Source organism: Ensifer sp., from assembly GCF_031989085.1.
Lineage (GTDB): Bacteria > Pseudomonadota > Alphaproteobacteria > Rhizobiales > Rhizobiaceae > Ensifer.
The window spans coordinates 1-115343 of sequence record NZ_DALZXU010000012.1; the positions used below are offsets into that span (position 1 = coordinate 1).

Sequence of the window (115343 nt, forward strand, 5' to 3'; positions counted from 1 at the left end):
CCGAACGCGTCCGCGACCAGAGCCGAGGCGTTCGGGCCGATCCGTGACCTTTCAGAGCTGCGTTCTCAAAACACCTCCGGAGCAATCCGGAGGTGTTTTGCGTCACGCGGCCTTGAATTTGACGGCTGAACCGACACATGCAGGCAAATGCCGCCACGATTGGAACCGGCGCCGGCCGGCGGTCGATCAACGCGCATGTGCATGCAGAAAGCTTGGAAAGGCCCATATGAACCGACCGCTCGCATCAACCGGATGGATCCTGGTCACGACACTGATCCTCGTGCTCGCCTTCATCCCGCTCGATCCGTTTCTCTCGACGCGGGCACAGGCCTTGCCGGAAAGCGTCGTCGCCTTCAACCGAATGATCACCGACTTCGGCACCTTCGGCTGGATGATCTATCTCTCCGGCCTTGTGCTCGCCAGTGCCTTCATCCTGCGGCGCGTGGTGCGCCAGGCACCGCTTCAGCGCCGGGCGCGAACGGTGCGCAACCTCGCCGCCTATTTCCTTTTGACGATCGGGACCGCAAGCGCGCTCGTGCATGCGCTAAAATTCCTGACCGGCCGGGCAAGGCCGGAACTGCTGGTCGATCTCGGCGCCTACAGCCTGACGCCGTTCACTGGCGACACCCTGTTTGAAAGTTTTCCCTCCGGCCATTCGACGGCAGCCGGTGCCTTCTTCGGCGTCTTTGCCATGCTCTTGCCGAGGCTCAGGCCAGTCTTCTTCGGCCTGGCGCTGGTGATCGGGATATCGCGCGTCATCGTCGGCGCCCACTACCCGAGCGACGTCGCCGCCGGCCTTCTGCTCGGCCTCTGGACATCCCTCATGGTGGCGTTCCTCTTTGCCAAGCGCGGCTGGCTGTTCCGGGCCGACGAAGGCGGCTGGCCCATCCCGAAGCGCTCGGGCTCCCGGACATGAAAAAGCCGGCGCGGAAGACCGCGCCGGAGTCAGGAGAGCCGTGATGCCTCTCGGGGAAGTCTTCGGAGCGTTTCCAGTCCCCATCGGATCTTGGAAACGCTCCTTCATTCGGTCGTCGCATTCCGGACGAAAAGCGGTTCCGCCCTTCTTCTGGAAATGCGTCAGTCCATAGCGTGGATGTCGCGATCCTTGGTTTCCGGAAGGAACAACATGCCGATGACAAGGGTGATGCCCGCAAACACGATCGGGTACCACAGACCGTAGTAGATATCGCCCTGGGCCGCGCTCATCGCGAAGGCCGTTGCCGGCAGCAGACCGCCGAACCAGCCGTTGCCGATATGGTAGGGCAGGGACATGCCGGTGTAGCGGATGCGGGTCGGGAACATTTCGACCAGCAGGGCTGCGATCGGGCCATAGACCATCGTCACGTAGATGACGAGGACGGTCAGGACGGCGATGATCGTCGTCCAGTTGACGCCGGCCGGATCCGCCACCATCGCATAGGTACCGCCGCCGGCAATCGTGTAGACGGCCATTTCGGTTGCGGCGCCGACTTCGTCCTTCGTCAGAAGCTTGTCGGCGATGAGCTTGTCGGCGGGAACCACTGTCTTTTCGCCACCGCGAACGGCGGTAGCGTCGAGAGCCAGTTCCGGGTTGGCGGCAACGAAGCCGTCCAGCTTGGATTCCGGAACCTTTGCCGCACCACGAACCAGCGGATAGCCGGCATCATGAAGCGCCATGTTGGTCTGCTTTTCGAAGGCACCGTTGGCAGCCTTGGCACCGTCGCCAGCGGCGACCGCGTCGTAGCTGTTGATCGTCGTTTCGCCGATCTTGACCGTTGCCGGCGTACCGGCAGCCGCTGTCATGACCACGTCATACGGAACCGAGTTCTTGGTGAGGAACGCGGTTGCGATGTCGCACGAGGTCGTGAACTTCGCCGTGCCGGTCGGGTTGAACTGGAACTTGCAGTCGCCAGGTGCGGCAGTCACGGTTGCCCTGACCGTTGCCTGTGCCTGAGCGAGTGCCGGGTTACCGGCCCAGGTCAGCGCCTTGAACAGCGGGAAGTAAGTGAGCATCGCCAGCAGCAGGCCGGCCATGATGATCGGCTTGCGGCCGATCTTGTCGGAAAGCCAGCCGAAGAGCACGAAGAAGCCGGTACCGAGCAGCAGCGAAACGGCGACCATGATGTTGGCCGACTGGCCATCCACCTTCAAGACACCAGTCAGGAAGAACAGCGCGTAGAACTGACCGGAGTACCAGACGACGGCCTGGCCGACGACAGCGCCGAACAGGGCCAGAAGCGCGATCTTGGCGTTCTTCCACTGGCCGAAGGCTTCCGACAGCGGTGCCTTGGAGCCCTTGCCCTCTTCCTTCATCTTCTTGAAGGCCGGAGATTCGTTCATCTTCAGGCGGATCCAGACGGAAATGCCGAGCAGAACGCACGACAGCAGGAACGGAATGCGCCATCCCCAGGCAGCAAAGGCTTCCTTGCCCAGCGCGAACTGCACGAGCAGGATCACCACCAGCGACAGGAACAGACCGAGCGTTGCCGTGGTCTGGATCCAGGAGGTGAAGTAGCCGCGACGCCCATGCGGCGCGTGTTCGGCCACGTAGGTCGCGGCGCCGCCGTATTCACCGCCGAGCGCCAGGCCCTGCAGCATGCGCAGGACGATGAGCAGGATCGGGGCAGCGATGCCGATCTGGGCAGCGCCGGGCAGGATGCCGACCAGGAAGGTCGACAGACCCATGATCAGGATCGTCACGAGGAAGGTGTATTTGCGGCCGACAAGGTCACCGAGGCGACCGAAGACCAGAGCGCCGAACGGGCGAACCAGGAAGCCCGCGGCAAACGCCAGAAGCGCGAAGATGTTTCGCGTCGTTTCCGGATAGGAACTGAAGAAGGTCGCGCCGATATAGACGGCGAGCGAACCGTAAAGATAGAAATCGTACCATTCGAACACGGTACCAAGCGACGAAGCGAAGATGACCTTCTTCTCCTCGCCGGTCATCGGACGCGTTTTTGCGTCGTCCGCAGTCGCGACATTTGCCATTTTGTTTATCCTCCACTCCAAAACAGCCCATTGGAGCGCCCATTGGCTGGCTCGGACATTCCTCCCAAGAACGTCCGAACGTGGTGCGCCTGATCACAGGATGTCAGAAAAGAGGCCCCCTAGGCAGGGATGCTTTCGGCTTATGACTTTCGTCTAAGAAACCCTTGGGTTCTCAGGCGCGAAGTGCTGCGGCCGGCGATTGACGGTAGGCGAGAACAGCCGGAAGAACGGCAAGGATGGCGGCAAAAGCCAGGATGAGCGACATGAGCAATCCGTCGCCGGCAGCAAAGACGACCGGCATGGCCACGCCGCTCTCGCCGGAAAGATATCCGGCTATGAATTTCGCAGCGCCGAAGCCGAGCGAAAAACCGATGAGCACGCCCGCGGCGACGAGCGCGAAAAGCTCGCTCCAGACAATGACGAACACCGCCCTGCGCGGCGCACCGAAGGCGCGAAGCGCTCCGATCTGCCGCCGGCGCTGGCCAACATGCAGGATGGTGACGAGCAGGATCGCGGCGGCCACCAGAACCTGGGCGCCCGTGGTGACCGCGACGAGCACCCGCTTGGCATCGCCGAGCGTGACATAGAGGTTCGTCAGCACTTCTCCTGGAAAAACCGCCAGTGTCGCGGTGTCGCGATACTCCTGCCGGAGCTTGTAGGCATCGGCGATCGATTTCGGCTTGACGAGGATGGCCGGCAGGCCGGGCGGGACCTTGCCCCAGTCCTCGCTCAGCGCCGCATCCGCATCGATGGGCGCATGGCCGGCTTTTGCACCGGAGGCAGCCTCGTCATGGCCATGGTCATGGGCGTGATGGCCATCAGCGCCAGGCTCCGCTTCCATTCCGTGCAGCGCCCAGACAGCCTGCATCGGGACCAGAATGGCCCGGTCCCAGGCGGTGCCGGTTGGTTCGAGCCGCCCGACGATGCGATAGGCAAGCTCCGTATGGGCGTGGCCGCCAAGCTCGGCAAGCCCGTGGGTCGGCTTGACCGCATAACCGATCGGCAGATCGACTGCAGATCCGGCGACCGCCTCGCCGAGCGCTGCGAAGACACGGCCCTCGGCCAGCACTTCGAGCTGATGAACCAGCCCGGTGGACGTGCCGACGACCGGATAGCCGCCAAAACTGTCGCCGAAGCCGACGGGGGCTGCGGAAGCGACGCGCGGGTCGGCAAGAAGGCGAGAGAGGACCGTGCCGTCCATCAACGGCAACGGCCAGGGCTGCAGGAAGATCGAGGAAAGAATAAGCTGCGTCTCGCTGCCGGGGGCGCCGATCACCAGATCGAACTTGTCAGCGGCGCGGGCGCTGCCGAGCCGGAGCGCACGCTCCTGCAGGGTAACGGCGACACCGAGCGCTGTTGCCAGCGCCACCAGGAGAACGACGACGAGCGACCCGGCCCACAGACGCCGCAGGTCCGCCAGGATGAAACCGATCATGCTGCTCGCTCCAAGATCGGGCCGTCGTCGACAATGCGCCCGCCGGCAAGCCGGAGGCGGCGGTCCAGGCGTTGCGCCAGCGAGAGGTCGTGCGTCGCGACCAAAAGCGTACAGCCGCTTTCGCGGGAAAGTTCGAGCAGCAGCTCGCCGACGGCGGCGCCCGCCTCGCTGTCGAGGCTGGCGGTCGGCTCGTCGGCGATGACCACGCCCGGTCGGCGCAGCAGTGCCCGGGCAATGGCCACGCGCTGCATCTCGCCGCGCGACATGGTTTCGATCATCTGGGTCGGCCGGATGAGCCCGACGCGAAGCAGCAGATCCCGCGCACGCGCGCCGATGTCACGGGCCATGGCGCCGGAAAGCCTTGCCGGCAACAGAACGTTTTCGAGCGCGCTCAGTCCGGGGAAAAGATGAAAATCCTGCAGGACGAGGCCGATATTGGCGCCGCGCCAGCGATCGCGCCTGCCTTCGGAGAGCGCGCAGATATCGACGTCATCCCAGAGGATGCGACCCTGCCCGACCCGTTCCAGCCCGGTCAGGATGCTGATCAATGTGCTCTTGCCGGATCCGGATGCGCCAATGAGCGCCACGCGGCTGCCCGCTGCAAGTGTCAGACTTTCGATCGCAAGGGCAGGGGCGGCCAGTCCGGGAAAGCGTATGTCGATCCCTTGCAGCTGAAGACCGAGCATCGGCTAGACCGTGTAGAACTGCGAAGAGCGCAGGCGCAACAGGCTGACGAAGCCGGTCTCCGGGTCGGTCCACGAGCCGACCTCCAGCGTGCCGCGCACCTCGATCGCCTGGCCGGGCGGCACGAAGGTCTGTTTCTCGCCGAGATAGACGACGACGATGTTGTCTGGCCAGTCGGAATCCGACGAACAGAACGGGCAGAGCGCCATCGGAATTTCCGTCAGCACGAAGAACGCCGCCTCGGCTTTCAACGGCGGCGCCATGAAGCCGCGCATGCGCACCTCCTGGCCGGCAAGGCTCTTCACCTTCTGTGAAAACTCAAGGCCGAGCACGCTCACCTTGCCATAGAGTTCGTCGAAGGTGAGGCTGGCATCCGCGAGCGCCATGCGTCCCTTGGCGGCAACGGACGCGCCGGCGATGAGGCCAAAGAGTGCACGTCGGCTTATGGAGATGGGGGTGGCTATGGGCATCGTCTCGTCGCCATCGGTGTCCCGGCAACGCAGGAACGCGGGGCCGGAAAAGCGTCATGGGAAGCCTTCTCCCCTGTTGCGGGGAGAAGGCACGTCTCAGGCGATCAGTTGGTCTGTTTCACGCCGAGAGCAAGTGCGTCGACGAGCACGCGGTAGACGTCGCTCTGCTCCATGTAACCCCGGAAGCCCTCGCTGCCAGGACCTTCCGACTGCAGCACGACGTCATCGACCGTGTGCTGGCCGGTGCTCTCGTCCTTCGGCAGGATGCCGACGCGCAGGACTGCGCCCGGCATGTCCTTGTAGGCTTCGTTGGCGACATACTCGTCCTTCTCGTTCTTCACCGCCGGTTCGAACGGACCGTCCAGCTTGGGGCTGAAGGTTTCGTAATAGTCGGGGAAGTTGGAGACGAACATCGCGAGGCGGCGGCGGGCGTCGATCTTGTCGGGGAAGCCGTCCTTGTTCTCGTCGGTGTAGTTCGGGAAGCCCGCCGAAGACCCGGTCTTGACCTTGTCCCGGCCTTCCTTGCCCTCGACCGTGTCGTCGATGATGCCGAGCAGCGAGACGCCGTGGGTATGGTCGCCGGTGACGACGATCAGCGTATCCGGATTGTTCTTCGCAAATTCGCGGGCAACGCCGATCGCCTGGTCGAACTCGATGGTCTCGACCACGGCACGCTCCATGTCGAGCGGGTGGCTCATCTTGTCGATCGAGGCACCTTCCACCATCAGGAAGAAGCCGTTTTCGTTCTTCGAAAGCCGGTCGAGCGCCGTCTTGGTCATTTCGACGAGGCCGGGCTGACCCGGGAATTTTTCGGCGGTACCCTTCTTCAGGAACTCACGGTCGAGCGTCACGTCCATGTTGCCGGTGTGGAACAGGCCGAGAAGCTTGCCGTCGGCGGGCGCCGCGGCCAGCTCGGTCTTGTCGGTGGCCAGCGCGTAGCCGGCGTCCTGGAAGAGCTTGATGTAGTCCTGATTGTCCTTGCGCTTGGAGCCGGGCGTCTCCTTGCCGAGGAAATAGGCCGAGCCGCCGCCGAGAATGACCTCCGGCTTGACGTCGTAGATCATGCCGACGATTTCGGCCTTGTCGTTGCGGTTGCGCGTATGAGAGACGACGGCGGCCGGCGTCGCATCCTCGATTTCCGAGGTGGTGACGAGGCCGATCGACTTCTGCGTCTGGCGGCGCAGCGCCTCGGCGATGGTCTCGACGCGCGGATCGTCGAGGCTGTCGGGGGTGCGGTCGCCATAGACGCCGACGGCATTGATCACGGTCTTGTGGCCGGTCATGTAGGCCGACATCGTGTTGGCGCTGTCGGTGTCGATCGAGTTGGTAGCCGATGTGCCGATGAAGGCCATGCGCTCAAGATCGTCCATGTTGAGGCGGCCATTGGCCTTACCCTCAGTCATGCCCTTCGACATGATGCGGGCGGCGGTGCGATGGGCGACCGAAAGGCCGTCGCCAAGCAGGAAGATAACGTTCTTCGCCTTCGGCTGCTCGGCCGTGGCAAAGACATCCCAGGTCACGGTTTTCGTCTGTTCGCCGGCGGTTACTTCGACCTTGTAGCTGCCGGGCGCGCCGATGACGGCGTTGCGCAAGAGCAGGGCCGAACCGAGTTCCTTGTCTTCTTTGCCCTTTTCCATGGCGACATAGCTGGCCTCGGAGCCGAGCGCGGCCTTGTAGTCTTCGCCATTGACGGTCACCTTGATGTCTTCCGCCGTGACGGCACCCTTGAGCTCGACCTTGAAGTCGAACGGCGATCCGGCAAGAATTGTCGCGCGATCAATGGGATAGACATCCGCGGCCTGGGCCGTGAAGGCCAGAACCGTCGTGGCTAGGAGGGTGGCAAGAAGCGTGCGCATGGCAATCGTCCCTTCGAGGTGTCGGATGGCGCGGTCCTAACGCCCGGCCATGACAGCGACATGACATTGCGATCACGTTTGCGGCGACCCAGGCATCCCGCGCTTGACTCGCCGATAGAAACAATTATGACGAGCCTCGGAAAGGAAGGCATTCCATGCTTCGCCGCGAACATAACTTCGCTGACAGCTGCATCCTGGCAGAAATCGCCGGGCTGGATATGCGTTTCCCAGCTTCCTTCAAAACAACGGCCAAAACGACGACGAAAACCGTCTGACGTCTCTGGCCCTCCGCTCTCTCCCCGGTTTGGCCGGGGACAGGAACCCTCGCGGCGGATCGCGCGGTTTCCCCCTCCACCCGACGAGGAGAGACAGAAAAGAGAGCTTAGATCATGGGTTTCAAGATTGCAGTCGCAGGCGCTACCGGCAATGTCGGCCGGGAGATGCTGAACATCCTTTCGGAGCGCGGCTTTCCGGCCGATGAGGTGGTTGCCCTTGCTTCCGCCCGTTCCCAGGGCACGGAAGTTTCCTTCGGCGACAAGACGCTCAAGGTCAAGAACCTCGAGAACTACGATTTCTCCGACACCGACATCTGCCTGATGTCGGCCGGTGGCGCGGTTTCGCTGAAGTATTCGCCGAAGATCGGCCAGCAGGGTTGCGTCGTCATCGACAACTCCTCGGCCTGGCGCTACGATTCCGAAGTTCCGCTGATCGTTCCGGAAGTGAACCCGGATGCGATCTCGCTCTTCACCAAGAAGAACATCATCGCCAACCCGAATTGCTCGACCGCGCAGCTCGTCGTTGCGCTGAAGCCGTTGCACGACCACGCCAAGATCAAGCGCGTCGTCGTCTCGACCTACCAGTCGGTTTCCGGCGCCGGCAAGGACGGCATGGACGAACTTTTCAACCAGACGCGTGCGGTCTTCGTCGCCGACCCGATCGAATCGAAGAAGTTCACCAAGCGCATCGCCTTCAACGTCATTCCGCACATCGACGTCTTCATGGAAGACGGCTACACGAAGGAAGAGTGGAAGGTTCTGGCCGAGACCAAGAAGATGCTCGACCCGAAGATCAAGGTGACCTGCACGGCCGTGCGCGTCCCGGTCTTCATCGGCCATTCGGAATCGGTCAACATCGAGTTCGAAAACGAGATCACCGCTGACGAGGCGCGCGATATCCTGCGCGAAGCGCCGGGCTGCCTGGTTGTCGACAAGCACGAGAATGGCGGCTACGTCACGCCTTACGAATGCGCCGGCGAAGACGCGACCTACATCTCGCGCATCCGCGAAGACGCAACGGTCGAAAACGGTCTCAACATCTGGGTCGTCTCCGACAACCTGCGCAAGGGTGCTGCACTGAACGCGATCCAGATCGCCGAGCTGCTCGTCAACCGCGGCCTGATCCGCGCCAAGAAGCAGGCCGCCTGAACAAACAGGCGGTAAAACACGAATAAGCACCCCGCCTGGCCGGTTATCGGCCTGCGGGGTTTGCTGTTTCACGGATCCGTGTGAAGAATTGATCGGATTCACGTGAAACCGTTAGGTATTTTCCGCCATTGAGGGGCGGGTGACAGAGCCGGCAAAGGCTGGCATCTTTGTAACGGCACCAGATTCGGGCAATCACGGGGTTTTTCATGCACACGGCAAAGTGCGTAGCGATTGGGCTTGCGGCCCTGATTTCAACGGCGGTGCTTCCGGCAACCGCTTCGGCGGCACAGTGCGGCAACGACGGCAGCGGCTTTGCTGCCTGGATGACGCAGTTCAAGCAGGAGGCGGCCGGCAACGGCATCAGCCCTGCTGTGCTCAACAAGGCGCTCGCAAACGTCTCCTACAACAAGGCAACGATCCGCGCCGACCGCGGCCAGAAGAGCTTCAAGCTCTCGCTTAGCCAGTTCATGCAGAAGCGTGGCGGCCAGACGATCATTTCGCGCGGCAAGAAGATGAAGGCGCAGAACGCCGCACTCTTCAACAGCATCGAGAAGCGCTACGGCGTCCCGGCGGGCCCGCTGATCGCCATCTGGGGCATGGAAACCGGCTTCGGCGGCTTCATGGGCAAGGAGCACACGCTCTCGGCCGTTTCGACGCTCGCCTATGACTGCCGCAGATCTGACTACTTCACCAACCAGCTCTATGCGGCGCTCCAGCTCGTCCAGCGCGGCGACCTGAGCCCGGATGCCCGTGGTGCGGCCCATGGCGAAATCGGCCAAACCCAGTTCCTTCCGGCCAACGTCCTGAAGTACGGCGTCGACGGCGACGGCAACGGCCATGTCGACATGGTCCGATCGAAAGCCGACGCGCTGGCCTCGACCGCAAACTTCCTGCGTGGCCACGGCTGGCAGCCGGGCGCCGGATACCAGCAGGGACAGGCGAATTTCGCCGCGATCCAGGGCTGGAATGCCGCCAGCGTCTACCAGCAGGCGATCGCCATCATCGGCGCCGAAATCGACGGCGACTGATCGCGACCATCAAAAGACTTGCAGATTGGCAAGCCCGGTTCGATAGGACCGGGCTTTTTCACGTTTTCGATCACATGCCCGGACGGGCGAAATCGCCGGTCTTGGCGTCCATCACCCAGAGCTCGCCGGTCGAGATGTCGAACCAGGCGCCGTGCAGGTTGAGCTTGCCCTTTGTTTCGAGGATCTGGACGCAAGGGAAGGTGCGCAGGTTGGCGATCGAGTTGCGGATCGAGACGCGCTCGAGAGCCCGCTGCCGCTCGGCCTGGGTCATCACTTCATTGCTCTGGATCTGTTCGGCAGAAGGCTTCAGAAGGTTCATCCAGCGGCCAATGAAATCGCCGGGCGACAGAGGCTCGGCGTCGAGATCGAGCGCCGCCTTGATGCCGCCGCAGCGGCCATGCCCCATGACGACGATATCGCTGACACGCAGCGACTGCACGGCAAACTCAAGCGCCGCCGAGGTCGAATGATAATGGCCGTCCGGCTCGTAGGGTGGCATCAGATTGGCAACGTTGCGCACGACGAACAGTTCACCGGGACCGCTGTCGAAGATCGTCTCGGGCGCTGCCCGGGAGTCGCAACAGGCAATGACCATGGTCTTGGGCTTCTGCCCGCTATCGGCCAATGTCTTGTATCGTTGCTGCTGTTCGCTGAAGCGACCATTCATGAAATTATGATAGCCGTTCAGTAGGTGGTCTGGAAAACGCTGCATATCCATCGGTTACCCCGCTGTCGTCGAGAGTTCAATCCAACAAGCCATCCGACGGAACGCCGTGAACAGCTTCTTCTATTTGCGGCGCATCTGGCTCGGATGCAGCAGACGCCGCATCTGCACCATCGCCATCGGTGTTGCGAGGCTCGACGCATCCTGTTCGAGCGTCAGCTCGTCGGCGCCACGCTTGACCGTGCGCGCGATGATCTCGAACACGCTGGCCGTCGCCATCTGCAGCGCCCGCTCCTCGGTAAGCCCTTCCAGCAACCGCGCCAGGAACACCGCGGTCAACAGATCGCCCGTGCCGTTCGGCGGGTTCTCGATCAGCCTGTGCTCGGCCAGCAGCGCATGGTTGCCGGAGAGATAGAGGTTTCCGGTGCCGCCGTTCATCATCGGGATCGCCGAAGTCACCAGCATGCGTGACGGGCCGAGCCCGAGCGCCGCGTCGAGGATGGCCGCATTGCTCTCGAGCGCCGCGCCGGCAAGCCAGGCCAGCTCGAAACGGTTTGGCGTCGCAAGGCTTGCAAGCGGCAGCAGCCGATCGCGGATGGCGGTCGCCGTCGTTTCGGGCACATAAAGCCCCTCGGCATCGCCGATGACGGGGTCGCAGGCATAGACGAGATCGGGGTTGCGGGCGCGAAGCGCCGTCACCAGCCGGGCAACGCCGTCAGCCTGGTCGGCGGATCCGAGATAACCCGAGAGGACCGCGCGAACCTCGCCGGCCCAGGGCGCCTGCGCGAGATCGTCAATGACAGACTGGAACTCTGCGTCCGGGATGGTGATTCGCGTCGAACGGCCATGACCCGGATGCCAGGGGAGAATGACTGTCGGCAGCGCCCAGACGGGATGGCCGAGCGTCTCCAGGGCAAAAACCACAGCCCGATTGCCGACGGTACCACGCACCACGTGACTGGAAATAACGATCACGGCACCGGGCAAGGAGGGCATTTCGGGCATCGGCCAGTCCATTCCTTCGATTTGACCTCTGATCAACGACTGTCACCGCCATGTCAACAGGCTATGGCAGAGAGGTTCCGCACAAGCCGCTGGCGTTTTCGTGCTTTTTCATCGGAATTCGAGCAATTTTCGCCAATTTGCCTTCGATTTAAATGGATTTAAGCTGTTTTCACGTGAGATTCTCCGATTTTGGGCTCGTTTTTGCCGAAATCGTCATAAAAAGCGGTCGCCATTAGCCATGGTTCTGATAGGGTCTAGCCTATCATGAATGGGAGAAACTTCATGGGCGTGAAATACAATCCGAAGCGGGACAGACACATCGACGCAGCGAAGGCGGCCGCCATCAAACTGGGCACCGACGCGCTGGCGCCGGAGATCCTCTTCGGGGCAGCCAGCAACGACGACCTCGATCTCTATTCGGCGGAGATGCTGGCACTGACTGCGGCCCATGCGAGAAGCGAACTCGCACGCTGGGACGGCGGAAAACCCCAGGTTTCGGTCGAAACCGTACCCGGCGTCGCGCCCGGCGGCACCGAGGTTTCGATCATTACCGTCACCGAACACAACATGCCGTTCCTCTATGATTCGGTCATGGGCGAGGTGACGAGCACGCACCGCGACATCCATCTCGCCATCCACCCCATTCTGGTCCAGGAGCCGGGCAAGCCCGTCAAGCTGTTCGATGCGGACGAACCGAGCGATCCGGCCCACCGGATCAGCCATATCCAGATCCACCTGGACAAGTTGACGCCGGCCGAAGCCCAGTCGCTGAGCAACCGCATCCGCGACGTGCTCGAGCAGGTTCACCAGGCCGTGCACGACTGGCCGGCAATGACGACGCTGCTCGACCACGCGATGAAGGAACTCGAGGACTACAGCGCCTCGCGCAAGAAGAGCGATCGCGACGAGGCGCTCGCCTTCCTTCGCTGGCTCCGCGACAACAATTTCACCTTCCTCGGCATGCGCGAATACACCTATTCGGGCAAGGGCGGTAAGGCGACGGTCGAACGCGGCAAGGGCAGGGGCCTCGGCATCCTGTCCAACCCCGACGTGCGCGTGCTGCGCCAGGGCAAGGACGCCGTTCTGACGACGCCGGAAATTCTGGCCTTCCTCGAAAGCCCGGATTTCCTGATCGTCACCAAGGCCAATGTGAAGTCGGTCGTGCACCGCCGCGCCTATATGGACTATATCGGCGTCAAGCGCTTCGATGCCGATGGCAATGTTGCCGGCGAGTTGCGCATCGTCGGCCTGTTCACGTCCTCAGCCTACACGCGCCAGGCGGCGGAAATCCCGCTGTTGCGCCACAAGATCGAGAAGATCGTCGACCATTTCGGCTACGATCCGCAGAGCCACTCCGGCAAGATGCTGGACAACACGCTCGAATCCTACCCGCGCGACGATCTCTTCCAGATCGACGTCGGCCTGCTCGCCGCCTTCTGCGAACAGATCAACGAACTGGGCGACCGGCCGCGCATCCGCGTCCTGCCGCGCATCGACCATTTCGACCGTTTCGTCTCCGTCATCGTTTTCGTGCCGCGCGAACAGTACGATTCCGACGTGCGCGAAAAGATCGGCGACTATCTGAAAACCGCCTATGACGGCCGCGTTTCCGCCTACTATCCAGCCTTCCCGGAAGGCGGTCTGGCGCGCGTGCACTTCATCATCGGCCGCACCAGCGGCAAGACCCCGCGCATCCCGCAGGCCAAGCTCGAAGAAGCCGTGCGCGGCATCGTCACGCGCTGGATCGACCGGTTCGACCTGCTCGCCCGCAAGGATGGCATCGAGCTCGACGTCGACGGCGCCTACCAGTCGTTCTTCACGCCGGCGGAAGCCTATGCCGATCTCGCGGACATTGCCGCCTGCAAGGCGGAGGATCCGATCCGGATCTCGTTCTACAACTACAATCGTCCGGTCAATCGGCCGGATACTGCCGAGCTGAAGATCTTCCATGCCGGCGAGCCCGTTTCGCTGTCGCGCCGCGTGCCGCTTTTGGAAAATCTCGGTTTCCGCGTCATCAGCGAACAGACCTACGACCTCAATGTCGGCAGGCATGGCGAGGACAAGCACCGCGTCGTGCTGCACGACATGGAACTGATCCACCGCGACGGCCTTGCGCTCAATCTCGAAAAGTCGGGCGCCGCACTCGAGGAAGCCTTCCTCGCCGCCTGGAACGGCACGATCGAGGACGACAACTTCAACCGGTTGATCCTGCTTTCGGGCCTCAACGCCCGCGAAGTGACGGTGCTGCGCGCTTATGCGCGCTACCTGCGCCAGGCCGGCATCACCTATTCGCAAGGCTATATCGCCGACACTCTGAACAAGTATCCGGCAATTGCCGCCGATATCTTCAGGCTGTTCGTGACCCGCATGGACCCGGCGCTCGAGGAAAAGCCGCGCGCCAAGAAGTGCAATGCGCTGATCGCCTCGATCGAGACCGCGCTGTCGTCGGTTCCAAGCCTCGACGAAGACCGGATCTTGCGCCGCTACGTCAACGCCATCGAGGCGACGCTCCGGACCAACTACTTCCAGAAGGACGCCGACGGAAAGCCGCGCGCCGTACTCGCGCTCAAGCTCGACCCCAAGCAGCTCGAAGGCCTGCCCGAACCGCGTCCGTTCCGCGAAATCTTCGTCTACGGCACCGAGGTCGAGGGCGTGCACCTGCGCTTCGGCAAGGTCGCCCGCGGCGGTCTTCGCTGGTCCGACCGGGCACAGGACTACCGCACGGAAGTGCTGGGCCTGGTCAAGGCGCAGCAGGTCAAGAACGCCGTCATCGTGCCCGTCGGCGCCAAGGGCGGCTTCTACCCGAAACAGCTCCCCGTCGGCGGCAACCGCGACGAGGTGTTCAAGGCCGGCACCGAGGCCTACAAGACCTTCATCCGCACCATGCTGTCGGTCACCGACAACATCGTCGGCCAGGATGTCGTGCCGCCGGCCGACACGCTGCGCCGCGACGGTGACGATCCCTACTTCGTCGTCGCCGCCGACAAGGGCACGGCTACCTTCTCCGACACCGCCAACGGTCTCGCCCAGGAGGCCGGTTTCTGGCTGGACGACGCGTTCGCTTCGGGCGGATCGGCCGGCTACGACCACAAGAAGATGGGCATCACCGCCCGCGGCGCCTGGGAAACCGTCAAGCGCCACTTCCGCGAGATGGACATCGACATCCAGACGACCCCCTTCACTGTTGCCGGCGTCGGCGACATGTCGGGCGACGTCTTCGGCAACGGCATGCTGCTTTCGGAAAAGATCCGTCTTCTCGCGGCCTTCGACCACCGCGACATCTTCATCGATCCCAATCCGGATACGGATGTTTCCTTCGCCGAGCGCAAGCGCATGTTCGCGCTGCCGCGCTCGAGCTGGCAGGACTATGATCGCAAGACGCTGTCTGAAGGCGGCATGATCATTTCGCGCGCCGAAAAGTCGGTAACGCTGACGCCGGAGGCGATGGCGGCGATCGGCATCGACAAGCAGAAGGCGACGCCGCTCGAAATCATGAACGCGATTCTGAAGAGCCAGGTGGATCTGCTGTGGTTCGGCGGCATCGGCACCTATGTGCGCGGCAGCAACGAGACGGACGCCGAAGTCGGCGACCGTGCCAACGATGCGATCCGTGTCGCCGCCGAAGAGATCCGTGCCCGCGTCATCGGCGAGGGCGCCAACCTCGGCGTCACCCAGAAGGGGCGCATCGGCTTCGGCCTCAATGGCGGTCGCTGCAACTCCGACGCCATCGACAACTCGGCCGGCGTGAACTCGTCCGACGTCGAGGTCAACATCAAAATCGCGCTCGCATCTGCCATGCGCGACGGTCGCCTGACCCGGCCGAAGCGCAACACGCTGCTGGCATCGATGACCGAGGAAGTCGGCCATCTGGTGCTGCGCAACAACTACGAGCAGTCCCTGGCGATCTCTTTGACCGCCATGCAGGGCGCCGGCAACCGCACGACGCTCGGCCGGCTGATGACGCGGCTTGAAGTCGACGGTCATCTCAACCGCAAGGTCGAGACACTGCCGACCGACCAGGCGATGACCGAGCGCTACCAGGCGGGCAAGCCATTGACCCGCGCGGAAATCGGCGTGCTGCTCTCCTACTCCAAGCTGGTGCTGTTCGATGAGCTCATCGCCAGCGAGCTTCCCGACGATCCGTATTTCACGGCAACGCTGGAACGCTACTTCCCGGGCAAGATGCGCAAGGCCTATGCCGGCGACATCCACGGCCACCGGCTGCGTCGTGAAATCATCGCGACGGTCTTGGCCAACGAGGTCATCAACCGTGGCGGCCCTGCCTTCGTCTCCACCTTGACGGATGCCACCGGCTTCCTCTCGGCCGACGTCGTCAAGGCGGCCGTGCTGGCGCTCGACGGCTTCGACCTGCCGCGGATCTATGACGAGATCGACGCGCTCGACAACAAGATCGGCGGCGGGCTGCAGAACGTCCTCTACCAGGAGGTCGGCCGCATCTTCGCGCTCGTGACCGAGCGGACGCTGAGGACCCATGCGGCGACCGGTTCTGTCTCCGACGCCGTGGCGCGGCTGCGCGACGGCCTGCAGAAGCTGCGCGGTACGATGCGCACGGCCGTCTCCGGTGAAAGCGCGGACGAGGCACAGCTGAAGACCGCGGCCTTCGTCGAGGGCGGCGTCCCCGCCAAGCTCGCCGAGGAGATCTCGGAACTGGCGCTGATGACGCTCGTGCCGGAAATCATGCAGATTTCCGCCGAGACCGGCGAGACGCTGAGCCGCACCGCACAGGGCTACTTCGCCGTCACCGACACGCTTCGGGTCAACCGGCTCTTGGCCGCCTCCGATCGCGTGCCGGCAACCGAGCAGTTCGAAGCGATGGCCCTGTCGCGGGCCGTCTCCGATATCGCTGCCGCTCGGCGCGATATCACAGCGGCAGCACTGCGCGAGCAGAAGAAGGAACGCAATCCGGTCGCGGCCTGGGAGGAAAACGAGCGCGAGCGCGTCGCCCAGGCAACGAGCCAGCTGCGTCTTCTGACCGAGAAGGGTGAAACCACCCTCGCCAAGATCACCGTTGCTGCGGGCCTTCTGAATGACCTTGCACGCGGGCGGGCGAGGTGAGACAGTCCGCCCCGGACTGATTGGCGTGGATTGGAATTGACCGGTCCGGCGCTATCGGATTTGACAATGCACTGCGCCGCGCGTTCGAAAGGACGCACGGCGCAGTCGTTTCCGGGGAGGGACATGTGCAGCTTTCGGCCGAGAGAATTGACGAACGACCGCGCACGTCGCGCGCGGGCATAGCCGGCTGGATGCTGTTCGACTGGGCAGCACAACCCTTCTTCACGGTCATCACCACCTTCATCTTCGGCCCCTATTTCGTCTCGCGATTGACGGAGGACCATGCGGTCGGTCAGGCGATGTGGGGCTACACGCTCACGGTTTCCGGTATCATCATCGCAATTCTGTCGCCCGTGCTCGGTTCGATCGCCGACGCCACTGGTCCGCGCAAGCCATGGATCGGCTTTTTTGCCGTCATCAAGATCGTATCGCTGGCGATGCTCTGGTTTGCCGCCCCCGGTTCGCCGATCATTTACGCCGCCTTCTTCATCGTGCTTGCCACGGTCGCCGCCGAATTTTCGATCGTCTTCAACGATTCTATGATGACGCGGCTGGTCGACGAGAAGGATGTCGGCCGCATTTCCAACATTGCATGGGGGCTCGGCTATCTCGGCGGCATGATCGTGCTGATCGCCGTGGTCGCGCTCCTTGCCGGCAGCCCGGAAAGCGGCAAGACGGCGCTCGGCATCGATCCCCTGTTCGGCCTCGATCCGGCCAAGGGCGAGGACGCACGCATTACCGGGCCGATATCGGCGCTCTGGTATCTCGTCTTCATCATTCCGATGTTCCTGTTCACCCCCGACGCGACCAGGGCGACGATGTCGCTGCGCAAGGCGACCGCCACGGGCTTGCGAGAGCTGAAAGGGACGCTCGGCGAGCTCAAGGAAAGATCGGGCATTCTCCGCTTCCTGATCGCACGCATGATCTTCCAGGATGGCGTCAACGGGCTGCTGGCGCTCGGCGGCACATTCGCCGCTGCGATGTTCGGCTGGCGAACCCTTGAGCTCGGCATCTACGGCATCATCCTGAACATCGTCGCCATCGGCGGCTGCCTCTATGCGAGCCGGCTCGATGCGCGGCTGGGCTCCAAGACCATCGTCAATGCGAGCCTCGTGTGTCTCATCATCGCCACGATCGGCATCGTCTCGACGGGGCCGGGTTTCACGCTGTTCGGCCTCATGCCACTCTCGACAGAGGATTCCGGCGGCCTGTTCGGCACCGCGGCGGAGAAGGCTTACATCCTCTATGGTCTGCTCGTGGGCATTGCCTTCGGCCCGGTCCAGGCCTCATCGCGTTCCTATCTCGCCCGCAGCGTCAGCCTCGACGAGGCCGGCCGCTATTTTGGGCTCTATGCGCTTTCCGGTCGGGCGACATCCTTTCTTGCGCCCGCGTCCGTCGCCACGATCACGTTGATGACCGGCTCAGCTCGCATCGGCATGATGGCGCTGATCGCCTTCCTGGTCGTCGGCTTCGTAATCCTGCTACGCACGCCCTATCCGGCTGATGACGGGCGCAAAAAAGCCGCCGCATCCTTTGGACGCGACGGCTCCTGATGTTTTCAGACTGACTTTGAAAAACCGGGTTCGGCGTGAAACGCCGGTCCCGGCCAGTGTCAGTGTCAGTGGCGGAAGTGGCGCATGCCGGTGAAGACCATGGCAACGCCATGCGCGTCGGCCGCGGCAATCACCTCTTCGTCACGCATCGAACCACCCGGCTGGATGACGGCGGTGGCACCGGCGGCAATCGCCGAAAGCAGGCCATCGGCAAACGGCAGGAAGGCTTCGGAGGCAACGGCAGAGCCCTTGGTCAGCGGTGTGGCGAGGCCGAGCGCCTTGGCCGCATCTTCCGCCTTGATTGCGGCGATGCGGGCGGAATCGACCCGGCTCATCTGTCCGGCGCCGATACCTGCCGTCTGGCCGTCCTTGGCATAGACGACCGCATTGGACTTCACATGCTTTGCCACCTTGAAGGCAAACTTCATGTCTTCCAGTTCCTGCGCCGTCGGTGCGCGCTTGGTCACGACCTTCAGCTCGAGATCCTCGACCATACCATTGTCGCGGGTCTGGACCAGAAGTCCGCCGGACACGGTCTTGGCGGACAGACCTGGAATGCGCGGATCGGGCAGGGCGCCGGTGGTCAGCAGCCTGAGGTTCGGCTTGCGGGCGATGATCGCCTTGGCTTCGTCGCTGACCTCTGGCGCGATGATGACTTCGGTGAAGAGCTTGACGATCTCTTCGGCTGTCTCGGCGTCGAGCAGCTGGTTGAGCGCGATGATGCCGCCGAAGGCCGACGTGGTATCACAGGCGAGCGCCCGACGATACGCCTCGACAAGGGTCGGGGCCGTGGCGACGCCGCACGGATTGGCGTGCTTGATGATCGCAACCGCCGGCGCCTTTTCCGGCAGGAACTCGGCGACGAGTTCGAAGGCCGCATCGGTGTCGTTGATGTTGTTGTAGGAAAGCTGCTTGCCCTGCAGCAGCTTGGCCGTGGCGACGCCCGGGCGATTCTCGCCGGTGACATAGAAGCCCGCCTTCTGGTGTGGGTTTTCGCCGTAGCGCATCTCTTCCTTCAGGACGCCGCCGAGAACGCGGTGGCGCGGCATCGGCGTGTCGAGCGCCTCGGCAAACCAGTTGGAGATCGCGGCATCATAGGCCGCCGTGCGGGCATAGGCCTTCGCCGCCATCTTCTGGCGGAAAGCGTAGGTCGTCGCGCCCGACGAAAGCTCTTCGATCAGCACCGGGTAGTCGGCGGGATCGGTGACGATCGTCACATAGGCGTGGTTCTTGGCCGATGCGCGGATCATCGCCGGTCCGCCGATATCGATGTTTTCGACGGTCGTCGGGTAGTCGCCGCCCTGCGCGCGCACTTCTTCGAACGGATAGAGATTGATCACCGCCAGATCGATCGCGGTAATGCCATGGGCCGACATCGCCGCCTGGTGCTCGGCATCGTCACGGATCGCCAGCAGGCCGCCGTGCACACCGGGATGCAGCGTCTTCACCCGGCCGTCCATGACTTCGGGGAAGCCCGTGAGTTCCGAAACGTCGCTGACCGGAAGGCCCGCCTCGGCCAGCGCCTTGTGCGTGCCGCCGGTCGAAACCAGGCGCACGCCCTTTTCGTGCAGCGCGCGGGCAAGCGCGACGACGCCGGTCTTGTCGGACACGGACAGAAGGGCGGTGCGGACCGGAACCTCGTTCGGGGCGGGAATTTTCTTGGAGGCGACAGCCATCAACCATGCTCCTTAGGCAGCGCCGGAAGCGCGGGGAGGATGCTCCGGCATTGGGATGGCTGCCCGTTAGCATAGCTTGCCGGCCGAAGGAACCTCGGCAGGCCCACATCCTGAAATTAGCTCAGTTGGTGCGCGAGAAGGTCCACTGGATCTCGGGCTGGCGGGCGACCGCAAACGTGACCGTCAGCTGAGAGGAGGCCCGGATGCCCGAGGGATCGGCAAAGAAGATGTCTTCCTCGACGGCCAGTTCGCCGTCCTGGCACGCGAACAGCCAGATCTCGCCGTCTGGAGCCGTCAGGTAGATTTCGCGGCCATTGTTCTGGCGAATGGTGACGGCGGGATGGATATGGAAACGGGCGACCGCAACGGCCGGATTTGTTTCCTCCGGGTCGCTGCCGTCGGCCCGCGACAGTCGGTCACGACCGCGGATCACCCGGCCGCCGTTGAGCACACCGATATCGCGCTCGTGCAACAGCCCGAACGACGCGATGTAGCCGTCGTGGCTTGCCGTGACGGATTCAAGCCGGCCCGGCTCGTCCTTGCGCTCGACCAACACCCGCGAGACGCCGCTGGTGATAATCGGGCCAAGAAAGCGCGACTGGGAGAAGCGAGAAGACGAGGTGTCGTTGACGGTCACGGTAGAGTGGGCAGCCGTCATCCGCGCCATCTGGCGGAACCGGTCGCCGGCAAACTTCGGTGCACCCGAATTGATCACAAACCGTGTCTTGCCGGAGGACATTTCGAACGAAAGGCAGCCGGCATGAGCGCTGCGCGACAGATCGACGGAATGCGGCCGCCCGGTATCGACGATTACAACAGTGTTTTCGATCGAAAGGCGCTCGTAGTGCGCATGCGGCAGCGACCGGAACGGCTCTCCGGCGGTCTCGTCATAGCGCAGCACCGAGGCGAGTTCGTGTGCCAGCACCGAGGTGGCGCCGTTGAACAGCGCCAATTCCCCGCCCTGGTGGCGGAAGAAACGCAGGGCCGGATACATCCGGTCGATGCAGGGGATAAGGCGCGACGGCACGTCGTGCCCGAGATTGACATAGGTCTGGCGCAGCGGCAGCAGGTCAAGCAGCAACTCCAGCCCGGCACGGGGACTGCGCGAAAAATGGCTGCCATCGGCAAGGATCTGCCGGTCCAGCTCGTAATCGAGGTGGCGCGACGCCTTGCGGATGGCCGACGGTGTCGACGGCATCGATACCGATGCCATGGCGAGCGCCATCCGCACGCGCAGGCGTGCCTCGCCGTCGCTGACCGTTTCGGCGATATGGCGCAGATAGCGAACCTGGAAGGCGAGGCTTTTCAGGAAGCGACGATAGAACCCGTGTTCGGCATTGCGCAGCACCACCGGCGAGTGCGACAGCCACGCGATGATGCGCTGGGCAATGACATCGGCCTCCCAGGCGATGCCGCCGAAGTGGCGGCCATGGGTGGCGAGCCAGTCATCGATGATCTGCCGCAGGCGCACAAAGCCCGCATCCTCGCGGATGGAGCGCAAATGCCGGAGCCAGCCGAAGGAATGCAGGCGGACAGCGAACTCCAGCGACGGCAGATCGATCTCGAAGGGCGATTCGCCCTCGGTGTCGAGCACGCGACCGGCGAGCGGAAATCGCCCCGCAAGTATCTCCTCGGCAACGAAGGGATCGACAGCCCTCAGGTCCGTCGGCGCAACGATCAGGCGACTGGGCGTCGAACCGGTAAAGCGCAGCGACGAGACACGGCCAACCGAAAGCCGGCGCGACACGCGCCGCCAGCTTTCGCGCGCATAGAGATAGGAAAGCTTTCGCCTGCCGGAAAACACCATCAACGCCTGCCGGTCCCTCTTTCCTGAAGCAAACAGCCCGAGACGTCCGAATGGAGACGTCGGCTTCGCGCCAGTGCCGCTTGCGCAGGGTTGCCCGAAAATCCCTTGCGATTTTCAGGACACACGATGCGCCGTTTCATTGTGTCAGAGCGTTGTTGTCGGTCCTAACGGACGCACGACGCTCCGCGTGACTCCGGATGGTGCCGGATAGATCATTAAACTTTTATCAATTTTATCGTCTTTGATAGGCTTGTGGCCTTAAAGCGTCAATTGACGCGACAAAACAGCCCGCGACCGGACCTTTCCGCGGGCCGTTTCAACTTTTCCAGGCGTATTTGCGACGAATCACCGCCGCGTAGAAGCCATCGAGGCCGCCGGCAAAGGGCGGATCGAGCGGGAACATCGAGGGCGTGGTGCGCACTTCGCCGAGCGGCGTGATCGCATCTTCGAGACCTTGCCAATCCCTGGCCAGGACCGGCACACGTTCATAAGCCTCGCCAGCGCCGATCACCCGGTCAACCACCTCTTCGCCCTCGCGCGGATCGAGCGAGCAGTTGGAAAAGACGACGATACCGCCAGGCTTGACCACCGTCAGCGCGTGGCGCAGCAGACGCTCCTGCAGCAGCGCGAGCTTCTCGATGTCCTCCGGACCCTTGGTAAAGAGCACATCCGGGTGGCGGCGGGTCGTACCGGTCGACGAACAGGGAGCATCGAGCAGGGCGGCATCGAAGAGTTCTTCCGGCTGGAAATCGGCCATGTTGATTTCCTTGGTCGTCGCTTCAAGGCCAAGGCGCTCGAGATTGCCCTTGAGGCGACGCAGACGGCTCGCGGATTGGTCAAGCGCCGTCACCTCGGCGCCTGCAAGGATCAGCTGCGCCGTCTTGCCGCCAGGTGCGGCGCAGAGATCAACGACGCTCTTGCCGGCAAGCGGCCCGAAAAGCCGCGCGGGGATCGACGCGGCCGCGTCCTGCACCCACCATTCGCCATCGGAGAATCCGGCTAAGGAAGGTATCGAGCCGGAGAATTCGGCAAGCCGCACCGAACCGGTCGGCAGCACCGTTCCGCTGAGCTTTTCCGCCCATCCTTGCGGATCGGATTTGACGGTGACGTCGATCGCCGCCGGCGTCAGTTGCGCCTCGGCGATCTGGTTGGCCTGTTCGCGGCCGTAGCGCTTCACCAACCGGTCGAAAAACCAGTCCGGCATGGCGGGAACGGTGCGCACGCTTTCAAGGATCGCATCCTTCTCGCGCGAGAGGCGGCGAAGCACCGCATTGATCAGATTGGCAAAACGACGGTTGCGGGGGTCTGCCTGCGCCTGCTCGACGGCAAGATCGACGGCGGAATGGTCGGGAACGTCGAGATAGAGAATCTGTGCCGCGGCCACCACCAGAACGTGGTCGAGCGCGCGCGCACCTTCCGGAAGCGGGGTCTGCAACATCGAGCCGATTGCCGTCTGGATACGCGGCAGATGGCGCAGGGCCGAATTGAGAATGGCGCGCACCAGCGCCCGGTCGGCATCGCTCAACTCACGATATGCGGGATTCCCGTGCTCGTGATCGAGCATACCGTCGAGCGACGTCTTGCGATCGATGACCGCGCCGAGGATCTTTGCGGCTGCCTGACGCGTGCGCAGTCCGGGCTTTTCAGGACCGCGTTGCTGCTGCGCAGGCCTCTGCGACCCGCCCGGCTGCTTGTGCGGGCGGTTTTGTTTCGGACGTGAATCGTTGTTGTTTTCGGCAGACATCAGGACCAGGGACCTTTCGGCGGTTCGGAACCACCGCGACCCCAACCGGTAGAGGGAACAGAGCGCGATTTGCGCACGGGATTATCAGCCCGAACCGGCGGCGTCGACCCCATGGACATATCCTGCGCCATCTGTTGCAGCGCGGCGATCCGGTTTTCTGTGTTCGGGTGGGTCGAAAACAGGTTGTCCATGCGCTCGCCGGACAGCGGATTGATGATGAACATGTGTGCGGTTGCCGGGTTGCGCTCGGCATCGTCATTGTGGATGAGATGGGCGGCGCCGGCGATCTTCTGCAGCGCAGAGGCAAGCGCCAGCGGCTTGCCGCAGATCTCGGCGCCACGACGGTCGGCGGAATACTCGCGCGTGCGGCTGATCGCCATCTGCACCAGCATGGCCGCAATCGGTGCGACGATCATCGCAATGAGAACGCCGACGAAGCCAAGCGGATTGTTGTTGTTTTCGCGATTGCCGCTGAAAAGGAAGGCGAAATTGCCGAGCATCGAGATCGCACCGGCAAGCGTCGCCGTCAGCGTCATCGTCAGGGTGTCGCGGTTCTGCACATGCGCCAGCTCATGCGCCATGACGCCGGCGACTTCGTCATAATTGAGCGCCTGCAGCAGGCCGGTGGAGGCGGCAACGGCTGCGTTCTCAGGGTTTCGCCCGGTGGCGAAGGCATTCGGCTGCGGGCTGTCGATGACATAGACCCGCGGCATCGGCAGGCCGGCATTGGCGGCCAGATCGCGCACGATGCCGTAGTACTCGGGCGCGCTGCGCTCATCGACCTCCTGGGCGCGGTACATGCGCAGCACCATGCGGTCGGAATTCCAGTAGGAGAAGAAATTCATGCCCGCGGCCACGACGAAAGCAATCATCATGCCGCCACGCCCGCCAATGGCAAAACCCACGGCCATGAACAGGGCGGTCATCACTGCGAGCAGCATGGCGGTGCGAACGAGGTTCATGAGGAGGCTCCGGGTCGTCGACGTTTCACGTGAATCAGGGTTTCCGTTCGGAAAACCGCGCCTTATATGATGGGTGCAAACGCCCCGTTCTTCAATACAGATGCACGAATCCGGATCCTGAAGCGATGCAGAACGACAACGACAATGCCCCCGATCGCCCGAAGAAGCCGCTCCCGGCCGCAGCCCTGCGCGCCTTGAAGGAGGCGGAAGAACGCCGGCAGGCGGAAGCGGACAAGGAATTGCCTCCGGAAATCGGCGGCCGCGGCGGCGCGGACCCGGCGCGGTTCGGCGATTGGGAGATCAAGGGCCGCGCGATCGACTTCTGAGAGGGCTCGCATTGCGCACGCCCTGCCACGACGGGATATTTTTCCTGATTCGATGGCGTGTGCTGGCAGCCCCGGAGGCAAACGCTAGGATTACACCAGATCTGCGATTGGAATCCGGCTCACGATCTCCGCCGGCAACTGCGCCCGAAGTCTCGGTTGATTGCGAATGTCCAGCAGCAAAAACATGCGGCAGTAACAAAAAGGGCGGCTCACGGCCGCCCTTTTTGCTGTCTCTCGTTCGTCAGGCCTTGTTCTGTCGATTGGCGATCAGGTCTTCCACGACAGCCGGATCGGCGAGAGTCGAGGTGTCGCCGAGTGCGCCGAAATCGTCCTCGGCGATCTTGCGCAGGATGCGGCGCATGATCTTGCCCGAGCGCGTCTTTGGCAGGCCGGGGGCAAACTGGATCTTGTCCGGCGTGGCGATCGGTCCGATTTCCGAGCGCACATGTTTCACGAGCGCCTGACGCAGTTCGTCGTTGCCGACTTCGCCCGCCATCAGCGACACGTAGCAATAGATGCCCTGGCCCTTGATCGGATGCGGATAGCCGACGACGGCGGCTTCGGACACCAGATGGTGCGAGACCAGCGCGGACTCGACTTCGGCCGTGCCAAGACGGTGGCCGGAGACATTGAGCACGTCGTCAACGCGACCGGTGATCCAGTAATAGCCGTCCTCGTCGCGGCGGCAGCCATCACCGGTAAAGTACTTGCCCTTGTAGGTGGCGAAGTAGGTCTGGCCGAAGCGCGCATGGTCTCCGTAGATCGTGCGCATCTGGCCCGGCCAGCTGTCGACGATGCAGAGGTTGCCGTCAGCCGCGCCCTCGAGCACGTTGCCTTCGTTGTCGACCAGTTGCGGCTGGACGCCGAAGAAGGGGCGGGTGGCCGAACCGGGCTTCAGGTCGGTCGCGCCGGGCAGCGGGGTGATGAGGATGCCGCCGGTCTCCGTCTGCCACCAGGTATCGACGATCGGCGATTTCTGATCGCCGACGACGTTGTAATACCATTCCCAGGCTTCCGGATTGATCGGCTCGCCGACCGAGCCGAGCAGCCTCAGCGAGGAGCGCGAGGCGCGCTTGACGAAATCGTCGCCGGCGCCCATCAGCGAGCGGATCGCCGTCGGCGCCGTGTAGAAAACGTTGACCTTGTGCTTGTCGATCACTTCCCAGAAGCGACCGGCGTCGGGGAAGTTCGGAACGCCCTCGAACATCACGGTGGTCGCCGCGTTGGCGAGCGGACCGTAGACGATGTAGGAATGCCCGGTTACCCAGCCGACATCGGCCGTGCACCAGTAGATATCGCCGTCACGATAGTCGAAGACGTATTCATGCGTCATCGAGGCATAGACGAGATAGCCGCCGGTGGTGTGCAAAACGCCCTTCGGCTTGCCGGTCGAGCCCGAGGTGTAAAGGATGAACAGCGGATCCTCCGCCTTCATCTTCACTGGTTCGCAATGCGGCTTCACGGTGGCGATTTCCTGGTGATACCAGAGGTCGCGGCCCGGCGCCCAGGCGGTCTTGCCGCCGGTACGGCGCACGACCAGGACCTTATTGACGATCACGTGCTGCTTGGCGGCGATATCGATGGCGGTATCTGTGTTTTCCTTCAGTGGCACCGGCTTGCCGCCACGCACACCCTCGTCACAGGTGATGACGAAGGTGCTTTCGCAATCGACGATACGGCCAGCGAGCGCGTCCGGCGAGAAGCCGCCGAAGACGACCGAATGGATGGCGCCGATACGGGCGCAGGCAAGCATCGCATAGGATGCTTCCGGGATCATCGGCATGTAGATGGTGACGCGATCGCCCTTCTTGACGCCGTGCTTCTTCAAGACATTGGCGAGGCGACACACCTGCTCGTAAAGCTGGTTGTAGGTGATCTTCTTGTCGATATAGGGATTGTCGCCTTCCCAGATGATCGCCGTCTTTTCGCCGTGCGTCTTCAGGTGGCGGTCGATGCAGTTGTAGGAGACGTTGGTGAGCCCGTCCTCATACCATTTGATCGAGACCTTGCCCTTGAAGGAGGTGTTCTTGACCTTGGTATAGGGCTTGAACCAATCGATCCGCTTGCCGTGCTTGCCCCAGAACTTGGCAGGGTCGGAGATGCTTTCTTCGTACCACTTCAGATAGGTCGTGTTGTCGAGCAGCGTCCGGCTCTTGGCAGACTTCAACACCGGATAGATCTTGGCGGACATTCTTTCCTCCCTGCGCATTCCTGTCTGGGGTTCTCACTCCCGGAGACCCCGCCTCGGCGACGATACATAGCAGGTCAAATCCAAGCCGCAATTAGACAAAAGGACATTTGGAAGTGGAGAATTGCAATTTTGAGACAACGACGCTATAGAGGCGCTCAATTCCCGGAAATCAGTGGTAGACTCCACGGCCCGCGACACCGGCGCGGCGGACAAAAGGACTATATCCATGGCTCAGCAACTGCTTATGCCCAAGGCAACAGCCGTCTGGCTCGTTGACAATACCGCGCTGTCGTTCGAACAGATTGCCACATTCTGCAAGCTGCATCCGCTCGAAGTGAAGGCGATCGCCGACGGTGAATCAGCACAGGGCATCAAGGGTCTGGATCCGATTGCAACCGGCCAGCTGTCGCGCGACGAAATCGCCCGCGCCGAGGGAAATCCGAACCACAAGCTGAAGCTTTCCGAGCCGAAAGTTCGCGTTCCCGACAGCAAGCGCAAGGGTCCGCGCTATACGCCGGTCTCCAAGCGCCAGGATCGCCCGAACGCCATTCTCTGGCTCGTTCGCAACCATCCCGAGCTGAAGGATGCCCAGATTTCCCGCCTCGTCGGCACCACCAAGTCGACGATCGAGCAGATCCGCGAGCGCACCCATTGGAACTCGACGAACCTGACGCCGATGGACCCGGTAACGCTTGGTCTTTGCTCGCAGATCGATCTCGACCTCGAGGTCGAACGCGCCGCCAAGGGCCGTCCGCTGCCGACCGCTGCCGAACTCGGTGCGACGCTTGAAGCCGCGCAGGAAACCGAAAAGCTCAACTTCAGCTATGAGCGCGAAGAAGAGAAGGAAATCGATGCGGATGCCGTCTTCGCCAAGCTCAAGTCGCTGAAGTCGGATCGCAAGGATGAGGACGAAGACGATCAGTACTGATCGGCTTCTCCCGACATGACAAAAAGCCCGGATCGCTCGATCCGGGCTTTTTTTGTTTGCTCCACGGTCGCTCTGCCGCCGAACCGCAGGTAGGCGGAGATCAGATACCGATACCCTTGGCGTGCAGTACGGCGGCGATCTCGTCGAGGATCAAGGGATCGTCGATGGTCGCCGGCATCTTCCACGGTTGGCGATCGGCGATCTTCTGGATCGTCGCCCGCAGGATCTTGCCCGATCTGGTTTTCGGCAGTCGCTTGACGCACATGGCGGTGCGGAAGGCGGCGACCGGACCGATACGGTCGCGCACGAGGCTGATGACCTCGCGTTCGATCTCCGATGTTTCACGGGAAACATTTGAATTGATGACCAGAAAGCCTGCCGGGATCTGACCCTTCAGTTCGTCGGCGATGCCGATGACGGCGCATTCGGCGACATCGGGATGGCTGGCGCAGACTTCCTCCATCGCGCCTGTCGACAGCCGATGGCCGGCGACATTGATGATGTCGTCGGTGCGCGCCATGATGAACACGTAGCCGTCTTCATCGATGTAGCCGGCGTCGGCGGTTTTGTAATAGCCGGGAAATTCATCGAGATAGGCGGCGCGAAACCGTTGATCCGCATACCACAGCGTCGGCAGGCAGCCAGGCGGCAACGGCAGCTTGACCACGACATTGCCCAGCGTCCCCGCTTCGACCGCGTGGCCGGCATCGTCGAGAATCTGAACATCATAGCCGGGTAGCGGCACGGCGGGCGACCCGTACTTGACTGGCAGCAGCCCGAGCCCGAGCGGGTTTCCGGCGACCGGCCAGCCCGTTTCCGTTTGCCACCAATGGTCGATGACAGGCACACCCAGCGCGCGCTCGGCCCACCGGATCGTATCGGGATCGGCCCGTTCGCCGGCCAGGAACAGCGCTCGGAAGCCGGAAAGGTCGTATTTCGCCACCAGCGCCGCCTCCGGATCCTCCTTGCGGATGGCACGCAGCGCCGTCGGCGCCGTGAACATTACGGCGACGCGGTGCTCCGCGAGGATGCGCCAGTAGGTTCCGGGATCCGGCGTGCCAACGGGCTTGCCCTCGAACAGGATGGAGGTGTTGCCGTTGAGAAGCGGGCCATAGACGATGAACGAATGTCCGACGACCCAGCCGATATCGGACGCCGCCCAGAAGACCTCTCCCGGCTCGACGCCAAAGAAATTCTGCATCGACCACTTCAACGCGACCATATGGCCGCCATTGTCGCGCACAACGCCCTTCGGCTGGCCGGTCGTCCCGGAGGTGTAGAGAACATAGAGCGGGTCGGTGGAGGAAACCGGCGTGCAGCCAACCTCGTCGCCCGCATCCTTTGCCGCCGCGAGCGCGTGCCCATAGTCGATATCGCGCACCGGCACCATGTCGGCCTTGAGCATGTCGCGCTGGTAAACGAGGCAATGGGCCGGCTTGTGCTCGGCAATCGCCATGGCCGCATCTAGCAGCGGCTTATAGGCGACGGTTCGGCCAGGCTCGATGCCGCAGCTGGCTGAGACGACGAGCTTCGCCCGGCAGTCGTCGATGCGAACCGCGAGTTCGTTGGCGGCAAAGCCCCCGAACACCACCGAATGCACGGCGCCGATGCGCGCAGCCGCAAGCATGGCCACAGCCGCCTGCGGGATCATCGGCATATAGATGATGATGCGGTCGCCCTTGTCGACGCCGAGCTTGCGATAAACGGAAGCAAGCGCCCTGACGTCGTCAAGCAGCGCACCGTAGGTAATCCGCTCGATCGTGGATGTGACCGGGCTGTCATAGATGAAGGCGATCTGCTCGCCGCGACCGGCCTCCACATGCCGGTCGAGGCAATTGTAGCAGCTGTTGGTCAGCCCGCCGGGAAACCAGTGGCCGTAGATGCCGCCTCCGGCGTCAAAGGCGCGCTCCGGTCTCTCGAACCAGTCGATCGCCGCTGCGGCCTCAGACCAGAACCCCTCCGGATCCTTTTTCCACGCGCCATATACTTCGGAATAGCGGCTCGCCATATCCGTTCTCCTCCCAATGCATGCCGGACAGTGCCCGGCCTCCTCGTGCACAAGGATAAGCTTATGAGAACGAAGGTGAACCCCGACGAAAGCGTAATGCGGCGTTTTCGCCTCAGCGCGCGCCGAAAATCGCCGACCCGACACGCACGCTGGTCGCACCGAACTGGACGGCCGTTTCGAAATCGCCGGACATGCCCATCGAAAGGCGGTCGAGCTGGCATTGACCGGCCAGTTTCGCCAACAGCGCGAAGTGCGGGCCGGGATTTTCATCAACCGGCGGAATGCACATCAGCCCTTCGATTTCCATGTCGAGTTCCTGACGACATAAGGTCACGAAGGCGACGGTTTCCTTCGGCGCGATGCCGGCCTTCTGTGGTTCGAGACCCGTGTTGACCTGCACGTAGAGACGAAGCTTTCGGCCCTGGGCCTTCATTTCGGCGGCGATCGCCCGGGCGATCTTCTCGCGGTCGACAGTCTCGATGACGTCGAAAAGTGCCACGGCTTCCGCAGCCTTGTTGGATTGCAGCGGGCCGATCAGGTGCAGCGTCAGATCCGAGGTCTCGGACTTCAGCTGCGGCCACTTGCCCTGGGCTTCCTGCACGCGATTTTCGCCGAACACCCGCTGGCCAGCGCCTATCACCGGGCGGATCGCATCTGCATCGAACGTCTTGGAGACGGCAACGAGGCTGACGACGTTCTTCGCGCGCCCTGCAGCCTTCTCCGCTGCGTGAATCCGGCTCACGACATCCTGCAAACGCTCTTGAACTTCCATGGACCCATTCTCCGACGTGACGACCTTGCGGACGGTGAATTAGCGGATTAGGCAAACTTGCGCGCCTTGCCAAGGCCATCGCCACGCAAGCCGACCCAAATCCGCCAAAGTGTCGCGCCAAACCCTTCGAAAACTTGACCATCAGGCGGTTTCATGATGAAGGTCACCCCAACTATCATGAGGGCGCTCCCTTGCCCCGCAGAACTTCCGGAACACCAAAAAGACATGTCTACCGAACGATATAATCCGCGTGATGCCGAGCCGCGTTGGCAGCAGGAATGGGAAAACGGCCAGGTCTTCCAGACCGAGAACGATGACCCGCGCGAAAAATATTACGTGCTCGAGATGTTCCCCTATCCGTCCGGGCGCATCCATATGGGCCATGTGCGCAACTACACGATGGGCGACGTCGTCGCCCGCTACAAGCGCGCCCGCGGTTTCAACGTGCTTCACCCCATGGGTTGGGACGCGTTTGGCATGCCGGCGGAAAACGCCGCCATGGAGCGTGGCGTGCATCCGGCAAGCTGGACCTATCAGAACATCGCTTCGATGAAGGCGCAGCTGAAGGTAATGGGCCTGTCTCTCGACTGGAACCGCGAGTTTGCGACCTGCGACCCTGCATACTACCAGCGCCAGCAGCACCTGTTCGTCGACTTCCTCGAGAAGGGCCTGGTCTACCGCAAGCAATCCAAGGTCAACTGGGACCCGGTCGACAACACCGTTCTCGCCAACGAGCAGGTCATCGACGGCCGCGGCTGGCGCTCCGGCGCGCTCGTCGAGCAGCGCGAGCTGACGCAGTGGTTCTTCCGCATTACCGATTTCAGCCAGGAACTGCTGGACGCTCTGGACACGCTGGACCAGTGGCCGGAAAAAGTGCGGCTGATGCAGAAAAACTGGATCGGCCGCTCGGAGGGCCTGTCCATTCGCTGGCAGATCGTCGATGGCACGGCAGACGCCGACACGACCGAATTGACGGTTTACACCACCCGTCCTGACACGCTGTTCGGCGCGTCGTTCCTGGCGATCTCGGCCGATCACCCGCTCGCAAGGCAGGCGGCAGCCAAGGACCCGGCAATCGAGGCATTCTGCGAGGAATGCCGGCGTGCCGGCACGTCGCTGGCAGCGCTCGAGACCGCCGAGAAGAAGGGCATGGACACCGGCATCCGCGCCAGGCATCCGCTCGACGAGAGCTGGGAGCTGCCGGTTTACGTCGCCAACTTCGTGTTGATGGATTACGGCACGGGCGCGATCTTCGGCTGCCCGTCCGGCGACCAGCGCGACCTGGATTTCGCCCGCAAGTATGATCTGCCGGTCGTCCCGGTGGTCATGCCTAGGGATGGCGATGCCGCGAGCTTTGCGATCGGCGACGAGGCCTATTTCGGCGACGGCGTGATGATCAATTCGCGCTTCCTCGACGGCCTGTCGACGGAAGACGCGTTCGAAAAGGTGGCGTCGAAGCTGGAAGAAGAACAGCTCGCCGGTTCGCCGCGCGCGGAGCGTAAGGTCAACTTCCGCCTGCGCGACTGGGGTATTTCGCGTCAGCGCTACTGGGGCTGCCCGATCCCGGTCATCCATTGCGATGACTGCGGCGTCGTTCCCGTGCCCAAGGCAGATCTTCCGGTCATCCTGCCGCCGGATGTCACCTTCGACAAGCCGGGCAACCCGCTCGATCGCCATCCGACCTGGCGGCACGTCGCCTGCCCCCATTGCGGCAAGGATGCGCGCCGCGAGACCGATACGATGGACACCTTTGTCGACTCGTCGTGGTATTTCACGCGCTTCACAGCACCTTGGGAAGACAACCCGACCGATCCGAAGGCGGCCAATCACTGGCTGCCGGTCGACCAGTATATCGGCGGTATCGAGCACGCGATCCTGCACCTGCTCTATTCGCGCTTCTTCACCCGCGCCATGAAGGCGACCGGCCACGTCGCGATCGACGAACCCTTCAAGGGTCTGTTCACCCAGGGCATGGTCGTGCATGAGACCTACAGCCGCGGCGAGGGCGCCCAGCGCGAGTGGATCACACCGGCGGAAATCCGGATCGACGAAGTCGACGGACAGCGTCGCGCCGTGCTGCTCGAGACCGGGGAAGACATCACCATCGGCTCGATCGAAAAGATGTCGAAGTCGAAGAAGAACGTCGTCGACCCTGATGATATCATCGCCTCATACGGCGCCGATACCGCACGCTTCTTCGTGCTGTCGGACTCGCCGCCAGACCGCGACGTCATCTGGTCCGAGGCTGGCGTCGAAGGCGCCCATCGCTTCGTCCAGCGCGTCTGGCGCCTGATCGGTGAAGCGGCGGAAATGCTTCGCGGCATCGAGGCTGCACCAGCCCATGACGGCGCCGGCCTGGCGATCTCGCAGGCGGCCCACAGGACGTTGCGCGCGGTGGAAGCCGATTACGACAAGCTCGCCTTCAACAAGGCCGTGGCGCGCATCTATGAGCTCGTCAACGTGCTTGCAGCCCCGCTGACCCAGGTCGCCGCCGGAAAGGCCGACTCCGCGCTGATGGCCGCTGCCAAGGATGCGACATCGATCCTGATCAACCTGATCGCACCGATGATGCCGCATCTCGCAGAGGAATGCTGGAAAGCGATCGGCGGCAACGGTCTGATCGCCGAAAGCGGCTGGCCGAAATTCGATGCCGCCCTGGTCGTCGAAAACGAAGTCACGTTGCCGGTCCAGGTCAACGGCAAGAAGCGCGCCGATTTGACAATCGCGCGTGATGCAGATCAGACTGCAATCGAGAGTGCAGTTCTCGCTCTCGATGCCGTCAAGGCCATATTGAACGGCAACAGCCCCAAGAAAATCATCGTCGTGCCCCAGAGGATCGTCAATGTCGTTGTCTGATAGAGCTGGCTCCCGCATCCGGTCACTTCCGATGCTCGCTGGTGTTGTCATGTTGACCGCGCTCGCCGGCTGCCAGGTCAGGCCGCTTTATTCGGACGCCGCCGGCACCTCGGCGGCGCTTGCGTCCATCGAGATCTCCGATGCCGACGAACGCGTCGAGCAGGAAGTGCGCAATGCGTTGATCTTCCTCGTCGCAGGCGGCCAGGGCGAACCGGCGAACCCGCAGTATCACCTGGCACTGAACGTGACGACGCGCGGAATGGGCGTGCTCTACGACCAGGCGAGAGACAGGGCAGGGGCAGGGCGTATCGTCGTCAAGGCCGACTACAACCTGTCACGGGCGGGTACTGGCGAAACGATCAAATCGGGCAACCGCACCGCTGTGGCACTCGTCGACTTTCCGGTTCAGGAGTTCGCCAAGGTGCGCGCCGTGCGAGACGGCGAGAACCGCGCGGCCAAGGAACTGGCAGAGTTGATCCGCGCCGACATTGCCGCTGCTCTCAGCCGCTAGGAGCATTTCCGGGAAAATCCGACGCGCTTTTCCCGCGGGACATGCGCGGAACCACGAAGACCGAGCGGCTGCGTGGTTCCGTTGAAATCTGAAAGGCCTTAGGTCGGTGACGGGATGAGCGAAATCAAGTCGCACGAGTTCGACGCGTTCCTTCAGAAGTCGGGGGCGCTCTATCGCCTGTTCGTCCTCTACGGCCCGGACCGTGGCCTGGTTTCGGAGCGGGCAACGGCAATCGCGTCGCGCAGTGGCGTCCCGCTCGATGATCCTTTCGCCATCACCAAACTCGACGCCGGGGACCTGCAACAGAGCCCAGGCCGTCTTCTAGACGAAGTCAACGCGATCGGCCTCTTCGGCGGAGAAAAGCTCGTCTGGGTTCGAGGCGCTGCCAACGAAAAGGCACTCGTCGACGCTCTGCAGATCCTCGCGTCAGAACCGCCCACCGGCAGCTACGTCATCGTTGAGGCGGGTGACCTGAAAAAGGGGTCGGCGCTGCGCAAGGTCGCGGAGACGGCGCGCTCTATCGCCACCATTGCCTGCTACATCGACGATGCCCGTAGTCTGCAGGCCTTGATCGACAGGGAACTCGGCGAAGAAAAGCTCGGCATCACACCCGCTGCGCGAGAACGCCTGATGGAAGCGCTGGGCGGCGATCGCCTGGCATCGCGCAACGAAGTTCGCAAGCTTGCGCTCTATTGCCGTGGAAAGTCGACTGTCGAAGAAACGGATGTGACCGATATCGTCGGAGACGCCAGCGCCATTTCCGTGGATGATGCGGTCGATGCAGTTTTAAAGGGAGATCTTGACGGACTTCTGCACGCTATGCAGAAGATTACCACGTCGAAAACGCCTGCGTTCCTTGTATTGCAAGGCTGCCTTAGGCAGTTTCAGCAGCTTGATTTGATGCGTGCCGAGATGGATTCCAGTCGGCAGCAGGCCGGCCAGGTCATTGCTAGCATGGGTCGGCATCTGCATTTCCGCCGCAAGCCGATTATCGAAGCAGCCCTTCGCCATTGGTCCTCGCCCGCGATCCGCCGCGAACTGACCCGATTGCAGAATACGATCTTCCAGAGCCGCAGTCGCCAGAGCCTCGAAGAGAGCCTGGTGCTCCAGAACCTGATGGCCATTGCGGTGCAGTCAGCGCGACGCTGAATGCCCGCTTTTCGCGGGCTCTGTTCAATTCCATCGATACGGATGAGTGAGGACGGCGGAAGCCGAACGTCTAGCGACGCTCTAGCAGACGGCAGATCTCTTCGAGCTGGTCGAGCGTCTTGTAGGAAATCCTGAGATGGCCGCCTGAAGCCTTGTGGCTGACCGAGACCTCAAGCCCGAGGCTGTCGGACAACGTGCGCTCCAGCGCCAAAGTGTCGGCATCCTTCTCGTCACGACGCGCGGCCTTGGCATAATTGGGGTCGTTCTGGGCGCGAATGTCGTTCTGTGCCAGCCGTTCCGCGTCACGGACCGAGAGGCCCTTGGCAACGATGTTGCGCGCCAGGGTCGCTGGATCGGAAGTCGGGATCAGCGCGCGCGCATGGCCGGCCGACAGGCTTCCTTCCGAGAGCATGTCGCGAACCGGCTCGGGAAGCTTCAACAGTCGCAAGCTATTGGCGACATGGCTGCGGCTCTTGCCGATGATCTCGCCGAGGTCATTCTGCGTGTAACCATGCTCGGCAATCAGCTGCTCGTAGCCGAGCGCTTCGTCAAGCGGGTTCAGGTCCGATCTCTGGACGTTTTCGACGATGGCGATTTCGAGCGCCGTGCGGTCGTCGACATCACGGATGATGACCGGAATTTCGGTAAAGCCGGCGAGCTGGGCTGCGCGCCAACGCCGCTCGCCCGCGATGATCTCGTAACGCTCGCTACCGATCGTCCGCGCGACGACCGGCTGGACGATGCCGTGCTGACGGATGGAACTCGCCAGATCCTGCAATTCGCCCTCGTCGAACTGGCGGCGGGGGTTGCGCGGGTTGCGCGACACGAACTCGATGGGCACGCGCCGGTCCGGGTTGACCGGGGCAGGGGCGGCGCCCGCCTGGATCGGTTGGTCCATCTCACCGATCAATGCAGCCAGTCCGCGACCAAGCCTTCTCTTCGAGCTATCGTCGTTCATCTTATCACCCGATTTTAATTCCGGTACCGAAATAATTAGGCGGCCTTACGCTGCCGCTCGCGCTGAATCACTTCTGAAGCCAGCTGAAGGTAAGCCTGGCTGCCGGCGCATTTCAGATCATATAGGATCGCAGGCTTGCCATAGGAAGGTGCCTCAGACACGCGTACATTGCGGGGGATGAGCGTGTGGTACACCTTGTCACCAAGATGCGTGCGGACATCGCTGACCACCTGCTGCGCCAGATTGTTGCGCGAATCGAACATGGTCAAAACGATGCCCTGAATATCAAGGCTCGGATTGACCGTGCGCCGCACCTGGTCGACTGTCTCAAGCAACTGGCTCAACCCCTCGAGCGCGAAGAACTCGCACTGCAGCGGCACAAGCACGGAATGCGCCGCCGCCATGGCATTCATCGTCAGCAAGTTGAACGACGGCGGGCAATCGACGAGGACGTAGGAATAGGCCAGTGCTTCAGGGCTCGCCAGAGCCTTGCGCAAGCGATACGCCCGATCCGCCTCTTTCGAGATCTCCATCTCGACGCCCAGCAGATCCATAGTCGAGGGCACGACATCCAGATTCGGAACGGCAGTCGGCTGGACGATTTCAGCGATAGAGTGCGAGCCAACCATCAGTTCGTATGAAGAAAGATGGCGATCGCGTCGCTGAATGCCAAGACCGGTGCTGGCGTTGCCCTGCGGGTCGAGGTCGACAATCAGAACTTTCTCGCCGATGGCGGCCAATGCGGTTGCCAGATTGATCGCAGTCGTCGTCTTGCCGACGCCACCCTTCTGGTTTGCTATCGTTATGATCCGGTTCTTTGTGCCAAACATGTTCCGCTCGCCAATCACTGAGTTCTTCGCGAAAGATTTGCGATCTCGAGCACGACAGAATCTGGCTCGACGATGCTTGGATGTTTTACCAGATCAAAGTCATAGCGGCCAACGGCTTTGTCGATCTCCCGCTGGTAATCCCGCCCTTTATGGAAATAGGCCACCGTTTTACCACCCTCGGCGGTCATCCACGGCGCAGAATAGTCCAGCAACAGGCTGAGATCGGCAAGAGCGCGGGCAGAGATCGCATCGCATTTCGGCGCGACGGTGCCCGCATCTTCGATTCGGATCGGGTGAACCGAGCCCCGGGCGCCCGTTTCCTGCAAGGCGACGCGCAGAAAGGCGGCCTTCTTGTTGTTGCTCTCCACCAGATGCACCCAACCATCAGCAAATTCCTGGAGGTAGATCGCCGTGATGACGCCTGGAAAGCCGCCGCCACTGCCGAGATCGACCCACGTCTTCGGGCCAGGCGCCAGCTGCGCCAGCTGCAAACTGTCGACGATGTGCCGCCGCCAAAGATCGTCGAGCGTGGACGGAGCAATCAGGTTTATCGACTTTGCCCATTTCTGAAACAGCGCGGCGAAATGCTCAAGGCGTTCATTCGTTTCACGTGAAACACGCAGCCCGTTCGGTCCGGCGAAAGGACTCGTCTTCATTGCACACTCACCTTGTCTTGCCCCTCCGTCGAGCGGTTTACACGCTTCAGCCAAGCCAGAATCAACGACGCCGCAGCCGGAGTCATGCCGTCGACCGTCAACGCCTGCGCCAGATTGCGTGGCGCCCGGCGGGTCAACTTCTGCTTCAGTTCGTTCGACAGGCCCGCCAGTGACGAGAAATCGAAGTCTTCGGGAATGACCAGGTTTTCTTCCCGGCGCACACCGGCAATATCGGACGCCTGACGATCCATGTAGACGGCATAGGCAGCGTCGATCTCAAGCGCTTCGACAACGGTCTGCGGGATATCCCTCAACTCCGGCCATAGCGGCAACAGCGCATCGATCGTCTGATCGGGATAGGATAGGAGTTCGAATGCGGTGCGACGCTGTCCATCCTGGTTCAACTTCAGACCATGGCGATTGCCCTCGGAGGGCGTTATCGACAGTTGCTTCAACAACGTCCGACCGGCATCGAATTGTCCTCGCCATTGCTCGAACCGCGCCTGGCGTGCATCGGAGACACAGCCGATGCTGATGCCCGTTGGCGTCAGGCGCATATCGGCATTGTCGGCACGCAACGACAGCCGATACTCGGCCCGTGATGTGAACATGCGGTAGGGCTCGGTTATGCCTCGAGACGTCAGGTCGTCGACCATCACGCCGATATAGGAATCGGTCCGGCTGAAGATCACAGCGTCCCGGCCCATTGCGGCCTTCGCCGCATTCAAGCCGGCGACAAGGCCTTGGGCTCCCGCCTCTTCATAACCGGTCGTGCCATTGATCTGGCCGGCGAGGTACAGCCCCGGCATCTTGCGCACCGCCAAGCTCGCATCCAGTTCACGCGGATCCACATGGTCATACTCGATGGCATAGCCCGGCTGGACGATGGCTACGGCCTCGAGCCCGGGGATCGTTCGGATAAACGCGTCCTGGACATCCGCGGGCAGGGACGTCGAGATGCCATTGGGATAGACGGTATCGTCATCGAGGCCTTCCGGCTCCAGGAAGATCTGATGGCCGTCGCGTTCGCCGAAGCGAACGATCTTGTCCTCGATGGACGGGCAATAACGGGGACCGACGCCTTCGATCTGGCCGGAATACATCGCCGACTTGCCGATGTTGTCAGCAATGATCTTGTGCGTCGCTTCCGTCGTTCGCGTCACGCCGCAATCGATCTGCGGGTTGACGATCCGATCGGTCATGAAGGAGAAAGGCACTGGCTGCTCGTCGGGCCCCTGCCGGCCGACCCGATCCCAATCGATGGTCTTGCCGTCCAGGCGTGCAGGCGTCCCGGTCTTCAGCCGTCCGAGGCGAAGCCCGTAACGGGTGAGCGTTGCCGACAGTCCGAGCGACGGTTCTTCACCAACTCGGCCAGCCGGAATCGTCTGGTCGCCAATATGGATCAAGCCCTTCAGGAACGTGCCCGTCGTGAGCACGACTGCCGTCGCGCCAAAGGACCTGCCGTCCTTCATAACCACGCCGGTGATCTTGCCATCCCGCTCGATCAGGTCGAAAGCGTCGCCTTCGATGACCGTCAGATTGCTGGTGGCAGCGATCTCTCTTTGCATTGCCTCACGATAGAGTTTGCGATCGGCCTGCGTTCGAGGGCCACGCACCGCGGGGCCCTTGCGGCGATTGAGCAAGCGGAACTGAATGCCCGCCGCGTCGGCAACGCGACCCATCAGTCCGTCAAGCGCATCGATCTCGCGAACCAGGTGACCCTTTCCAAGACCGCCGATTGCTGGGTTACAAGACATGACACCGATGGTCGAAGCCTTATGGGTCAACAGCGCGGTTCGCGCACCGAGGCGCGCCGAAGCCGCGGCCGCTTCACAGCCGGCGTGACCACCGCCAATGACAATGACATCAAAACTGACCATCGTTGTTCTCTCCGATCAAGCGCATTCCGCTCTCGAATCGTTTCACGTGAAACACTTCGCGGGACTCGCTTGCGTTGTATTGCTTTAGTCGAACGTCATTTACCGATACAGAATTCCGAAAATATCACATCCAGCAGGTTTTCGACATCCACCCGCCCGGTGATACGCCCGATCGCGTCGCCGGCAAGGCGAAGCAATTCCGCGCGAATGTCCAGCCCGTATGTCTCGTGCTCCAGGCACTGTGAAATGGCATTGCTGGCTTGCCGCAACGCATCCACATGCCTTTGTCGCGAGGGGATAGAGAGCGCCGTAACGTTTTTTAAATCAGGGAGATAGCTAGATATCGCCGTCAGCAGCTGATCCATGCCCGCGCCGGTTCTGGTCGAGATCGACAGGTCGGCGACAGCACCGACGGCGCGACCCTCTCGATCCGATTTTGTCGCCACCCTCAAAACGGGTACACCTTTAAGATCGAGGCCGTGCAACGTGCCAAAGCCATCCTCGCTTTCGGACAGCAGCAGGACGAGATCCGCATCGGCAATAACGCCGCGGGCGCGGCGAATGCCTTCGCGCTCCACAACCTCATCCGTTTCGCGCAATCCGGCTGTGTCGAACAATTTCACAGAGAATCCGGCTAAGGAAAGGTCAACCGAGAGCACATCACGTGTCGTCCCGGCAATCTCGGTGACAATCGCAATATCCCGCTTCGCCAAAGCATTGAGTAGGCTCGACTTCCCGGCATTCGGTTCACCGGCAATGACGATCTTGAGGCCATCCCGAATGATCTCCCCGATCGGCGCCTGGGCGATGTGTGCGTCAATCTCGTGCCGCAGCAAATCCATATCCTGCCAGATCCGCTCACTGACGGATCCGGGAACATCATCCTCGTCGGCAAAATCAAGCTCGGCTTCGATCATCGCGCGGGCGTGCGTCAGCCGTCTGGCCCAACCGTCATAGATCTTCGATTGGCCGCCGGCCGAATGTTCAAGCGCCAGACGGCGCTGCATTTCCGTCTCGGCAACGATGAGGTCCGAGAGGCCCTCGATTTCAACGAGATCCAACTTTCCGTTCTGAAACGCCCGTCGCGAAAACTCGCCTGCATCGGCGTGGCGCAGGCCGGAAAAGCCGGAAAGCTCCGCAAGCAGGGCCTGAACGACGGCGCGACCGCCGTGGACCTGCAGTTCGGCGCAGTCTTCCCCGGTAAATGAGGCGGGCCCCTGAAAATAGAGGATCAGGCCGCTATCGATCGGGGAACCGTTGCGAGACCGAATCGTTTTGAGTGACGCCAGACGCGGCTCTGGGACCGTGCCGCACAGGGCGAGCAAAACGGATTGCGTCTCGTTGCCGCTGATGCGGATGACGGCAACACCCGATGGTAACGCCCCGCTAGACAGCGCATATATCGTCTCCACCGCTGGCATCGATTTCACCCGGTCCCTTTAAGATTTTCGCTCGACGGCACATGACCCGTGGCCCATGAGGCCATCCAGTCGTTTCGTCCCGCCGGCGGATGAAAGGCCTCTATCGTCGGAACCGATTATCGCGGGCGTATCGGGCGGTCGCGCGCTTATGCCGAAAATGACGGAAAAGATCAAGTCTGCAGACCATCTTCGCGGCAACGTGTTTCACGTGAATCACCGGCGGATCTTGGCCGATCCGCCCGACATGCGATCACTGTTCGTTGCATAGCCGAATCGAAAACTTCAACGAAAAACAAGTTGGAACAGAATCCGGCTAATGAACGAAGGCACAGAAACGAAAAGACCGGGCAACTAAGTTGCCCGGTCGCTGAGACATCGGTCGAACCAAACTCGATCAGGTGTTCATCGAGTCGAAGAAGTCGCCGTTGTTCTTGGTCTGCTTCAGCTTGTCGATCAGGAACTCGATCGCGTCGGTCGTACCCATCGGTGCCAGAATCCGGCGAAGGACGAAGATCTTCTGCAGATCCTGTCGCGGAACAAGCAGGTCTTCCTTGCGCGTGCCGGACTTGAGAATGTCCATCGCCGGGAAGATGCGCTTGTCGGCGACCTTGCGGTCGAGAACGATTTCCGAGTTGCCGGTGCCCTTGAACTCTTCGAAGATGACTTCGTCCATGCGGCTGCCGGTATCGATCAGCGCCGTCGCGATGATCGTCAGAGAGCCGCCTTCTTCGATATTGCGCGCGGCACCGAAGAAACGCTTCGGACGCTGCAGGGCGTTGGCGTCGACACCACCGGTCAACACCTTGCCCGATGAGGGGACAACGGTGTTGTAGGCGCGGCCGAGGCGGGTGATGCTGTCGAGCAGAATGACGACGTCGCGGCCATGTTCGACAAGCCGCTTGGCTTTTTCGATTACCATTTCGGCGACCTGGACGTGGCGCGTTGCCGGTTCGTCGAAGGTGGAGGAAACGACTTCGCCCTTCACCGAACGCTGCATGTCGGTCACTTCTTCCGGCCGTTCGTCGATCAGGAGGACGATCAGATAACATTCCGGATGATTGGCGGTGATCGAGTGTGCGATGTTCTGCAGGAGGACCGTCTTACCGGTGCGCGGCGGAGCGACGATCAGGCCGCGCTGGCCCTTGCCGAGCGGGGCGACCAGGTCGATTACCCGGGCGGAGAGATCCTTCGACGTCGGGACGTCGAGTTCCATCTTGAAGCGTTCGTTCGGATAAAGCGGCGTCAGGTTGTCGAAGTGGACCTTGTGACGGATCTTTTCCGGATCGTCGAAATTGATCGTGTTGACCTTGAGTAGCGCGAAATAGCGCTCGCCTTCCTTCGGTCCGCGGATCGGGCCCTCTACCGTGTCGCCGGTCTTGAGCGAGAAACGGCGGATCTGCGACGGCGAAATGTAGATGTCGTCGGGACCCGGGAGATAGTTGGCATTGGCAGAACGCAGAAAGCCGAAACCGTCCTGCAGAACCTCGACGACGCCTTCACCGATGATTTCGATGTCCTGGGCGGCGAGCATCTTGAGAATGGCGAACATCAGTTCCTGCTTGCGCATGGTGCTGGCGTTTTCCACCTCGAGCTCTTCGGCAAAGGCCAGAAGATCGGTCGGCGTCTTGTTCTTAAGTTCTTGTAGCTTCATTTCAGCCATGAAGGATCCATGTTTCGTAACGGAATGGGAAGACGGCGTGTTTTCTGAAGGGAGCTGCAGCAGGGGGGCAGGCTCTGGTCTTTGTCACAAGCCATGAAGAGGAGATGGCAGAAAATAGCGATTCACGTGAAACGCCGCAAGGGGTTGTCGAAAATTAGCCGCAACTCCGACAATTAGCAATCTATAAAATTCAGAACGGCTTCACGACCACCATGATCACGATCAGGATCATCAGCAGCGTCGGCGCCTCGTTCATCAGGCGCCAGTAGCGCGCGGTGCGGCGGTTTTCATCCCGCGCAAACGACCGTACAGCCCGACCAAAGCCCACATGCACCACAGTCAGCAACACAACGAACAGCAATTTCGCGTGCAGCCAGCCACCCTGAAAACCGTAAACGCTCCAGGCGAGATAAAGTCCGAGCACCCAGGAGATCATCATTGCCGGGTTCATGATGACCTTCAGCAAGCGCTGTTCCATCATCTTGAAGGTCTCGGACTGCTCCGAGCCGGGTGCCGCGTCGGTGTGGTAGATGAACAGGCGCGGCATGTAAAGCAGCGCCGCCATCCACGACATCACCGCGATCACGTGCAATGCCTTGATCCAGAGATAGAGGCTCTCCGGCTGCCAGACGAAGAGCCCGATCAGAAGGGCGGCAAAAGCGCCAAGCGCGATCATGGCCCTCAGCCGCGCCTTGTTTCCCGGGCCACTATCGGTCTGGCGCTCGCTCATCACCGTTCTCCGCGAACCCGCGACACGAGCGCCGAGACATGGGCAGGATCGGCCTGAGGTGTGATCCCGTGGCCGAGGTTGAAAATCAAAGGGCCATTTCCGAGCGCATCGAGAATGCGGTCGATGCCCTCTTCCAGCGCGACACCACCGGCAACGACCCGCATCGGATCGAGATTTCCCTGCACCGGGCCTTCCTTCTGCAAATCGACGGCAAAGGCCAATGGCACGGTCCAATCGAGCCCGATGGCATCGGCACCGGTTTTCTGCCGATATTGCTTCAGGAGGAGCCCTGCGCCCTTGGCAAAGGCTATGATCCTGGCCCGTGGACGTCGCGCCCTGACAGAAGCGATCATACGGGCGACCGGCTTCACGGCGAAACGCTCGAATTCTTCTTCGCCGAGAACGCCGGCCCAGGAGTCGAAAATCTGCACGGCGTCGGCGCCCGCGTCGATCTGCTCGACCAGATAGTCGGCCGAGACGTCAGCCAGAAATGTCAAAAGCCGTTCGAACGCCTCCGGATGTCTGTAGGCGAACAGTCGGGCAGGGGCCTGATCCGGCGTACCATGGCCGGCGATCATGTAGGTCGCCACCGTCCAGGGCGCCCCGCAAAAACCGAGCAGCGTGGTCTCGGTCGGCAGCTCGGCACGAAGACGCGACACGGTTTCAAAGACAGGTCTCAGATGGTTCGAAATGCCTTCCGGCTTCAGCGCCAGGATCCCGTCGACGTCGATAGGATCCATTTTCGGTCCATGACCTTCCTCGAAGCGAACATTGCGCTCCAGCGCATCCGGAATGACGAGGATGTCGGAAAAGAGGATGGCTGCGTCAAAAGCATATCGGCGGATCGGCTGTAGCGTGACCTCTACGGCGAGATCGGGCGTGTAACAGAGATCGAGGAAGCTTCCGGCGACAGCACGCGTCGCTCGATATTCCGGAAGGTATCGACCTGCCTGGCGCATGAGCCAGACGGGAGGGGGACTGACCGTCTTCCCGCCCAGAACCTCCAGAACTTTCCTGCGTGTCTCGGCCACGAATGGTCTCTCCCAATAAATAAACAAAGGTATTTAGACTCTTTCTATTTCTTAGAGTCGGTGGGTATCAAGGATTAAAAGCTGACCACACTTCATCCACGACCGCCCGATCCGACGGAGCCGCGCGGGAGGCAGATTGGCGCTTGGCCCCGCGCTTCGTGGATAAGTCCGAAAAATCGATGGAAATCATATGATTGCGGTGATCGAAAAAGCGCGCATATCTGTGGACAACCGGTCTAAACACGTGACACTTTGTCATCTCCATGAGTCTTGTCCACAAGCTCCGCGAAGCATTCTTCGGCGTTGGGCAAATTGTGAATAAGTCGGGAGTTTTCCCGTCCACCGAGCCTGCCTGGCGTCGCCGGGCGTTTTTATCCCGGTTTATCAACAGCACCCGGAGAATAGCGTGGAGAACAAGAAAAACTACTTCCACCTGCATCTGATCTCCGATTCGACGGGGGAGACCTTGATCGCCGCCGGGCGGGCTGCAGCGGCTCAATTCCAGGCGTCGCATGCGCTGGAGCATGTCTATCCGCTGATCCGCAATCGCCGTCAGTTGCTGCAGGTTCTCGATGCCATCGATGGCGCGCCGGGGATCGTGCTCTATACGATCGTCGATCGTGAGCTTGCCGGCATCATCGACCAGCGCTGCCGCGAAATGGGCGTGCCCTGCGTTTCCGTCCTGGATCCCATCATCGAGCTCTTCCAGTCTTATCTCGGTTCGCCATCCAGACGCCGTTCGGGTGCGCAACACGTGATGGATGCCGACTACTTCGCTCGGATCGACGCCTTGAATTTCACCATGGATCACGACGACGGGCAGTTGCCGGTCGATTTCGATGACGCCGACGTGGTGTTGATCGGCATCAGCCGAACATCAAAAACGCCGACATCCATCTATCTCGCCAACCGCGGCATCAAGACCGCCAACATTCCGATCGTTCCCGGCGTGCCGCTTCCCGAGCGGTTGATGGCGGCGACAAAACCCCTGGTCGTCGGCTTGATCGCGACCGCCGATCGGATTTCCCAGGTGCGCCAGCACCGGGTGCTCGGAACCACGCAAGGCTTTCACGGCGATCAATATACCGATCGCGCCGCCATCGCCGAAGAGCTCAAATATGCCCGCGCGCTCTGCGCGCGCAACAATTGGCCGCTGATCGACGTCACCCGCCGTTCGATCGAGGAAACCGCAGCGGCCATTGTTGCCCTGCGTCCGAGGCTGCGATAGAGCGAATCCGAACAATTCGGGAACTTAGATGATGACAGCTTCACTCGTCCTGGCTTCGGCAAGCCCGTTCCGTCGCGCTCTTCTCGAAAATGCAGGGCTGGTGTTTGCCGCCCGCGCTGCCGAGATCGACGAGCGGGCGCTGGAAAAGCCGCTCGAGGAGCGGGGCGCTTCTCCCGAAGACGTCGCGCTCAGCCTCGCCGAAGCCAAGGCACGGGATGTGGCCATGCACGTTCCCGATGCGCTTGTAATCGGTTCGGACCAGACGATGTCGCTCGGTCAGCGCGTCTATCACAAACCGAAAGACATGGCGCAAGCCGCACAACATCTCCTGTCCTTGTCCGGCAAGACGCATAGCCTCAACAGCGCGATCGTTCTCGTGCGGGGTGGCGAGGTGCTCTGGCGCCATGTCTCGTCGGCACAGATGTCGGTGCGCCCGTTGACGCAGGATTTCGTCGATCGCCATCTGCAGCGCGTCGGAGAGAAGGCACTGTCGAGCGTCGGCGCCTACCAGCTGGAGGGCGAGGGCATCCAGCTGTTCGAAAAGATCGAGGGCGACTACTTCACCATTCTCGGTCTTCCGATGCTGCCGCTGCTCGCAAAACTTCGGGAATTGGAAACGATCGATGCGTGATTCACGTGAAACATTTGTTAACCACGCCTTTGTCACTGGCTATCCGGTCAGGCATTCGAGGTCGCCGCTGATCCATGGCTACTGGCTGAAACAGCTCGGCATAGAGGGCAGCTACCGCGCGCATGAGGTCAAGCCGGAAGACTTTTCAGCCTTCGTCGCCGCGCTGAAGCAGGGCACATCGGGCTTCTGCGGCGGCAATGTCACCATCCCGCACAAGGAAGTGGCCCACCGTCTGGCGGATCGTCCGGATGAGCTCTGTCTGGAGCTCGGCGCTGCCAACACGCTATGGCTCGAGGGCGGAGAAGTTCACGCCACCAACACGGACGGCCAAGGGTTCGTCGCCAATCTCGACGAGCGCGCCGATGGTTGGGACCAGTGTTCGACCGCGGTCGTCCTTGGTGCCGGCGGCGCCAGCCGTGCCGTCATCCAGGCCGTGCGCGATCGTGGCATCAAGACGATCCATGTGGTCAATCGCACGGTGGCAAGAGCTGAGGAATTGTCCGACCGCTTCGGATCGGCCGTGCACGCCCATCCGATGGAGGCACTGGCTGACGTCATGGCGGGCGCCGGCCTGTTCATCAACACTACGTCTCTCGGCATGGATGGCCAGGATGCGCCGCAGATCGATTTCAGCGTGATGGCCGGAAATGCCGTCGTGACCGATATCGTCTATGTCCCGCTGAAGACGCCGATGCTTCGCCAGGCGGAAGAACAGGGCTTCGCCATCGTCGATGGGCTCGGCATGTTGCTGCATCAGGCAGCGCCCGGTTTCGAGCTGTGGTTCGGCCGCCGGCCCGTCGTCGACGAACATCTCCGGCAACTCGTCATCGACGACATGGGAGCGCACGCATGATGATCGTCGGCCTGACCGGATCCATCGCCATGGGCAAGTCGACCGCGGCACAGATGTTCCGCGACCTCGGCGTTCCGGTCAACGACGCCGATGAAGTCGTGCACGCGCTTTATCGCGGCGAAGCGGCCGCCCCCGTCGAGGCGGCCTTTCCGGGCACGGCCCGGGACGGCATCATCGATCGGGCCGAGTTGTCCCGACAGTTGCTGGCGACACCGGAAAGGTTGCGCGAACTGGAGGCGATCGTGCATCCGCTCGTTCGGCAGAAGGAGCGCGCGTTCCTCGACGGCAATATTGCCGCCGGCGCGCCTTTCGTGGTTCTCGATATTCCGCTCCTGTTCGAAACGGGAGCCGAGGCGCGCGTCGACCGGGTAGTCGTCGTCAGCTGCGCACCGGACATTCAAAGGGAACGGGCGATGAAACGCCCGGGCATGACCGAAGAGAAATTTGCTATGATCCTGGCGCGTCAGGTGCCGGACAGTCAGAAGCGTGAACGCGCCGACTACGTAATCGATACCAGCGACAGCTTCGACAACACACGCCAACAGGTGAGGGCGATCGTCGACGATCTCACCGTCAATGGAGCGCCCGATGCGTGAGATCATCTTCGATACGGAAACCACCGGCCTCGACAATCGCGAGGACAGGGTGATTGAAATCGGTGGCGTCGAGCTGGAAAATCAGTTTCCGACTGGCCGCACGCTGCATATTTTCGTCAATCCGGGCAATCGCAAGGTCCATCCTGATGCGCTTGCCATTCACGGCATCACCGACGAGTTCCTGAAAGACAAGCCGCCTTTCGCCGACGTCGCCCAGCAGATCCTCGATTTCTTCGGCGACGCCCGCTGGGTGGCACACAATGCCACCTTCGACATGGGCTTCATCAATGCCGAGTTTGCCCGCATCGGATTGCCGGCCATTGCGGGCGAAAGGGTGACGGACACGCTGGCTCTGGCCCGGCGCAAAAATCCGATGGGCCCGAACTCGCTCGATGCGCTCTGCCGTCGCTACGGTATCGACAACTCACATCGCGCCAAGCACGGCGCGCTTCTAGACTCCGAGCTTCTTGCCGAAGTCTATATCGAGATGCTCGGGGGGCGTCAGGCCGCGCTCGGTCTGGTGTCGAATAACAGCGCGCAAGGGCAGGTCGTCGAACACGACGATGCGCCGATCGCCATCGCGCAACGCCCGCGGCCCTTGCCGAACCGGCTGTCGGAAGCCGACGAGGCGGCGCACGCTGCGCTGGTGGCCAAGATGGGTGCCAAGGCGATCTGGGCCAAGTACGATCTGCAGAAATGAAAAAAGCCCGGTTCAACCGGGCTTTTTCCTGATTGCGATCCCAACTGGATGGAGATCAGTTGGCGGTCTCGTTGGTCACCTGCGAGCGGACCTTTTCTTCGGCCATGCGCTGGGCGAACATCTGGGCGAAATCGATCGGGTCGATCATCAGCGGCGGGAAGCCGCCGTTGCGGGTCGCGTCGGCAACGATCTGGCGCGCGAACGGGAACAGCAGGCGCGGGCACTCGATGAAGAGCAGCGGCAGCATGTGTTCCTGCGGGAAGCCGGCAACACGGAAAACGCCGCCATAGGAGAGCTCGACGTTGAACAGAACGCGCTCGCCGTCCTTGGCTTCCGCGTTCAGCGACAGGAGAACGTCGAAGTCGTTCTCGGCCAGCGGGTTGGCGTTGACATTGACGTTGATGTTGATCGAAGGCGCATTGTCACGAGCCTGCAGCGAACGCGGTGCGCCCGGGTTCTCGAAGGAGAGATCCTTGACATACTGGGCGAGGATGTTGAGCGACGGGCTCTGCTGCGCGCTGCCGTTGCCGTTGGATGCGGTATCAGTCGTCATAAGGGTTTCCTCGACTTCGAATTGGGTGAGGCCATCTAGCATTTCGTCATAGGGCTTACAACCCTGCGCCACAGGCGCTTGCTATTGCCGACGGCGCTCTTCGGGCGGGTTGGCTTCGTCGTCGTCGGTCCTCGAGAACTCGCCTTCGCCAAGGTCGATGACCTGTGGTCGGGCGCGCTCTTCGGGCCGGTGGCTCGGTCCGCGCCAGGCCTGGCCCGATGCGGCGGTCACGACCGTCATCTTCGACCTGAGGTAGCCGGCAACTGCCAGACGGACGGGTGGCAAGAATAGAAGCAGGCCGAAGAGGTCGCTGATGAAGCCGGGCACGATCAGCAGCAGCGCCGCGACGAACATCAAGGCGCCGCCGAGCAACTCGCGACCGGGGTCGCTGCCCGTGCGCGTTGCTTCCTGCACGCGCCTGATGACGGCGAAACCCTGGACGCGAAGCAGGACGACCCCGGCGATAGCGCTGAGCAAAACGAGCAGCAGTGTCATGCCCAGGCCAATTTCGCGACCGACGATGACGAAGCCGGCAATCTCGGCGAGGGGCAGTCCCAGAATGACCAGGGGTATGAACAATGAACGCATTGGCGGTGCCTGAAAGGGTCTTTGCGTCGTCGCCACCGATCTAAGGGTGCGACAACGCGATTTGAATGATCTATCCTTGCGGACTATATGGAATAGCTACGAGAAATTCTAACAGCGGTTTCAGGTGGAAATGGGCTCTTTCGACTTCATCACGTTTTTTTTCTTGATCGCCGCAGTGGTCATTTTTCTGCAGTTGCGCAGCGTTCTCGGACGCCGGACCGGCAGCGAGCGGCCACCGTTTGATCCCTATTCGCCGCGCGACATGAGCCAGGGGCCCGAAAAGGCCGACAATGGCAAGGTCGTGCAATTGCCGCGCCGGGACAATGTCGAAGACGATTCGGCGCGTTACGCCGCGATCGATGCCTTCGCCAAGGTGGGCACGCCGCTGAACGATCAACTCCGTTCGCTGACCGATGCCGACACCGGCTTCGATCCGAAGGAGTTCGTCAACGGCGCCAAGATGGCCTACGAGATGATCGTCATGGCTTTTGCCGACGGTGATCGCAAGACGCTGAAGAACCTGCTGTCGCGTGAAGTCTACGAGGGCTTCGATGCGGCGATCGCCGAGCGCGAGCGCAAGGGCGAAGTGGTGAAGTCCACGTTCGTCGGCATCGAGAAGGCCGACATCGTCCACGCCGAAGTCAAGGACAGCGAAGAAAACATCACGGTGCGGATCGTCAGCCAGTTGATCTCGGCGACCTACGACAAGCAGGGTGCCGTGATCGATGGCGACGCGGAGTCGGTGGCGGAAGTTAACGATCTCTGGACTTTCTCGCGCGACATTCGCTCGCGTGATCCGAACTGGAAGCTGATCGCGACCGAATCCGAAAACTGATCGGAAAGAGCGACCATGACGCTTCGACTAGAGCCTGTCACCTTTTCCGAGTTGCCGGGGTGGCAGGACGATGATCCGACCGCGGTGATCGAGGCGCTGCGTCGCTGTCATCACCACGTCTCGACCGCAAAGCCCTATCGCACCGGTTCGCTCGGCGTTTCGGTCGACGATTTGATGCCCGCGCTTGCGGCGGCCGGTGCGCCGGTGGCTGGTGCCGATGCGGCGCGAGCCTTCTTCGAACAGCACTTCGTTGCCTTCAGGATCCGGCCGGAAACGGGTGGGACCGGTTTCGTCACCGCGTTCTACGAGCCCGAGATCGAAGTGCAGTCGGTTGCCGATGAGATCTTCCGCTATCCGATCTACCGGCGCCCGATCGATCTCGTTGATATCGACGACACCAATCGGCCGCCGGATATGGATCCCTATTTCGCCTTCGGCCGGATGCATGACGGCGTGGTCGGCGAGTATCCCGACCGGCCGGCGATTGAAAAGGGCTTCCTGGCCGGGCGCGGTCTGGAGATCGCCTATGCGAAATCCAAGGTCGACGTTTTCTTCGTTCACGTCCAGGGAGCCGCGCGGCTCGTCTATCCCGACGGTTCTCGCCGGCGCATCACCTATGCCGCCAAGACCGGGCATTACTTCTCGCCGATCGGCAAGCTCTTGATCGATCGCGGCGAGATTGATGCCGGCACCGTCTCCATGATGAGCATTCGCGCCTGGCTCGCCGCAAATCCGGATCGGGTCGACGAGGTGCTCTGGCACAATCGATCCTTCATCTTCTTCCGCGAAGCCGACGTGCAGGACGAACGGCTGGGACCGGTCGCAGCCGCCAAGGTTTCGCTGGAGCCGGGACGCTCTCTTGCCGTCGACCGGCTGATCCATACCTTCGGCGTGCCATTTTTTATCTCAAGCGACAGCCTGACGCGCCTCGATGCCGGCGAGCCGTTTCGCCGCCTGATGCTGGCGCTCGATACCGGATCGGCGATCGTCGGCCCGGCGCGCGGCGATATCTTCACCGGATCGGGTGAGCTGGCCGGCGAGCTTGCCGGTGCGGTTCGCAACGAAGCCGATTTCTACATCTTCATTCCCAGCGCTGCCGCGGCAAGATACGGCAATGGCTAGGGGCAAGAAGCTATCGCCGGAAGAGCGGATCCTGTGGGGAAAAGTTGCCCGCACGGCAAGGCCCATGCCCGGCCGGCTCGACGAATTGCGGGAGTTCCTCGGCGAGGATGTTCCTGTCGTGGCCAAGGAAGAGCCGCAAAGGAAGCAGGCAACGCCCACCGCTGGCACTGCTGAAGAACAACAGGGAATTGCGCTCAGCAACACCTCGAACGGCCGACACCACTACCCCTTGGAAAAGCCCGTCAAGCGCAAGCTGTCCAAGGGGCACCTGGCGCTCGAAGCGCGCATCGACCTGCACGGAATGATCCAGAGCCAGGCCCATGGCTTCCTCTTGCATTTTCTCCTGAGAGCGCATGAACGCGGGCTGCGCCATGTTCTCGTCATCACCGGCAAGGGAACATCGATCGGTAGCGACGGGGCCCTCAAGCGCGCCGTGCCGCTCTGGTTTTCGCTGCCGGAGTTCCGGCCGTTGATCTCGAGCTATGAGCCGGCGGCGCGCAATCACGGCGGAGAGGGCGCGCTTTATGTCCGCCTTGCCCGCAAGGGAAGCGCGCCGTGACCCCCTTTGGTGCGGTGGTCCGGGATCTGCGTCGCAAGAAGGGCGTGTCGCAGAAGCAGATGGCCGCGGCGATCGGCGTGTCGGCCGCCTATCTCTCGGCGCTGGAGCATGGAAAACGCGGCGCGCCGAGCTTCGATTTCCTGCAACGCGTGGCCGGCTATTTCAATGTCATCTGGGACGAAGCCGAGCAATTGTTCCGCATCGCCCATGTGTCGGCTCCGAAAGTGACGCTGGACACATCGGGGCTGGCGCCGGAATATACCGCCTTTGCCAACCGCCTGAGCGGGCAAATCCGCGATTTATCCATCGACACCATCCGCGCCCTGGAAGATGTTTTGGAAAAAGCCACATTTCCTGCTAATGACAGGGGATGAGCAGCTGTTTTCCGGCCGCGGCAAGCGGTCCGGGATTTGGAACCGTGGACAAATTTTCTATAGTCCGCGAGGCGTCCGAGACGTGATTCGCAACGAATCACCACGTCCGAAGAACCTGGAAAGACCCGAAGCCGAATGACCGATATTCCTGAAACCGATACCGGCGCCGCCGCCGAATATGGTGCCGACTCCATCAAGGTGTTGAAGGGCCTGGATGCCGTGCGCAAGCGGCCGGGCATGTATATCGGCGACACCGACGACGGCTCCGGTCTGCACCACATGGTCTATGAGGTGGTCGACAACGCGATCGACGAGGCGCTTGCCGGCCATGCCGACATCGTCACGGTGACGCTCAATGCCGACGGCTCGGTGACGGTCACGGACAACGGCCGCGGCATCCCGACCGACATCCACAAGGAAGAGGGCGTCTCGGCGGCCGAGGTCATCATGACCCAGCTCCATGCCGGCGGCAAGTTCGACCAGAATTCCTATAAGGTCTCGGGCGGTCTGCACGGCGTCGGCGTTTCGGTAGTCAACGCGCTGTCCGTCATGCTGCGTCTGAAGATCCGCCGCTCGGGCAAGATCCACGAGATGAGCTTCACCCATGGCGTGGCCGATGGTCCGCTGAAGGTGATCGGTGATGCCGGCAGCGATACGGGCACGGAAGTGACGTTCCTGCCGAGCACGGAGACGTTCACCAAGACGGAGTTCGACTACGGCACGCTCGAACACCGCCTGCGCGAACTCGCCTTCCTGAATTCCGGCGTGCGCATCGTCCTCACCGACAAGCGCCATTCCGATGTGCGCCAGGACGAGATGATGTATGACGGCGGCCTCGAAGCCTTCGTCTCCTATCTCGACCGCGCCAAGAAGCCGCTGGTTCAGAAGCCGGTCTCGATCCGTGGCGAAAAAGACGGCATCACCGTCGAAGTCGCGATGTGGTGGAACGACAGCTATCACGAGAACGTGCTCTGCTTCACCAACAACATCCCGCAGCGCGACGGCGGCACGCATATGGCCGGCTTCCGTGGTGCGCTTACCCGGCAGGTCACTTCCTATGCCGATACGTCAGGGATCACCAAAAGGGAAAAGGTCACCCTTCAGGGCGAGGACTGCCGCGAGGGCCTCACGGCCGTTCTCTCGGTCAAGGTTCCCGATCCGAAGTTCTCGTCGCAGACCAAGGACAAGCTGGTGTCCTCGGAAGTCCGTCCCGTGGTCGAAAGCCTCGTCAACGAAGCGCTGAGCACCTGGTTCGAGGAGCATCCGAGCGAAGCCAAGATCCTCGTCGGCAAGGTCGTCGAGGCGGCTGCTGCCCGTGAGGCGGCGCGCAAGGCACGCGAACTGACGCGCCGCAAGGGCGCGCTCGATATTTCCTCGCTGCCGGGCAAGCTGGCGGACTGCTCCGAACGCGATCCGGCAAAGTCCGAAGTCTTTCTGGTGGAAGGGGATTCGGCCGGCGGTTCGGCCAAGCAGGGGCGCTCGCGCGAAAACCAGGCGATCCTGCCGCTGCGCGGCAAGATCCTCAACGTCGAACGCGCCCGCTTCGACAAGATGCTTTCCAGCCAGGAAATCGGCACGCTGATCACCGCGCTCGGCACGTCGATCGGCAAGGATGAGTTCAACGCCGACAAGCTGCGCTACCACAAGATCATCATCATGACGGACGCCGACGTCGACGGCGCCCATATCCGCACCCTGCTGCTCACCTTCTTCTTCCGCCAGATGCCGGAACTGATTGAGCGCGGTCATCTCTATATCGCCCAGCCGCCGCTCTATAAGGTGACGCGCGGCAAGTCCGCCCAGTACCTGAAGAACGAGCAGGCGCTGGAAGACTACCTGATCTCCATGGGTCTTGAGGAAGCGACGCTTCAGCTCGCGTCCGGCGAGGTTCGCGCTGGACAGGACCTGCGCGAAGTCATCAACGATGCGCTTCGCCTGCGCAATCTGATGGATGGCCTGCATTCGCGCTACAGCCGTTCGATCGTCGAACAGGCAGCGATCGCCGGCGCCTTGAATGTCGAGCTGAACGGCCAGCGTGAACAGTACGAGCAGGTCGCCGTCGAAGTGGCGCGCCGGCTCGACGTGATCGCCGAGGAGACCGAACGCGGCTGGACCGGCACGGTGACGGCCGAGGGCGGCCTCAAGCTCGAGCGCATGGTCCGCGGCGTCAAGGAAGTGGCCGTTCTCGATATCGCGCTGATCGGCTCGTCCGACGCCCGCCATATCGACCAGCTGACGTCGAAGCTCAAGGAAATCTACTCCGCGCCGCCCGTGCTGCGTCGCCGCGATGGCGCCCAGGATATCAGCGGCCCGCGCGCGCTTCTCGATGCGATCTTCGCCGCAGGGCGCAAGGGTCTTTCGATGCAGCGTTACAAGGGGCTGGGTGAAATGAACGCCGAGCAGCTCTGGGAGACGACGCTCGATCCGAACGTGCGCTCGCTGCTGCAGGTCCGCGTCAATGATGCGACCGACGCCGACGGCCTGTTCTCGCGCCTGATGGGCGACGAGGTTGAACCGCGCCGCGACTTCATCCAGGAAAACGCGCTGAGCGTCGCCAACCTCGACATCTGACCGCGATCAGTTCTGGCTTTTTGAGATCCCGGTGCCGCAAGACACCGGGATCTTTTTTGTCTATTCCGCCTTGAAGCGACCTTCGAAGGCGAGTTCGGAGAGCGGCTTGCGCTGGCTCGGCTTCTCACGCTCGCGCAGGTCGTCGGGAAGCGTCGAGGGATCGGCGAGCCGGCCGATCGCCACGGCCGCCTCGACCCGGTGGTACTCTGGAACGCCAAGCGTGCTCATTGCCTTGTCGCGGTCGATGCCGGCCATGGCGTGCGCGTGCCAGCCGGCAGCCGTCGTCTGCAGCGCCAGGCTGAGCCAGGCGGCGCCTGTGTCGAACGCATGGGTGTAGGCTGGCCGCATCTCGCCGGAAGCCGCCTGGTTGTGTGTCTTGGAGATGACGATCACCAGTGCCGCGGCATGTTTCGCCCAACGCTGGTTGCTCTCGTGCAGGATATCAAGCAGGCGTGCGAAATGCTCGGTGCCGCGACGGGCGTAGACGAACCGCCAGGGCTGGTTGTTGCTCGCAGAAGGCGCCCAGCGCGCGGCTTCGAGCAGCGACAGCAGCTCCTGCTCGCCCATCTCCTCGTCGGTGAACGCACGCGGCGACCAGCGTTTCAGGAACATCGTGTCGATCGGATGGTCGGCGGTTCGGTGATTGCTTTGCGTCATGAACGTACCTCTTCTATCGTACCTTGAAATTCGTCGGGAGAGCGGTGCCATCGATGGTGGGGCCGGCAAGGAGCAAACCTTGTGGCGAGATCCGCAGCGGACGCTACATGGGATCTGGGAGCGATGAAACCACTTCGTATCCAGCCCGCCCATCGTTTCGCCAGCCCTCTTCGGCCGCCGGCCGGAATATTCAGAAACGGTCTTTCGGGTGATTGTCGAGTTCGATAAAAAAGTTGTATAAGTTCTGTAGATTTTTTGGAGAGAGGACGCGCGATGACTTTTAAGGACCCGTCACTGTTTCGCCAGGCTGCCCTGATCGGCGGCGAATGGATCGAAGCGAGTGCCGCCAATGCGATCGATGTGGTGAACCCGGCAACGGGCGAAGTGATCGGGCGCGTGCCGAAACTTGGCGCCAAGGAGACGAAGGCTGCGATCGAAGCGGCGCGCCTGGCGCAGAAGGGCTGGGCTGCCCGCACCGCCAAGGATCGCGCCGGCGTGCTTCGCAGCTGGTTCGAGCTGATGATCGAGCACAAGGACGATCTCGGCCGCATCCTGACGCTGGAACAGGGCAAGCCACTGGCCGAGGCGACGGGCGAGATCGTCTATGGTGCCAGCTTCGTCGAATGGTTCGCCGAAGAGGCTCGTCGCATCTATGGCGACCTGATCCCCGGCCATCAGCCGGACAAGCGCATCATGGTGATGAAGCAGCCGATCGGCGTCGTCGCGGCGATCACGCCCTGGAACTTCCCCAATGCGATGATCACACGCAAGGCCGGCCCGGCCTTTGCCGCCGGCTGCGCCATGGTGCTGAAGCCGGCATCGCAGACACCATTCTCGGCAATCGCGATTGCGGTTCTCGCCGAGCGCGCCGGCCTGCCCAAGGGCCTGTTCAGCGTCGTTACCGGCTCGGCCCACGAGATCGGCGCCGAGATGACTGCCAACCCGGTGGTACGCAAGCTCACCTTTACCGGCTCGACCGAGGTCGGCGCCGAGCTTTATCGCCAGAGTGCGGCCACCATCAAGAAGCTCGGGCTGGAACTCGGCGGCAATGCCCCCTTCATCGTCTTCGACGATGCCGATCTCGATGCCGCCGTCGAAGGCGCGTTGATTGCCAAGTTCCGCAACAATGGCCAGACCTGCGTCTGTGCCAACCGCATCTATGTGCAGGACAAGGTCTATGACGCCTTCTCGGAAAAACTGGCAGCCGCGGTTGCCAAGCTGAAGATCGGCAACGGTCTTGACCAGGGCGTTATTCTCGGACCGCTGATCGACACGGCGGCTCTTGAAAAGGTCGAGGAACATATCGCCGACGCCACCGCCAAGGGCGCGCGCGTGATCCAGGGCGGCAAGCGCCACGCGCTTGGCGGCACCTTCTTCGAGGCGACGGTTCTGGCCGATGTCACCCAGGCGATGGCAGTCGCCCGCGAAGAGACCTTCGGGCCGGTGGCGCCGCTGTTCCGCTTCAAGGACGAGGCCGATGTCGTCGAGCAGGCCAATGATACCGAGTTCGGTCTTGCCTCCTATTTCTATGCCAAGGACCTGGCGCGGGTGTTCCGCGTGGCCGAGGCACTGGAATACGGCATGGTCGGGGTCAACACCGGCCTGATCTCGACGGCGGAAGCACCATTCGGGGGCGTCAAGCTCTCCGGTCTCGGCCGCGAAGGCTCGAAATACGGCATCGAGGAGTTCTGCGAGATCAAGTATGTCTGCCTCGGTGGCATAGCCTGAGATTGTCTCACGTCTGATCCGATCTGATCGCGAAACCGGCCGGAAAACTCTGGCCGGTTTTTTCGTTTGTGGGTACAGAGATTGCATTCGTGAAAAGAGGAGATGACGCGATGCCGGCACCGATCAACCCCTTCAAGGCAGCCCTTCGCGGGCAGCGCTTTCAGCTCGGGCTGTGGGTCGCGCTGGCAAGCCCCTATGCGGCCGAGGTCGTCTCGGGCAGCGGCTATGACTGGCTGTTGATCGACGGCGAGCACGCGCCCAACGACCTGCCGCTTCTCTCCGCCCAGTTTCGGGCCGTCGCGGGATCGTCGAGCCACCCGATCGTGCGCCTTCCTGTCGGCGACACCGCGCTCATCAAGCAGGCGCTGGATGTCGGCGTACAGACCTTGCTGATCCCGATGGTCGAGAGCGTCGAGCAGGCAAGGGAGCTGGTCCGTGCCACGCGGTATCCTCCGCACGGCATCCGCGGCGTCGGCGCGGCACTGGCGCGCGCATCGCAGTTCGGCCGGATTGCCGACTATCTCCACACTGCCAACGACCAGATCTGCCTGCTCCTGCAGATCGAGAGCCGTGCGGGTCTTGCAGCGATCGACGAGATTGCCGCGCTCGAAGGTGTCGACGGCCTGTTCATCGGTCCATCGGATCTGGCGGCCGACATGGGCTATCTCGGCAGTCCGGGCCACCCGGAGGTCAGGGCGGCGATCATCGACGCCTTTGCCCGCATCGAAAAGGCCGGCAAGGCGCGGGGTATCATGACACTCGATCTGGCGCAGGCGCGCGACTACCGCGAACTCGGCGCCGATTTCATGGCAATCGGCACTGATGTGACGTCGCTGGTACGGGCGACCCAGGCTCTGCGGCAGGAATTTACAGGCGAGGAAGGCCAGGCGGGAAACAAGCTCGAATCCGGCTACTGATCGCTGATCGCCCGCAGCATTGGCATGGCGACACCAGGGCACCAGCGGCGGAGCTCGACAATCCGCCGTGCAATCTTTTCGGCGTGATGGCTGGCGATATCGGCGAGCCGGTGATCGAGGAATGGATTGCGGAAGCGGTCGAGTGTCGTTTCGACATAGGCGCTCGCCTGCGGCCCGAGGCCCTTGACGGCAAAGGCCGGAACGACCTCCTGGCCGTAGATGTGGTCCAGCCGTTCGGCGACGTCGGCATCGGCAAGGATTTGCCGAACCGTTTCCCAAGGACGGCGACCCTGTCGGATCCAGATGTCCGCGAGCACCGTATGTCCGAGGTTGAGGATATGAAGCTTCAGCTTTTCGTATGGCGTGAGATCGTCGACCATCAATACGCATTCGTGCGCAATGGGTGCCCTTAGCCCGGATTGTCTTTCGATCGCCCAAAGCGCGTAAGGTTCGGCGACAGCGCCGGCCGGTTCTATCGGTTCGGAAACGATGCGGTCGACTAGCGTATTGGCCCAGATGACCTCGCTTTCCAGCCAGCCGGAAAAACCCGGGTCGTCCAGTCTCTCGTAAGCAAGCTTCAGTACGATCGCTTTCAGTACATCGCCATTGCGTGAAACCAGTTCGCAGGGAAGCACGGTCAGCGGCTTGCCGCCGGCATCGAAGCGGGCTTTCAGAAGCATGAGAAGCTTGCCGGGAAAGGAACGTGGCACCCGCGCCGAGAGGTCGTCGCCAGCGATGTCGTAGCCGGTATCGCCGGTATTTGAGATCAGGAAGTCTGCTTCGTCCGCGACGATGCCACGGATGGCGTCCCAGTCGCCATTGGTCGACAAGGCGCGGGTGACGCTGGTCACCCGCTCCACTCTATCGACCGACTTTCCGTCGACAAGGCCACGGATCGCAACCGGAAAGCCGCCAGACTGCGTCAACGCCGCCAGGCGTCCGGAGCGTTCGGGCGACCCGGTCGTTTGTACGACGGTGATGGGGCCCGGCGCCGCCTGCCGTTCGAGCGCCTCGCTGATGAAGAGATCGACATGCGCCTGAAGAAAGCGGCTCGTTCCAAACTGCACAAACGGGGTCTTCATCATGGGGTTCCGGTCGCTTGCTATGGAATGGATTGCAGCAGGGTCTCGCGTGCCGAGCGCAGATGCCGGCGGCAGGCTTCCTCGGCGCGTTTCGGATCGTGCGAGCGGAGCGCCTCGATATAGGCGAGGTGCTCCTCCAGCGCCCGGGCGTTGCGCTGCCGCGCATTGGTCTTGTTCCACTGGTAGTGATAGTGGAACACGATCGAGATGATGTCGTAGAAATCGACGATGAAGCGGTTGCTCGAGGACTTGTGCACCAGGAGGTGAAAGCGCTCGTCGAGTTCGGAAAATTCCGTGTAGCGGTTGTCGATGTCGGCAAGGATCTCGTGGTGCACCGCTTCGATCCTGCTGAGTTCCTGCCAGGCGGAATGATTGTCGGGCAGCGCCACGAAGCTTGCCGCCGAGCGCAGCTCGAACATCTCGCGCACTTCCGTCAGCTCCAGCGCAAATTCCCGGGTGAAGCCCTTGAGGATCCAGTGGCTGTTCGGCCTCTTCTCGATCAGCCCGAAGCGGCTGAAGCGGATCAGGAATTCGCGCACGCTGGTGGTGCCGGTGCCGATCTCGCGGGCCAGTTCCAGCTCGTTGATCTGCATGCCCGGCTCGGCGCCGCCGGCCAGAATCCGGCGCATGAAGCTACGCTCGATGATCTCGGCAAGCGAATCCGTTTCCTCCGTCGGGAAATAGTCGTCCGGCTGCGGCTGGCGCAGCACGATCTTCTTGCGCTTGTCCCAGGTGATGAGCTTTTCTTCTTCGAAGCGGCCGAGAATGGCGCGCACCGTTGTCCGGCTGACGCCGAGCACCTGTCCCAGCTCCGGCTCGGAGGGCAGGGAGGATGTTTCCGCCAGCACCTTCAGGCAGCGGTTATAGGCATCCTTGAAGACGGTGTTCTGCTTTGCCATTGCCAATATCCGGGCGGTTGAGGTTGCACGGGCGAGAAAACGCTGATGCGATCAGCCTTCGTCGGCCGCCGATCTAGCCTGCCGGAGCGTACTTGTCTTCGTCTCTGCCACGAAAATCATGAGGTTTCTCCCGTGTTGCGGTTTTGATCGCGTGCGCACTTCGCTCTGCCGTGTTCGTCCTTCGCGCATAATACCCATTGACGGCGATCTGTCTATTGTGGATAAAAGACAAATAGACCTATCTCGAAATCGCAGCAGTTTTCACGGAGAACTTCGCAGTGTCAGTGCCGTCTTCGATCCTTCTGGCGCCTGAGGACAATGTGGTGGTCGCAACGCTGGCGATCGACGCTGGCGAGGCGCTGCCGGGCGGCGTTCGCGCGGCGACGAAGATCGATGCCGGACACAAGGTGGCGATCCGGCCGATCCATGCCGGCGAGCCGGTGGTCAAATATGCCCAGGCGATCGGTCGGGCGACCAGAGACATAAAAGCCGGCGAACATGTGCATTCCCACAATCTCTCCTTCGACCAGGATCGGTTGGCGATCAGCCCGCAAGGGACGCCGGAAGAGGCGAGTGCCGCCGACCGGGCGCGCACCTTTCTCGGCTATCGGCGCGGCGACGGAAGGGCAGCGACCCGCAACTATATAGGCATCATTGCCAGCGTGAACTGTTCCACCACGGTGTGTCGTGCGATCGCCGAGGAGGCCAACACGCGCATCCTGCCGAAATACGAAGGCATTGACGGCTTCGTGCCGATTGTCCACGACCAGGGCTGCGGGATGTCGTCGACCGGGGACGGCATGATGAACCTGCACCGGACGCTCGCCGGCTATGCAAGGCACGTCAATTTCGGCGGCGCGCTGATGGTGGGGCTCGGCTGCGAGGTCAACCAGCTGACCCTCTACGGGCAAAGCGGTGCGGGACAGGAAAAGCGCCATTTCAACATCCAGGAGGCGGGCGGATCCCGGCGGTCGGTCGAGCGGGCGCTCGGCATGCTCGAGGAAATAGCAGTGGAAGTCGGGCGCCAGCGCCGTGTCGCCATTCCGGTCAGCGAAATCATCGTCGGCCTGCAATGCGGCGGGTCCGACGGCCTGTCCGGCATCACCGCCAACCCGGCGCTCGGCGCGGCGGTCGATATCCTGGCGGCCGTTGGCGGCACCGCGATCCTATCGGAAACCTCGGAGATCTACGGTGCCGAACATCTGCTGCGCAGCAGGGCTGTCAGCGATGCGGTTGCGGAGAAACTCGACGGGTTGATCGCCTGGTGGGAGACCTATGTGGCGCTACACGGCGCGTCACTCGATAATAATCCTTCGCCGGGTAATAAACGTGGCGGCCTCACCACCATATTGGAGAAGTCACTGGGGGCCGTGGCCAAGGGCGGGCGTTCGCCGCTCAATGCGGTCTACGGCTATGCCGAGCGCGTCACCGAACATGGGCTCGTCTTTATGGATACGCCTGGCTACGATCCGGTATCGGCAACGGGCCAGGTGGCGGGCGGCGCCAACGTCATCGCCTTTACCACCGGTCGCGGCAGCTGCTTCGGCTGTCGGCCGGCGCCGTCGATCAAGCTGACCAGCAACACCGCGTTGTTCCGGGCGATGGAAGAGGACATGGACATCGATTGCGGCGTGATCGCCTCGGGGGAGGCGACGATCGCCGGGCTCGGTCGCGAGATCTTCGATCTCATCATCGACACTGCGTCGGGAAAGAAGACCAAGAGCGAACTCTTCGGTTATGGCGACAATGAATTCGTGCCCTGGCATCTGGGGGCGACACTCTGACGATGTGATTTCGCGCATCCTTGGAGGGGAGGAGACAAGGGAATGCAGACGAGAAAGATCGGTCGGACCGACCTGTCGGTGACCGAATACAGTTTCGGCGCAGCCGGCCTTGGCGGGCTCTACCGCGAATGCACGCGCGATGCGGCGATGGCGACGCTTGATGCTGCCTGGGCGGCGGGCCTTCGCTACTTCGACGTTGCGCCTTACTACGGCCTCGGGCTGGCCGAGCGCCGGGTCGGCGACTTCCTGCGCGAAAAGCCGCGCGACGATTTCGTGCTGTCGACCAAGGTCGGGCGGCTGCTGCATCCCGTGCCCGAAGGCGAAGTGCCGGACTATTCCTACGTCAAGCCGCTGAACTTCGACGTGGCGTACGACTACAGCTACGATGCCATCATGCGCTCGGTCGAGTTCAGCTATGCGCGTCTCGGCCTCAATCGCATTGACATCCTGTACGTGCACGATATCGGCGTCTACACTCATGGCGCTGCCCGCAACGCCGCCTATCTGAAGCAATTGCTCGATTCCGGCCTGAAGGCGCTGGAGGAACTGAAGGCTGGCGGGGTCATTGCCGCCTATGGGCTGGGGGTCAACGAGGTCCCGGTCTGCCTTGATGTGATGCGCCACGCCGAGATCGACTGCATCCTGCTTGCGGGCCGCTACACGCTGCTCGACCGATCTGCCGTCGCCGAACTTCTCCCCCTTTGCGAAAGGAAGAAGACGTCCCTCATCGTCGGCGGCGTGTTCAATTCGGGCATCCTTGCCACCGGCCCGGTCGAGGGCGCCCATTTCGACTACATGCCGGCGAGCGCTGAGATTCGCGACAAGGTCAAAGCCATGGAACGCATCGCCCGGGAGCGTGGCGTGCCGCTCGCCGCCGCCGCCATGCAGTTTCCGCTCGACAATCCCGTGGTTGCCTCGGTGCTTCTCGGCACGGCGAAACCGGAAAGCCTGAGGCGCAACATGGACGCGTTGCGGCACCCGATGACAAAGGCCGATTTCTCAGAATTCGAGCCCTATACGCTCGTCGCTCCTGCGCTTGGATTGGAGGCTGTCCGGGCCTGATGCCGCGGGGTGCCGGGCAGGCGGCAGACGCAGGCACGGCTCCGGAATTCTCGATATCGGAAGGCACATCGGAGGAGACGGTGCCATCACGCAAATCGCAGCAACGACTGCTTGCAAAGCGGAGAGTGTTGTATTAGCGTTTCGATATGTTTTTTATCTATAAAAGATCGATCTGCGCGCACCCGGCTAATCGATCTCCATAAGATGGAACGAGGTGCACTGAGAGGAGAAACCCAATGAGCATAGCCAAGCACATTCTTTCCCGCCGTGCCTTCACCGCTCTTGCCGGCGCGGCGATGATCGCCACGATGGCTCCGGTCGCGTCCTTCGCGCAGGATGTCACGATTCCGATTATCGTCAAGGACACCACGTCCTTCTACTGGCAGATCGTGCTGGCCGGCGCGCGTGCCGCCGGCAAGGATCTCGGCGTCAACGTTCCTGAACTCGGCGCGCAGTCTGAATCCGATATCAACGGCCAGATCAGCATTCTTGAAAACGCCGTTGCTGGCGCACCGGCTGCCGTCGTCATCTCGCCGACCGAATTCAAGGCTCTGGGCAAGCCGATCGACGAGGCTGCCAAGGCGGTTCCGATCATCGGCATCGACTCCGGCGCCGATTCCAAGGCCTTCTCCTCGTTCCTGACGACCGACAACGTTCAAGGGGGCAGGATTGCCGCCGACGGTCTGGCGGCTGCGATCAAGGAAATGTCGGGCAAGGAAGAGGGTGATATCGCCATCATCACCAGCCTGCCGGGCGTCGGTTCGCTCGATCAGCGCCGTGAAGGCTTCCTCGATCAGGTCAAGACGAAGTATCCGGGCTTCAAGGTCGTTGCCGACAAATATGCCGATGGCCAGGCGACCACCGGCCTCAACATGATGACCGACCTGATCACCGCCAATCCGAACCTCGTCGGCGTCTTTGCCTCCAACCTGATCATGGCGCAGGGCGTGGGCCAGGCGATTGCCGAAAACAAGCTCGGCGACAAGATCAAGGTGATCGGCTTCGACAGCGATGAGAAGACGGTCGGCTTCCTCAAGGAAGGCGTGCTCGCCGGCCTCGTCGTCCAGGATCCCTACCGCATGGGCTACGACGGCGTGAAGACGGCGCTCGCCGTCTCGAAGAAGGAAAAAGTCGAGGCCAATGTCGATACCGGCGCCAACCTGGTGACCAAGGCCAACATGGCCGAGCCGAAGATCGACGCTCTGCTCAACCCGAAGGTCAAATAACGGCAATCGGCGGCAGGTGACGCAGGGTTCGCCTGCCGCCGAGAATACGGGTGCCAGCGGTCGGGGACGAGGGCCGATCGCTGGCAGTCCGCATAATGGGGAGGAGTGCTGCGATGCCAGGTCTCGACGAGGTCAGCGAAATCAAGAGCGACGGTTTGCGAACGGCTGCCCGCCACCCGGTGCCGAGGGGCGAACCGATCCTGGAAATGCGCGCGCTGCAGAAGAAGTATGGCGCCGTCGAAGCGTTGAAGCCCGCTTCCATCACATTTCTTTCCGGTGAAATTCACGCCATCGTCGGCGAAAACGGCGCCGGCAAGTCGACGCTGATCAAGCTTCTGACCGGAGTGATCCGCCGGACCTCCGGTGAGATCTTCTGGTGTGGCAAGCCGGTGCAACTCGACAATCCGCAAGAAGCGATCGCGCGCGGCATCAATGCCGTGCACCAGGAGGTGGTGCTGTGCCCGCATTTGAGCGTGGCCGCCAACATGTTCCTCGGCGACGAGATCAATAGCGCCGGCCTGATGCGCAAGCGCGCAATGACCGAAGCGGCCCAGGGCGTGCTCGACGATCTCGGCTTCAACCTGCCGGCGGCCGCGACGCTCGGCAGCCTGACGATCGGCCAGCAGCAGCTGGTCGCAACCGCCCGTGCGGCGATGCGCGGCACCCAGTTCCTGATCTTCGACGAGCCGACCGCCTACCTCACCCGCCAGGAGTCCGCCCAGCTGTTCCGGCTCATTCGCCGGCTACAGGGCGAGGGGGTGACGATCGTCTATATCAGCCATCGCATGGAGGAAGTCTTCGAGCTCGCCGATCGTGTCTCGGTGCTGCGCGACGGCACCCATGTCGGCACGCGAAAGATCGGCGAGACAAACGACGCCGAACTGATCACGCTGATGATCAACCGCACGATCGAGCAGATCTACCACAAGGAACATTTTCAGGCCGGGGAGACGATCCTCGAAACACGGGGGTTGAGTGGTCCGGGCTTCGAGGATGTGTCGCTGACCGTTCGCGCCGGCGAGATCGTCGGCCTCTATGGACTGATCGGTGCCGGCCGCAGCGAGTTTGCCCTTGGGCTTTATGGTCGCCATGCCACGACATCTGGCGAAGTCTACTGGCAGGGGCGCAAGGTCGATATCGCCAATGAGCGCAAGGCGATGGACCTCGGCATCGCGCTGGCGCCGGAAAGCCGGCGCGACCAGGGTCTCTGCCTCAACCTGCCGATCGGCCTCAACATCAACCTGCCGATCTTCAACCGGCTGACGCGCGGGTTGACGATCAACCGCCAGCAGGAAATCGAGAATGCCGACCGGCAGATCAAGGACCTGAAGATCAAGACGCCGTCTCGCCGCGTGCTGGCGTCCGCGATGTCGGGCGGCAACCAGCAGAAGATCGTCATCGGAAAATGGCTAAGCCACGGGGCAAAGCTGTTCATCTTCGACGAACCGACCGTCGGCGTCGATGTCGGCACCAAGGCAGAAATCTACCGGCTGTTTGCCCGGCTTCTGGAAAACGGGGCGGGCATCATCCTGATCTCGTCCTATCTGCCGGAGGTCTATGAGCTGTCGGATCGTCTGCATGTGTTTCGCCGGGGCCGGCTGGTCGCCAGCCACGACTACCGGGCCGCAAGCCATGAGGAAGTGCTGACGCAGGCGATCGGCGTTTGATCGCGACAATGACAATCAAGGGTAAGCAGGGAGAACGACGATGAGTGCTGAATCGGTCGAAAGCGGAACGGGCCCGGCGCCGCGCAAAGGCGTGAGCATCCTGTTCGGCCTGACGCTCCTCGGGCTCCTGCTCTTCCTCTGGCTGCTGCTGGGGCTTGCCACCAACAGTTTCTGGACGCCCAACAATATCAGCAACCTGTTGCGCCAGGGGGCGATGACGGCGATCCTGGCTGTCGGCCAGACCTTTGTCATCATCACCGCCGGCATTGATTTGTCCGTCGGTGCCGTGGTCGGTTTTACCAGCGTGATCGTCGCCTGGCTGCTCGCTGCCGGCGTACCGCTCTGGATCGCCATCATCCTGACACTCGCCTTCGGCGTGTTGATCGGTGCCTTCCATGCCTTCGGCATCGTTCGCATGGGGCTGCCGCCGTTCATCATCACGCTCGCAACCCTGACGTCGCTGCGGGGCATCGGTCTCCTGATCACCAACGGCTCGACGATCTCCATCACCAACGAGGCTTTCACCAACTTCTCCCGCGCCGATTTCCTCGGCGTGCCCAGCCTGTTCTGGATGGTGATCGTGGTGGCGATCCCGGCCTACATCTTCCTGCATCTGAGCCGCTTCGGCCGCTATCTCTTTGCCGTCGGCTCCAACAGCGAGGCGGCGCGGCTTTCCGGGGTCAACGTCCACCGCACCATCTACCTTGCCTACATCCTGTCTTCGACTTGTGCTGCCTTCGTCGGCCTGCTGCTCGCCTCCCGCATCGGCATCGGCAACGCCACCCAGGCTGAGGGCTGGGAGCTGCAGGCGATCGCGTCGTCGGTCATCGGCGGCACCAGCCTTTTCGGTGCGGTCGGCTCTGTGCACGGCCCTCTGCTTGGCGCCTTCATTCTCGCGACGATCAACAACGGCGCCAACCTGCTCAACGTCAATTCGTTCTGGCAGCGCATCATCACCGGCGTGCTGATCATCGTCATCGTCTATTTTGACCAGCTCAGGCGGCGTGGCGCGCGTTAGACGCCAGGCTCGCAGCACAACATACGGAAAATGCCATGAAAGCCGTCCTCTGCCCGCAACCCGGTCGCCTGGAGATCGTCGACCGTGCGCCGTTGCCGGCCCCGCCTGCGGGTTGGGTCAGCGTCGCCGTCAGTCATGTCGGCATTTGCGGCACCGATTATCACATCTTTGCCGGCAAACATCCGTTCCTGGAATATCCGCGCGTCATGGGACACGAGATCTCCGCGACCGTCATTGCCAATGGATCGGGAACTGTAATCGCGCCGGGCACACCTGTCGTGGTCAACCCCTATCTCTCCTGCGGAACCTGCATCGCCTGCCGCCGGGGCAAGCCGAACTGCTGCACGGCGATCAAGGTGCTCGGGGTCCACACCGACGGTGCCTTCTGCGAGGAGATTCTCGTTCCCGAAAGCAATCTTTATCCGGCACCCGATCTCACGCCGGAGGCGGCGGCAACTGTCGAGTTCCTGGCGATCGGCGCCCATGCGGTGCGTCGGTCAACAGCTGCGGCAGGCAGTCGTGCTCTCATCATCGGCGCCGGCCCGATCGGGTTGGGAACGGCGATCTTTTCACGTATCGCCGGTCATGCCGTGACGCTGATGGATACCAGTCGCGAGAGGCTGGAATTCGCCACCGACCGGCTTGGTTTCGGTCCGGGCATCGTTGCCGATCAGAACGCGCGCCAGCATGTCGCCGAGCGCACGGATGGCGATGGCTTCGACGTCGTCTTCGACGCCACCGGCTACGGTGGCTCCATGGAAGCTGCCTTCGGCCATGTGGCGCATGGGGGAACCCTGGTCTTTGTCAGCGTCGTCAAGGACGACATCCGCTTTTCCGATCCGGAATTTCACAAGCGGGAAATGACGCTTGTCGGCAGCCGCAATGCCACCCGCGAGGATTTCGACCATGTCGTGAGCTCGATCCGTAGCGGTCAGGTGCCGGTCGGGACATTGATCACGCATCGAACGACGATTGACGCCGTCGTCGAGGATTTGCCGCGTTGGGCAAGCGAGAAGTCTGGCCTGGTCAAGGCGATCGTTCGCATTGCCGCGGCGTGATCTCTGCTGCACCGCAAGAGTATGGGGCGGGTACAGACGCCCGGGATCGCCCCGAAAATGGCACCCGCTTTCGCCAAAAGGCGCTAATTCCCGGAAGAAATACTCTTTTTCGGCCAGCTACGAGCAAGTCCGTTCGTTAAATATCAGCAATCAAGGCGCAGTCTCGCAGAAGGCGCTTTGTCCGGAGCCGAAACAGGTATAGTTTTTGCAGTGCACAAGAAACAGGGTCGTCTGGCCGGAATTGCCGACACCAAGACAAACAATTGCAAGCTTGCGTCCGACTGGGAGCGGCGTTGTCGTTGATTGAACCAAGGGGTACGCTTCCTATGTTCTACCAGCTCTACGAACTGAATCACGCCATGATGGCGCCGTGGCGCACGGCTGCCGACGCCATGCGGCTCGCCTTCAGCAACCCGATGAACCCGATGTCGCACACCTATCTCGGCCGCGCGACCGCCGCCGGCCTCGAGGTCTTCGAGCGCACGACGCGCCGCTACGGCAAGCCGGAATTTGGTCTGCCCGAGACGATGATCGACGGCCAGCCCGTCGGCGTTCACGAGCGCATCGTCTGGCGCGAACCGTTCTGCAACCTCATTCATTTCGAGCGGGCACTGCCCAAGGGTCGGGCAGCCGATCCGAAGGTGCTGATCGTGGCGCCGATGTCCGGCCACTATGCAACGCTTCTGCGCGGGACGGTCGAGGCCCTGCTTCCGCATTCCGATATCTACATCACCGACTGGATCGACGCTCGCATGGTTCCCTTGAGCGAGGGCACCTTCGATCTCGATGATTACATCGACTACGTCATCCAGATGCTGCACTTCCTCGGGCCGGACACCCATGTCATCGGCGTCTGTCAGCCGGCCGTGCCCGTGCTTGCCGCTGCGGCCCTGATGGAGGCGGCCGACGATCCGCTGTCGCCGGCGTCGATGACGCTGATGGGCGGGCCGATCGATACCCGCATCAACCCGACGGCCGTCAATCTGCTCGCCAAGGAGCGGCCGATCGAGTGGTTCCGCGACAACGTCGTCATGCCGGTGCCGTGGCCGCAGCCGGGCTTCATGCGCATGGTTTACCCAGGCTTCCTGCAGCTCTCCGGCTTCATGTCGATGAACCTCGACCGGCACCTGATCGCCCACAAGGAGTTCTTCGCGCATCTGGTCAAGAACGACGGCGATGCTGCCGAGAAGCACCGCGATTTCTACGACGAATATCTGGCGGTGATGGACCTGACGGCAGAGTTCTACCTGCAGACGGTGCAGGTGGTCTTCATGCAGCACGCGCTCCCCAAGGGCGAGATGGTGCATCGCGGCCGGCGCGTCGACACCTCGGCGATCCGGAAGGTGGCGCTCTTGACCGTCGAGGGCGAGAACGACGACATTTCCGGCGTCGGCCAGACGAAGGCCGCGCAGACGATCTGCACCAACATCCCCGATCATATGCGCATGCACTACATGCAGCCCGACGTCGGACATTACGGCGTCTTCAATGGTTCGCGTTTCCGCCGCGAGATCGCGCCGCGCATCGTCGCCTTCCAGCGCGAGCATGCGCGTCATGCAAAGCCGGTGAAGCAGCTGATCAAGGGTGGGAAGACTGCCTGAGGCCGCTGAAACGCGGGCTTTTGCCCGCGTAGAGTCAAGGGGTTGTCCGATTCCGGGCAAGCGCGTCTTGTAGTCGAAAGCGCGCCTTCCCACATCGTTTTCACCGGGCCGCGATGGGTGGCCCGGGTGATTGCGAGGAATACTGACGATGAACCAATCTGCATTGATCCGTCCGGATTGGACGCCCGCGACCATTGCATTGATGGTGCTCGGTTTCGTGGTTTTCTGGCCGCTCGGCCTGGCCATGCTCGCCTATATTCTCTTCGGCGAGAAACTGAAAACGTTCAAGAAAGACGCCAACGGCACGGTCGACAGCATGTGCTCCGCCTTCAAGCGCGGCAAGCGCTCCAACTGGTCGCAGCCGCATCGCACCGGTAACGTCGCCTTTGACGACTGGCGCGAAGCCGAACTTGGCCGCCTCGACGAAGAGCGTCGCAAGCTCGACGAGATGCGCGAGGAATTCGATTCCTACGTGCGCGAGCTTCGCCGTGCCAAGGACCAGGACGAGTTCGACCGCTTCATGCGCGAACGCCGCAACGGCGGTTCCGGCCCGGTTGCCCCGTTTGAGGCAAGCTGAGTGATGAAAAGGACATCCGGTGTTTCACATGAAACGCCGGATGTTACGATCGGTGCCGGCATCCGGTACTGCCTTCGGTCTAGCGGTGTCGATCATCGGCACGATCGTGGATAAACGCCGCAATTCCCTGGAGCGCGGCATGTCCCGGGGAATTATGCATTGGCCGGAAAGGCCGCGAATCGGTTAGAAAGCCGTCATGTTCCCTTCTTTCACGCGGCGGCGCACTCCTCCGGTTCCAGTTGACACGACCCGAGAAATCGAGGTCGCGGGCAAGATGCTCCCATTGACGATCCGCCAGAATTCACGCGCCACGCGCATGACTCTGCGCATCGAGCCTGGCGGCCGGGCTTTGAAGCTGACGATCCCGCAGGGGCTCGCCGAGCGCGAGGTAAACGCCTTCCTCAACCGCCACCAGGGCTGGCTCATGACCAAGCTGGCGCGCTTCTCGGGCGAGAGCCAGCTGGAGGAGGGCGGCTCTATCCTCATTCGCGGCGTTTCCCATCGCATCGAAAGATCGGGAAAAATCAGAGGCTTGACTGAGGCTGTGGTTGTCGGCGACGACGCAATACTGCGCGTCAGCGGCGGTGAGGAGCATCTGCGCCGCCGCATCGTCGACTTCCTGAAGAAGGAAGCACGCCACGATCTCGACCGGCTGGTCGCGGTCTATGCCGGTCGGATCGGCCGACGGCCGAAATCGCTGAGCCTCAAGGACACGCGCAGTCGCTGGGGTTCCTGTTCTGCTGATGGTGCGCTGAGCTTCTCATGGCGCATCGTCATGGCGCCGCCGAAGGTGATTGCCTATCTCGCGGCGCACGAAGTGGCGCACCTACAGGAGATGAACCACGGGCCGGACTTCTGGGCGCTGTGCGAGAAGCTCTGCCCCGACACCAACGATGCGAAGCGCTGGCTGAGGCGCAACGGCACGATGCTGCACGCCATCGATTTCCAATAGGGCGTTTTCGGGGCTAGCCGCGACTGCGGCCGGCAAGTGCCGCCTGGATCTTTTCGTCCGTCTTGTATTGGCTGAGCGCATAGACCGACCAGATCGCCGCAGGCACCCAGCCGATCAACGTGATCTGCAGGATAAGGCAGATGATGCCGGCGAAGGGGCGGCCGATGGTGAAGAACTGAAGCCAGGGCAGAATGAGGGCAAGCAGCAGACGCATTCGTCTCTCCGTTGTGATAGAATGCATATGGTGAGCACATGCCGGAACCGCAATGCCGCACCCTCTCGACGACGGTGTGCGGGGTGGTTTTTGGCTCGACTCCTGCGACGTTTCATGCAAGGTCGCTTCTCATGAAAACCGAAGTGAAGATATGCGGGCTGAAGACCGCGGAAGCGGTGGATCGCGCGGTTGCGCTCGGCGCAACGCATACGGGCTTCATCTTTTTCGCCAAGAGCCCGCGCAACCTCGAACCCGATGACGCCGGTCGTCTGGCCGACAGGATCCGCGGCAAGGCAAAGATCGTCGCTGTCACCGTCGATGCGGACAATGATGATCTCGACGAGATCGTCGCCGCGCTCAATCCGGACATTCTGCAGCTGCATGGCAGCGAGACGCCCGACAGGGTGCTGACCGTGAAGGCCGTCTATGGCCTGCCCGTGATCAAGGCGCTGTCGATCCGCGAGGCCGATGATCTGAAAAAGGTCGAGGCCTATATCGGTATCGCCGACCGCTTTCTCTTCGACGCGAAGGCCCCGGCGGGATCGGAATTGCCCGGCGGCAACGGCGTTTCCTTCGACTGGACGCTGCTCGATGCGCTTGACGGCAGCGTCGATTACATGCTTTCCGGTGGATTGAACGTGAACAACATCGGTGAAGCCCTGGCGCAGACGCGCGCTCGCGCCATCGATACCTCCTCCGGCGTCGAGAGCGCGCCGGGCGTCAAGGATCTGAAGCTCATGGAATCGTTTTTCGATGCCGTTCGCCAGGCGGAGGCGGTTACGGCACGGTCAGGGAGCAAGACGTGAACGAGGCGCCAAAACTGAATTCCTTCCGGGCAGGCCCTGACGAAGACGGCCGTTTCGGCATTTTCGGTGGCCGCTTCGTGGCCGAGACCCTGATGCCCCTGATCCTCGATCTGCAGGCCGAGTGGGACAAGGCCAAGAACGATCCGGCCTTCAAGGCCGAGCTCGACAATCTCGGCGCCCATTACATCGGCCGCCCGAGCCCGCTCTATTTCGCCGAGCGGCTGACGGAAGAACTCGGCGGCGCCAAGATCTATTTCAAGCGCGAAGAGCTGAACCACACCGGCTCGCACAAGATCAACAATTGCATCGGCCAGATCCTGCTTGCCAAGCGGATGGGCAAGACGCGCATCATCGCCGAGACCGGCGCCGGCCAGCACGGCGTGGCCTCTGCCACCGTCGCTGCCCGCTTCGGTCTGCCCTGCGTCGTCTACATGGGCGCGACCGACGTCGAGCGCCAGGCGCCCAACGTCTTCCGCATGAAGCTGCTTGGCGCCGAGGTGAAGCCTGTCACCGCCGGCAACGGCACGCTCAAGGACGCCATGAACGAGGCGCTGCGCGACTGGGTCACCAATGTCGACAACACCTATTATCTGATCGGCACGGCTGCCGGCCCGCATCCCTATCCGGAGATGGTCCGCGATTTCCAGGCCGTCATCGGCCAGGAGGCGAAGGCTCAGATGCTCGAAGCCGAAGGCCGGCTTCCCGATCTCGTCGTCGCTGCCGTCGGCGGCGGTTCCAATGCGATCGGCATCTTCCATTCGTTCCTCGACGATGAGGGCGTGAAGATCGTTGGCGTCGAGGCTGGCGGCAAGGGGCTGGATGGCGACGAGCATTGCGCCTCGATCACCGCCGGTTCGCCGGGCGTGCTGCATGGCAACCGGACGTACCTGCTGCAGGACGGCGACGGTCAGATCAAGGAAGGCCACTCGATTTCGGCCGGCCTCGATTACCCCGGCATCGGCCCGGAACATTCCTGGCTCAACGATGTCGGTCGTGTCGAGTATGTGCCGATCATGGACCATGAGGCGCTGGAGGCGTTCCAGATGTTGACTCGCCTCGAGGGCATCATCCCGGCGCTCGAGCCTTCGCACGCGCTCGCCGAAGTCATCAAGCGCGCGCCGACGATGGGCAAGGACGAGATCATCCTGATGAACCTCTCCGGTCGCGGCGACAAGGACATCTTCACCGTCGGCAAGATTCTGGGTATGGGGCTGTAACGATCATGACCGCACGCATGGACAGAAAGTTCGCCGATGTGGCGTCGGAAGGACGTCCGGTCCTCGTCACCTACTTCATGGGTGGCGACCCCGATTTCGAAACGTCGCTTTCGATCATGAAGGCGCTGCCGAAGGCTGGTTCCGACGTTATCGAACTCGGCATGCCGTTTTCCGATCCGATGGCCGATGGCCCGGCGATCCAGCTTGCCGGCCAGCGTTCGCTGAAGGCCGGCCAGACACTGGCGACGACGCTCGAGATCGCTCGCCGGTTTCGCGAGGAAGACCAGCGCACGCCGATCGTGCTGATGGGCTACTACAACCCGATCTATATCTACGGCGTCGATCGTTTCCTGACCGATGCGCTGGAAGCCGGCATCGACGGGTTGATCGTCGTCGACCTGCCGCCCGAGATGGACGACGAGCTGTGCATCCCGGCGCTTCAGAAGGGCATCAACTTCATTCGTCTGGCGACACCGACGACGGATGACCGCCGACTGCCGAAGGTGCTCGAAAATACTTCGGGCTTCGTGTACTACGTCTCGATGAACGGCATCACCGGTTCGGCCCTGCCGGATCCGTCCCTGATCGCCGGCGCCGTGGAGCGCATCAAGGCCCATACGAAACTGCCCGTTTGCGTCGGCTTCGGCGTCAAGACGGCAGAACATGCAAGAGCCATCGGTGCATCCGCCGATGGCGTCGTCGTTGGTACGGCGATTGTCAATCAGATCGCGTCGAGCCTGACCGAAGAGGGCAAGGCAACGGACGCGACAGTACCGGGTGTCGAAGCGCTGGTAAGGGGACTTTCGGCTGGCGTGCGGTCCGCACGGCTCGCAGCAGCCGAATAATTGCCTATATTAGCGCGCACAACCCGAAGAAAATCTTCAGGAGTCTATAAGTGAACTGGATCACAAACTACGTTCGGCCGAAAATCAATTCGATGCTGGGCCGCAGGGAAGTTCCGGAAAATCTCTGGATCAAGTGCCCGGAAACCGGCGAGATGGTGTATCACCGCGATCTCGAGGAAAACAAATGGGTCATCCCGCAATCCGGCTTCCACATGAAGATGCCGGCCAAGGCGCGACTGAAGGATCTGTTCGACGGCGGCATCTACGAAGCCCTGCCGCAGCCCAAGGTGGCGCAGGATCCGCTGAAGTTCCGCGATTCCAAGAAATACGCCGACCGTCTTCGCGACAGCCGTGCCAAGACCGAACTGGAAGACACGATCGTCGCCGGTCTCGGCCGTGTTGAGGGCGTCAAGCTCGTCGGCGTGGTGCATGAGTTCAACTTCATCGGCGGTTCGCTCGGCATGGCCGCAGGCGAAGCCATCGTGAAGGCCTTCGAAAAGGCGATCGCGGAGAAGTGCCCGCTGGTCATCTTCCCGGCCTCCGGTGGCGCCCGCATGCAGGAGGGCATCCTGTCGCTGATGCAGCTGCCGCGCACGACCGTAGCCGTCAACATGCTCAAGGAAGCCGGTCTTCCCTATATCGTCGTCCTGACCAATCCGACCACGGGTGGCGTCACGGCTTCTTACGCAATGCTCGGTGATATCCAGATGGCCGAACCCGGCGCCGAAATCGGCTTTGCCGGCAAGCGCGTGATCGAGCAGACCCTGCGCGAAAAGCTGCCGGAAGGCTTCCAGACGGCTGAATATCTCCTGGAGCACGGCATGGTCGACATGGTCGTCAAGCGTCATGACATCCCCTCGACGCTCGCCCGTGTGCTGAAGATCCTGATGAAGAAGCCGGCCGACGCGATCAAGCTCAACGGCGGTGGTGCAGACCCAGTGGCCTTGCCGGTTGCGGCAAGCGCATAGCATACGATCCTATCGGGGCAGGGCGAGATGACAGCGGTGGAAGCCAGCGAAGCAGGCTACGAGATCGAAAAACTCCTTGCCTTGCATCCGAAAGGTTTCGATCTGTCGTTGGACAGAATAACGCGGCTTCTGGCCGCGCTCGGCAACCCGCAGGATCGCCTGCCGCCGATCATCCACGTCGCCGGCACCAACGGCAAGGGTTCTGTCACGGCCTTTTCGCGGGCTCTGCTCGAGGCCGCGGGCCTGAGCGTTCACGTCCATACTTCGCCGCATCTGGTCAACTGGCACGAGCGCTATCGCCTCGGCGTCAAGGGCGGCAAGGGTAAGCTCGTCAGCGATCCGGTTCTGGCCGACGCCGTTCGTCGCGTGGCGGAAGCCAATGGCGGCGAGAAGATCACCGTTTTTGAAATCTTGACGGCCGTCACCTTCGTGCTTTTTGCCGAACATCCGGCCGACGTTGCCATCATCGAGGTTGGTCTCGGTGGCCGCTTCGACGCGACCAATGTCATCAGCAACCCGGCCGTCTCGGTGATCATGCCGATCTCGCTCGATCACCAGGCCTATCTCGGCGACCGGGTCGAGCTGATCGCGGCTGAAAAAGCCGGCATCATGAAGCGCGGCTGCCCCGTCGTCATCGGCCAGCAGGAAGAGGAAGGCGTTCGCGACGTCCTGACCTCGACCGCCGAGCGTCTCGGCTGCCCGATGTCGGTCTATGGTCAGGATTTCCTGGCCCATGAGGAGTTCGGCCGCCTGGTCTACCAGGACGAACGCGGCCTGTGCGACCTGCCGCTGCCGAAGCTGCCCGGCCGGCACCAATATGCCAATGCCGCCGCCGCCATTCGGGCTGTCAGGGCCGCCGGCTTCGACGTGCCGGATGCGGCGATCGAGCGTGGCGTCACCGGGGTCGAATGGCCCGGGCGTCTGCAGCGGCTGGGCGGTGGAAAGCTCGGCCATTATGGCCCGCAGGATGCCGAGATCTGGGTCGATGGCGGCCACAATCCCGGCGCCGGCCAGGTGATCGCCGAAGCGATGGCCAATTTCGAGGAGCGCGAATCGCGCCCGCTGTTTCTGATCATCGGCATGATCAACACCAAGGATCCGCTCGGTTACTTCCGTGCCTTCCTCGATCTGGCCGAACAGGTCTTCACCGTTCCGATCCGGGCGTCCGATGCCGGGCTCGATCCTGTCGCCTTGGCGCAGGATGCGGCCTCGGTCGGCTTCGAGGCGTCCGCTGTGTCATCGGTGGCCGAGGCGCTGACCATGATCGCCAATCTGGTCGATGAAGATCCGACGCCGCCACGCATCCTGATCGGCGGTTCGCTCTATCTCGTTGGCGACGTGCTCGCCGACAACGGTACGCCGCCGAAGTGACCGTCGGACCGCCAGAGGATCATGCGGGCGTCGCAGCGCCGCGCGATCCTGCAGGCAAGAAAAAAGCCCGGCAAGCCGGGCTTTGAGATCGGTTCGAGATGGTGGCCTTATGCGGCCGCAGTCGAAATCCAGGACGTCAGGGCCGTCTTCGGCGCAGCGCCAACCTTGATGTCGGCAACTTCACCGGCCTTGAACATCGCAAGCGTCGGGATCGAGCGTACGCCGTACTGCGCGGCCAGCTCCGGGTTCTCGTCGATGTTCAGCTTCACCACCTTGACCTTGCCGGCGAGCTCGTTGGAGATTTCCTCAAGGCTGGGCGCGATCATCTTGCACGGGCCGCACCATTCAGCCCAGAAATCGACAACCACCGGCTCGGCGGCGTTCAGCACTTCCTGCTGAAAATTGGATGTATCGACTTTTACAGTAGCCATCGGCTGCTCCTTGCGTTCGAAATGTCGGTGTCCAGATGTTGTGTCTCATGTGAGACTGCCCGGCTGGATTTTCAATATCGGGTATCTCACTTTGTCGCGAGGTCTTCAAGGCTCCTGTCCAGTAGCGCATCCTCAAGCAGGTGGATGACCGGGCCTTCCGTGAAGATCAGCGCGCACTGGAAGCGGTGTGCTGGGTAGAGCGGCCGCAGCAGTTCGCGATAGATCGCGAGCTGGGTCCTGTAGGTGATGGGCACATCATCCGGCGTTGCCGGCACGCTGCGGTTGGTCTTGAAGTCGGCGATGGTGACGACCCCATCCGCCACCGACAGCCGGTCGATCCGGCCGGAGACGGCAAATTCGCGTTTCCCAAGCTTCAGCGTGCCCATGACCGAGACTTCTGCACGACTTGCTTCGGAAAAAAGCGATTGCAGCTCGGCATGGTCGAGCACCTGCAGCACGGCGTCGCGCAGCCGCGCCCGCTCACCCTCGGGCCAGCGCGGCACCGAGCGGGAGAGGTAGCGGTCCGCCGCGGCCAGCCTATCCGAAAGGGGGATCGATGGCAGCACCTGCAGCAGCCGGTGCAGGATTGCCCCCCTCAACATGGAGAGATTGCCAGGCGATTTCTGCGAAAACAGCGCCGAGCCGACGATCAGGTCGCCTTCGTCCTCGTCGACGGCGATACCGACGCCCGATGGGCTGAGCGGTCGTGGCAAGCGCGGCGGCGGCGGCAACGGCGTGGAAAGCGCGATCGGCAGGCCGGTCTTTTCGGCCGTTGCGTGCTCGGCGGTTTCTCCGCCTGTCGGAACCTCGCGCGGCACATGCGTCTCGCGCCAGGCGTGCCCCGTCCATTCCTCATCACCGGCCTTGAACAGGACAGGCGTGCTGCGGCCGCTGTCGTCGACAGACAGGCTCGCCTGCACCATCGCGTGCCAGGTATCGGTGCTTGCCCGCTGCCCGCGATAGCCGCACACGATCAGCCGGTCGGCGGCCCGGGTCATGCCGACATAGAGCAGGCGTCGGTATTCTTCCTCGGCCAAGGTCTTCAGCCGCTCGCTGTCGGCGGCAACAAACGAGTTCGGTGCCGAGCCGGGTGCCCGCCAGACGGGCAGGGGATAGCTCGACCCGTCCGAAAGCGCCATTTCCAGGAAACGAAGATCGGGCACGTGCTGGGAGTTGAACGGCTTACCGCCGCCGTCGACCAGGAACACCACAGGCGCTTCCAGGCCTTTGGCCGCGTGCACCGTCATGATGCGGACTTCATCGCGTTCCTTGTCCTGCTCGCGCTTGACGGTCGGCGCCTCGATTTCGAGCGTCGACACGAAAGCCTGCAGGCCGGGCAGGCCGCTCCTTTCGTGCTCGAGCGCAAACGTCAGGAACTCGTCGAGGATATCGCTCACCTCGCTGCCGAGGCGGGCGAGAAACGCCGCGCGGCCGCCGTGGACCCCGAGCACGCGCGCGTAAAAATCATGCGGCGCCAGTTGCTGGGAAAGGGCGGCATAGCGAACAAGCGTCTTGACGGTTTCTTCGTGGACAGAGCTTTCCTCAGTGCCCGATTGCTGCAACCTCTGCCAGAGGCTGACGCCTTCGTCGCGCCTGGCCGCGAGTTCGAACAGTGCATCCTCGTCGAGGTTGAAGAGCGGGCTCTTCAACAGCGCCGCGAGCGACAGGTCGTCTTCCGGCAAGAGCATGAAGCGCCCGAGCGCCAGAAGGTCCTGGATGGCGATATGGCTTGTGAGAACCAGCCGGTCGGCGCCGGCGACGGGAATGTCGCTGCGGCGCTTCAGGGCGCGCGTCAGCGCATTGACGAAGGCGTCGCGCTTGCGCACGAGCACGATGACGTCGCCGGGGCGCATCGCGCGGCGCACGCCCTTCTCGATGATCGTCTCGTGCCCGATCCAGCTGTCGAGCACGGCCGCAATGCGCCGGGCGAGAATGTTGACCGGCGCCGTTTCCGGCGTCGCGTCGAAGGGGGCCGTCCATTCGTCGTCGGTTGCCGTCGGCTCGGCGGCGATCACGTCCCAGATGTCGACGGCACCGGGATGGCCGATCCGATTGGAGGCGTGCACGACGGCTTCGTTGCGGGCACTCAGCCCGCGCGCATGCACCGGGTTGGCAAAGACGGTATCGACGGCCGACAGCACGTCGACGGTGGAGCGGAAGGAAAGCTGCAGCCGGATCGGGCTGAACGCCTTGCCGCCGTCGCGCACTCGCCGCTCGGTCTCGATGCTTTCGCGCGAGAAGCGCTCGGGCCGCGCGCCCTGGAAGGAATAGATCGACTGCTTCTCGTCGCCGACGGCAAACATCGTTCGGTCGGTGCCGCGGGCGCTTTCGCCGGAGAAGAAATCCGTGGCCAGCGCCTGAATGATGGTCCATTGCGTCGGGCTGGTATCCTGTGCCTCGTCGACAAGAATGTGATCGATACCCTGGTCAAGCTTGTAGTGAACCCAGGCGCTGACATCGCCGCGCGCAAACAGGCTGGCGGTGCGATTGATCAGGTCCTCGAAATCGAGCTGGCTGCGGGTGCGCTTGAGCGCCTCATAGTCGCTGCTGAGCCGATCGGCGAGGGTCAGCGCCGACAGTGTCGCCTCGTACATCTGGACGATGCTCAACCGATCGGCGCACGCGATCACACGGTCACGGGCGGCTTCGACGAGCGCGAGCAGGTCTGGTGCGGCCTGAAGCATGGCCTTGTTGACGAAGGCTGAATCGGCGCGCGGCTTGCCGGTGCCGGTGAAAAACAGCTCCCGCAGGCCCTCGTAGCGCGCCATCGGGTCGGCAAGCTTGGCGGTTGACCGTAGCCCCTCGGCGAAGTCGAGCACCTTGGCGCCGCCGGCGCTGGCGGCAAGCGAGAGGTAGCGTTCGAGCGCCGGCCCGTTGAGCCCGGCAAGCGGCCAGGCGCTTTGAAGGATGCGCTCGACACTGTCCTCCGGTTCGAGCCTGAGGGCTGCGCGCAGCTGCACGGCGATGCCGCCATGGGCGTCTGCATGGTCGAGGAAGGCCTGGATCGCCGTGCGGTTGGAAACGATCGCGGCCAGCAGCTTTTCCAGCCCGGTGTCGTCGGCTAGCTCGAGCACGGTTGCGAACGCGTCGGCAAGCGGCCGATCGCCGTCCGCCGTCGTTGCCGTCAGCAGGGCACGGCGTGCATCCGCCAAGAGCACGGCCGCCGCCCGGTCGTCGAGCACCGAGAAGTGCCCGGCAACGTTTGCCTCCAGCGGAAACTGATGCAGCAGCGCCTCGCAAAACGCGTGGATGGTCTGGATCTTCAGGCCACCCGGGGTTTCGAGCGCGCGCGCAAACAGCCGTCGTGCTTCCTGCAGCTTCAGCCGCGAGGGCCGCTCGCCCTCGATGGCCTCGATGCGCCTTTCCAAGGCGTCGTCGTCGAGCGTCACCCATTCTGCAAGGCGCTCGAACACGCGGTTGGACATCTCCGACGCCGCCGCCTTGGTGTAGGTGAGGCAGAGAATGGCGGACGGCCTGCAGCCCGCAAGCAGCAGGCGGATGACGCGCTGCGTCAGCACATGGGTCTTGCCCGAGCCGGCATTGGCCGACACCCAGGCCGAGCGCGCCGGATCGGAGGCGAGCGACTGGCGCCGCGATGTCCAGTCGAGCCAGGCTTCCGGTGTCCCGTCGTCAGGGCCGGTGCTTTCATCCCTCATCGCTGTCATCCTCGCTGTCGGCGGTCGACCACTCGGCGACGCGGGCCAGATGGTCGTATTCGCCGCCGTAGTCGCGCTCCTTCTGGACGATGAGCCGCGAGGCAAAGCCGTGCCTACCCGACATCAATGCGGTCAGCAGCTTCCTCAGTTCGATGAGCGCATCGTCGGCCAGCTGATCGGCCGTTTTCGTTTCCTTCGCCCGGCTGTTCTCGTTGTTGACCGCTTCCGCATCGAAGCGGGAGCCGGGTTTCAGCCTGACATAAAGCAGCGATTGCGGGTGGGCCGGCCCCATGCTCTTGAACGCGCCCGCCTTCAGCGCCGCAGCTTCCAGCGCCAGCTGCGGATCGAGCAAGACCCGCGCTTCCCTGGCCGAAGGGCTGGAGCCGGTCTTGTAGTCGATGATCTCGACCGTCCCGTCGGTCAGCGTATCCAGCCGGTCGGCGATGCCGGTCAGGCGGATGTCGGCCACGCCAACATCCATCGATGCCGCAGCCTCGGTGAAGGACTTTCGCACAAATCGCGCGCGCTCCCGCTCCCACTTCAGGAAAGCCTTGCCGACGGCGGTAAAGCGCGGTCGCCAGATGGTGTCGATATGGGCGGGCAGGCGCTCTTCGTCGAAGGCTTCGTTGAGCAGGCGGACCATCGCCTCGTCGGCTGCCGGGGACTGGATGTCGAAACCGCCGCGCACGAAGCGGTCGACGATGCGGTGGTAGAGCGTGCCGCGCTCGGCCGCACCGGGATCGCTGTTGAATGGATCGAGCGGATGCAGCCGCAGGATCCGCCGGGCATAGATCGCATAGGGGTCGCGCCGGAGCCGCGAGACTTCGCTGAACGAATATTTGCGCGGCTGCAGGTCGGCAGGCGGCTTGGGGGCCGGACGTTCTGCCAGGGCCTGGCGACCACCCTTGTCGAGCATCCGCGCCCAAAGGAGGTAGTCGCTGCCGTTCGACCGGAGCGTATCTGCCAGTCGTTTGCCGCCGAGCGCCAGAAGGCGCTGCAGCCATCGCGATGCAACGGTTGGCGCCGACCCCTGCCGCATCGAGCGGGAAAAGATCAGCTTGCGTGTGCCGCAGGCCATCTGGAAGTCGTGCGCGAGCTGGCCGATGCGACGCTCCGGCGGTTCAAGCCCGATCCCGGTCTTCATCGTCCGCGACAGGAAGGGGTCGTTGGCGGTCTGTCCGGGCCAGTTGCCCTCGTTCATGCCGCCGAGCACCACCAGATCCATGCTCTGAAGGCGCGATTCCAGCGCGCCGAAGATGAAGACGCGGGGGTGGCGCATCGAGCGCGGCTTGACCGCTTCGCTGGCCGCAAGCGCTTCCATGATGTCGCACCATTGCGGCCCGTCGGCATCCATCTGGCCTTCGGTCTCGATGATGCCGCGCAAAAGCGTCGCCAAGGCCTCGCCCGCCTCGCCGGACCAGAGGCCGCTGAGGTCGGCCCGTTCATCGCCGCAAACCGATTCCAGCGCCTGGCCCGTTCGTGTCGCCCACTCGGCAAAGGTGAATGTCTCGGAAAAGGGGCGGCGTCCGTCGCTGCGCCGAACGAGGGCGCCGGCGAGTGGGTCGGTTGCCGCCTTTACCCGGTTCGCGAGATCCTTTGCCGCAAGGATGTCGTCCTCGGTGATGCCGATGCGCCATTCCGGCGGATGGCGATCGACCCTGTGATTGGCGACCGCCTTCTCAAGCAACGGCTCCAGCAGCGCGATGTCGGCGATTTCGGTGCCGCTGCGCAGCGCCAGCCGCTCCAGCACATCGCCGCTGCGGCGCATGTCCGTTTTCGACAGGCCGAAGCGCGCCAACGGATGTTTGAACAGCGCCACCAGCGGCACGGGATCGCCAGGACGCAGGCTCGCCTCCAGCAGAAGCCGCATCAGCGTGCCGGCTGACGTCGAGGCGAGTGGTGTGCCGGCCGAATCGTCGGCCTCGATGTCGAAGCGCGCCAGTTCCGCGCCGACGCGGCGCGCCAGATTGCGATCCGGGGTGATCAACGCTGCCTGGCTGTCGTCACTGCCATGGAGCGCCAGCCTGAGCGCAATCGCAATCGCGGTTGCCTCCTCGCGCTCGTTGGCGGTCTCGATCAGGGCAACGTCGCCAAAGGCTCGCAGCAGGGTCTCGGGCTCAAGCGCGTTGCGGGTCTCGGTCCAGCCATTGGTCGCCTTGGCGGGCAGAAGTGCGTGCGACAGGATCTCGCTGCGATCGGTCAATCCGGCATCGGCCTCGCCGAGGATCGAAACCTCGCGGCGCTCGACCTGCATGCGCTGCAGCAGGCGGTGGAAGCCATATTGCGGATGACTGCGGCTTGCAGGATCTGGACGGCCGGCGGCGACCGTCTCGCCGATGATCATGCCCCATTCCGCATCGCTCATCGTCCGGTCGAGCCCAGGCAACACGATCGTGCCGTTGGGCAGCTTCTGGACTGCTGCAATCAGGGCCGCCGTCGCCGGGATCGAGCCGGTCGATCCGGCGATGACGATCGGCCCCTTCAGCGCGCCGGCAGCGATGCGCTGCGTCTCCGCCTGCAGGATGGCGTTGCGATGCCGGGCCGGCGAGGATTGCTTCAGCTCTTCCAGCCGTTCCGGCCAGTAGACCCGGGCGATCTTCAGGAATTCGAGCGTCAGCTGCCACCAGAGCGCATGTTCGCCGGCATCGAGATTGTCGAGTTCGTCCCAGTCGAGCTCCTCGGTCTCCATCGCGTCGACGAGTTCGGCGAGGTTGCGCGCCAGCCAGATCGCGTCTGCCGGGCTTGCCGGGGCGATCAGCGGGCTCTCGGCGTGAATGTCCAGCACCACCTTCGGCAGGCGGTTTCGCCAGGCGAGAATCAGTCGGCCGAGTTCGATCAGGCGCGCGGTGCCGGGCAGCGGCGGCGCCAGGTCGAGGATCGCCGGCACTTCGGCATCGAAGAAGCCGCTGTCGTCGTCGGTTTCACCGAGTGCGCGGATCGTCGGCAGGATCGCCGAACCGCCGCCGAGCAGGTCGACGAATTCCGAACGCAGCACGCGGGCGGACCGGCGCGTCGGAACGAAAATCGTTACGCCGGCCAGCGGCAGCGGATCGGCGGGGTCGTAGCGGAAATCTGGCGTCAGCGTGCCGTCGCAGAGCGTGCGCGCGAGCGTCTTCAGGAAGGGCAGGCCCGGCGGGATGGTGAAGACGTTTGGTGCGCGCAAGGACACGATCATCCCCCCGGCTGATAGCGGCGGATTGCGGCTTCGGCGTCCTCGATTGCTTCCGGCGTCCCGACGGTCATCCAGTGGCCGTCAAGCACGATGCCGAATAGCCGGCCGGATGCGATCGCCCGGTCAAAATAGATGTTGAGGTTGAATGCGTCATCCGGTGCATCGGCAAACAGCGTCTTGTCGAGCGCAATCGCGCCGGCATAGACGACGGGATTGTCCATGCCTTCGGCATAGCGCACCAGCCGCCCGTCCGCGCCGAGCGAAAAATCCTTCTTACCATTGTGTCCGGTCGTATCCTCGTCGCGCACGCAAAGCAGCGCCATGTCCATCCGGGCCGGATCGAAGAAACTGGCAAGCCGTGCGAGATTGCTGGGGCCATCGGCGTTCTCGCCGATCCAGAATAGATCGGCATTCATCACCAGGACTGGCCCATCGGCCAGCAGCTTCAGACCCTTGGCCAGCCCGCCGCCGGAATTCATCAGCCCGTCGCGCTCGTCGGAAATGACGATCTCGGGTGCCGAGCGCTGCGCCAGATGCGTCTCCATCTGGTCGGCGAAATGGTGCACGTTGACGGCGGCCGTGGTGACGCCGGCGTCGACAAGCAGATCGAGCACGTAGTCGATCATCGGCTTGCCGGCGATCTTCACCAGTGGCTTGGGGATGGTGTTGGTGATCGGGCGCAGACGGGTACCGAGGCCCGCGGCGAGCACCATCGCATTGCTGATCGACATTGCTTCTCTGTCAGTTCGCTGATTCGGGACCGATTAGTCCCGTCTTCATACACCAGTCGCGCAAGGGTTTCAGCGCCTCGTGGCGGAGGGCGACTTCAAGATAGGCGAAAGTGCGCGGCATGTGCTTCATGTAGACGGGTTTGCCGTCCCTCTGCATCAGCCGGACCCATATGCCGACGAGCTTGCAGTTGCGCTGCGCCGACATCAGGTGCCAGTCGCGCAGGAACAGTGCCTCGTCGAACGGGCCGGCGGCACGGCGATCGGCGAGATAGGCATCCATCATCTGGTGCGCCAGCGCCGGCTCGATCGTCACCCGGGCGTCCTGCACCAGCGATGCCACGTCATAGGCGGTCGGCCCGATCATCGAGTCCTGGAAATCGATCAGTCCGATCCGCTGGATACCGTCCTGCTCCGCACGCCAGATGATGTTCGGCGAATGAAAATCCCGCAGCAGCAGGTTCTTTTCGGACGTCTCGACGAGGTCGATCAGCCCATCCCAGATCGCAGCGTATTCCTGCTTTTCCGGTTCCGTCGCCGGCGTGCCACGCTTCCACGGCAGATACCAGTCGATGAGAAGCCGCGTCTCGATCTTCATCGCCGTGCGGTCGAAGTCCGGGATATGGTGTTCGACACCGCCGGCAAGCACGATCTCGCGCCTGGCCGGTGCAGCGTGAAGCCGGGCGAGCAGGCGCGCGCTTTCGACATAGCGCGCCTCGATCGGCGCGCCGTCTTCATCGAGTATGCCGTCCGAGCCGAGGTCCTCGATCAGCAGGATGCCCTGGTCGAGATCGCGCGCGTAGATCGCCGGTGCTGCGAAGTCGCGCTCGCGGAGCAGCTCGTCGATGGCGACGAAGGGGATCACGTCCTCGGCGATATGCGCAAGTTGCTGGTAGTATTTGCCGTCCTGAAGGATCGGACCTGGCTTGTGCCGCGCCGCATCCATCAGGATCCTGACCGGATGCCCGTCCCGGCCGTCGACGCGCTCATAGGCCCGGACCGACGCGTCGCCGCTCAGATGTCGGCGTCGTGCGTCTCGAAATCCGTTTTCCGTCAGGAAGTCGCGGATCGCCAGCGTGCGGGCAATGCGCTCAAGGGCATTGTCTGGACCGGAGATACTGACCGATCGTCCGGTCGCCTCATGGCTAATCGACAAAACGATGCGGTTCGCCGGCAAAGCCTCTTCGGCTCTCTCGGGCCATTCCACGAGACAGACGCCGAGGGACAGCGCCTCGTCGAAACCGAGTTCGTCGAGTTCGCTGGCATGGCCGAGGCGATAGAGGTCGAAATGGGCGACGGGAATGCGCAGTTCGTAACTCTGCACCAGGGTAAAGGTCGGGCTCGGAACTTCGAGGGTGTCATCGTCGGCAATGGCGCGCAGGAAGGCGCGCGCGAGCGTCGATTTGCCGGCTCCGAGATCGCCCGACAGCGCCAGGCAGTCGCCCGGCTTCAGCGCCAGGGCGAGGTCTTCGCCCAACTGGATCGTGGCGGCCTCGTCCTCCAGAAAGCGGGTGATCGGCTGCATTATTCCGCCGCGACGATCTTCGGGATCTCTGCCGAAGGAATGCGGCAGCTGACTTCGGTGCCTTCGCCCTCGCGGCTGCGGATCGATACGGTGCCGTGGTGAAGGCTGACAAAGCTCTCGACGATCGACAGGCCGAGGCCGGCGCCGCCGCGCTGACCATGGCTTTCGAAGCGATTGAACACGGTATCGAGCACATCCTGCGGAATGCCGGGGCCAGTGTCGGAAACGGAAAAGACGAAGTCTCCGCCCTCGCGCCGGCAGGCAAGTTCGATGACGCTGCCGTCAGGCGCAAAGTTGGCGGCGTTGGTCAATAGCTTGATGAAGATCTGCTTCAGTCGCTGCTGGTCGGCGACCATGCGGCCAAGATTGTCCGGCGCCGCGATGCGCAGGGTCACGCCGCCTTCGACCAGCCGGTCTGCCATCTGGTGGGCGATGTCGTCGAGGAAATCGGTGAGGTTGATCTCGGACATGTCGAGTTCGACGATGCCGGCGTCAACGGTCGCGAGATCGAGAATATCGTTGACGATGGTCAGGAGCAGCGACGAGGAGGTGGCGATATGGTCGACATACTCCGCCTGTCTATCGTTGAGATCGCCGAAGGCCGGCGTCTTCAACAGATCCGCAAAGCCGATGATGTTGGTCAGCGGCGAGCGCAACTCGTAGGAGACGTGGTGGACGAAATCGTTCTTCAGCGCGTCGGCCTTGCGCAGCGCGTCATTCTTCTCGGTGAGCGCCCGCTCGACCCGCACACTGTCGGTGATGTTGACGAAGGTCAGCATCGTCTGGGCGTTCGGCAGCGGAATGACGGCGAAATCGAGGATCAGGCCGGTGCGCAGTTCGAGAATGCCGCGGCTCGAAGGCCTTTCGTCATCGAAACTGGTGATGATGTGGGAGAACCGCTTCCAACCATCAGGCTGGTCATAGGACATCAGGCAGGCCTGCTCGATCGCGCGGATATGGGTGCCGGGTTTCGCCTCGGTCTCGTTGATGCCCCAGATCGCCCGGAAGGCCGGGTTGGAAAGCCGGATGCGGCCGTCGGGACCGAACACCGCCACGCCTTCGGCAAGATGGTCGATGGTCTCGCCCTGCACCTGCACCAGCGTGTTGTAGCGAGTTTCCAGATCGACCTTCTCGGTCAGGTTCTCGAACACCCAGGTTACACCGCCCTGCGGCCGTGCCGTGGCAAACACCCGCAAGGTCTGGCCGTTCGGCAGGTGCCAGAGGTCGGATTGGGTATCGAGCGCCTGGTAGACGGACAGCGCGGTCGCCTTCCACTGTTTCCAGTTGAGCTGTTCCGGCAACTGGCCGCCCGAGCGCAGGCGGTCGAGCACTTCGCCATTGTCCGGCTTGCGCTCGAGGAAGCCCATGTCCAGGTTCCAGAGGCGCTGGAAAGCCTGGTTGTAGAACTGCAGACGCTGATTGCCGTCGAAGATGGCGACGGGAGTCGCCAGATGGTCGAGCGTTTCCGCGTGGCTCTTGAGGGTGCGTGTGAGTTCTTCGCGCACGGCTTCGACGCCGGAGACATCGATGGCGATGCCGGTCGTTCCGGCCGGGCTGCGCGCGTCGACGACGTCGAAGAAGGTTCGGTTGCCCTTGACCACTGTCGATAGCTTGTCGCGGAAAGGCGCGTCGAAGGTCGAAACGGCGCGGATCTTTTCGCGCGCGATCGTCGCCAGCAGTTCGCGACCTTCGGCGATGGCCGCTGCGACATTCGGCGCCTCCACGGCGTCGGCATAGGCTTCGTTGACCCAGCTGAGCGCGCCGTCGGTGCCGCGTTGCCAGACCGGCAGGTCGATGGCGTCGAGCAGCGTGCGGAAGGACATCAGCGAATTGTTGAGGCGATCGCGCTCGAGCTTCAGCTCGGCGAGTTCCGCCCGCATGTTGTTGAGCGCAATGAAACGCACGAATGCGCGTCCACCGGAAACACGGCCCTGGGCCTCCAGGATCTCGTTGCGCTGCGTTTCCAGCACCAGATCGAAGCTGCGCGCATCGGTGCGCAGGGCATCGATGGCCTTTTCCAGTTCGCTGGCGGAGTTGCCCTTGACCCAGCGTCCGAACGCCAGAAATTCGCGATCGTCCGCCGGCGCGCCGGTTTCTGCCGGCAGCTGGCCCAGCAGTTCGGGCCGCTCGGCAAGGCCGTCCCAGATGACGATGCGGCGGTTCTTGTCGGCAATGAGCGCCTGGAAGCGCGAAAGACGTTGGTTGGCGTCGGAGAGGTCGGAGCGAAGCTCGCGGTTTTCCGCTTCGATGTTGCCGCGTTGCCGGATCAGCCAGATGGCCGAGATCATTGCCGCGGAAATGACGCCTATGAGAACGGAAAAGGTGACGACTTCCGAGGAGCCGAAGATATTCGCCTTCTGTACGGTGACCTGGGCGACCGCGTCCGTTGCGGCAAACAGTGCCGTGCAGGCCATCAGACGGCGCAGGATGACCGGGGCTCTGCGGCGTACGCCCGATGTGGTTTCGTGTGCTTTTGTCATGGCGCTGCCGTCCCCGTCTGTCCGAAGGGTGCTGCCGGCCCTGTCGTGCCATGCGCCGTCCCGGCGATCCCCTGAAGGGTTCGCGTCAGTTCTGGTTGCATCCCCGGTCTGTCTCCGTCTGTTTGCCGCTTGCCGACAAGACATCCCACTCGCAATGCCCGAAGGTCCGCACCGGCATCACGAATCAATGGGTTAGAGCATACTTCTTAGTCGAATCGCCGGGAAGGGAGCCGCCCAAAAAAGAGGCCGCGTTCTCTTGTCAAGAACGCGGCCACAACATGTTGTGGATTGCCCGGGTAAGGACTAGTACCGGTAGTGTTCGGCCTTGAACGGGCCCTGCTGGCCAACGCCGATATAGTCAGCCTGTTCCTTCGACAGCTCGGACAGCTTGGCGCCGAGCTTGTTCAGGTGCAGGCGAGCGACCTTCTCGTCGAGTGCCTTCGGCAGAACGTAGACTTCGTTCTTGTAGTTCTCGCCCTTGGTGAAGAGCTCGATCTGGGCCAGCGTCTGGTTGGTGAACGAGGCGGACATCACGAAGGACGGGTGACCGGTGGCGTTGCCGAGGTTGAGCAGGCGGCCTTCCGACAGAAGGATCATGCGGTTGCCCTTCGGGAACTCGATCATGTCGACCTGCGGCTTGATGTTCGTCCACTTCAGGTTCCGCAGCGCGGAAACTTGAATTTCGTTGTCGAAGTGGCCGATATTGCCGACGATCGCCATGTCCTTCATCTCGCGCATGTGGTCCATGCGGATGACGTCCTTGTTGCCGGTCGTCGTGATGAAGATGTCGGCAGACGAAACGACGTCTTCCAGCTGGACGACTTCGAAACCGTCCATGGCGGCCTGAAGCGCGCAGATCGGGTCGACTTCCGTGACCTTGACGCGGGCGCCTGCGCCCGAGAGCGAAGCGGCCGAACCCTTGCCGACGTCGCCATAACCGCAGACGACGGCAACCTTGCCGGCCATCATCACGTCGGTTCCGCGGCGGATGCCGTCGACCAGCGATTCCTTGCAGCCGTACTTGTTGTCGAACTTCGACTTGGTGACGCTGTCGTTGACGTTGATCGCCGGGAAGGGCAGCAGGCCCTTGGCCTGGAGCTGGTACAGGCGGTTGACACCGGTCGTGGTTTCTTCGGTCACGCCCTTGATGGCGTCGCGCTGCTTGGTGAACCAGCCCGGCGAAGCGGCAAGGCGCTTCTTGATCTGCGCGACGAGGATCTCTTCTTCTTCCGAACCCGGGTTGGAGAGAACATCTTCGCCGGCTTCGGCGCGGGCGCCGAGCAGGATGTACATGGTGGCGTCGCCGCCGTCGTCCAGGATCATGTTGGAGACGCCGCCGTCAGCCCACTGGAAGATCTGGTCGGTGTAGGTCCAGTATTCCTCGAGCGATTCGCCCTTGACCGCGAAGACCGGGATGCCGCTGGCAGCAATCGCCGCCGCTGCGTGATCCTGGGTCGAGAAGATGTTGCACGAAGCCCAGCGGATGTCGGCGCCGAGAGCAGCGAGCGTCTCGATCAGCACGGCGGTCTGGATCGTCATGTGCAGCGAACCGGTGATCCGGGCGCCCTTGAGCGGCTTGGATGCGCCGAACTCTTCGCGGCAGGCCATCAGGCCCGGCATTTCAGTTTCGGCGATCGTGATTTCCTTGCGGCCGAAATCGGCAAGACCGATGTCGGCGACGATGTAATCCTGAGTGGTGGTCATGAAATTCTCCAGGCTGATCTTTTCAAGCCGCTCTGGCCCTCTGGCCATCCGGCGGCACGACTATGCCTCCCGCGCATTGCATCGCGGTGAGAGTGCCATGGATCTATCAGGAATCCCGGGGGAGGGCAACCTCGATATAAAGAAGTCTTTATATCTTTATATTGTCGGTCACATCTCTTCGCCGAACTTGTCGCGCACCAGCGCGTCGAGCGCATTCAGCGCCTCTTCGGCCTGCGCGCCGCTTGCGGTGACGCAGACGCTGGAGCCGGTGCTGGCGGCCAGCATCATCAGGCCCATGATCGATGTGCCCCCGACCGTGCTGCCGTCCTTCGATACGGTGATCTCGGCATCGAAGGCCTCGACCGTCTGCACGAACTTTGCCGAAGCGCGGGCATGGAGCCCCCGTTTGTTGACGATGAGGAGGTCGCGGGTCAGCGACATGCCGGGGCGATGGTCCATCATTTTCCGCTCAGGACCCGGCTGGCGACGTTGATATACTTGCGGCCTGCCTCCGAGGCTTCCGCGAGCGCCTTGTCCATGTCGCTTTCGCCACGCACGCCGGCGAGCTTGATCAGCATCGGCAGGTTGACGCCGGCGATGACTTCCACGGTGCCGCTGCGCATGACGGAGATGGCGAGGTTCGAAGGCGTACCGCCGAACATGTCGGTAAGAATGATGACGCCATGGCCCTCGTCGACGGTGGTGACGGCGTCGAGGATATCCTGCCGACGCTGATCCATGTCGTCCTCGGGGCCGATGCAAACGGTCTCGATAGCTTTTTGCGGACCGACGACATGCTCGAGCGCATGCCGGAATTCCTCAGCCAGCTTGCCATGGGTGACAAGCACAAGTCCGATCATGGGTATCTTTTCTCCGACTGCACGCGCAATTCACTGATGGTCAGATATCGCAATGCAGCAATTTCGTCCACCTGTTGGGGCGGTCATCTTGGCAAGGAAAAGGCGAAGTGCAAGCCAAAAATGCCGAAAAACCAGCCCGGTTGCCTGCAACTATAGCTAAAATCCTAATTTTTCGGGTAGCAGCGCTCTCAGAACGGCAAGCATATGCACGCCACTTTCAATGGGGACGCGAACAATCGGCAGGCTGCCACCCACAGGCAGGGGAAACGTCTCGTTCTCAGGCGGCATGCGCGGGTCGAAAGGCGGGCTTACGGGCAGAATTGCCCAGTTCATCACCGCGGCAGCGACCGTCTCGACCCTGGCAATGCCGGCGCCTCGGACCTCGATCAGCCCTTCGATCGACGCCGGGCAACGGGCGACGATCCTGCCATGTTCCATCGACAGGTCGACACGGTCGTCGGCAACCAGTGCGGCAAAATGGCCCATCTGCCTGGCGGCCGAGATGCAGGAAAGCGCCAGCCTCGATTTTCCGGTGCCGGAAGGGCCGATGATCAGGAAACCGGTCGTTCCAAGCACGATCGCGGTGCCGTGAACGTTGCGACCGGTCGCTGTCACGCGTGCGGCTCGGCGGGAAGGGAAAGCACGAAGCGGGCGCCGACGATCTGTCCGTCGGGCCCCATGATGTTTTCGGCCTTCAGCGTGCCGCCGTGCGCTTCGGCGATCTGCCTGGAGATCGACAGGCCGAGGCCGGAGTTCTGGCCGAAGTCTTCGCCATCAGGGCGGTCAGTGTAGAAACGCTCGAAGATCCGGTCGATGTCTTCCGCCTGGATGCCGGGACCATTGTCCTCGACATAGACCAGGCAGCGAGACCGCGAACGGGTGAGGCGCACGACGATGCGGCCGCCCTGTTCGGGCACGAAGGAGCGGGCGTTTTCGATCAGGTTGGTGATGATCTGGCCGATGCGCAGTTCGTAACCGTTGATAGCGAAGCGCGCCTTGGGACTGTCCTTGCGGTCGATGACGAAGTCGAGCAGCACCGGCTTCTTCTTGCTGCGGATCTGTCGGGAAATATCGACAAGATCGCCGAGCAGCTTTTCCAGGTCGACCACCTTGGCATCGCTGCGCGCCAGTTCGGCGTCGAGCCGCGATGCGTCGGAGATGTCGCTGATCAGGCGATCGAGGCGGCGCACGTCATGCTGGATGACGTCGGTCAACCGCTTCTTCGATTCCTCGGTGCGCGCAAGCGGCAAGGTCTCGACGGCGCTGCGCAGCGAGGTCAGCGGGTTCTTCAGCTCGTGGCTGACGTCGGCGGCGAAATTCTCGATCGCGGCGATCCGGTCGTAAAGCGCCGTCGTCATTTCGCGCAGCGCGATCGAGAGATTGCCGATTTCGTCCTGTCGCGACGAGAAATCCGGGATTTCCTCGCGCTCCTTGGCGCCGCCGCGGCGCACCCGGATGGCGGCCGCTGCCAGGCGCCGCAGCGGATTGGCGATGGTTGACGACAGAAGCAGCGAAAGAATCACGTTGACGAGGGCAGCCACCCCGAACACCCGGATGATGGCGAGGCGCTCGGCATGGACGAACTTGTCGATATCGCCCGGCTGGGTGGAGAGCAGCAGCACGCCGAGAACGGCGCGGGACCGTTGCACCGGCACGGCAACCGAGACGATGACCTCGCCCTTTTCCGTGACTCGGCGAACGGCGCCGCGCACGCCGGTCAAAGCGTTCATGACCTCGGGATAGATCGACCCGTTGCCGCCGGGCGGCTCCTTGTAAAGCGTCAGGTCGCCCGGCAGCAGCAGCCTGTTGAGCCAGCTCCCGAATTTTTCTTCAAGCCCTGTGGTTTCGGGATCGATGGGCGGCAGGTCGAAGCGCAGCACCTGGCCGCCGCTATAGAGATGGCGCGAATCGAGCAGCAGGTCGGCGTCCGCGTCGAACAGGCGCGCGCGTGTGCGGGTCGGAGAGATCAGCCGCCGCAGAACTGGCGCGACCCGCTCCTGGATGATCGGAAAATCCAGGTCCTCGTCACTCGGCAACGGCGTGATGCTCTGGCCGGCCTGCAGTTCGAGCAGCTTTTCGGGGTCGATGGTGATCGAGTTGGTGTCGACCGAGGCGGAGGCAGAGATCGCGCCCGCAATGATTTCGCCCTGCGTCAGCAGGCTTTCGACGCGGGCGTCGGTCAGCCCCTCTCGGAACTGGTTGAGATACATGATCCCGCCGACCAGGACCACCAGCGCGACGAGGTTGAAGAAGACGATGCGTCGCGTCAGGCTGGAAAAGACGGCGTTGCCGAACAGGCGGCGAATAAGCGTGAAGGAATAGGCCCAGCGCCGGCCGTTGCGGGCCGTTGCCCGTCCGTCAAGCTCGTCGATATCGCCTTGCAAGACTTCCACCAAGTCTTCCGCTCCCGTAGCGGATCATTCCCGCCGTATTTTCCGGTTGCGACCAAGCGTTGCCGGTATGCCCGGTCTCGCAGGTCTGTTGATGTTCTTTTCTGGTCTTCGGTCTCGTGGCTCCGATGCCACCGGCCGAGCCAAGCGGCGGGTCGAAGCCTGCCCGCCGTCGCATCGGTTCTGAATGCTCCACAAACGACGCGATGGCAAGTCCCGCAACGCCGCGGGTCATACATGGTCGCGCGAAGGACGCTGTGGCCGGGAGGGACCGCTGCAGGTCTTTCTCCTCGAACCGGTGTCGGTTCAAGCAGTCACCCGGCAGCGGCTTAGAGGCGGTTTAAGCCATCTCGCGGAAGCGGTAGCCGACGCCATACAGCGTCTCGATCATGTCGAAATCGTTGTCGACCATCTTGAACTTCTTGCGCAGCCGCTTGATGTGGCTGTCGATGGTGCGGTCGTCGACATAGACCTGCTCGTCATAGGCCGCATCCATCAGCGCGTCGCGGCTCTTGACCACGCCCGGGCGCTGGGCAAGCGAGTGAAGAATGAGAAACTCGGTGACCGTCAGGGTGACCGGCTCGTTTTTCCAGGTGCAGGTATGGCGCTCCTGGTCCATGGCCAGCTGTCCGCGCTCCAACGAGCGGGTCGGCGTGTCGGAGGACTTCGGTGCGCCGGTGGCGCCGCCGGCTGCCGCCGCTTCGCGGTTGGCCGCCCGTCGCAGGATCGCCTTGACGCGCTCGACCAGCAGGCGCTGCGAGAACGGCTTGGTGATGAAATCGTCGGCACCCATCTTCAGGCCGAAGAGCTCGTCGATCTCCTCGTCCTTCGACGTCAGGAAGATCACCGGCAGATCCGACTTCTGGCGCAGGCGCCGCAGCAGTTCCATGCCGTCCATGCGCGGCATCTTGATGTCGAAGATCGCGAGCTGCGGCGGCCGGGCCAGGAGGCCTTCAAGCGCGGAGGCGCCGTCCGTGTAGGTCTCGACCTTGTAGCCTTCAGCTTCAAGCGCGATGGATACGGACGTCAGGATATTCCGGTCATCATCGACAAGCGCGATGGTCTGCATCGTGTTCAACTCCGTCATTTGAGGCCGATCGCCGGTTTCGTCTTCGAATCCGCGGCAACCGCGAGTCACGGGTGCGTTACTTGAGTATAAAGGTGGAACAAATTGTGGCGAAGCCCAAAAAGCCCGCAAGCGTACACTCCGTTGCCTGAGGGCAGATAAGGCGCAGGGAACGCGGTTTCAACCGATTAAAAAAACGATAATTTTCTTTAAATCGATTAATATACTGAAATCATTATTCTTTTTTTGACGTCGCCTTGTTTTTGAGCGAGCATGCAAGTAATGTCCGGCCAAATTCAACGCCAATGGCCAAACACGAAGGAAGCTTGACCATGGAGCAACTCGGCACTCGCAACGCAGCGAACGGCTTGGAAAAACTCGGCTTTACGGATCTCGACGTGGTCCGCTACAACCTCGAAGCCGCAGACCTTTATGAAGAAGCCCTTCGCCGCGGCGAAGCTCAGTTGACCGCACATGGCGCGATCGTTGCCCGCACCGGCCAGCACACCGGCCGCTCGCCGAAGGACAAGTTCGTCGTTCGCGACGCTTCCACCGACGATCAGATCTGGTGGGACAACAACAAGCCGCTGTCGCCGGAACATTTCGCCATTCTGCGCCAGGATATGCTCGACCATGCCAAGGGCATGTCGCTCTATGTCCAGGACCTGGTCGGCGGTGCCGACAAGGACAATGCCCTGCCGACGCGTGTTGTCACCGAATATGCCTGGCATTCGCTGTTCATCCGCAACCTCTTGATCCGTCCGGACCTTGCGGCACTTCCTTCCTTCCTGCCGAAGCTGACGATCATCGACCTGCCGAGCTTCAAGGCTGATCCGGAGCGGCACGGTTGCCGCACCGAAACGGTCATCGCCTGCGATCTCACCAACGGCCTCATCCTCATCGCCGGCACGTCCTATGCCGGCGAGATGAAGAAGTCGGTGTTCACCGTTCTCAACTATCTTCTGCCGAAGAAGGGCGTCATGCCGATGCACTGCTCGGCCAATGTCGGCCCGGAAGGCGATACCGCCATCTTCTTCGGCCTGTCGGGCACCGGCAAGACCACGCTTTCGGCCGATCCCACCCGCACTCTGATCGGCGATGACGAGCATGGCTGGAGCGACGAGGGCGTCTTCAACTTCGAAGGCGGCTGCTACGCCAAGGCCATCCGTCTTTCGGAAGCCGCCGAGCCGGAAATTTTCGCCACGACCCGCCGCTTCGGCACCGTGATGGAAAACGTCGTTCTCGACGAACGCCGGGTTCCCGATTTCGACGACGGTTCGCTGACGGAAAACACCCGCTGCGCCTATCCGCTGGATTTCATCCCCAATGCCAGCGAAACGGGCACCGCGCCGCAGCCGCGCACGATCATCATGCTCACCGCCGATGCCTTCGGCGTGATGCCGCCGATCGCCAAGCTGACGCCGGAACAGGCGATGTACCACTTCCTGTCCGGCTACACCGCCAAGGTTGCCGGCACGGAGAAGGGCGTTACCGAGCCGGAAGCGACGTTCTCGACCTGCTTCGGCGCGCCGTTCATGCCGCGTCATCCGTCCGAATACGGCAACCTTTTGAAGGATCTGATCGCCAAGAACGGCGTCACCTGCTGGCTGGTCAGCACCGGCTGGACCGGTGGTGCCTATGGAACCGGCAACCGCATGCCGATCAAGGCGACACGCGCCTTGCTTGCTGCAGCGCTTGACGGCTCGCTGAACGCGGCCGAACTGCGCACCGACCCCAACTTCGGCTTCGCCGTACCGGTTTCGGTGCCGGGCGTCGACGACGGCATCCTCGATCCGCGCTCGACCTGGGCCGACGGCGATGCCTATGACGCCCAGGCGCGCCGCCTCGTCGACATGTTCATCGCCAACTTCGCCAAGTTCGAAGATCACGTCGATGGCAGCGTTCGCGATGCGGCTCCTGGAACGAAAATCGCCGCCGAGTAAACATTGCCGGCTATGATTCACGTGAAACCCGGCCCCTAGCGGCCGGGTTTTTCGTTTTCGTGGCGAATGTTTTCAAGAGGTTCGCGCTGTGCCATAGATCGGGGCGAGGTGAATCATGGCCAGCGACCCGCTTTACATTAACGACACGATCGTCATTGCCGGATGGGAATTGACGGAGCAATTCGTGCTGGCCGGCGGGCCGGGCGGGCAGAACGTCAACAAGGTGTCGACGGCGGTCCAGTTGTTTTTCAACGTCGTGGCATCTCCGGCGCTTTCCGAGCGTATCAAGGCCAACACGCTCAAGCTTGCCGGACGCCGCGTCTCGAAGGATGGCGTGCTGATGATCGAGGCCAGCCGGTTTCGCAGCCAGGAGCGCAACCGCGAGGATGCCCGCGAACGGCTGAAGGAGATGATCCTCAAGGCGGCCGAGCCGCCACCGCCGCCGCGCAGGAAGACCAAGCCGACGCGCGGATCGATCGAGCGCCGACTGAAGGAAAAGTCCGGCCGTGGCGAGACCAAGAAACTGCGCGGCCGCCCGAGCGGCGACTGATCTGCGGTTGCGAAATCTTTTCGCCCGTCTCTTGTCTTTTGCCGCCATGCGCCCTCTCTTATCCCCGAGCGCTTTTTGCAGAAGGAGGGATCCATGGGCCTTTTCAGTTTTATCAAGAACGCCGGCAAGAAGTTGGGCATCGGCGGTGACGACGATGCGCCGGACACCGAAAGCGTCCAGAAGGAGCTCGCCTCCCACGATCTCGGCACCAAGGATGTCCAGGTCGAAGTCGTCAATGACAAGGTGGTGCTGAAGGGTGTCGTCAAGGACCAGACGGCCTTCGAGAAGGCTGTCGTTGCCGTCGGCAATACGCTCGGCGTTTCCCAGGTCGAGGCCTCGGAGCTCAAGGTCGCCGATGCCGGCGCAGCGCCGGCAGCCGCGAAGGCTCCGGTCTTCTACACCGTGAAAAAGGGCGATAACCTCTGGAAGATCGCAGAAGCGCAGTACGGCAAGGGCAAGGGCGCCAAGCACACGGTGATCTTCGAGGCCAATAAGCCGATGCTGACCCATCCCGACAAGATCTATCCCGGCCAGGTGCTGCGTATTCCGGATCTCGATGCCGCGTGACGGCGTTGTCGATGCGGGTATTTTCAAGCGCCGTTCTGGTGATGGCAAGTCTGGGACTTGCCTCTTCCGGTGCGGCGCAAACCTTGCGTGAGCCGGCTAAGGGCAGTTCGGAGCGCGCAGCGATCCTCGATGCCTTGCGGCCCGCCGTCGAGGCGGAAATGCGCGGCTCGGTGGAGTTCGTCGTCACGACGATGCGGGCGACGCCAAACTGGGCCTTCGTCCAGGTCGAGCCGCAGCGGCCCGGCGGCGGCGCGATTGACCTCGCGCAGACCGGCTTTCGCGACGATGCGGACATGATGGACGGCTCGACGGTGTTCGCGCTCGTCAGCTTCCAGGGCGGCCGATGGAACCTCGTCGACCACGTCGTCGGCCCCACGGATGTTGCCTATGCCGGTTGGTCCGAGCGCTACGGCGTCCCGGCCAGATTACTCGGGCTGGAGTGAGGGTAACCTCATGCAGGTTCTCCCCAAGGGCATAAAACACATTCCGGGCTTTCTCGACCGCGCCCGGCAGGAAGCGATCGTGGAAGCCATCCGCGGCGTGGTTTCCGCGGCGCCGCTCTTCGTGCCGGAGATGCCGAAGACCGGCAAGCCGATGTCGGTGCGCATGACCAATTGCGGTGCGCTCGGCTGGGTGACCGATCGCGACAAGGGCTATCGCTATCAGCCGCAGCACCCCGCAACGGGACGGCCGTGGCCACCGATGCCCGACATTCTGCTTGAGATTTGGGATGCGGTTGCGGCCACCAACAAGCGGCCGGAAGCCTGCCTGGTGAATTTCTATTCCGCAGAGGCGCGCATGGGCCTGCACCAGGACCGGGACGAGCGCGATCTGGAAACGTCTGTCGTCTCGATTTCGCTTGGCGACAGCTGCCTGTTTCGGGTCGGCGGCAATCAGCGCGGCGGGCAGACCATGTCCTTCCGGCTCGAAAGCGGCGATATCGTCGTGCTCGGCGGCGAGGGACGCCTGGCCTTTCACGGCGTCGACCGGATCTATCCGGATACGTCGACATTGCTGAAGAATGGCGGCCGGCTCAATCTGACGCTGCGTCGGGTCAATCCCTGACACCTGTCAGGCGGAATGGCACTGCGTTTGGCGGAGCAGCGCTTTGCGATGCCACTGTCATACGCGCGGGCGAGGGCGCCCTAGAGCTTGCGCAGCGCCACCTTCTCGGTGAGGTGGTTGGGGCCCTTTTGCAGGATCAGGTCGGCGCGCGGCCGCGTCGGCAAGATGTTCTGGTGCAGGTTCTTCAGGTTGATGTTGTGCCAGAGCCCTTCGGCAATTGCTCGCGCCGCATCCTCGCTGATCGTCGCGTAGCGGTGGAAGTAGGATTCCGGGTTCTTGAAGGCCGTTTCCCTGAGCCGCATGAAGCGGTTGACGTACCAGCTGTGGATCAGGCTTTCCTCGGCGTCGATATAGATCGAGAAGTCGAAGAAGTCCGACACCATCGGCACAATCTTGCCATCGGCCGGCAGATTGCGTGACTGCAGGACGTTGATGCCCTCGAAGATCAGGATGTCCGGGCGGTCGATGACCGTGTACTGATCCGGCAGCACGTCATAGGTCATGTGCGAGTAGCTCGGCGCCCTGACATTCGGCTGGCCAGCCTTGATCGCCGACAGGAAGCGCAGCAGCGCGCCGACATCGTAGCTCTCCGGAAAGCCCTTGCGGTCCATCATGTTCTCGCGCTGGAGAACGGCGTTCGGATAGAGGAAGCCGTCGGTCGTCACGAGATCGACCTTCGGGCTCGAGGGCCAGCGCGACAGAAGCTGCGCGAGGATACGAGCCGTCGTCGACTTGCCGACCGCAACCGACCCGGCAATGCCGATCACGAAGGGCGTCTTTGTCTCGGACATGCTGAGGAAGCGCTTGCGCTGCTCGAACAGCATCTGCGACGATTCCACGTGGGTCGACAAGAGGCGCGACAGCGACAGATAGATCTGCCGGACTTCGCCCAGATCGACCGGGTCGTTCAGGGAGCGAAGCCGCTGGACTTCGTCCGCCGTCAGCGTCATCGGCGTGTCGGCGCGAAACCGCGACCATTCCTCAGCGGTGAAGAAATGATAGGGCGATGTGTCCCGCTTCTGTGGATCGTCGGGGAGGTCGGCCGCTTCGATGTCGTGCGCAGCTAGGGTCATGAATCCTGCCGATTAGCCTTTTCCTGCAGACCGGATTGGCTTGTCCGCCGTGCAAGTTCGTCGAGAACATCCTGCAACGGAATGTCTGCAATTTTCAATACGACCATCAGATGATAGATGAGATCGGCGCTTTCAGCGACGAGATTTTGGCGGTCGTTGCCGATCGCCGCGATCACGGTTTCGACCGCTTCCTCGCCCAGCTTCTTGGCCGCCTTCTGCTGGCCGTGTGCCACCAGCTTCGCCGTCCAGGATTCGTCCGGAGAGGCCTTGGCGCGTTCGGCGACGATGGTCTCGAGGTCGGAAAGGGAAAAATCACTCATAACGAAACCCTGAAAACTCAATCGAGACGCATGGCGATGCCATGTTCGGCCATATAGCGCTTGGTTTCGCCAATGCTATAGGTGCCGAAGTGGAAGATCGAGGCGGCCAGAACCGCCGTCGCATGGCCGTCACGGATGCCGGCGACCATGTGGTCGAGCGTGCCAACGCCGCCGGACGCGATAACGGGGGCGCGCACCGCATCGGCAACCGCCCGGGTGAGCGCGATGTCGTAGCCACTCTTGGTTCCGTCGCGGTCCATCGAGGTCAGGAGGATTTCGCCGGCGCCGAGATCGACGACGCGGCGGGCAAAATCGACCGCGTCGATCCCGGTGGTCTGGCGGCCGCCATGGGTGAAGATCTCCCAGCGGTTCTCTTCGCCGTCCTTCGAAACCTTCTTGGCATCGATCGCAACGACGATGCACTGGTTGCCGAACTTGTCGGCGGCTTCGGCGACGAAATCAGGGTTTTTCACCGCGGCCGTGTTGATCGAGACCTTGTCGGCGCCCGCGAGCAGCAGCTTGCGGATATCCGCCACCTGGCGAACGCCGCCGCCGACGGTGAGCGGCATGAAACATTGTTCGGCCGTGCGGGCGATGACGTCGAAAATCGTCTCGCGATTGTCGGAGGATGCGGTGATGTCGAGGAAGCAGAGCTCGTCGGCGCCGGCCGCGTCATAGGCGCGGGCGGCTTCCACCGGGTCGCCGGCGTCGATCAGGTCGACGAAGTTGACGCCCTTGACCACGCGGCCGTCCTTGACGTCGAGGCAGGGAATAACACGGGCTTTGAGGGTCATCGGCTCATGCCTTTCTCGTAGCGCGGATCAGCGCCAGGGCTTCCTGCGGGTCGATGCGGCCGTCATAGAGCGCGCGGCCGGAGATCGCGCCTTCGAGTTTGGCCGCATCCGGCGCGATCATGCGCCGGATATCGTCCATCGAGGCGAGGCCGCCGGACGCGATCACCGGGATGGATACGGCATCGGCGAGTTCGAGCGTCGACGGCCAGTTGATCCCAGTCAAGATGCCGTCGCGATCGATGTCGGTGTAGATGATCGCCGAGACGCCGGCGCCCTCGAACTTCTTGGCAAGCTCGATCACGCCGAGTTCCGAGGCTTCCGCCCAGCCCTCGACGGCAACCTTGCCGCCCTTGGCGTCGATGCCGACCGCGACCTTGCCCGGAAATTTCCGGCACGCCTCGATCACCAGTGCGGGATCACGGACCGCGACGGTGCCGAGGATTACGCGCGCAAGCCCGCGCGACAGCCAGTTCTCGATGTGATCGAGCGTGCGGATGCCGCCGCCGAGCTGCACCGGGTTTTTGGTCGACTTCAGGATCGCGTCGACAGCGGCACCGTTGACGGTCTCGCCGGCAAAGGCGCCGTTGAGATCGACCACGTGCAGCCACTCGAAACCCTGCTCCTCGAAGGCGCGCGCCTGGGCGCCGGGATCCGGGTTGTAGACCGTCGCCTGCTCCATGTCGCCGAGCTTCAGGCGCACGCATTGCCCGTCTTTCAGGTCGATAGCGGGAAAAAGGATCATGTATCTGTCCGATCAGAGATCGCCGTTGCCGTTACGGCTTCCAGCGCAGGAAATTCGAGATGAGGGTAAGGCCGAGCGCCTGGCTCTTTTCCGGATGGAACTGCGAGCCGGCCGTGTTGCCATTGGCGACGAAGGCGGTGACTGCACCGCCATAGTCCGCCTCGGCGACGACATCGCCGGCATTTTCCGCGGCCAGATGGTAGGAGTGCACGAAATAGGCGTGCAGGCCGTCCTCGCCGGTGCGGATGCCGTCAAACAGTGGATGTGCGCGGTTTAGCCTGAGTGTATTCCAGCCGATCTGGGGGATCTTCAGCGACGGATCGACCGGCTTCATCTCGACGACATCGCCGGGGATCCAGCCGAAGCCATGGGTCGTGGTCTTTTCGAGCCCGCGCGACGACATCAGCTGCATGCCAACGCAGATGCCGAGAAAGGGACGACCGGCCGCTTCGACGACTTCGGTCAGCGCCTGCTCCATGCCATCGACCGCGGCAAGGCCGCGGCGACAATCGGCGTAGGCGCCGACGCCCGGCAGCACGACGCGATCGGCGGTCGCCACCCGTTCGGGCCTGTCGGTCAGGTCGATCTCGGCGTCGATGCCGGCTTCCCGCGCCGCGCGTTCGAAGGCCTTCGTTGCCGAGCGCAGGTTGCCCGATCCATAATCGATAATGGCGACGCGCATCAGCGTTCTCCGTAGGGTTCAAAAAGCCCAAGGCCTGGGCCGGAATTTGTCGCCGTCTGCCTCGGCCAGTCGACAACCGGCCGGACAACGGCCGTCCGGTCGGTTGAGGGCACGTTCGCGAAATAGATTTCCTCGGCAGTCTCGAGATCACGCGCCGGCACGATGGCGTGCAGCGTCCAGTCGCGGGCAATGAGCCGGCGAACGATGAACATGGGGCCTTCGAGTGCAACCAAAAGGGCAAGCGCCAGATGCAAAAGAAGCGCCGGTAGCAGGCCGCCTGACATCGTCGACGCAGAGATTAACAGGATTTGCAAAACAGCAACTGCGATTCCGAAGAGCCACCTACGTCTGGCAAGAAGCCAGAGCGCAGGGAACAGAAAGGCGCCCCAGGAAAAGCTGTCAGCGACAAAGCGTGCCCGTTCGTCGTCGGCGCGGCCGCCCGGCGGGGTCAGGATCATGTAAGAGGCCATGGTGATCAGCCAGATAATGACCGCTCAGGCAAGCGTACCCTTGGTCGAGGGGACGCGGCCGGCCTGGCGCGGATCGATTTCGGTTGCCGTGCGAAGAACGCGGGCGACGGACTTGAAGCAGGTCTCGGCGATATGATGGTTATTGGCGCCGTAGATGTTCTGGATGTGCAACGTGATGCCGGCGTTCTGGGCGAGCGCCTGGAAGAATTCGCGCACCAGTTCGGTATCGAAGGTGCCGATCTTCGGAGAGGTGAAGGCGACGTTCCAGACGAGGAACGGGCGGCCGGACACGTCGACTGCCGCGCGCGTCATCGTTTCGTCCATGGCAAGGTCGAGCGAGGCGTAGCGGGTAATGCCGCGCCGGTCGCCAAGCGCCTTGGCAATGGCCTGGCCGATGGCGATGCCCGTGTCTTCGACCGTGTGGTGATCGTCGACGTGAAGGTCGCCGTCGGTCTTGATCTCCATGTCGATCAGCGAATGTCGGGAAAGCTGGTCCAGCATATGGTCGAAGAAGCCGACACCCGTCGCGATCTTCGAGGTTCCGGTTCCATCGATGTTGACGGATACGGACACGGCCGTTTCATTCGTCTTTCGCGAAACTTGGGCGGTGCGGCTGGACGTGGCTTCTGCCATCAGGCTCTCCTCAATGCGCTGGAGCCGCTCCTTATCAGGGGAGAGCGAAAATATCCAGAACCGCGGCGGAGATTCGGCGGATTCGACGATGGGCCTGATTTACCGCCAACTGCATGGCCCACCGGGATTTGCAATCGCGCAAGAGGCACTTACATAGGCTTCAAGCAACCAGGCTCGTTCGAGCCCCCAACGCCCCTGGTTCTGGGGCCGACAGGTATCTTCAATGAGTGAACATAATCCCTACGGAACGATGCACGCGACGACCATCATCACGGTGCGCAAGGACGGCAAGGTGGTAATGGCCGGCGACGGCCAGGTCAGCCTTGGCCAGACGGTGATGAAGAGCAATGCCCGCAAGGTGAGGCGTCTCGCCAAGGGCGACGTCATTGCCGGCTTTGCCGGCGCGACGGCCGATGCTTTCACGCTTCTGGAGCGGCTCGAAGCCAAGCTCGAGCAGTACCCCGATCAGCTGATGCGCGCAGCCGTGGAGCTCGCCAAGGACTGGCGCACCAACAAGTATCTGCGCAATCTCGAGGCGATGATGCTGGTCGCCGACAAGTCGATCACGCTGGCGATCACCGGCAACGGTGACGTGCTGGAGCCGGAACATGGAACGATCGCCATCGGCTCGGGCGGCAACTATGCCTTTGCCGCGGCCCGCGCCCTGATGGACAGCGACAAGTCGGCCGAGGAAGTCGCCCGCCGGGCGCTCGAAATTGCCGGCGACATCTGCGTCTATACCAACCACAATATCGTGGTGGAGACGCTGGATGCCCAATGATCAGGCCCATGTCAGCTTCGAACGGGTGGCCGATGGCCACCTGCCGATGCTGCGTGCCTGGTTGAGCGAGCCGCATGTGCGGCAATGGTGGGGTGATCCGGACAAGGAAGTCGCGTTGATCCGCGATGGCTGCGCCACGGGCGAGGTGGATGGCTTTATCTTCCACGTGGCCGGCGAGCCGGCGGGCTACATCCAGTCCTGGACACCATCGGACTATGACGAAGAGCCATGGGCGAAGGATCTGCCCGGCGACGTCCCCGGCGTCGATATCTTCATCGGCCCGCCGGAGATGACCGGCAAGGGTGTCGCGACGCTGGCGCTCAGGGCCTTTGCGGACACGCTTTTTTCCGCTGGCGCGCCGCGGATCGTGATCGACCCCGATGCCGGCAACAGACGGGCCGTCCGGGCCTATGCGAAAGCGGGCTTCGTGCCCTTTGGCGAATGGATAGATGCATCCGGCCGCACGCTCTTGATGGAGCTGACGCGGACCGAGTTTGAGAGGACTAGATGAGTACTTTTTCTCCCCGGGAAATCGTGTCGGAACTCGACCGTTTCATCATCGGCCAGAACGACGCCAAGCGTGCGGTCGCTATCGCGCTGCGCAACCGCTGGCGGCGTCAGCAGCTCGGCGACGAACTGCGCGACGAGGTCATGCCGAAGAACATCCTGATGATCGGGCCGACAGGTGTCGGCAAGACGGAAATCTCCCGCCGGCTGGCCAAGCTCGCCGGCGCCCCCTTCGTCAAGGTCGAGGCGACCAAGTTCACCGAAGTCGGCTATGTCGGTCGCGACGTCGAGCAGATCATCCGTGACCTGGTCGAGGTCGGCATTGGGCTGGTGCGCGAAAAGCGCCGGGCCGAGGTCAAGGCCAAGGCGCATCAGAATGCCGAAGAGCGCGTGCTCGACGCGCTGGTTGGCGCAACGGCCTCGCCGGCCACGCGCGACAGTTTCCGCAAGAAGCTGCGCGCCAATGAGCTCGACGACAAGGAGATCGAGGTCGACGTCGCCGAGACCGGCGCGCCGGGCGGCTTCGAAATTCCCGGCATGCCGGGCGCCAATATTGGCGTGCTCAACCTGTCGGAAATGTTCGGCAAGGCAATGGGCGCGCGCACCAAGAAGGTCAAGACCACGGTCAAGGCTTCCTATGACGTGCTCGTCAACGACGAGTCCGACAAGCTGCTCGACAATGAGCAGATCCAGCGCGAGGCGGTGAGGGCGGTCGAGGACGACGGCATCGTCTTCCTCGACGAGATCGACAAGATCGCGTCGCGCGAAGGCGGCATGGGTGCCGGCGTGTCGCGCGAAGGCGTGCAGCGGGACCTGTTGCCGCTGGTTGAAGGCACGACGGTTGCGACGAAGTATGGCCCGGTCAAGACCGACCACATTCTCTTCATCGCCTCGGGCGCGTTCCACGTGTCGAAGCCATCGGATCTTCTGCCCGAGCTTCAGGGTCGCCTGCCGATCCGCGTCGAGCTGCGCGCACTGACCAAGGAAGACTTCCGCCGCATCCTGACGGAGACCGAGGCGAGCCTCATCCGCCAGTACAAGGCGCTGCTCGAAACCGAGGAGGTGAAGCTCGATTTCACCGACGATGCGATCGATGCGCTTGCCGATGTTGCCGTGCAGCTCAACTCCAGCGTCGAGAACATCGGCGCCCGGCGCCTGCAGACGGTGATGGAGCGGGTGCTGGACGAGATCTCGTTCACTGCGCCCGACAGTGCCGGCCAGGCCGTCACGATCGATGCCGAGTATGTGCGCAAGCATGTCGGCGATCTCGCCGCCAATACGGATCTGTCGCGCTACATTCTTTGACGTGCGGACGGGGCTTCAGCTCCTCGCCGCCAAGCAACGCCGAAGAAGAAAGGCGCCTGTCTCTCGACAGGCGCCTTCATTTTTTCTAACACGGTCGGGCAATCGATTGTGGCGGGAGGCATTATTCCGACATGATCTTGTCGTAGGAGCCGCGCCGCCGGATAGGCGTCTCCACCGTTCACAGGAAGAAGAGATCGTGCGATTTACCGCCTGCATGCTCGCTATTGCCACGTTTTGCCTGACTGCAGGACAGACCGTGGCGGCCAATGTTGTTCCGCCGGGCAACCGGAATGTCGAACAACCCGGCATCCCGGGCGCATCCGTCCGCCGCACCAAGGCCGGCCGCACCTCTTTCGACGCCAAATTCGAAAAGGTCCGCGACCTGCTTGCCAATGACAAGCAACTGATGAGCAAGATCAAGTCGACGTCGCGCGCCTATGGCATTGCGCCGATCCACATGATCGGTGCAATCGTCGGCGAGCACACCTATAATGTCGACGCCTATGACCGGCTGCAGTCCTATTACGTGAAGGCCGCCGCCTATGCCGGCAACAGTTTCCAGTTCGGCTATGACGGCGAGACCGTGGCCGAGTTCGTCGCCCGTCCGCAATTTGCCGACTGCACCGGCAAGAAGAGTTCCTATTCGCTCTGGAGCTGCCGCGAACAGGTCTGGGACAGTGAGTTCCGCGGCAGGTCCGTCGGCGGCAAGTCTTTCCCGAACAATCGCTTCAGCGCCGTCTTCTTCCAGCCGTTCTTTGCCGGCCAGACCTTCGGACTTGGCCAGATCAATCCGCTGACCGCCCTGATGCTGACCGACATTGTCGCCAAGACCTCGGGCTACGAGCGTCTCGACGAGACCAACGCCGCCGGCGTCTATGAGGCGATCATGGATCCGGACGTGTCGCTCGCCTATATGGCCGCCTCGATCCGCCATTCGATCGATGTCTACAAGTCGATCGCCGGCGTCGACATTTCCGGCAATCCGGGCGTCACCGCCACGCTCTACAACATCGGCAATCCCGATCGTCGCGCCGCAGCCCTTGCCGCGCGTAACCAGGGCGGTGAGACCCAGTGGCCGGAGGAAAATTATTACGGCTGGCTGGTCAACGACAAGCTTGCGGAACTCGAAGGCCTGTTGTGATTCACGTGAAGCACTTTCCTTGATTGCGCCGTAAAAACCTGAAATCCTGGCGTAATCGAGAAAGGCAATCACCATGGACATGCGTCCGGAGCCGTTCGAACCGCCGGCTCCCACACCTCGGGTCGGCCTGCCGTCCTACCTGAAAATCATCACCACCGTTCTGCGCAATCCGCTCGAACTGTGGGGCGAGCCGTCCTACACCTTGCCCTGGATCGAGACCAAGTTCATCAATCAGCGCACGCTGATCGTCAACGACCCCGGCCTCATCCGCTACATCCTCGTCGACAATGTCAGCAATTACGAGATGTCGCAGGTTCGCCGGCTTATCCTCAGGCCCATACTGCGTGACGGCTTGCTGACGGCTGAAGGCGAGGTATGGAAACGGTCGCGCAAGGCGATGGCGCCCGTGTTTACGCCGCGCCACGCCAAGGGCTTTGCGGGCCAGATGCTGGCAACGACCGAGGCATTTATCGAGCGCTATGCGCCCGCCGCTGAGGCACCGTTTACCAGCAATGTTGCCGTCGACATGACGGAGTTGACGTTCGACATTCTCGCCGAGACGCTGTTTTCCGGCGAGATTGCCGTCGAGAAGGAAGGCTTTGTCCAGAGCGTCGAGGAGCTGCTGCATCGCATGGGCCGCGTCGATCCGCTGGATATGTTGCTGGCGCCGGAATGGATGCCGCGGCTGACCCGCATCGGCGGCAAGAAGGTGCTGGACCGCTTCCGGGCGATCGTTTCAGAGACGATGGCACTGCGGCGGCGCAAGATTGCGGCCGATCCTGCGGCGGCGCCGAACGATTTCCTCACCCTGCTTCTGGAAATCGAGGGCAACCAGGGTCTTTCGACCGCCGAGATCGAGGACAACATTCTCACCTTCATCGGGGCGGGCCACGAGACGACGGCCCGGGCGCTCGCCTGGACGCTCTATTGCGTCGCCAATACGCCGGCCTTCCGTGAAAAGATGGAGGCGGAAATCGATGCGGTGATGGCCAGTGGCGCCGAACCGGTCGAATGGTTGACCCTGATGCCGCATGTGCTGGCAGCTTTCGAGGAGGCGATGCGGCTCTATCCGCCGGCGCCGTCGATCAATCGCGCCGCCATCGAGGAAGACGAATGGACGTCGCCGAGCGGCGAGCGCGTCCGAATCCCCAAGGGCATCGCCGTCCTGGTGATGCCGTGGACCTTGCACCGCCACGTGCTCTATTGGGATCGGCCGCGCGCCTTCATGCCCGAGCGTTTCCTGCCGGAAAGCCGCGAGAAGCTGCATCGGTTCCAGTATCTGCCCTTCGGCGCCGGACCGCGTGTCTGCATCGGCGCGACCTTCGCGCTGCAGGAGGCTGTCATCGCCCTTGCCGTGCTGATGCACCGGTTCCGTTTCGACATGACCGACGAGACCAGGCCCTGGCCGGTGCAGCGGCTGACTACTCAACCGCGGGGCGGCTTGCCGATGCGGGTTTCGGCTCGCTGAACGTCTTGCCGGGCGTGGGCGATTGCACGCTGCGCACCGGCGAATCCGCCGGCATCGGCTGCGGCAGCACTTTCGATGGCTTCTTGATCGTCTTGATCGCGGCGCAGGTCGCGTCCCCGACATTGTCGCACGGCTTGTAGACGACGATCTCGCTGCCGGCGCCATCGTCCCAGACCGCCTGGATGGTCAGTGTCTTCGCTTCGTTGGCGGCAAGCGAGATGTAGACATATTCAGCGGTTTCGTCGGCGGGCAGGTTGAAGGGGATCTGCGGATTGCATTTGGCGAGCGGAAAGCGCTTGTCGAGCGCGTCGGAATTGATCGAGTAGCGAATTTCCGATAGCCGGCAATGCATCGTCTGCAATGCGGTAAAGTAGATCAGCTGCCGGTCGTCGTAGTTGCGAAACTGGATCCAGCCGGTCTGCTTGTTGGCGTCGAGCATCGCCTTGTAGATCGCCACATCGGGGAGCTGCGGCTTGTACTCTTCTTCCTCGGCGTCCTGTGCGCCGCCTGGCCGGGCAAAGAGCAATGCTGCGGCCCAGATGCCGGCGACGGCGAAACCCTTTGAAAATCCCATGCCGCTCTCCCGTTTTCGCCGTGTCGCAGGGATGACCGTGAATGTCCTCGACGCGATGGCCTTCTCTCACAATATGTCATATCACCGGATCGATCCCCAATGAACCCGGGGCTGCCCCCGGCCGAAACACTGGACTGGCTCGAATTGACGTCCCATCTTCTTCTCGGCATCGACACCGGCGGAACCTATACCGACGCTGTTCTCTTCTCGGAAACGGCGGGCGTGGTCGCCAAGGCAAAGTCGCTGACCACCCGTCATGACCTCGCCGTCGGCATCTCCGGCGCCGTCGAACAGGTTTTGCAGAAGGCGGCGGTGCCGGCTTCCGCCATCAGCCTTGTGTCGCTCTCGACGACGCTTGCCACCAACGCGCTGGTCGAGGGCCAGGGCGGCCGTGCCGGCCTTGTCATGATCGGCTTCGGCCCCGAGGACCTGAAACGCGACGGCCTGCAGGATGCACTGGGCACAGACCCGGTAATCTTTCTTCCTGGCGGCCACAACGTTCATGGCGGCGAAACGCCGCTCGACATGACGGCGCTCGACGAAGCCCTGCCGATCCTCGCTGAGCAGGTGTCCTCCTTTGCGATTGCCGGATACTTCGCCGTGCGCAATCCCGCCCATGAGCAGCGGGTGCGCGACCGGATCCGCGAAGTCTCGCATCTGCCGGTCACGTGCAGCCACGAACTCTCCTCCAAGCTCGGCGGTCCGCGTCGGGCGCTGACGACGCTTTTGAATGCCCGGCTGGTCTCGATGATCGACCGGTTGATCGGCGCCTGCGAGGGCTTCCTGAAATCGCGCGGTATCGACGTGCCCATGATGGTGGTGCGCGGCGACGGCGCCCTGATCTCGGCCGAGGAGGCGAGGCTCCGGCCGATCGAGACCATTCTCTCGGGCCCAGCCGCAAGCCTCGTCGGCGCGCGCCATCTCACCGGCCTCGACAATGCTGTCGTCTCGGATATCGGCGGTACCACGACCGACGTCGCGGTGCTCGACCGCGGCCGGCCGCGGCTCGACGCCGAAGGTGCCGTCGTCGGCGGCTTCCGCACCATGGTCGAGGCGGTGGCGATGCGCACCTATGGCCTTGGTGGCGATTCGGAGGTTCGCATCAATGATCGCGGGTTGAAGGCGAAGATCGATCTTGGCCCAAGGCGGCTGATGCCGCTCAGTCTGGCAGCCGCACTTCATGGCGATGCGGTGCTCGCCGTTCTGGAAAAGCAGATGCGCGCGCAGCATATCGGCCGGCACAACGGCCGGCTCGCCGTCCGCACCGGCCTGCCCGATCATCTGGCAAGCGGCCTGCAGCCACAGGAGCAGGCGCTCTACGAGCGCATTGGCGCTTCGCCGATCTCGCTTGAAAACCTTCTGACGTCGACGCCGCAACGGGCAACGCTGGACCGGCTGGTAGCGCGCGGCCTGGTGCATATTTGCGGGCTGACGCCCTCCGACGCCATGCATGTGCTCGGCCGGCAGTCGCAATGGAGCGCTGATGCTGCGCGTCTCGGCATCGAGCTTGCAGCGCGGACCCGCGACGGCTCCGGCCAGCCGATTGCCCCCTCTGCCGAGGCGATGGCCCAGATGATCGTCGACCGCGTCACGCGGCAATCGTCGGAAGTCATCCTGCAGGCCTGTCTCGGCGAAGACGGGGCTGGCGCCATCGACCCGGCCGTTTCGCAGGCGGTCGATCGGGCGCTGAAGCGCGCGCCGGGCATCGTGCGGTTTTCGCTCGGCCTCGATCGCCCGCTTGTCGGTCTGGGGGCTTCGGCTCCGGTCTATTATCCCGCTATTGCCGACATGCTCGGCACGGACGCGTCGATCCCCGATGAGGCCGACGTCGCCAATGCGGTCGGGGCGGTCGTCGGCCAGGTCCGGGCGTCCGTCACAGTGTTCGTCACGACGCCGGAAGAAGGTATCTTCATCGTCAACGGGGCAGGGACAAGCGAACGTTTCCTCGATCAGGACCGGGCCTTCTCAGCCGCCCGCCGTCGCGCCGAGACGATGGCGCTCGAGGCCGCCCGCACCAACGGCGCCGACGAGCCGGTCTCGATGCTGCGCGAGGAAATCGATGCGCCCGAAGTCGAAGGAAGCCCAAAGCTGATTGAGGCGCGCTTCATCGCCCAGGCGAGCGGCCGGCCCCGCATCGCGCATGGATGATCTTTTCCATTTTGGAAACAATTCTTCGCATCCTTGCTGAATTGACAGGGAATGAATTGATGAGAAACTGCCGGCCTTTCACGCGCGCGAGTGGCCTGTTTCAAGGAGTAAGATGATGGACCGCATTGAGAAGTTTGGATTGAAGATCGATGCAGGTCTGCATGACTTTCTGGTGAACGAGGCGATGCCCGGAACCGGCGTCGATGCCGAGCGGTTTTTCGCCGAGCTGTCGAAGATCGTCCATGACCTCGCACCGAAGAACCGCGCCTTGCTTGCCAAGCGCGACGACCTGCAGGCCAAGATCGACGCCTGGTATCGCGACAATGGCGCCCCGAACGATCTTGAAGCCTACCAGGGTTTCCTGAAGGAGATCGGCTATCTGCTGCCGGAAGGCCCGGCGTTTGCCGTTTCGACCGACAATGTCGATCCGGAGATCGCGACGATCGCCGGCCCGCAGCTCGTCGTTCCCGTCATGAACGCCCGCTATGCCCTCAACGCTGCCAATGCGCGCTGGGGCTCGCTCTATGATGCGCTCTACGGCACCGACGCCATTTCCGACGAGGACGGCGCGGAAAAGGGGCGGGGCTACAATCCCAAGCGCGGCGCCAAGGTTATCGCCTGGGCGCGCGATTTCCTCGATGCGAGCGCGCCGCTGGAAAGCGGCAGCTGGAAGGATGTCGCATCGCTGACAGTCGCTTCGGGCAGCCTCTCGGTTGCGCTTTCGAGCGGCGCCAGGACCACGCTTCGTAGTCCTGCTCAGTTTGCCGGCTATTCCGGCGCGCCGGACGCGCCGTCGCAGGTCGTTCTCCGGCACAACAATCTGCATGCCGTCGTCGTGCTCGATGCGACGACGCCGATCGGCAAGGACGATCCCGCCCACATCTCGGACGTCATTCTCGAATCGGCGATCACCACGATCATGGATTGCGAAGATTCCGTCGCCGCCGTCGATGCGCAAGACAAGGTCGTCGTCTACCGCAACTGGCTCGGCCTGATGAAGGGCGATCTCGAGGAAGAGGTCGTCAAGGGCGGCAAGAGCTTCACCCGTCGCCTCAATGCCGATCGCGTTTACACGGCGCCGGGTGGCGGCACGCTATCGCTGCCGGGCCGCTCGTTGATGCTGGTGCGCAATGTCGGCCACCTCATGACGAATCCGGCTATTCTTGATCGCGACGGCGCGGAAGTGCCCGAAGGCATCATGGATGCGATGGCAACCGCGCTGATCGCGCTGCACGACATCGGTGAGGGCGGCCGCCGCATGAACTCCCGCGAAGGGTCCATGTATGTCGTCAAGCCGAAGATGCACGGCCCGGAAGAGGTCGCTTTCGCCTGCGAGATCTTCTCGCGCGTCGAGGCAGCGCTCGGCATGCCAGCCAACACCATGAAGGTGGGCATCATGGACGAGGAGCGTCGCACGACGGTCAACCTCAAGGAGTGCATTCGCGCCGCCCGCGAACGCGTCGTCTTCATCAACACCGGCTTCCTCGATCGCACCGGCGACGAGATCCACACCTCGATGGAAGCAGGCCCGATGATCCGCAAGGGCGACATGAAGCAGGCCGCCTGGATCGCCGCTTACGAAAACTGGAATGTCGACATCGGTCTGGAATGCGGCCTTTCCGGGCACGCGCAGATCGGCAAGGGCATGTGGGCCATGCCCGACCTGATGGCAGCGATGCTGGAGCAGAAGATCGCTCACCCGAAGGCCGGCGCCAACACCGCCTGGGTACCGTCGCCGACCGCCGCCACCCTGCATGCCACCCACTATCACCGGGTCAACGTCGCCGACGTCCAGGCCGGCCTCAAGAGCCGGTCGCGTGCCAAGCTCAGCGATATCCTGTCGGTGCCGGTCGCCAGCCGTCCCAACTGGACGCCGGAGGAGATCCAGCGCGAGCTCGACAACAACGCACAAGGCATTCTCGGCTATGTCGTTCGCTGGGTCGACCAGGGCGTCGGATGCTCCAAGGTGCCCGACATCAATAATGTCGGCCTGATGGAAGACCGCGCGACGCTGCGCATCTCGGCGCAGCACATGGCCAACTGGCTGCACCACGGCGTGGTCAGTGAAGCGCAGGTCGTCGAAACGATGAAGCGCATGGCCGCCGTCGTCGATGGTCAGAACGCAGACGATCCGCAGTATGTCGCCATGGCCGGCAATTTTGACGGTTCTATCGCGTTCCAGGCGGCGCTCGAGCTGGTCCTCAAGGGCCGCGAGCAGCCGAACGGTTACACCGAACCGGTCCTGCACCGTCGCCGTCGCGAGCTGAAGGCCGAGCTGGCCGCCTGATCAGGCTGCCGATCGCCTTGACCGCGATCTGACCTTCCCGCAACCGCTGTTGCGGGAGGGTAAAACGCAACGGCAGGGCGCTTACGCCACTTGCCCGAGCTCTTCGCGCTCATGCCGCCGAAATCGCAAGCAAACTTGCTCTGAAAACGCGCGCGACTAGAACTCGGCCCAACCGTCGATGGACAGGGCGGCGTTGCCCCGTGCCTGCGGCATGGCCGGTGGTCGAACGGCTGGGCGAGGGCTGTTGTTCACATGCTGGTTAGAAATCACGGCGCGCGGCGCGGTTCTCCGTGCCGCCGGTTGCGCCGACGCGCCGGTCTCGCCGGAAAGCTGGAACCTGTCGATCAGGGCGCGAAGGTTGCTGCCCTCCTGGGCAAGCGTCGCTGATGCGGCGTTCGCCTCCTCGACCATGGCGGCGTTGCGCTGCGTCACCTGGTCCATCTGGTTGACGGCGGTGTTGACCTCGGCCAGCCCGACGGATTGTTCGCGGGCCGACGTGGCGATGGCCGCCATATGCTCGTTGATGGTGATGACATGCGCCTCGATCGTCTTCAGCGCCTCGCCGGTATCGCGCACCAGCCGCACGCCGCTTTCGACTTCCGAACTGGAGCTGCGAATCAGTTCCTTGATTTCCTTGGCAGCCTTTGCCGAGCGCTGTGCCAGCTCGCGCACTTCCTGCGCCACGACGGCAAAACCCTTGCCCGCATCACCTGCTCTTGCCGCCTCGACGCCGGCGTTCAGGGCGAGGAGATTGGTCTGGAAGGCGATTTCGTCGATCACGCCGATGATGCTGGAGATCTGGCTCGACGATTCCTCGATCCGCCGCATCGCGTCGACGGCATTGGCCACGACCACGGCCGATTGTGCAGCGCTGGTCTTGGCTTCACCGGCCACGTCGCGGGCTTCCTCCGTTCGGCGCGAGGAATTGCTGACATTGGCGGTGATCTGGTCGAGAGCGGCCGCCGTCTCCTCGAGTGATGCTGCCTGCTGTTCGGTGCGCTTCGACAGGTCGTCCGCGCTCTGGCTGATTTCCCTCGTGCCGAGGCCGATGTTTCCGGCGCTGTCGGCAACGGCGAGCATCGCATCGTTGAGCTGCGCAGCGGTCTTGTTGAGGTCGTGACGCAGTTGTTCGAATTCGGCCGAGAAGGGTTCGTCGAGCCGCACTGCGAGATCGCCGTCGGCAAGCCGCTGCAAGCCGGTCGCCAGGCCTGATGTGGCCTGAATAAGCCGTTGCTGTGCGGCGCGCTCCGCCTCGGCCTGCATGCGGACGCGTTCGGATTCGCCATTGCGGCGGCTCTCCTCGGCTTCAGCCTGCAGGCGCAGGTTGGACCGGGCCGCTTGCCGGAACGACTGGATGGCGCGCGCCATCTCTGCGATCTCGTCCTTGCCGGCGATGTCTGATCCGTCATCGTCGAGATGGCCGTCGATCAGCCGGCGCATCGCAGCGATCTGGCGGCTGAGCGGGCCGATCACCCCGCGAGAGACGACGAGGAAGGTTGCGCCGGCCAGCACCAGCACCAGCACGATGATGCCTACGCTGAGCACGCGCACCGTCTCGAATTTGCTGTGCTGCTCCTGGAACACCCGATCCGACAAGTGGACCTGAAGGTCGGAAATTTCAGAAATGCTCTCGGTCAGGGGATCGATGGTTTCGTAGAGTGCCGTGCGAACGAAGCTGTCGAGTGCCGCGGAATCGCGTGCCGAAAGGATCTTCGTCAGCGTCGCGATCGAATCAATCGCCACCACCATCTGCTGCTTGGCGCC

The 115343-nt window shown here is 62.7% G+C and carries 97 protein-coding genes (1 of these 97 running past the window's edge); 48 read left to right on the forward strand and 49 right to left on the reverse strand.

Annotated elements, in window-relative coordinates; genetic code table 11:
• Nucleotides 1–226: 226 nt before the first annotated feature.
• Nucleotides 227–916 (forward strand): phosphatase PAP2 family protein, encoded by a 690-nt coding sequence (locus RTP54_RS28705; RefSeq protein ID WP_312367331.1) that lies wholly within the window; start codon nt 227–229, stop codon nt 914–916.
• A 161-nt stretch (nt 917–1077) separates the two neighbouring features.
• Here RTP54_RS28705 and RTP54_RS28710 read toward each other — a convergent pair whose 3' ends face one another.
• The 5 genes from RTP54_RS28710 to RTP54_RS28730 form a co-directional block, all read right to left on the reverse strand.
• Nucleotides 1078–2967, reverse strand: a complete 1890-nt coding sequence (locus tag RTP54_RS28710) for an MFS transporter (RefSeq protein WP_112810438.1) — start codon at nt 2965–2967, stop codon at nt 1078–1080.
• 172 nt (nt 2968–3139) lie between these two features.
• Complete coding sequence (locus RTP54_RS28715) at nt 3140–4402, reverse strand: ABC transporter permease (protein ID WP_312367334.1); 1263 nt, start codon at nt 4400–4402, stop codon at nt 3140–3142.
• Nucleotides 4399–5088, reverse strand: a complete 690-nt coding sequence (locus tag RTP54_RS28720) for an ABC transporter ATP-binding protein (protein WP_312367336.1) — start codon at nt 5086–5088, stop codon at nt 4399–4401. Before RTP54_RS28720 ends, RTP54_RS28715 begins: the two co-directional genes overlap by 4 nt.
• 3 nt (nt 5089–5091) lie before the next feature.
• Entirely contained in the window at nt 5092–5556 is a 465-nt protein-coding gene (locus RTP54_RS28725) for a hypothetical protein (protein WP_312367338.1), read from the reverse strand.
• A gap of 104 nt (nt 5557–5660) precedes the next feature.
• The gene (locus tag RTP54_RS28730; protein WP_312367340.1) at nt 5661–7412 is read right to left on the reverse strand and encodes an alkaline phosphatase; all 1752 of its coding nucleotides are present in this window, start codon (nt 7410–7412) and stop codon (nt 5661–5663) included.
• A gap of 389 nt (nt 7413–7801) precedes the next feature.
• Between RTP54_RS28730 and RTP54_RS28735 the strand changes: the two genes are divergently transcribed.
• Nucleotides 7802–8836 (forward strand): aspartate-semialdehyde dehydrogenase, encoded by a 1035-nt coding sequence (locus tag RTP54_RS28735; protein WP_077504742.1) that lies wholly within the window; start codon nt 7802–7804, stop codon nt 8834–8836.
• 206 nt (nt 8837–9042) lie between these two features.
• Complete coding sequence (locus RTP54_RS28740) at nt 9043–9864, forward strand: lytic transglycosylase domain-containing protein (RefSeq protein ID WP_112810443.1); 822 nt, start codon at nt 9043–9045, stop codon at nt 9862–9864.
• 70 nt (nt 9865–9934) lie between these two features.
• Here RTP54_RS28740 and RTP54_RS28745 read toward each other — a convergent pair whose 3' ends face one another.
• Nucleotides 9935–10576: a carbonic anhydrase gene (locus RTP54_RS28745; RefSeq protein ID WP_162703585.1), complete on the reverse strand. Its 642-nt coding sequence runs from the start codon at nt 10574–10576 to the stop codon at nt 9935–9937.
• Nucleotides 10577–10651: 75 nt separating this feature from the next.
• Nucleotides 10652–11533 (reverse strand): pyridoxal kinase PdxY, encoded by an 882-nt coding sequence (gene pdxY / locus RTP54_RS28750; protein WP_112818241.1) that lies wholly within the window; start codon nt 11531–11533, stop codon nt 10652–10654.
• Nucleotides 11534–11815: 282 nt separating this feature from the next.
• Here pdxY and RTP54_RS28755 point away from each other — a divergent pair, with 282 nt between their 5' ends.
• Nucleotides 11816–16609 (forward strand): NAD-glutamate dehydrogenase, encoded by a 4794-nt coding sequence (locus RTP54_RS28755; RefSeq protein WP_312367344.1) that lies wholly within the window; start codon nt 11816–11818, stop codon nt 16607–16609.
• 191 nt (nt 16610–16800) lie between these two features.
• Nucleotides 16801–18162 (forward strand): MFS transporter, encoded by a 1362-nt coding sequence (locus RTP54_RS28760; RefSeq protein ID WP_162703586.1) that lies wholly within the window; start codon nt 16801–16803, stop codon nt 18160–18162.
• Nucleotides 18163–18227: 65 nt separating this feature from the next.
• Here the strand turns inward: RTP54_RS28760 and purH are convergent, their stop codons facing one another.
• From purH to htpX, 4 genes are all read right to left on the reverse strand, one after another.
• On the reverse strand, nt 18228–19838 hold the full coding sequence (gene purH, locus RTP54_RS28765; RefSeq protein WP_312367347.1) for a bifunctional phosphoribosylaminoimidazolecarboxamide formyltransferase/IMP cyclohydrolase: 1611 nt from the start codon (nt 19836–19838) through the stop codon (nt 18228–18230).
• Nucleotides 19839–19959: 121 nt separating this feature from the next.
• On the reverse strand, nt 19960–21645 hold the full coding sequence (locus RTP54_RS28770; RefSeq protein ID WP_112810447.1) for a heparinase II/III family protein: 1686 nt from the start codon (nt 21643–21645) through the stop codon (nt 19960–19962).
• 316 nt (nt 21646–21961) lie between these two features.
• On the reverse strand, nt 21962–23389 hold the full coding sequence (locus tag RTP54_RS28775; RefSeq protein ID WP_312367349.1) for an RsmB/NOP family class I SAM-dependent RNA methyltransferase: 1428 nt from the start codon (nt 23387–23389) through the stop codon (nt 21962–21964).
• Complete coding sequence (gene htpX, locus RTP54_RS28780; RefSeq protein ID WP_112810449.1) at nt 23389–24351, reverse strand: zinc metalloprotease HtpX; 963 nt, start codon at nt 24349–24351, stop codon at nt 23389–23391. The genes RTP54_RS28775 and htpX overlap by 1 nt, the downstream gene beginning before the upstream one ends.
• Before the next feature lie 125 nt (nt 24352–24476).
• Between htpX and RTP54_RS28785 the strand changes: the two genes are divergently transcribed.
• Nucleotides 24477–24677, forward strand: coding sequence for a DUF1674 domain-containing protein (locus RTP54_RS28785; RefSeq protein ID WP_112810450.1), 201 nt, complete (start codon nt 24477–24479; stop codon nt 24675–24677).
• A gap of 241 nt (nt 24678–24918) precedes the next feature.
• Here RTP54_RS28785 and acs read toward each other — a convergent pair whose 3' ends face one another.
• Nucleotides 24919–26868, reverse strand: a complete 1950-nt coding sequence (gene acs, locus RTP54_RS28790) for an acetate--CoA ligase (RefSeq protein WP_112810451.1) — start codon at nt 26866–26868, stop codon at nt 24919–24921.
• A gap of 226 nt (nt 26869–27094) precedes the next feature.
• On the opposite strand from acs, the gene RTP54_RS28795 reads away from it, so the two are divergent.
• Nucleotides 27095–27796 (forward strand): DUF1013 domain-containing protein, encoded by a 702-nt coding sequence (locus tag RTP54_RS28795; protein ID WP_112810452.1) that lies wholly within the window; start codon nt 27095–27097, stop codon nt 27794–27796.
• 100 nt (nt 27797–27896) lie between these two features.
• On the opposite strand, the gene RTP54_RS28800 is transcribed toward RTP54_RS28795, so the two are convergent.
• Together RTP54_RS28800 and RTP54_RS28805 are read right to left on the reverse strand one after the other, a co-directional pair.
• Complete coding sequence (locus tag RTP54_RS28800) at nt 27897–29804, reverse strand: AMP-binding protein (protein ID WP_312367356.1); 1908 nt, start codon at nt 29802–29804, stop codon at nt 27897–27899.
• 112 nt (nt 29805–29916) lie between these two features.
• On the reverse strand, nt 29917–30576 hold the full coding sequence (locus RTP54_RS28805) for a YggS family pyridoxal phosphate-dependent enzyme (protein ID WP_312367358.1): 660 nt from the start codon (nt 30574–30576) through the stop codon (nt 29917–29919).
• 225 nt (nt 30577–30801) lie between these two features.
• Here RTP54_RS28805 and leuS point away from each other — a divergent pair, with 225 nt between their 5' ends.
• The 3 genes from leuS (at nt 30802) to holA (ending at nt 35092) form a co-directional block, all read left to right on the forward strand.
• On the forward strand, nt 30802–33432 hold the full coding sequence (leuS, locus tag RTP54_RS28810) for a leucine--tRNA ligase (RefSeq protein ID WP_312367359.1): 2631 nt from the start codon (nt 30802–30804) through the stop codon (nt 33430–33432).
• A complete protein-coding gene (lptE, locus tag RTP54_RS28815) occupies nt 33419–33943 on the forward strand; it encodes an LPS assembly lipoprotein LptE (protein WP_312367360.1) in 525 nt (174 codons plus the stop codon). Before leuS ends, lptE begins: the two co-directional genes overlap by 14 nt.
• Nucleotides 33944–34057: 114 nt before the next feature.
• Entirely contained in the window at nt 34058–35092 is a 1035-nt protein-coding gene (gene holA, locus RTP54_RS28820; protein ID WP_312367361.1) for a DNA polymerase III subunit delta, read from the forward strand.
• A 70-nt stretch (nt 35093–35162) separates the two neighbouring features.
• On the opposite strand, the gene RTP54_RS28825 is transcribed toward holA, so the two are convergent.
• From RTP54_RS28825 to hemE, 8 genes are all read right to left on the reverse strand, one after another.
• Nucleotides 35163–36050, reverse strand: a complete 888-nt coding sequence (locus RTP54_RS28825) for a ParB/RepB/Spo0J family partition protein (protein WP_112810458.1) — start codon at nt 36048–36050, stop codon at nt 35163–35165.
• 35 nt (nt 36051–36085) lie between these two features.
• Nucleotides 36086–36880 carry a ParA family protein gene (locus tag RTP54_RS28830; protein ID WP_112810459.1) on the reverse strand — a complete coding sequence of 265 codons (795 nt, stop codon included), beginning with the start codon at nt 36878–36880 and terminating at the stop codon, nt 36086–36088.
• 14 nt (nt 36881–36894) lie between these two features.
• Entirely contained in the window at nt 36895–37536 is a 642-nt protein-coding gene (gene rsmG, locus RTP54_RS28835) for a 16S rRNA (guanine(527)-N(7))-methyltransferase RsmG (protein WP_312367362.1), read from the reverse strand.
• Nucleotides 37533–39416, reverse strand: a complete 1884-nt coding sequence (mnmG, locus tag RTP54_RS28840) for a tRNA uridine-5-carboxymethylaminomethyl(34) synthesis enzyme MnmG (protein ID WP_312367364.1) — start codon at nt 39414–39416, stop codon at nt 37533–37535. The genes rsmG and mnmG overlap by 4 nt, the downstream gene beginning before the upstream one ends.
• 95 nt (nt 39417–39511) lie before the next feature.
• Entirely contained in the window at nt 39512–40837 is a 1326-nt protein-coding gene (gene mnmE, locus RTP54_RS28845) for a tRNA uridine-5-carboxymethylaminomethyl(34) synthesis GTPase MnmE (protein ID WP_312367366.1), read from the reverse strand.
• A gap of 394 nt (nt 40838–41231) precedes the next feature.
• Complete coding sequence (rho, locus tag RTP54_RS28850) at nt 41232–42497, reverse strand: transcription termination factor Rho (RefSeq protein WP_089044254.1); 1266 nt, start codon at nt 42495–42497, stop codon at nt 41232–41234.
• 190 nt (nt 42498–42687) lie between these two features.
• Nucleotides 42688–43230, reverse strand: a complete 543-nt coding sequence (gene hemJ / locus RTP54_RS28855; RefSeq protein ID WP_112810463.1) for a protoporphyrinogen oxidase HemJ — start codon at nt 43228–43230, stop codon at nt 42688–42690.
• A complete protein-coding gene (hemE, locus tag RTP54_RS28860; protein WP_312367370.1) occupies nt 43227–44258 on the reverse strand; it encodes a uroporphyrinogen decarboxylase in 1032 nt (343 codons plus the stop codon). The genes hemJ and hemE overlap by 4 nt, the downstream gene beginning before the upstream one ends.
• A gap of 406 nt (nt 44259–44664) precedes the next feature.
• On the opposite strand from hemE, the gene RTP54_RS28865 reads away from it, so the two are divergent.
• From RTP54_RS28865 to dnaQ, 5 genes are read left to right on the forward strand one after another with little or no spacing between them, the layout of a single operon-like run.
• Entirely contained in the window at nt 44665–45486 is an 822-nt protein-coding gene (locus RTP54_RS28865; RefSeq protein ID WP_112810465.1) for a pyruvate, water dikinase regulatory protein, read from the forward strand.
• Between the two features lie 31 nt (nt 45487–45517).
• A complete protein-coding gene (locus RTP54_RS28870; protein ID WP_312367459.1) occupies nt 45518–46117 on the forward strand; it encodes a Maf-like protein in 600 nt (199 codons plus the stop codon).
• On the forward strand, nt 46110–46970 hold the full coding sequence (locus RTP54_RS28875; protein ID WP_312367372.1) for a shikimate dehydrogenase: 861 nt from the start codon (nt 46110–46112) through the stop codon (nt 46968–46970). Before RTP54_RS28870 ends, RTP54_RS28875 begins: the two co-directional genes overlap by 8 nt.
• Nucleotides 46967–47566: a dephospho-CoA kinase gene (coaE, locus tag RTP54_RS28880; RefSeq protein ID WP_312367374.1), complete on the forward strand. Its 600-nt coding sequence runs from the start codon at nt 46967–46969 to the stop codon at nt 47564–47566. Before RTP54_RS28875 ends, coaE begins: the two co-directional genes overlap by 4 nt.
• Complete coding sequence (dnaQ, locus tag RTP54_RS28885) at nt 47559–48266, forward strand: DNA polymerase III subunit epsilon (RefSeq protein ID WP_312367377.1); 708 nt, start codon at nt 47559–47561, stop codon at nt 48264–48266. Before coaE ends, dnaQ begins: the two co-directional genes overlap by 8 nt.
• Nucleotides 48267–48321: 55 nt before the next feature.
• Here the strand turns inward: dnaQ and secB are convergent, their stop codons facing one another.
• Entirely contained in the window at nt 48322–48819 is a 498-nt protein-coding gene (gene secB, locus RTP54_RS28890; RefSeq protein WP_112810469.1) for a protein-export chaperone SecB, read from the reverse strand.
• A gap of 81 nt (nt 48820–48900) precedes the next feature.
• Nucleotides 48901–49407, reverse strand: a complete 507-nt coding sequence (locus RTP54_RS28895; protein ID WP_312367379.1) for an FxsA family protein — start codon at nt 49405–49407, stop codon at nt 48901–48903.
• Between the two features lie 130 nt (nt 49408–49537).
• Between RTP54_RS28895 and RTP54_RS28900 the strand changes: the two genes are divergently transcribed.
• The 5 genes from RTP54_RS28900 (at nt 49538) to gyrB (ending at nt 54868) form a co-directional block, all read left to right on the forward strand.
• Complete coding sequence (locus tag RTP54_RS28900; protein ID WP_112810471.1) at nt 49538–50242, forward strand: Tim44/TimA family putative adaptor protein; 705 nt, start codon at nt 49538–49540, stop codon at nt 50240–50242.
• A gap of 15 nt (nt 50243–50257) precedes the next feature.
• A complete protein-coding gene (locus tag RTP54_RS28905) occupies nt 50258–51364 on the forward strand; it encodes a murein transglycosylase A (RefSeq protein WP_312367381.1) in 1107 nt (368 codons plus the stop codon).
• A complete protein-coding gene (locus RTP54_RS28910) occupies nt 51357–51923 on the forward strand; it encodes a Smr/MutS family protein (RefSeq protein ID WP_312367383.1) in 567 nt (188 codons plus the stop codon). Before RTP54_RS28905 ends, RTP54_RS28910 begins: the two co-directional genes overlap by 8 nt.
• A complete protein-coding gene (locus tag RTP54_RS28915) occupies nt 51920–52297 on the forward strand; it encodes a helix-turn-helix transcriptional regulator (protein ID WP_312367385.1) in 378 nt (125 codons plus the stop codon). Before RTP54_RS28910 ends, RTP54_RS28915 begins: the two co-directional genes overlap by 4 nt.
• Nucleotides 52298–52432: 135 nt before the next feature.
• A complete protein-coding gene (gene gyrB / locus RTP54_RS28920) occupies nt 52433–54868 on the forward strand; it encodes a DNA topoisomerase (ATP-hydrolyzing) subunit B (RefSeq protein WP_112818217.1) in 2436 nt (811 codons plus the stop codon).
• Between the two features lie 60 nt (nt 54869–54928).
• Here the strand turns inward: gyrB and RTP54_RS28925 are convergent, their stop codons facing one another.
• Nucleotides 54929–55525, reverse strand: a complete 597-nt coding sequence (locus tag RTP54_RS28925) for a nitroreductase family protein (protein WP_112810476.1) — start codon at nt 55523–55525, stop codon at nt 54929–54931.
• Between the two features lie 273 nt (nt 55526–55798).
• Between RTP54_RS28925 and gabD the strand changes: the two genes are divergently transcribed.
• Both gabD and hpaI read left to right on the forward strand, forming a co-directional pair.
• Entirely contained in the window at nt 55799–57253 is a 1455-nt protein-coding gene (gabD, locus tag RTP54_RS28930) for an NADP-dependent succinate-semialdehyde dehydrogenase (protein WP_312367389.1), read from the forward strand.
• Between the two features lie 110 nt (nt 57254–57363).
• Nucleotides 57364–58170, forward strand: coding sequence for a 4-hydroxy-2-oxoheptanedioate aldolase (gene hpaI / locus RTP54_RS28935; protein WP_312367390.1), 807 nt, complete (start codon nt 57364–57366; stop codon nt 58168–58170).
• Here the strand turns inward: hpaI and RTP54_RS28940 are convergent.
• On the reverse strand, nt 58164–59252 hold the full coding sequence (locus RTP54_RS28940; RefSeq protein WP_312367392.1) for a mannitol dehydrogenase family protein: 1089 nt from the start codon (nt 59250–59252) through the stop codon (nt 58164–58166). The two genes, hpaI and RTP54_RS28940, sit on opposite strands and share 7 nt — an antisense overlap.
• Before the next feature lie 20 nt (nt 59253–59272).
• Nucleotides 59273–60151, reverse strand: a complete 879-nt coding sequence (locus RTP54_RS28945; protein WP_112810479.1) for a GntR family transcriptional regulator — start codon at nt 60149–60151, stop codon at nt 59273–59275.
• Between the two features lie 278 nt (nt 60152–60429).
• Between RTP54_RS28945 and RTP54_RS28950 the strand changes: the two genes are divergently transcribed.
• From RTP54_RS28950 to RTP54_RS28990, 9 genes are all read left to right on the forward strand, one after another.
• Nucleotides 60430–61935 carry an altronate dehydratase family protein gene (locus RTP54_RS28950; RefSeq protein ID WP_312367394.1) on the forward strand — a complete coding sequence of 502 codons (1506 nt, stop codon included), beginning with the start codon at nt 60430–60432 and terminating at the stop codon, nt 61933–61935.
• Between the two features lie 42 nt (nt 61936–61977).
• Nucleotides 61978–62997, forward strand: a complete 1020-nt coding sequence (locus tag RTP54_RS28955) for an aldo/keto reductase (RefSeq protein WP_312367396.1) — start codon at nt 61978–61980, stop codon at nt 62995–62997.
• A gap of 236 nt (nt 62998–63233) precedes the next feature.
• Complete coding sequence (locus tag RTP54_RS28960; protein ID WP_112810482.1) at nt 63234–64223, forward strand: ABC transporter substrate-binding protein; 990 nt, start codon at nt 63234–63236, stop codon at nt 64221–64223.
• Between the two features lie 113 nt (nt 64224–64336).
• Nucleotides 64337–65890 (forward strand): sugar ABC transporter ATP-binding protein, encoded by a 1554-nt coding sequence (locus RTP54_RS28965; protein WP_312367398.1) that lies wholly within the window; start codon nt 64337–64339, stop codon nt 65888–65890.
• A gap of 40 nt (nt 65891–65930) precedes the next feature.
• The gene (locus RTP54_RS28970) at nt 65931–66908 is read left to right on the forward strand and encodes an ABC transporter permease (protein WP_112810484.1); all 978 of its coding nucleotides are present in this window, start codon (nt 65931–65933) and stop codon (nt 66906–66908) included.
• 35 nt (nt 66909–66943) lie between these two features.
• A complete protein-coding gene (locus tag RTP54_RS28975) occupies nt 66944–67966 on the forward strand; it encodes a zinc-binding alcohol dehydrogenase family protein (RefSeq protein ID WP_312367399.1) in 1023 nt (340 codons plus the stop codon).
• 326 nt (nt 67967–68292) lie between these two features.
• Nucleotides 68293–69567, forward strand: a complete 1275-nt coding sequence (phaZ, locus tag RTP54_RS28980) for a polyhydroxyalkanoate depolymerase (RefSeq protein WP_112810486.1) — start codon at nt 68293–68295, stop codon at nt 69565–69567.
• A gap of 148 nt (nt 69568–69715) precedes the next feature.
• Nucleotides 69716–70144 carry a DUF2852 domain-containing protein gene (locus RTP54_RS28985; protein ID WP_112810487.1) on the forward strand — a complete coding sequence of 143 codons (429 nt, stop codon included), beginning with the start codon at nt 69716–69718 and terminating at the stop codon, nt 70142–70144.
• A 196-nt stretch (nt 70145–70340) separates the two neighbouring features.
• Nucleotides 70341–71096: a M48 family metallopeptidase gene (locus RTP54_RS28990; RefSeq protein ID WP_112810488.1), complete on the forward strand. Its 756-nt coding sequence runs from the start codon at nt 70341–70343 to the stop codon at nt 71094–71096.
• A 13-nt stretch (nt 71097–71109) separates the two neighbouring features.
• Here RTP54_RS28990 and RTP54_RS28995 read toward each other — a convergent pair whose 3' ends face one another.
• Nucleotides 71110–71310, reverse strand: a complete 201-nt coding sequence (locus RTP54_RS28995) for a YqaE/Pmp3 family membrane protein (RefSeq protein WP_112810489.1) — start codon at nt 71308–71310, stop codon at nt 71110–71112.
• Nucleotides 71311–71441: 131 nt separating this feature from the next.
• Here RTP54_RS28995 and RTP54_RS29000 point away from each other — a divergent pair, with 131 nt between their 5' ends.
• From RTP54_RS29000 to RTP54_RS29020, 5 genes are read left to right on the forward strand one after another with little or no spacing between them, the layout of a single operon-like run.
• Nucleotides 71442–72116, forward strand: coding sequence for a phosphoribosylanthranilate isomerase (locus RTP54_RS29000; protein WP_112810490.1), 675 nt, complete (start codon nt 71442–71444; stop codon nt 72114–72116).
• Nucleotides 72113–73333, forward strand: coding sequence for a tryptophan synthase subunit beta (gene trpB, locus RTP54_RS29005; RefSeq protein ID WP_112810491.1), 1221 nt, complete (start codon nt 72113–72115; stop codon nt 73331–73333). Before RTP54_RS29000 ends, trpB begins: the two co-directional genes overlap by 4 nt.
• A 5-nt stretch (nt 73334–73338) precedes the next feature.
• On the forward strand, nt 73339–74178 hold the full coding sequence (gene trpA / locus RTP54_RS29010; RefSeq protein WP_112810492.1) for a tryptophan synthase subunit alpha: 840 nt from the start codon (nt 73339–73341) through the stop codon (nt 74176–74178).
• A gap of 50 nt (nt 74179–74228) precedes the next feature.
• Nucleotides 74229–75146 carry an acetyl-CoA carboxylase, carboxyltransferase subunit beta gene (gene accD, locus RTP54_RS29015; RefSeq protein WP_112818206.1) on the forward strand — a complete coding sequence of 306 codons (918 nt, stop codon included), beginning with the start codon at nt 74229–74231 and terminating at the stop codon, nt 75144–75146.
• 27 nt (nt 75147–75173) lie between these two features.
• Complete coding sequence (locus RTP54_RS29020; protein WP_112810494.1) at nt 75174–76517, forward strand: bifunctional folylpolyglutamate synthase/dihydrofolate synthase; 1344 nt, start codon at nt 75174–75176, stop codon at nt 76515–76517.
• 107 nt (nt 76518–76624) lie between these two features.
• On the opposite strand, the gene trxA is transcribed toward RTP54_RS29020, so the two are convergent.
• The 12 genes from trxA to chvI form a co-directional block, all read right to left on the reverse strand.
• Complete coding sequence (gene trxA / locus RTP54_RS29025; protein ID WP_025425335.1) at nt 76625–76948, reverse strand: thioredoxin; 324 nt, start codon at nt 76946–76948, stop codon at nt 76625–76627.
• Between the two features lie 86 nt (nt 76949–77034).
• Nucleotides 77035–80604 (reverse strand): double-strand break repair helicase AddA, encoded by a 3570-nt coding sequence (gene addA / locus RTP54_RS29030; RefSeq protein WP_312367413.1) that lies wholly within the window; start codon nt 80602–80604, stop codon nt 77035–77037.
• A complete protein-coding gene (gene addB / locus RTP54_RS29035; RefSeq protein ID WP_312367415.1) occupies nt 80594–83779 on the reverse strand; it encodes a double-strand break repair protein AddB in 3186 nt (1061 codons plus the stop codon). Before addB ends, addA begins: the two co-directional genes overlap by 11 nt.
• Nucleotides 83776–84507, reverse strand: a complete 732-nt coding sequence (locus RTP54_RS29040; protein WP_112818203.1) for a nucleotidyltransferase family protein — start codon at nt 84505–84507, stop codon at nt 83776–83778. Before RTP54_RS29040 ends, addB begins: the two co-directional genes overlap by 4 nt.
• A 10-nt stretch (nt 84508–84517) precedes the next feature.
• Nucleotides 84518–86029, reverse strand: a complete 1512-nt coding sequence (gene tsaE, locus RTP54_RS29045) for a tRNA (adenosine(37)-N6)-threonylcarbamoyltransferase complex ATPase subunit type 1 TsaE (RefSeq protein ID WP_312367418.1) — start codon at nt 86027–86029, stop codon at nt 84518–84520.
• Nucleotides 86029–88509, reverse strand: a complete 2481-nt coding sequence (locus RTP54_RS29050) for an ATP-binding protein (RefSeq protein ID WP_112818201.1) — start codon at nt 88507–88509, stop codon at nt 86029–86031. Before RTP54_RS29050 ends, tsaE begins: the two co-directional genes overlap by 1 nt.
• A 303-nt stretch (nt 88510–88812) precedes the next feature.
• The gene (gene ahcY / locus RTP54_RS29055; protein WP_112810532.1) at nt 88813–90213 is read right to left on the reverse strand and encodes an adenosylhomocysteinase; all 1401 of its coding nucleotides are present in this window, start codon (nt 90211–90213) and stop codon (nt 88813–88815) included.
• A gap of 168 nt (nt 90214–90381) precedes the next feature.
• A complete protein-coding gene (locus RTP54_RS29060) occupies nt 90382–90675 on the reverse strand; it encodes an HPr family phosphocarrier protein (RefSeq protein WP_162703582.1) in 294 nt (97 codons plus the stop codon).
• Complete coding sequence (locus RTP54_RS29065) at nt 90672–91073, reverse strand: PTS sugar transporter subunit IIA (protein WP_112810501.1); 402 nt, start codon at nt 91071–91073, stop codon at nt 90672–90674. Before RTP54_RS29065 ends, RTP54_RS29060 begins: the two co-directional genes overlap by 4 nt.
• A gap of 156 nt (nt 91074–91229) precedes the next feature.
• Nucleotides 91230–91688 (reverse strand): HPr kinase/phosphorylase, encoded by a 459-nt coding sequence (locus RTP54_RS29070; RefSeq protein WP_312367422.1) that lies wholly within the window; start codon nt 91686–91688, stop codon nt 91230–91232.
• Nucleotides 91685–93469, reverse strand: coding sequence for a sensor histidine kinase (locus RTP54_RS29075; protein ID WP_112810503.1), 1785 nt, complete (start codon nt 93467–93469; stop codon nt 91685–91687). The genes RTP54_RS29070 and RTP54_RS29075 overlap by 4 nt, the downstream gene beginning before the upstream one ends.
• 334 nt (nt 93470–93803) lie before the next feature.
• A complete protein-coding gene (chvI, locus tag RTP54_RS29080; protein WP_112810533.1) occupies nt 93804–94532 on the reverse strand; it encodes a two-component system response regulator ChvI in 729 nt (242 codons plus the stop codon).
• Between the two features lie 329 nt (nt 94533–94861).
• Between chvI and RTP54_RS29085 the strand changes: the two genes are divergently transcribed.
• The 5 genes from RTP54_RS29085 to RTP54_RS29105 all read left to right on the forward strand — a co-directional run bounded on the left by RTP54_RS29085 (nt 94862) and on the right by RTP54_RS29105 (nt 98654).
• Nucleotides 94862–96472, forward strand: coding sequence for a phosphoenolpyruvate carboxykinase (locus RTP54_RS29085; protein WP_312367426.1), 1611 nt, complete (start codon nt 94862–94864; stop codon nt 96470–96472).
• Between the two features lie 115 nt (nt 96473–96587).
• Nucleotides 96588–97022, forward strand: a complete 435-nt coding sequence (arfB, locus tag RTP54_RS29090) for an alternative ribosome rescue aminoacyl-tRNA hydrolase ArfB (RefSeq protein WP_112810504.1) — start codon at nt 96588–96590, stop codon at nt 97020–97022.
• Nucleotides 97023–97115: 93 nt separating this feature from the next.
• The gene (gene lysM, locus RTP54_RS29095) at nt 97116–97589 is read left to right on the forward strand and encodes a peptidoglycan-binding protein LysM (protein ID WP_112810505.1); all 474 of its coding nucleotides are present in this window, start codon (nt 97116–97118) and stop codon (nt 97587–97589) included.
• An 11-nt stretch (nt 97590–97600) separates the two neighbouring features.
• On the forward strand, nt 97601–98032 hold the full coding sequence (locus RTP54_RS29100) for a hypothetical protein (RefSeq protein ID WP_112818198.1): 432 nt from the start codon (nt 97601–97603) through the stop codon (nt 98030–98032).
• A 10-nt stretch (nt 98033–98042) separates the two neighbouring features.
• Nucleotides 98043–98654 carry an alpha-ketoglutarate-dependent dioxygenase AlkB gene (locus RTP54_RS29105; RefSeq protein WP_312367429.1) on the forward strand — a complete coding sequence of 204 codons (612 nt, stop codon included), beginning with the start codon at nt 98043–98045 and terminating at the stop codon, nt 98652–98654.
• Nucleotides 98655–98734: 80 nt separating this feature from the next.
• Here the strand turns inward: RTP54_RS29105 and coaA are convergent, their stop codons facing one another.
• The 7 genes from coaA to hisB are packed head-to-tail and all read right to left on the reverse strand — an operon-like array spanning nt 98735 to nt 103368.
• Complete coding sequence (gene coaA, locus RTP54_RS29110; RefSeq protein WP_112810508.1) at nt 98735–99727, reverse strand: type I pantothenate kinase; 993 nt, start codon at nt 99725–99727, stop codon at nt 98735–98737.
• Nucleotides 99724–100047: a phosphoribosyl-ATP diphosphatase gene (locus RTP54_RS29115; RefSeq protein WP_112810509.1), complete on the reverse strand. Its 324-nt coding sequence runs from the start codon at nt 100045–100047 to the stop codon at nt 99724–99726. Before RTP54_RS29115 ends, coaA begins: the two co-directional genes overlap by 4 nt.
• Nucleotides 100048–100064: 17 nt before the next feature.
• Complete coding sequence (gene hisF, locus RTP54_RS29120; RefSeq protein ID WP_112810510.1) at nt 100065–100841, reverse strand: imidazole glycerol phosphate synthase subunit HisF; 777 nt, start codon at nt 100839–100841, stop codon at nt 100065–100067.
• A gap of 4 nt (nt 100842–100845) precedes the next feature.
• Entirely contained in the window at nt 100846–101583 is a 738-nt protein-coding gene (hisA, locus tag RTP54_RS29125) for a 1-(5-phosphoribosyl)-5-[(5-phosphoribosylamino)methylideneamino]imidazole-4-carboxamide isomerase (protein ID WP_112810511.1), read from the reverse strand.
• A gap of 31 nt (nt 101584–101614) precedes the next feature.
• Nucleotides 101615–102265, reverse strand: a complete 651-nt coding sequence (gene hisH / locus RTP54_RS29130) for an imidazole glycerol phosphate synthase subunit HisH (RefSeq protein WP_312367433.1) — start codon at nt 102263–102265, stop codon at nt 101615–101617.
• A complete protein-coding gene (locus tag RTP54_RS29135) occupies nt 102265–102735 on the reverse strand; it encodes a DUF2628 domain-containing protein (RefSeq protein WP_312367435.1) in 471 nt (156 codons plus the stop codon). The genes hisH and RTP54_RS29135 overlap by 1 nt, the downstream gene beginning before the upstream one ends.
• A gap of 24 nt (nt 102736–102759) precedes the next feature.
• Nucleotides 102760–103368, reverse strand: coding sequence for an imidazoleglycerol-phosphate dehydratase HisB (gene hisB, locus RTP54_RS29140; RefSeq protein WP_112810514.1), 609 nt, complete (start codon nt 103366–103368; stop codon nt 102760–102762).
• Nucleotides 103369–103591: 223 nt separating this feature from the next.
• Between hisB and hslV the strand changes: the two genes are divergently transcribed.
• The 5 genes from hslV to RTP54_RS29165 all read left to right on the forward strand — a co-directional run bounded on the left by hslV (nt 103592) and on the right by RTP54_RS29165 (nt 108570).
• On the forward strand, nt 103592–104149 hold the full coding sequence (gene hslV, locus RTP54_RS29145) for an ATP-dependent protease subunit HslV (protein ID WP_077505445.1): 558 nt from the start codon (nt 103592–103594) through the stop codon (nt 104147–104149).
• Nucleotides 104139–104660, forward strand: coding sequence for a GNAT family N-acetyltransferase (locus RTP54_RS29150; RefSeq protein WP_312367439.1), 522 nt, complete (start codon nt 104139–104141; stop codon nt 104658–104660). The genes hslV and RTP54_RS29150 overlap by 11 nt, the downstream gene beginning before the upstream one ends.
• Complete coding sequence (hslU, locus tag RTP54_RS29155; RefSeq protein ID WP_112810516.1) at nt 104657–105961, forward strand: ATP-dependent protease ATPase subunit HslU; 1305 nt, start codon at nt 104657–104659, stop codon at nt 105959–105961. Before RTP54_RS29150 ends, hslU begins: the two co-directional genes overlap by 4 nt.
• A 196-nt stretch (nt 105962–106157) precedes the next feature.
• Nucleotides 106158–107102, forward strand: coding sequence for a DUF1402 family protein (locus RTP54_RS29160; protein WP_409517230.1), 945 nt, complete (start codon nt 106158–106160; stop codon nt 107100–107102).
• A gap of 73 nt (nt 107103–107175) precedes the next feature.
• Nucleotides 107176–108570 (forward strand): cytochrome P450, encoded by a 1395-nt coding sequence (locus RTP54_RS29165; protein ID WP_312367442.1) that lies wholly within the window; start codon nt 107176–107178, stop codon nt 108568–108570.
• Here RTP54_RS29165 and RTP54_RS29170 read toward each other — a convergent pair.
• Entirely contained in the window at nt 108524–109144 is a 621-nt protein-coding gene (locus RTP54_RS29170) for a hypothetical protein (RefSeq protein WP_312367443.1), read from the reverse strand. The two genes, RTP54_RS29165 and RTP54_RS29170, sit on opposite strands and share 47 nt — an antisense overlap.
• A gap of 144 nt (nt 109145–109288) precedes the next feature.
• Between RTP54_RS29170 and RTP54_RS29175 the strand changes: the two genes are divergently transcribed.
• Together RTP54_RS29175 and RTP54_RS29180 are read left to right on the forward strand one after the other, a co-directional pair.
• Nucleotides 109289–111292, forward strand: coding sequence for a hydantoinase/oxoprolinase family protein (locus tag RTP54_RS29175; protein ID WP_312367462.1), 2004 nt, complete (start codon nt 109289–109291; stop codon nt 111290–111292).
• Between the two features lie 115 nt (nt 111293–111407).
• A complete protein-coding gene (locus RTP54_RS29180; RefSeq protein WP_312367444.1) occupies nt 111408–113579 on the forward strand; it encodes a malate synthase G in 2172 nt (723 codons plus the stop codon).
• Nucleotides 113580–113735: 156 nt separating this feature from the next.
• Here the strand turns inward: RTP54_RS29180 and RTP54_RS29185 are convergent, their stop codons facing one another.
• Nucleotides 113736–115343, reverse strand: the 3' portion of a protein-coding gene (locus RTP54_RS29185) for a methyl-accepting chemotaxis protein (RefSeq protein ID WP_312367445.1). 330 nt of this gene lie beyond the right edge of the window; only the last 1608 of its 1938 coding nucleotides appear in the window; the start codon falls outside the window, past its right edge; it ends in the stop codon at nt 113736–113738.

Coding starts and splice junctions, on each gene's coding strand:
- RTP54_RS28705 (WP_312367331.1), top strand. CDS start 227: ATGAACCGACCGCTCGCATCAACCGGATGGATCCTGGTCACGACACTG.
- RTP54_RS28710 (WP_112810438.1), bottom strand. CDS start 2,967: ATGGCAAATGTCGCGACTGCGGACGACGCAAAAACGCGTCCGATGACC.
- RTP54_RS28715 (WP_312367334.1), bottom strand. CDS start 4,402: ATGATCGGTTTCATCCTGGCGGACCTGCGGCGTCTGTGGGCCGGGTCG.
- RTP54_RS28720 (WP_312367336.1), bottom strand. CDS start 5,088: ATGCTCGGTCTTCAGCTGCAAGGGATCGACATACGCTTTCCCGGACTG.
- RTP54_RS28725 (WP_312367338.1), bottom strand. CDS start 5,556: ATGCCCATAGCCACCCCCATCTCCATAAGCCGACGTGCACTCTTTGGC.
- RTP54_RS28730 (WP_312367340.1), bottom strand. CDS start 7,412: ATGCGCACGCTTCTTGCCACCCTCCTAGCCACGACGGTTCTGGCCTTC.
- RTP54_RS28735 (WP_077504742.1), top strand. CDS start 7,802: ATGGGTTTCAAGATTGCAGTCGCAGGCGCTACCGGCAATGTCGGCCGG.
- RTP54_RS28740 (WP_112810443.1), top strand. CDS start 9,043: ATGCACACGGCAAAGTGCGTAGCGATTGGGCTTGCGGCCCTGATTTCA.
- RTP54_RS28745 (WP_162703585.1), bottom strand. CDS start 10,576: ATGCAGCGTTTTCCAGACCACCTACTGAACGGCTATCATAATTTCATG.
- pdxY (WP_112818241.1), bottom strand. CDS start 11,533: ATGCCCGAAATGCCCTCCTTGCCCGGTGCCGTGATCGTTATTTCCAGT.
- RTP54_RS28755 (WP_312367344.1), top strand. CDS start 11,816: ATGGGCGTGAAATACAATCCGAAGCGGGACAGACACATCGACGCAGCG.
- RTP54_RS28760 (WP_162703586.1), top strand. CDS start 16,801: ATGCTGTTCGACTGGGCAGCACAACCCTTCTTCACGGTCATCACCACC.
- purH (WP_312367347.1), bottom strand. CDS start 19,838: ATGGCTGTCGCCTCCAAGAAAATTCCCGCCCCGAACGAGGTTCCGGTC.
- RTP54_RS28770 (WP_112810447.1), bottom strand. CDS start 21,645: ATGGTGTTTTCCGGCAGGCGAAAGCTTTCCTATCTCTATGCGCGCGAA.
- RTP54_RS28775 (WP_312367349.1), bottom strand. CDS start 23,389: ATGTCTGCCGAAAACAACAACGATTCACGTCCGAAACAAAACCGCCCG.
- htpX (WP_112810449.1), bottom strand. CDS start 24,351: ATGAACCTCGTTCGCACCGCCATGCTGCTCGCAGTGATGACCGCCCTG.
- RTP54_RS28785 (WP_112810450.1), top strand. CDS start 24,477: ATGCAGAACGACAACGACAATGCCCCCGATCGCCCGAAGAAGCCGCTC.
- acs (WP_112810451.1), bottom strand. CDS start 26,868: ATGTCCGCCAAGATCTATCCGGTGTTGAAGTCTGCCAAGAGCCGGACG.
- RTP54_RS28795 (WP_112810452.1), top strand. CDS start 27,095: ATGGCTCAGCAACTGCTTATGCCCAAGGCAACAGCCGTCTGGCTCGTT.
- RTP54_RS28800 (WP_312367356.1), bottom strand. CDS start 29,804: ATGGCGAGCCGCTATTCCGAAGTATATGGCGCGTGGAAAAAGGATCCG.
- RTP54_RS28805 (WP_312367358.1), bottom strand. CDS start 30,576: ATGGAAGTTCAAGAGCGTTTGCAGGATGTCGTGAGCCGGATTCACGCA.
- leuS (WP_312367359.1), top strand. CDS start 30,802: ATGTCTACCGAACGATATAATCCGCGTGATGCCGAGCCGCGTTGGCAG.
- lptE (WP_312367360.1), top strand. CDS start 33,419: ATGTCGTTGTCTGATAGAGCTGGCTCCCGCATCCGGTCACTTCCGATG.
- holA (WP_312367361.1), top strand. CDS start 34,058: ATGAGCGAAATCAAGTCGCACGAGTTCGACGCGTTCCTTCAGAAGTCG.
- RTP54_RS28825 (WP_112810458.1), bottom strand. CDS start 36,050: ATGAACGACGATAGCTCGAAGAGAAGGCTTGGTCGCGGACTGGCTGCA.
- RTP54_RS28830 (WP_112810459.1), bottom strand. CDS start 36,880: ATGTTTGGCACAAAGAACCGGATCATAACGATAGCAAACCAGAAGGGT.
- rsmG (WP_312367362.1), bottom strand. CDS start 37,536: ATGAAGACGAGTCCTTTCGCCGGACCGAACGGGCTGCGTGTTTCACGT.
- mnmG (WP_312367364.1), bottom strand. CDS start 39,416: ATGGTCAGTTTTGATGTCATTGTCATTGGCGGTGGTCACGCCGGCTGT.
- mnmE (WP_312367366.1), bottom strand. CDS start 40,837: ATGCCAGCGGTGGAGACGATATATGCGCTGTCTAGCGGGGCGTTACCA.
- rho (WP_089044254.1), bottom strand. CDS start 42,497: ATGGCTGAAATGAAGCTACAAGAACTTAAGAACAAGACGCCGACCGAT.
- RTP54_RS28870 (WP_312367459.1), top strand. CDS start 45,518: ATGACAGCTTCACTCGTCCTGGCTTCGGCAAGCCCGTTCCGTCGCGCT.
- RTP54_RS28875 (WP_312367372.1), top strand. CDS start 46,110: ATGCGTGATTCACGTGAAACATTTGTTAACCACGCCTTTGTCACTGGC.
- coaE (WP_312367374.1), top strand. CDS start 46,967: ATGATGATCGTCGGCCTGACCGGATCCATCGCCATGGGCAAGTCGACC.
- dnaQ (WP_312367377.1), top strand. CDS start 47,559: ATGCGTGAGATCATCTTCGATACGGAAACCACCGGCCTCGACAATCGC.
- secB (WP_112810469.1), bottom strand. CDS start 48,819: ATGACGACTGATACCGCATCCAACGGCAACGGCAGCGCGCAGCAGAGC.
- RTP54_RS28895 (WP_312367379.1), bottom strand. CDS start 49,407: ATGCGTTCATTGTTCATACCCCTGGTCATTCTGGGACTGCCCCTCGCC.
- RTP54_RS28900 (WP_112810471.1), top strand. CDS start 49,538: ATGGGCTCTTTCGACTTCATCACGTTTTTTTTCTTGATCGCCGCAGTG.
- RTP54_RS28905 (WP_312367381.1), top strand. CDS start 50,258: ATGACGCTTCGACTAGAGCCTGTCACCTTTTCCGAGTTGCCGGGGTGG.
- RTP54_RS28910 (WP_312367383.1), top strand. CDS start 51,357: ATGGCTAGGGGCAAGAAGCTATCGCCGGAAGAGCGGATCCTGTGGGGA.
- gyrB (WP_112818217.1), top strand. CDS start 52,433: ATGACCGATATTCCTGAAACCGATACCGGCGCCGCCGCCGAATATGGT.
- RTP54_RS28925 (WP_112810476.1), bottom strand. CDS start 55,525: ATGACGCAAAGCAATCACCGAACCGCCGACCATCCGATCGACACGATG.
- gabD (WP_312367389.1), top strand. CDS start 55,799: ATGACTTTTAAGGACCCGTCACTGTTTCGCCAGGCTGCCCTGATCGGC.
- hpaI (WP_312367390.1), top strand. CDS start 57,364: ATGCCGGCACCGATCAACCCCTTCAAGGCAGCCCTTCGCGGGCAGCGC.
- RTP54_RS28940 (WP_312367392.1), bottom strand. CDS start 59,252: ATGAAGACCCCGTTTGTGCAGTTTGGAACGAGCCGCTTTCTTCAGGCG.
- RTP54_RS28945 (WP_112810479.1), bottom strand. CDS start 60,151: ATGGCAAAGCAGAACACCGTCTTCAAGGATGCCTATAACCGCTGCCTG.
- RTP54_RS28955 (WP_312367396.1), top strand. CDS start 61,978: ATGCAGACGAGAAAGATCGGTCGGACCGACCTGTCGGTGACCGAATAC.
- RTP54_RS28960 (WP_112810482.1), top strand. CDS start 63,234: ATGAGCATAGCCAAGCACATTCTTTCCCGCCGTGCCTTCACCGCTCTT.
- RTP54_RS28965 (WP_312367398.1), top strand. CDS start 64,337: ATGCCAGGTCTCGACGAGGTCAGCGAAATCAAGAGCGACGGTTTGCGA.
- RTP54_RS28970 (WP_112810484.1), top strand. CDS start 65,931: ATGAGTGCTGAATCGGTCGAAAGCGGAACGGGCCCGGCGCCGCGCAAA.
- RTP54_RS28975 (WP_312367399.1), top strand. CDS start 66,944: ATGAAAGCCGTCCTCTGCCCGCAACCCGGTCGCCTGGAGATCGTCGAC.
- phaZ (WP_112810486.1), top strand. CDS start 68,293: ATGTTCTACCAGCTCTACGAACTGAATCACGCCATGATGGCGCCGTGG.
- RTP54_RS28985 (WP_112810487.1), top strand. CDS start 69,716: ATGAACCAATCTGCATTGATCCGTCCGGATTGGACGCCCGCGACCATT.
- RTP54_RS28990 (WP_112810488.1), top strand. CDS start 70,341: ATGTTCCCTTCTTTCACGCGGCGGCGCACTCCTCCGGTTCCAGTTGAC.
- RTP54_RS28995 (WP_112810489.1), bottom strand. CDS start 71,310: ATGCGTCTGCTGCTTGCCCTCATTCTGCCCTGGCTTCAGTTCTTCACC.
- RTP54_RS29000 (WP_112810490.1), top strand. CDS start 71,442: ATGAAAACCGAAGTGAAGATATGCGGGCTGAAGACCGCGGAAGCGGTG.
- trpA (WP_112810492.1), top strand. CDS start 73,339: ATGACCGCACGCATGGACAGAAAGTTCGCCGATGTGGCGTCGGAAGGA.
- RTP54_RS29020 (WP_112810494.1), top strand. CDS start 75,174: ATGACAGCGGTGGAAGCCAGCGAAGCAGGCTACGAGATCGAAAAACTC.
- trxA (WP_025425335.1), bottom strand. CDS start 76,948: ATGGCTACTGTAAAAGTCGATACATCCAATTTTCAGCAGGAAGTGCTG.
- addA (WP_312367413.1), bottom strand. CDS start 80,604: ATGAGGGATGAAAGCACCGGCCCTGACGACGGGACACCGGAAGCCTGG.
- addB (WP_312367415.1), bottom strand. CDS start 83,779: ATGATCGTGTCCTTGCGCGCACCAAACGTCTTCACCATCCCGCCGGGC.
- RTP54_RS29040 (WP_112818203.1), bottom strand. CDS start 84,507: ATGTCGATCAGCAATGCGATGGTGCTCGCCGCGGGCCTCGGTACCCGT.
- tsaE (WP_312367418.1), bottom strand. CDS start 86,029: ATGCAGCCGATCACCCGCTTTCTGGAGGACGAGGCCGCCACGATCCAG.
- RTP54_RS29050 (WP_112818201.1), bottom strand. CDS start 88,509: ATGACAAAAGCACACGAAACCACATCGGGCGTACGCCGCAGAGCCCCG.
- ahcY (WP_112810532.1), bottom strand. CDS start 90,213: ATGACCACCACTCAGGATTACATCGTCGCCGACATCGGTCTTGCCGAT.
- RTP54_RS29060 (WP_162703582.1), bottom strand. CDS start 90,675: ATGATGGACCATCGCCCCGGCATGTCGCTGACCCGCGACCTCCTCATC.
- RTP54_RS29065 (WP_112810501.1), bottom strand. CDS start 91,073: ATGATCGGACTTGTGCTTGTCACCCATGGCAAGCTGGCTGAGGAATTC.
- chvI (WP_112810533.1), bottom strand. CDS start 94,532: ATGCAGACCATCGCGCTTGTCGATGATGACCGGAATATCCTGACGTCC.
- RTP54_RS29085 (WP_312367426.1), top strand. CDS start 94,862: ATGGAGCAACTCGGCACTCGCAACGCAGCGAACGGCTTGGAAAAACTC.
- arfB (WP_112810504.1), top strand. CDS start 96,588: ATGGCCAGCGACCCGCTTTACATTAACGACACGATCGTCATTGCCGGA.
- lysM (WP_112810505.1), top strand. CDS start 97,116: ATGGGCCTTTTCAGTTTTATCAAGAACGCCGGCAAGAAGTTGGGCATC.
- RTP54_RS29100 (WP_112818198.1), top strand. CDS start 97,601: ATGCGGGTATTTTCAAGCGCCGTTCTGGTGATGGCAAGTCTGGGACTT.
- RTP54_RS29105 (WP_312367429.1), top strand. CDS start 98,043: ATGCAGGTTCTCCCCAAGGGCATAAAACACATTCCGGGCTTTCTCGAC.
- coaA (WP_112810508.1), bottom strand. CDS start 99,727: ATGACCCTAGCTGCGCACGACATCGAAGCGGCCGACCTCCCCGACGAT.
- RTP54_RS29115 (WP_112810509.1), bottom strand. CDS start 100,047: ATGAGTGATTTTTCCCTTTCCGACCTCGAGACCATCGTCGCCGAACGC.
- hisF (WP_112810510.1), bottom strand. CDS start 100,841: ATGACCCTCAAAGCCCGTGTTATTCCCTGCCTCGACGTCAAGGACGGC.
- hisA (WP_112810511.1), bottom strand. CDS start 101,583: ATGATCCTTTTTCCCGCTATCGACCTGAAAGACGGGCAATGCGTGCGC.
- hisH (WP_312367433.1), bottom strand. CDS start 102,265: ATGCGCGTCGCCATTATCGATTATGGATCGGGCAACCTGCGCTCGGCA.
- RTP54_RS29135 (WP_312367435.1), bottom strand. CDS start 102,735: ATGGCCTCTTACATGATCCTGACCCCGCCGGGCGGCCGCGCCGACGAC.
- hisB (WP_112810514.1), bottom strand. CDS start 103,368: ATGGCAGAAGCCACGTCCAGCCGCACCGCCCAAGTTTCGCGAAAGACG.
- hslV (WP_077505445.1), top strand. CDS start 103,592: ATGAGTGAACATAATCCCTACGGAACGATGCACGCGACGACCATCATC.
- RTP54_RS29150 (WP_312367439.1), top strand. CDS start 104,139: ATGCCCAATGATCAGGCCCATGTCAGCTTCGAACGGGTGGCCGATGGC.
- hslU (WP_112810516.1), top strand. CDS start 104,657: ATGAGTACTTTTTCTCCCCGGGAAATCGTGTCGGAACTCGACCGTTTC.
- RTP54_RS29165 (WP_312367442.1), top strand. CDS start 107,176: ATGGACATGCGTCCGGAGCCGTTCGAACCGCCGGCTCCCACACCTCGG.
- RTP54_RS29170 (WP_312367443.1), bottom strand. CDS start 109,144: ATGGGATTTTCAAAGGGTTTCGCCGTCGCCGGCATCTGGGCCGCAGCA.
- RTP54_RS29180 (WP_312367444.1), top strand. CDS start 111,408: ATGGACCGCATTGAGAAGTTTGGATTGAAGATCGATGCAGGTCTGCAT.